We start from the raw sequence: 115,343 nt of genomic DNA, 5'->3' as shown, positions 1-115,343 counted from the left end.
CCTCGGGATCGGTCGGTGCCGCCCCGTCGGGCCGCCACGCCGGCACCGGCACGATGCCCGGTTCGATCAGGTCCCATCCGTCGAAGAACCGCGCGACCTCGGCCCGGGTACGCGGTACCAGGGTCATCCCGTTGCCGGTCGCGGCGGCCACCGCCGCGTCGACCGCCTCCGGGTTGAAGTCCGGCGTCGGGTGGGTGATCGCCAGGTAGCTGCCCGACGGCAGCGCGTCGGTGAGCGCGCGGACCCGACCGATCGGGTCGTCGGCGTCGCCGAGCAGCATCAGGATCGCGATCAGGGTGAGCGCCACCGGCTTCGTCAGGTCGAGGGTGTCGCGTCGGGACACCTCCTCCAGGATGCGTTCCGGGTGGCGCAGATCGGCGTGGATGTACTCGCTGCGCCCCTGCGGACTGCTGATCATCAGCGCCCGGGCGTGCGCCAGCACGATCGGGTCGTTGTCGACGTACACCACGCGGGTGTCCGGGGCGACGGCCTGGGCGACCTCGTGCAGGTTGGGGCGGGTGGGAATGCCGGTGCCGACGTCGAGGAACTGTCGGACACCGGCCTGGGTGACCAGGTAGCGGGCCATCCGGTGGACGAAGCGGCGGTTCTCGGCGGCCATCATCCGCAGGGTGGGGATCGCCTCCAGCATCGCCGCGCCGGTGGCCCGGTCCACGGCGAAGTTGTCCTTGCCGCCGAGCCACCAGTCGTAGATCCGGGCGGAGTGCGGCACCGACGTGTCCACTTCGGACGGCGCGGAGCCGGTCCGCGTTACGGCGTCACTGTGCGACACGGTCGCCTCCCCTGGTCTCGGGTCCGACCTAAGGAGACTAGAGGATGCTCCGCGTGCCGCCCGGCACCGACCGGACCGCGCCGGACCGGCCGGACCGGCGCTCACCTGCGGGTCACCGCCCGATCGCCCTGCGCCACCGCCGCCGTCGCCGACGGGTGCTGGCGATGTTCGTGTCGTACAGGTCTCCTACAGTGCGCCCCGTGCCAGTTGATCGTTGGTCCACCGCGCAGGTCCTCGCCGTCGCGCCCGACCCCGCCGCCGCCCGCACCGCCCGCAGTGTCAGCGGTGCCGCCAAGTGGTCGGCGTCCGGCCTGACCGGCGAGGTGCTCTGGGGGCTGTGCAAGGGCAGCGGGAAGAACCCGTACCAGGTCTGCGTCGACCTGTCCGGGCCCGCGTACCGCTGCTCCTGCCCGAGCCGCAAGTTCCCCTGCAAACACGCCCTGGGTCTGCTGCTGCTCTGGGCCGAGTCCGGGGCCGGCGACGCCGAGGCCCCGGACTGGGTCGTCGAGTGGCAGGCCGGGCGGGCGAAACGCGCCGCGAGGCCGCCGGCCACCACCGGCCCGGCGGACCCGGCCGCCGCCGCGAAGCGGGTCGAGCAGCGCGCCGCCCGCGTGGCCGCCGGCCTGGACGAACTGCGGCGGTGGCTGGACGACCAGGTGGACCAGGGGCTCGCCGCGGCCGAGCAGGCCGGACCGGCTCCGTTCCAGACGGTGGCCGCGCGGCTGGTCGACGCGCAGGCCCCGGCGGTGGCCGGCACACTGCGCCGGGCGGGTCGCACGGCCGGCATCGGCGCGCACTGGGCCGACCGACTGCTCGGCGAACTCGGCCTGATCCGGCTGCTGGTCACCGCCCACGACCGGCTCGACGCGCTCCCGGACGACCTGGCGGCCACCGTCCGGTCCCGGGTCGGCTACCCGGTCGCCACCGACGAGGTGCTCGCCACCCCGCCGGTGCGGGACCGGTGGCAGGTCCTCGGGCAGGTCGACTCCGCCGACGACAAGGTCACCACCCGCCGGATCTGGCTGCGCGGGGCGGGCACCGGCCGGTTCGCGCTGGTGCTGGCGTTCGCCGCACCCGGGCAGACGTTCCCCGCCGACCTGGTGCCCGGCACCGAGGTCGACGCGGACCTGTGCTTCTACCCGGGCTCCCGGCCCCTGCGGGCGCTGGTCGCCACCCGGCACGGCGCCCCGGTGCCGCTGGCCGCCCCGACCGGTGCCGTCGACCTCCGCATCGCCCTGGCCGAATACTCGGCCGGGCTCGCCGCCGACCCCTGGCGGGAGTCCGTGCCGGTGCTGCTCGCCGGGGTCGTCCCCACCCGGGAGGGTCACCTCGTCGACCAGACCGGGGACGCGTTGCCGCTGCTCGCCGGGCACGACCAGCCGTGGTGGCTGCTCGCCGGAGCCGGCGGCCAGCCGGTCGATCTCGCCGCCGAGCTCGGCCCGGCCGGACTGCGACCGCTGGCCGCCTGGTCCGACGGGCACTACCTGACCGCTGCGGCGGGCGTACCGGTCGGCCCGGACGGGCACACCGCCGAACTCCCCACCGAGTTGCTCTCCGCCGCGCTGGTCGGCACCGCCCGCCGCCCCTGGGACGGAGCGCTGGCGGTGGGCGGTCAGCCCCTCGGCGCGGGCGGGGAGGGCGCGGCCGGCGTCCTGGAGGCCGCGGCGGTGGCCCTGACGTACCGGCGGGCCGGGATCACCCCGTCGACCGGGCTCGGACCGGTGCCCGCCGCGCCCGCCGAGTCGGCTCCGCCCCTGCCCGCCGCGGCGACCGTCCGGCTGCGCACGCTGCTCACCGACGGCGGTGCGCCCGGCGGCAGCCAGATCCAGCAGGAACTGCTCGACGAATGGCTACGCCTGGCCGACCGGCACGGTGGGCTGGTCCCGGCCGACACCCTGCCGGCCCTGCTGGACGTCGGCCGACGTCACCGGGCGCTGCGCCCCCTGCTCGCCCGGCTCGGTGGCCGTCGGGGACGGTGGCTGGCCGGTCTCCGCTCGGAGTGGGGCTACCTGCTCTACGAGGCTCTCGACCTCACCGTTCCCATGGCCGGGCAGGTCGGCAGCGACGACTGGGAGACCGGCACCGCCGGGCAGCGGCTCACGTACCTGACCCGCCTGCGGTCGCGCGACCCGGACGCGGCACGCGAGCTGCTGGCGGCCGGGTTCGCCGCGGAGAGCGCCCCCGACCGGGCCCGGTTCGTCGAGGCACTCGAGGTGGGGCCCTCCCCCGCCGACGACACCTTCCTCGACGGTGTGCTGGACGACCGGCGCAAGGAGGTCCGGCAGGCCGCCGTCGCCCTGCTGCGCCGGCTGCCCGGGTCCGGGCTGCGCCGACGGATGGCCGAACGGGCCACGGCCTGCGTCCGCCTGGCCCCGGGCGGGACGGAGCTGACGGTCGAGCCACCGCGCGAATGCGACCCGGCGATGCGGCGGGACGGGGTGGACCCGCAGCCGCCACGCGGGACGGGAGTGGGAGCCTGGCTGCTCGAAGAGGTGGTCGCCGGGACACCGCTGGCCACCTGGACCACCGCGTTCGCCCGGAATCCGGCCGAGGTCGTGGCGCTGGCCGCCACCGACGACTGGGGTCCGGTGCTGCACCGGGGCTGGGCGCGGGCCGCCGCCGAGGAGCGGGCCGCCGACTGGGCCGACGTCCTGGTCACCGTCTCCCGGCAGGCCGGTCGGCAACGCCGGGACAGGCTGCCGGACCACCTGCTCTGGCCGCTCCACGAGGTGCTGCCCGCCGACCGTCTCGGTGATCTGGTCGCCGACGCCCTGCGCACCGATTCGGGCCGGGCGACCCGCCTGCTGGGCATGCTCTCCCACGACTGGTCCCCCGAACTCTCCGGCGCGGTCGCCGACGCCGTCGGGGTCTGGTCCCGCGCGAAGGGGCAGAACGGCTGGTACCTCTCCGAACTCTGTCGGATGGCCGGCACCGCCGCGACGCCCGCCCTGGCCGACCGGTTCCACCGCCTCACCGACGAGCTCGCCCGGGACGGTGTCGACCCCGGCCGGGTCCGTGCCGTCGGGCAGCTGGCCGCCGTCCTCGCCTTCCGTTCCGACATGCACAAGGAGTTCCGATGACCGCGCTACGTCCGCACGCCGAGCAGCAGTACGCCGACGAGCTGGCCGAGCTGGCCGCCGCCGACGACCGGCCCCGCCCGCCGGGCTGGCGGCTCTCCCCACAGGCCGTGGTGACCTACCTGCTCGGCGACGGCGCCAAGATCACGCCGAAGTACGTCGGGCCGCGCCGGCTGATGGAGATCGCGGTGGCGACCCTCGCCACCGACCGCGCGCTGCTGCTGCTCGGGGTGCCCGGCACCGCGAAGACCTGGGTCTCCGAGCACCTGGCCGCGGCGATCAGCGGTGACTCCACGCTGCTGGTGCAGGGCACCGCGGGCACCGCCGAGGAGGCGATCCGGTACGGCTGGAACTACGCCCGGCTGCTCGCCGAGGGTCCGTCCCCGGCCGCGCTGGTGCCGAGCCCGGTGATGCGGGCGATGGAGACCGGCGCCATCGCCCGGGTCGAGGAGCTGACCCGGGTCCCGTCCGACGTGCAGGACACGCTCATCACCATCCTGTCCGAGAAGACCCTGCCGGTGCCGGAGCTGACCAGCGAGGTGCAGGCCCAGCGCGGTTTCAACATCATCGCCACCGCCAACGACCGGGACCGGGGCGTCAACGAGCTGTCCAGCGCGCTACGTCGCCGGTTCAACACGGTGGTGCTGCCGGTGCCGGCCTCCGCCGAGGAGGAGGTGGACATCGTCACCCGACGGGTGGCGCAGCTCGGCCGCTCGCTCGACCTGCCGGAGGTGCCGGCCGCCGTCGAGGAGATCCGCCGGGTCGTGACGATCTTCCGAGAACTGCGGACCGGGCTGACCGAGGACGGCCGGACCAAGCTCAAGTCCCCCACCGGCACCCTCTCCACCGCCGAGGCGATCTCGGTGCTCACCAACGGGCTGGCCCTGGCGGCGCACTTCGGCGACGGCGTGCTGCGGCCGGGCGACGTGGCCGCCGGCATCGTCGGGGCGGTCATCAAGGACCCGGTCTCCGACGCCGTGGTGTGGCGGGAGTACCTGGAGACGGTGGTCCGCGAGCGCGAGGAGTGGCGCCCCTTCTACCGCGCCGCCCGCGATGCCTGAGCAGCTCTACGGCATCCGTCACCACGGTCCGGGGTCCGCTCGGGCGGTGGTGGCGGCCCTGGCCGAGCAACGCCCCGACATCCTGCTGGTCGAGGGTCCGCCGGAGGCGGAGGAGCTGCTGCGCTGGGTGGCCGACGAGCGGCTGGAGCCGCCGGTCGCCCTGCTCGGGTACGCCACCGACGACCCGCGCCGCGCCGGGTTCTGGCCGTTCGCCGTCTTCTCGCCGGAGTGGCAGGCGATCCGCTGGGCGGTCGCGCACGGCGTGCCGGTGCGCTTCTTCGACCTGCCGTACGCCTACCGCCTCGCCGAGCCGGACGACACCCCGGAGGTGGAGGCCGGGGCGGACACCGAGGCCTCGGAGGCGGAGGCTGGCGTGGGCACCGACGACCCGCTGCCCCGCCGTCCGGTCGACCCGATCGGGGAGCTCGCCGCCGCAGCCGGGTACGACGACCCGGAACGCTGGTGGGAGGACGTGGTCGAGCACCGGGGCGCCCCGGCGTTCCCGGCGATCGCCGAGGCGATGGCCGCGATCCGCGACGGGGTGCCGGACGATCCCGACGACCTGCTCCGTGAGGCGCACATGCGCACCGTCCTGCGGCAGGTGCGGCGCAGCCACGACAACATCGCCGTGGTCTGCGGCGCCTGGCACGTGCCCGCGCTGACCCGTAAGGTGCCGGCCAGCGCCGACACCGCCCTGCTGAAGGGACGCCGGAAGACGAAGGTGACCTTCACCTGGGTGCCCTGGACGTACGGCCGGCTGGCCTCCTGGCAGGGCTACGCCGCGGGGGTCCGCTCCCCCGGCTGGTACCACCACCTGTTCACCTCCGAGAACGAGGTGGTCGCCCGGTGGCTGGTCGCCGCCGCCGGGGTGCTCCGCGACGAGGGGGTGCCCGCCTCCTCCGCGCACGTCATCGAGGCGGCCCGGCTGGCCGAGACGCTGGCCACCCTGCGCGGCCGGCCGCTGGCCGGGCTGACCGAGCTGACCGACGCCAGCGCGGCGGTGCTCTGCGAGGGCGACCCGCTGCGGCTGGAGCTGATCGGTCGGCGGCTGGTGGTGGGCGAACGGCTCGGCGGCGTACCCGAGGACATGCCCGCGGTGCCGTTGGCCCGCGACCTCGCCACGCAGCAGCGCAGCCTGCGGCTCAAGCCGGAGGCCCTGGAACGTCCGCTCGACCTCGACCTGCGCCGCGACAACGACCTGGCCCGCAGCCGACTGCTGCACCGCCTGCGGGTGGTGGGCGTGCCGTGGGGCGAGTCGGACCGGCGCGGGCGGAGCAGCGGCACCTTCCGGGAGCAGTGGCGGCTGCGCTGGCAGCCGGAGTTCGCGGTGCGGCTGGTCGAGGCGAGCGCGTACGGCACCACCGTGGTGTCGGCGGCCACCGGCGCGGTGGCCGCCGCCGCCCGGGACGCGGACAGCCTCGCCGAGGTCACCGCCCTGGTCGAGGTCTGCCTGCTGGCGGACCTCCCCGACGCCTACCCCCCGGTGCTGCGGTCGCTGGACACCCGGGCAGCCCTCGACGCCGACGTGGCGCACCTGATGGCGGCCATCCCGCCGCTGGTCCGCACGCTGCGCTACGGCGACGTCCGACGCAGCGAGCTGGGCGGACTGGCCGAGGTGACCACCGGGCTGCTGGCCCGGGTCCGCGCCGGCCTGCCCGCCGCGGTCGCCGGCCTGGCCGACCAGGCGGCCCGGGAACTGCGCGGCCACCTCGACGAGGTGCACGCGGCGGTCAACCTCCTCGATGAGGACGCGCGGGTGCCCTGGCTGGACACCCTCGCCTCGCTCGCCGAGCGGGACGACCTGCACGGCCTGCTCGGCGGCCGACTGGTCCGGCTGTTGCACGACGCGGGCCGGCTGGAGCGCGCCGAGGTGCGCCGACGGATGGGCCTGCCGTTGACCACCGGTGTCGCCCCGGCCGACGGGGCCGCCTGGGTGGAGGGTTTCCTCGGCGGCGGCGGGCTGCTGCTGGTGCACGACGACGCGTTGCTGTCCCTGGTGGACGAGTGGCTGACCGGCATCCCCGCCGACTCGTTCACCGAGGTCCTGCCACTGTTGCGGCGGACCTTCGGCAACTTCGCCGCCGGCGAGCGCCGGTCCATCGGCGACCGGGTGGCCCACCGTGGCCAGCCGGTGCACCGGGCACCGGCGGCCGGCCTCGACCACGACCGGGCCACGGCGGTCCTGCCCACGCTCGGCATCCTGCTCGGACGGGAGATCCATTGACCACCTCCACGGACACCGCCGCGCAGGGCGGCGCGCCCTTCCCCGGACCGGACGCGGACGCGGACCGGGAGCGGCTGCGCCGCTGGCGGATGGTCCTCGGCGGGTCCGCCGAGGACGCCTGCGGCCGTCTTTCCGCCGGTGACGCCGCGATGGACGGGGCACTGGCCGCCCTGTACGACGCCGACGGCGACGGCGGCTCGCCCCGGCGCTCGGGTGGGCTCGGCGGCTCCGCGCCCCGGGTGGCCCGCTGGCTGGGCGACATCCGCCAGTACTTCCCGTCGACGGTCGTGCAGGTCATGCAGGCCGACGCGATCGAACGGCTCAACCTCACCCGCCTCCTGCTGGAGCCGGAGATGCTGTCCGCCGTGGAGCCGGACGTGCACCTGGTCGGCACGCTGCTCTCCCTCAACCGGGTGATGCCGGACCAGACCAAGGAGGCGGCCCGGCAGGTGGTCCGCCGGGTCGTCGAGGAGCTGGAGCGGCGGATCGCCCAGCAGACCAGGGCGGCGGTGACCGGGGCGCTGAACCGGGCCACCCGGATCAACCGTCCCCGGCACGCCGACATCGACTGGGACCGCACCATCCGCGCCAACCTCAAGCACTACCAGCAGGAGCACCGCACGATCGTCCCCGAGCGGCTGGTGGGGTACGGGCGGCGCACCACGGCGGTGCAGCGGGACGTGGTGCTCTGCGTCGACCAGTCCGGGTCGATGGCCGCCTCGGTGGTCTACTCCGGGGTGTTCGCCGCGGTGCTCGCCTCGATGCGGTCGCTACGGACCTCACTGGTGGTGTTCGACACCGCGGTCGTGGACCTCACCGACCAGCTCAGCGACCCGGTGGAGGTGCTGTTCGGCACGCAGTTGGGCGGGGGCACCGACATCAACCGGGCGATCGGCTACAGCCAGCAGTTGATCACCCGTCCCCGGGACAGCATCTTCGTCCTGATCAGCGACCTCTACGAGGGCGGAGTACGGGAGCAGATGCTGCGCCGGGTGGCGGAGATGACCGCCGCCGGGGTCCAGGTGGTCGTCCTGCTGGCGCTCTCCGACGAGGGTGCCCCGGCGTACGACCGGCAGAACGCCGCCGCGCTGGCCGCCCTCGGCGTGCCGGCCTTCGCCTGCACGCCAGACGCCTTTCCCGATCTGATGGCCGCCGCCATCGAACGTCGCGATCTGGTGGCCTTCGCCGAACGGTTCGCCGAACGGTGACGCGGACGGTGACGCGGACGTCGGGCCGGACGGCGCGGTGACCTCCGCGCTGGCCGGCCCGACGTCCACCGTCCGGAAGACCGGCACCGCGCGCACCGTGGCGAGGTAGGGCGTGCCCTCGGTGTAGCCGGTGCCAGGGCGCTCCCCGAGCATTCGCACCGCCAACCGGTGGTGCGTGCGCCGCCAGGTGAGCAGAGCCCCGGCTAAGGCGCGCATCCGGTCGGCGACCTGCGCGCGCTCGGCCGGGTCGAGCAGGCCCCGCTCCACCGCGCTCCGGTACGCCTGGTCGAGGGTCGGTTGCCCGGCCAGGACCCGCTGCCGGACCTCCGGGGTGGACCGGTAGGCCGCGCTGTCCAGCCGTTCCTGGTCGGGCGTGCGGCAGAGCGACTCGACCAGCTTGTAACTGTGCGACTGGATGGCGCTGGCACCGTCGTTGTACGCCCGGAATGTCCGGAAGGACTCGGGCTGCATGGTGGCCAGCAGGGAGAACAGCAGCCCGGAGCCCGCCAGCGCCTCGGTCGCCGTGACGAGGTGCGCGGCGGCAGGCTCGGCAGCGCCCCGGGCGAGCGCGTCCCGGGCGGCGCGCAGCAGCACGACGAGCAGGGCAAAGGTGGTCTCGTACGACTGGAGCACCCGGAGGAAGAGGTACTCGTCGTGGACCACGTACACCGGCAGCATGGACAGTCGCATGTCACGCCGCTCGGCGGTGGTGGCGTCCACGGCCGCGCACACCTCGGCCGCGGCGGCCAGCGGGTCGGCGGCGGTGATGGTGGTGAGCGGGCTGAGCCGGGCCAGGGCGGGCTGGGCGGCGCGGACCGCCAGCCGTAGTCGCCTGGTCAGCCGGTCGCGGTCCGGACGGTGCCCGGGCAGTACGTCGGTGCGACCCGCCTCGGCATCGAGCTCGAACCGGAGCAGGTCCGCCAACAGGTGCAGGTGCCGCCGGTCGCGGTGCCGCCGGGCCCGGCCCGGGGCGATCTCGCCGGTCCCCTCGATGGCCAGCGACAGCACGGGAAGGGCCAGGTAGGTGTGGTAGTCGTACCGGCCGTCCCACTTGTCCAGCGCGCAGTCGAGAAAGCGGCGCAACCGGGTCACGCCGGGGCGCGGATCGATGGGCAGCGCCGCGCGGGCACGGTCGAGGTCGCCCGGCGATTCACCCCATTGCACGGAACGGGACGTCGCGGCGGGCCCAGCACCGCCCGGAGGACCGGGCCGACGCGGGCAGAGCCGACGGGCGGACCGACCTGGTGGACGGGCACGAGAGGGCAGGGACGGACGGAGTTGGCGGGCCGACAGGCGGGACGGACGGAGTTGGCGGGCCGGACAGGCGGCGGGGCGGGCGGTCGGCCGCAGGGGCGGTAGCACAAGCGGGGCAGCTCGACAGGCAGCGGGACGCCTCACCCTCGCCCGTCCCCGACACGCCGAAGGCAACGCGCGGACCGCACGCCACGGACCGGGTCGGTCGACGGGGCACGGCGTACCCGCCGCCGTGCTGGGCGGCAGCGGTGGTCAGTCGCGCAGGAGGTCGGCGTGCGCGGCGCGGAGCCGGGCCAGCGTCGGGTCGCTGCCCGGCGTGACCCGACGGTCGAGTTCGGCCCACACCTCGGCGAGCGCGTCGGTGACGGCCCGCAGTTCGGCGGCGTGCCGGCGGGCACTCTGCCGGTGCGTCTCGTCGAGGCGACGGGCCCAGCCGGCGGTGACCGCCGCGACCCGGTCGGCGTCGGCCCGGGCCTGGGCGGCACTCCGGGCGGCGGTCGCCGGCACGATCGCGGCGATGGGTCGGGGGTCGCCGTCGCGGGTGACCAGGGTGACCGTGTCGGTCAGTTCGGCCATCGCGACCAACTGGGTCAGCCGGGTACGGACCTCGCGCAGCGGCAGTGAGCGGGGCCGGTCGTGGCCAGGTGCCAGAGCGGGAGCAGCCATAGGGACATGCTGCAACCGGGGTACGACATTTAACGCGGTGACTGTGTGCCGCGCCGGAACGAGGACGGGACTCCGGCCCAGTTTGAGCGCGACCGATCGCGGAAAGAGTGACCGGCATGACCTGGGCACGTCGAGCCGTACCCGCCGCCGCCGCAGCGCTGGCGGCCCTCGCCGCACACGACCTCCTCCAACGCGACCACGCCCTGCTGCGCACCTTTCCGGTGCTGGGCCGCGCCCGGTACCTGCTCGAATCCATCGGGCCGGAGCTGCGCCAGTACATCGTGGCGGGCAACAACGAGGAACGACCCTTCACCCGCGACCAGCGACGCTGGGTGTACGCGTCGGCGAAGAAGGAGAACAACTACTTCGGGTTCGGCACCGACAACGACATCGAGTACACCCCCGGGTATCCGATCATCAAGCACCGCACCTTCGGTCGGGCCGTGCCACCGTCGTCCCCGGCGGCCGGACACGAGGTGTGGCTGCCGTGCGCGAAGGTGCTCGGTGCGGCCCGGGGACGGCCGAAGGCATTCCGCCCCGACTCGGCGGTGAACATCTCCGCAATGAGCTTCGGCTCGCTCTCCGGCAACGCCGTCGAGGCACTGAACCGGGGCGCGGCGCTGGCCGGCTGCCTCCAGAACACCGGCGAGGGAGGGCTGTCGCCGTACCACCGCCGGGGCGGAGAGCTGGTCTTCCAGCTCGGCACCGCCTACTTCGGCTGCCGGGACGAGCACGGCCGGTTCAGCCTGGACCGGCTCCGGGAGGTGGTGGCGGGCGCACCGGTACGCGCGCTGGAGATCAAGCTCAGCCAGGGCGCGAAGCCCAGCCTCGGCGGGCTGCTGCCGGGGGCGAAGGTGTCGGCGGAGATCGCCGAGACCCGGGGCATCTCGCCGGGCCGCGACTGCGTGAGCCCGTCCCGGCACGCCGAGTTCTCCGACTGCGACAGTCTCCTCGACTGGGTCGAGCTGCTCGCCGCCGAGACCGGGCTGCCGGTCGGGATCAAGTCCGCCGTCGGTGACCTCACCTTCTGGGAGGAGCTAGCCGACCTCATGCGGGACACCGGGCGGGGCGTCGACTTCGTCACCGTCGACGGTGGCGAGGCCGGGACCGGGGCGGCGCCCCTGATCTTCACCGACTCGGTCTCGCTCCCCTTCCAGCAGGGCTTCGCCCGGGTCTACCGGACCTTCGCCGAGCGGGGCCTGCACGAGCGGGTCGTCTTCGTCGGGGCGGGGAAGCTCGGCTTGCCGGACAACGCGATCGTGGCCTTCGCGCTCGGCTGCGACCTGGTCAACGTCGGCCGCGAGGCGATGCTGGCAATCGGCTGTATCCAGGCCCAGAAGTGCCACACCGACACCTGCCCGACCGGCGTCGCCACCCAGAACCCCTGGCTGGCGCGGGGGCTGGACCCCGCGCTCAAGTCGGTCCGGGCGGCGAACTACATCCGGACGTTGCGGCGCGACCTGATGAAGGTGGCCGAGGCGTGCGGGGTCGAACACCCGGGGCTGATCGCCACCGACGCGGTGGAGATGCTCGACGGCCGGACCGCCTCCACGCCGCTGGCCGAGGTGCACGGCTACCGGCCGGAGTGGGGGCTGCCGTCGGCAGCCGACCGCGAGGAGATCATCCGGTTGATGACGGCGGAGGTCCCGCAGGGCGGCAGCGCCCCGCCCTCGGCGACCGCGCAGCACTGACCGGACCGCCCCCGGCGGGGGGGGCGTACGACGGGAGAGGGGTCTCCCGCCCCGACGGCGGGAGACCCCGACCCGGTCAGCTGGCCTGCAGGGTCACGTCGTCGACGACGAAGCTGGTCTGGAGGCTGGCGTCCTCGGTGCCGGTGAAGGTGAGCGTCACCGTCTGCCCGGCGTACGCGGCGACGTCGAACGTGCGGGTGACGTAGCCGGCGGCGGCGTTCAGGTTGGAGTACGTGGCCAGGGTGGCCCCGCCGAGCTGCACGGTGAGCCGGTCGTAGACCCGGATGCTGGTGGTCTCGGCGGTGTCGATGTGCAGGTGGAAGGTGAGGGTGTAGGTCGTACACCCGGCCGGCAGGGTGACCGACTGGGACAGCGTCTCGGTCCGGGTGGTGCCGTCCCCGTTGTGCCAAGCCTTGTACGCGCCGGTCCGCGCCGGCTGCCCGGTGGAGTTGGTGATCACGCCGGTGGAGCCGGTCCACGGCGCGGTGCCGTTCTCGAACGAGCCGTTGCCGACCGCCTCCCCGCCGGTGCAGGGACCGGGCGTGCCGCCGCCCACCGCGAGCTGCCAGATGGCGTACGCGACCCCGTCGGCGTTGCGGTTCAGCACCGTCGCGCTGACGTTGCTGGTGGTGTCGCACGAACGGTGGTAGCACGGGTCGTACGACGAACCGGCGGTGCCGCCCCACTTGGCGGCCTGGGTGCTGGTCTTGCGGGCGCTCGCGCCGGCGGCGTAGCCGGAGGTGGGGATGCCGGCCTGCTGGAACGGGTAGTCGTCGGAGCGGCCCTGCCCCTCGACGTTCTCCTCCGGCTGGAGCCCGAGGGAGTCCCAGTACGCCTTGAGCGGCACGGCGGTGGTCGAGGTGATCCGGTTGATGAAGTAGCCGGCGTTCAGCGAGCCGACCATGTCGAAGTTGTAGTAGCCCTTGAGGTAGCCGCGCTGGGTGGCGCTGAGCGAGTTGACGTAGAACTCGGAGCCGTTGAGACCCTGTTCCTCGTGGGTCCACCAGGCGAACCGGACCCGCTTGGTCATCGTCGGCCGCTGCTGCGCGAGCACCAGCGCGTTCTCCAACAGGACCGCCGATCCGGAGGCGTTGTCGTTGATGCCGGGGCCGGCGGACACGCCGTCGAGGTGGGCGCCGAACATCACCACCTGGTCGGTGGGACCGGCCGGCCACTCGGCGATGAGGTTGTTGGAGCGGTACACGCAGGTCGTGCAGACCTGCTCGGTGACCGTGTAGCCGGCCGCCTGGAGCTTGGCCCTGACGTACGCGACCGAGGCGGTGTGGCCGGCGGACCCCGCCCGGCGGTGGCCGCCGTTCTGCTGAGCGATGGTCTGGAACTGGGTCAGATGGGCCTGGACGTTGGCCACCGCGATGTCCGGGGCGGCGAGGGTGACGACGGGAGCCGGGACGACCGTCCGCGTCGACGCGGACGGGGAGGCCGGCGACGCGACGGGCGTCACCGTCAGCGCGGTCGCGACGGCGAGCGCCAGGACTGCGGTCAGCGTTCTGCCTCTCATGGAGCCTCCTGGGTGGGGATGTGCCCAGACAATGACATCCGTCGATTATTGGGTCAATCGGCGATCCGGACGGGCCCACCCCCGGTCCGGCGGAGATGCTGCCAGCGGGATGACCCCCCGCCGGACCGGCCTACACTGCCACCATGGGGTGTCCGGGGTGAACGGTCGATCGCGGCAGGCGGCGTACCAGCACGTGTGCTGGCGGTACGACGACCGCGCGGCCCTGCACGCCCAGGCACGGGCCTTCCTCCTGGAGGGCCTCGCCCTCGGGGAGCGGATCTGGTACGTCACGTCCGAGCCGGACCCGGTCGCCGACCAACTGCGGGAGGAGCCCCTGATCCGGGACGCCATCCGCCGGGGTGCCGCCCGGATCGTCCCGTTGGGCTCGGCCTACGCCCACGACCACATCGTGGACCCCGACGACCAGGTGCGGGCCTACGCGACCGCGACGGAGGACGCCCTGGCCGCCGGCCACACCGGACTGCGGGTGGCCGCCGACGCCACCGCGCTGGTGCGCACCCCGGCGCAGCGGGACGCCTTCGCCCGGTACGAACACCTCATCGACCGGTACATGCGCGTCCGACCGATGTCGGCCATGTGCGCCTACGACCGGCGGCTGTTGGGCGACGAGGCCGTCCGGGAACTGGCCTGCCTGCATCCGGGCAACAACGCCGACGACGTCCTCTTCCGGCTCTACGCCGAGACGCCGGGCGACGGTCACGCGGCACTCGTCGGGGAACTGGACGCCTCGAACCACGACCTGTTCCGGGCCGCACTCGAGCGCGCCGACCCTCGCCCGGCCGCCGGTCGGCTGGTGGTGGAGGCGACCGACCTGCGCTTCATCGACCACCGCAACCTGATCCACCTGCGGGACCACGCCCGCGCACGGGGTGCCGTGGCAGTCCTGCGAACCTCCCGGTCCGCCGCCGCCCGGGTCGCCGAGCTGCTCGACCTTCCCGAACTGGACGTCGAGGTGACCCGTTGAGGACGGGTGCCGCCGCCGGGCACGTCGGCTACTTCCACGAGGCGATCTGCTACGAGTCCGATGAGGAACTGCTCGCCGTGGTGCTGCCCTTCCTGCTCGGCGGAATCGAGGCGGGCGAGCCGACCCTGGTCTCCTTCGGCGAGCGCCACGCGGCACTGCTCCGGTCGGCGTTGCCGGCCGACTCGGGGGTGCGGTTCCTCCCCGGCGGGGACGTCTACGCCCGGCCGACGGCCGCGATCCGGTCGTACCGGCGGCTGCTGGCCGAGCACGTCGGCGCCGGGGCCGGGCAGATCCGGATCGTCGGCGAGCTCGCCCCGGCCGCCCTCGGCGCGACCTGGGACTGGTGGGCCCGGTACGAGTCGGCGATCAACCACGCCTACGACGAGTTCCCCCTGTGGAGCATGTGCGCCTACGACCGGCGGATCACGCCCGCGCCGGTGCTGGCGGACGTGCTGCGGACCCACCCGCGGGTCGCGCTGCCCGACGGCCGGCACCTGCCGAGCGAGACGTACACCGATCCGCTGGTCTATCTCACCGAGCCCCGGCCGGCGCTGCCCGATCCGATCCAGTACACGCCACCCCTGCTGGAGCTGGTCGAGCCGAGCCCGGCGCTGGCCCGCGCGGCGGTGTACGACGCCGACCGGGGCCATCTGCCGCCCGACGACGTCGAGGACCTGGTCGTGGCGGTGAGCGAGACGGTGACCAACGCGCTGCGGCACGGACGCCGACCGGTGGCGCTGCGGCTCTGGAGCGGGCCGGACCGCATCGTGGTCACCGTCCATGACGGCGGTGACGGCCCGAAGGACCGGTTCGCCGGTCTGCTGCCCACCGGCAACGGCGCGAACGGCGGTCTCGGGTTGTGGATCACCCACCAGTCCTGCAACCACGTGACGATGCACCGGGGGACGGACGGCTTCACCGTCCGCCTGACCGGTGGAAACGCGCACGTCACCAGCTGAGGGGCAGCCCGGGCGGCCCCGCCCCGGATGCCGTGACGCCTTCCTGACCTGCGTCCGTTCCCACGCCCCGGACTCCACGGCCGGGGGTGGGCGCAGCGCCCGCGCAAGCGTCCTCCCGCAGCACGCCGGGTGACGCGGGGGTGCCCACGGGATTTCCGGATTGCTTCCGGCGACCACCCCTGCCGCTATTGACACCGCCCTGACGCACTCCCTATGGTCCCCTCAGTTGTACATGGTTGTCCATGAACATGAGGCCCAGGATGAAGATTGCAGTGATCGGCAGCTACGGCGCCGGGCTCACCATGCGGGTGCCCCGGGTGCCGGTCGCCGGGGAGACCCTCTCCGGGGGTCGATTCGCCTCCGGACACGGAGGCAAGGGCTCGAACCAGGCGGTGGCCGCCGCCCGGCTCGGTGCCGAGGTCAGCCTGCTGACCGCCGTCGGCGCCGACCAGTTCGGCACCGCCGCCCGACAGCTCTGGGCAGAGGAGGGCATCGACGCCACCGGCGTCCGGACGACCGGGGCCGCCGCCACCATGGTCGGCGTCATCCTCGTCGACCAGCAGGGCGAGAACCGGATCGCCATCGCCCCCGGCGCGCTCGACGAGCTGACCCCGGCCGACGTCGACGGCTTCGCCGATCGAATCGCCGCCGCCGACCTGGTGGTGGTCTCGCTGGAGATCCCGCTGGAGGTCGCCGTCACGGCGCTGCGCACCGCCCACGAACGCGGCGTCCGGACGCTGCTCAACCCCGCGCCGGCCGTCCGGCTGCCGGACGAGGCGTGGGGCTGGATCGACGTCGTGACGCCGAATGCCAGCGAGGCCCGGGTGCTCACCGGCCGCGACCCGGAGGACCCGGCCACCGGCGACGAACTGGTCGACCTGATGCGCACCCGGCACGCCGGCACGATCGTGCTCACCCTCGGTGCCGAGGGTGCGCTCGTCGACCACGACGGACAACGGGTCCGGGTCGACCCGGTCCGGGTGCCGCGCGTGGTCGACACCACCGGCGCCGGGGACGCCTTCACCGGCGCGCTCGCCGTCGCCCTCGCCCGGGGCGACGCCCTCACCGACGCGGTCCGCTTCGCCGCCGCGGCCGGCGCGCACACCGTCGGAGTCGCCGAGGTGATCCCCGCCCTGCCCTACCCGGACGACGTCGCGGCCCTGCTGAGGAGATGACACCAATGGCCCAGATGACCACCGCCCCGGCGGCGGCACCGGTGGAGAAGACCGCCGTCCCCCGCACCCGCTCCCCGTTCCAGCGTTTCCTGCACGCCCGCGAGGCCAGCACCTTCCTCGCCCTCGTCGTGCTCTTCAGCCTGGGCACGCTGATCGCCCCGGGCTTCGTCGGCACCGACAACTTCCTCACCGTCGGCCAGCAGATCGCGCAGATCGGCATCATGGCCGTCGGGGTCACCTTCGTCATCATCAACGCCGAGATCGACCTCTCGGTGGGCTCGATCTACGGCCTCGGCGCGGTCGTCTGCGGACTGCTGATGACCTCCGACGTGGCCTGGCCGCTCGCCGCCCTCGGCGGGATCGCCGCAGGCGCGGTCGCCGGCCTGATCAACGGCCTGATGACGGTGGGCTTCGGCATTCCCTCGTTCATCGTCACCCTGGGCACGCTGAGCGTCTACCGGGGCGTCACGCTGCTACTCAGCGGCGGCTCACCGATCTCCCTGTCGTCGAACGAGGCGAACGTGGCCGAGTTCAACCTGCTCGGTCAGGGCAAGCTGTTCGGTCTCCTCCCGATGCAGCTGGTCATCTTCGCGCTCGTCGCCGTCCTCGGCATGGTCGTGCTGTCCCGTTCCCGCTACGGCTTCAACACCTACGCCGTGGGCGGCAGCGCCGAGGCCGCCCGGCTGTGCGGGATCAACACCGGCCGGGTCAAGGTCGCCGCGTTCACGCTCTCCGGAACGCTCGCCGGCCTGGCCGGCGTGCTCGGCCTCTCCTTCCTGTCCTACGTGCAGGGCGTCACCGGCACCGGCATGGAACTGACCGCCATCTCCGCCGTGATCATCGGTGGGGCGGCCCTGTTCGGCGGCTCCGGCACCATGCTCGGCACCGTCATCGGCGTCGCCTTCATCGGCGTCCTGCAGAACATCCTGAACCTGCGCGGCATCTCCTCGTTCTGGCAGACCGTGGCGACCGGCGCGGTGATCATCCTGGCCGTGGCCGCCGACACCTGGCTACGCCGACGCTCCGGGCGGCGCTGACCGCCCCGACCCGCACCACACCCCCATCCCCACACCCAAGGAGCACCCCCCGATGAAGCCCACCCTCCGGCGCCGCATCGCGGTCGCCGCCACCCTCGGCCTCACACTGCTGGCCAGCGCCTGCGGCGCCGTCACCCCGGCCAGCACCTCCTCCAGCGGCGACAGCGGCGGCTTCCAGCTCGCCGACTACATCAAGGACGCCGTCGACAAGGGACAACCGCTGAAGATCCGGCTCAGCTACCACGACCCGTCGCTGGCCTTCGCCGTCCCGATCCGGCAGGGCATGGAGCGTGGCGCGAAGGAACTCGGCGTCGAGGCGCAGATGATCGGCCCGACCGGCGGCAACGCCGCCGACCAGGTCGCCGAGTTGCAGACGCTGATCAACCAGAAGCAGATCCACGGCCTGGCGGTCTCCTCGGCCAGCAACGACGCGCTGAAGCCGGTCATCGCGCAGGCGTACGACGCGGGCATCCCGATCATCTCGTTCAACACGAACAACCCGGAGTCCAAGCAGATGGGCTTCGTCGGGCAGGACCTCGTCGCCTCCGGCGAGTCGCTCGCCAAGGAGCTGCTCGGCGTGCTGAAGGGCAAGAAGGGCAAGGTCGTGGTGGTGTCGGTCGACTCCGGCGCCGGCTGGTCCAACGACCGCTTCACCGGCTTGCAGACCGGCCTGAAGGACTCCGGCCTCCAGATCGTCGGCCCGGTGAACACCGGCAACGAGCCGAGCGCGGCGTACAACACCATCGAGTCGACGATGGCCGCGCAGGGTGACGCGGTCGCTCTGGTCTCCCTCGACTGCTGCAGCTTCACCGCCGGGGCCAAGTGGCTCCAGCAGTCCGGCAAGGCCGGGAAGATCCACTCGGTGGGCTTCGACGTGCAGCCGCAGACCGTCGACTACCTCAAGGGCGGCGTGGTCGACCTGACCATCAGCCAGGGGCCGGCCGAGCAGGGCTACCAGGCGGTCAAGCTGCTCGCCGACTACCTGAAGAACGGCACCGAGATCAAGGACGTGGACACGGGCGCGCTCGTGGTCACCCGCGACAACGTCGCCACCGTGCCGATGGAGGGCTGAGCCGATGACCAGCCCGGCCACGATCCTCGCCCCCGCCACGGCCGCCGTCGAGGTGTCCGGCCTGTCGAAGCACTTCGGCGCCGTCCGCGCGTTGCAGGACGTCAGCCTGAGCGTCCCCGCCGGCAGTCTCACCGCCGTCATGGGGGAGAACGGCGCCGGCAAGTCGACGCTGATGAAGATCCTGGCCGGGCTGGACACGCCCACCACCGGCACCGTACGGGTAGCCGGCGAGGAGGTCCGGCGCTTCCACCCGGCCACCCTGCTCAGCCGGCACCAGGTCGCGCTGGTGCCGCAGGAACTCTCCCTCGCCCAGGACCGCACCGTCGCGGAGAACATCCTGCTCGGTGCCGAACCCGGCTCCCGGCCCTTCCCGCACCGCCGCCGGATGGAGGAGCAGGCCGCACACCTGCTGGACCGGCTCGGCCTGCGGGTCGACCCGCGTCGCGCCGTACGACACCTCGACGCGGCGTCCCAGCAGCTGGTCGTCATCGCCCGCTCGCTGGCCCGCCGGGCCCGGGTGGTCATCCTCGACGAGCCGACCTCGATCCTGTCCCCGGCGGAGTCCGATCGACTCTTCGGGGTGATCCGCTCGTTGCAGGCCGACGGCGTCACGCTGCTCTACGTCTCGCACCGGATGCCCGAGGTCTTCGCCCTGTCCCAGCACATCCACGTGCTGCGTGACGGTCGACACGTCGGGCACTGGCCCACCGCACAGGTCACCCCGGACCAGGTGGTCGCGGCGATGGTCGGACGGGAACTCGCCGCCGAGTTCGCCCGGCACGACACTCCCCCACCGGCGGCCACGGCCACACCCCGGCTGTGCCTGCGCGGCGTCTCCGGCACCGGCTTCACCGACGTCGACCTCGACGTCGCCCCGGGTGAGGTGGTCGGCGTGGCCGGCCTGCCCGACAGCGGCCGGATCGAGCTGCTGCGCGGTGTCTTCGGCGCCGACCCGGTGCGCGGCGGCGAACTGGCCCTCGACGGGGAACGGTTCACCGCCCGGTCGCCGCGCGACGCCATCCGCGCCCGGATCGCCTACCTGCCCGGGGAACGCCGGCAGCAGGGCATCCTGCCGACGATGAGCGTCGCCGACAACGTCACCGTGCTGACCCTGGGCCGGCGGCAACGGTTCGGGGTGCTGCGGCGGCGGGCCCTGCGGCGCGACGCCGAGGACCGCGCCCGCGAGCTGACGGTGAAGACCGCCACCACCGCCCAGGGCATCACCCAGCTCTCCGGCGGCAACCAGCAGAAGGCCCTGCTGGCCCGCTGGCTGTCGATCGAGCCCCGGCTGATGCTGCTCGACGAACCCACCCGTGGCGTCGACGTCGGCGCGAAGGCGGAGATCTACCGGCTGTTCCGCAGCCTCACCGGCGCCGGTGTGTCCATCGTCGTCTCCTCGTCGGACCTGCCCGAACTGCTCACCGTCAGCGACCGGATCGCCGTCATGGCCGCCGGCCGCCTGGTCGGTGTGCTCGACGCGGCCGACGCCACCGAGGAGTCGGTGATGGCCCTGGCCACCGGCGCCCACACCTTGAAGGAGAACACATGAAACGCCGAGGTCTGCTCCACGCGGAGCTGTCCGGGGTGCTCGCCACGCTCGGCCACACCGACCTGCTGCTCGTCGTCGACGCCGGGTTCCCCATCCCGCGTACGGCCCACCGCGTCGACCTGGCCGTCGCGGAGGACCTGCCCGACCTGACCACCGTGCTGGCGCTCGTCGCCGACGAGATCATCGTCGAGGGCGTGGTGGTCGCCGAGGACGTCACCACGCACAACACGCCGCTGGCGCAGTGGCTGGGGCAGCGCTTCCCGGGCGTACCGCTGACCACCCGCCCGCACGCCGAGATGCTCGGCGAACTGGCCCACCAGGCCAAGGCGATCGTCCGGACCGGCGCGTTCAACCCGTGGGGCAACGTCGGTCTGGTCTGCGGCGTGGACGTGCCGCGCTGGTTCGACGAGCCCGGCGTGATCGTCCCCGACTACTACCGGGACCGGATGTAGCGGCACCGCCGCGACGTAACCCGATTTGGAGAGAACCGTGAGCACTGCCTTCCTGACCGACGTCGACCTGACCCCCGCGACGTTGGCTCCCCACATCCAGCACACGCTGATCGACGTCGGTGTCACCCACGACCGGATCGTCGCCCACGCCGAGGAGACCGCCCGGTACGGCTTCAACGCCGCGATGGTGCCCGGCTCCTGGGTCGCCGAGGTGGCCGAGGTGCTGCGCGGCACGGGCGTCGAGGTCGCCTCGGCCCTGGACTTCCCGACCGTGGGGGTGACCACCAGCGCCGGCAAGGCCGCCGAGGCGGAGAGCCTGGTCCGGGCCGGCGCCACCCAGATCGACATCGGCGTGCAGATCGGCTGGCTCAAGAGCGGCCGGTACGACGCCTTCCGCGACGACATCGCCGGTGTGGTGAAGGCGTCCGGCGTACCGGTCAAGGTGATGCTCGAACTGCCGCTGCTCACCCCCGACGAGCGGGAGGCCGCCGTGGCACTGTCCATCGAGGCCGGTGCGGCGTTCCTGAAGAACGCCAGCAGCGGCCAGGTCGAGGTCGCCAACCCGGACAGCATCGCCTACCTGGTGGCCCGCGCCCCGGAAGGCGTACAGGTCAAGGCGTCGGGCAGCATCAAGTCCTTCGCGCAGGCGCTGTCCCTGCTGCGCGCGGGGGCGGTGCTGCTCGGCACCAGCGCCGGGGTGGCTATCGTCACTGACAACGTCACCGAACACACGACGAGCTACTGACCGTCTGTCGCCCCTCGACACGCGTGCCCGGCCGGTGGCCGGCGCCGGTCGGGGGGCGACGGCCCCCACGGAAGGTGCCATGTCCGACCGACCACACCCCGACGGGGTGACCGAGCAACTCGACCGGGACGCGCCGGCCCCGCTGCACGCGCAGGTGTCCGAGCAGATCCGGGCGAAGATCCTGTCGGCCGAGTGGCCACCGCACTACCGGCTGCGCAGCGAGCCGGAACTCGCCGCCGACCTGGGCATCTCGCGTGGCACGCTACGCCGGGCGCTGGCGACCCTGATCCGCGACGGCCTGCTGGTGCAGGTACGCGGGCGGGGCACGTTCGTCACGTCCACCACGATCGAGCCGTCCATCGCGCAGAAGCTGACCACCCTCTCCGAGGACTTCGCCCGGCAGGGTGTCCCGTACACCACCGAGGTGGTCTCCCAGCGGGTGATGGCCGCCCCGCCACCGCTGGCCACCCTGCTCGACCTGAGTCCCGGCCAGTCGGTGCTGCGCCTGGAACGGCTCCGTTCCGCCTCCACCGGGCCGGTGGCCTGGCTGGTCAACTACGTCCGTACCGACCTGACGCCCGGACTGGAGCAGGCGGACCTGGCCGACCGCTCCCTGTTCGGCCTGCTCGAGAACGAGTACGGGTTGAAGATCACCACCGGTCGGCGGACGTTCACCGCGACCGCCGCCACCGACCGGATCGCCACCGCGCTCGGCGTGGCCGAGGGTTTCCCGCTGCTGTACCTGGAGCAGATCACCTACCTCCACGACGGCCGTGCGATCGAGTACTCCGACGTGTGGATCCACAGCGAGCGGATGCGGGTCACCTCCCTGCTCAGCCGTCGCTGAGCCCCGGCGGCGGACACACCTGCCGGGGTCGGCTCCGCGACGGCGGACGCGGACGGCGCGCCGTGCCCACCGGTGTGTCGGACGGGTCTGCCATCATCGTCTGCGATGACCGCCGTACCGCCCACCCCGGCCGCCCCGGCCGCCCCCGCCGCCCCCGCCCGGGGCGCGACGCTGGAGGCGGTGCTGGAGCGGATCACGTACGTCAACGAGGAGACCGGGTACACGATCGCCCGGGTCGCCACCGACCGTTCCGGCACCGACCTGCTCACCGTGGTCGGAGCCCTGCCCGGCGTGCAGCCCGGGGAGCGGCTGCGGATGGTCGGCCGCTGGGGATCGCACCCGAAGTACGGCCGCCAGTTCGAGGTGCACAGCTGCACCAGCGTGCTGCCCGCCACGGTGCAGGGCATCGAGCGCTACCTCGGCTCGGGGCTGATCAAGGGGATCGGGCCGAAGATGGCCGCCCGGATCGTCGCGGCGTTCGGTGCCCAGACCCTGGACGTCATCGAGAACGAGCCGGGCCGGCTGATCGAGGTCCACGGCCTCGGCCGCAAGCGCACCGCGGCGATCGGCACGGCCTGGCAGGAGCAGAAGGCCATCAAGGAGGTGATGGTCTTCCTCCAGGGCGTCGGCGTCACCACCTCGCACGCCGTGCGCATCTACAAGGAGTACGGCGACAACGCGATCTCGGTGGTGCGCAACGAGCCGTACCGGCTGGCCGCCGACGTGTGGGGCATCGGCTTCCGGACGGCCGACAGCATCGCCCAGGCGGTGGGCATCCCGCACGACAGTCCGCAGCGGGTGCAGGCGGGCATCCGGTACACCCTCTCCGAGGCCGCCGACAACGGGCACTGCTACCTGCCGGAACCGAACCTGCTCGCCGACGCCGCCGCGATCCTGGGGGTGCCGGCGCCGCTGGTCGCCGAGTGCCTGACCACGCTGGCCTCGGACGAGGGGGTGGTGCGGGAGCCGGTGCCGAACCCGAGCGGCGACGGCGGCACCATCCCGGCGGTGTACCTGGTGCCGTTCCACCGGGCCGAGTCGGCGCTCGCGGCGAGCCTGGTCCGGCTGCTGCGCGAGCCGGCCGACCGGATGCCGGTCTTCGCGGGCGTGGACTGGGGCCGCGCGCTGGCCTGGCTGCGGGCCCGGACCGGGGCGGAGCTGGCTCCCGAGCAGGAGCAGGCGGTACGACTCGCGCTCACCTCGAAGGTCGCCGTGCTCACCGGCGGCCCGGGGTGCGGCAAGTCGTTCACCGTCCGGTCGGTGATCGAGCTGGCCACCGCGAAGCAGGCGAAGATCGTGTTGGCCGCGCCGACCGGGCGCGCCGCGAAGCGGCTGACCGAGCTGACCGGGCAGCCGGCGACCACCGTGCACCGGCTGCTCCAACTGCGGCCGGGCGGGGACGCCGCCCACGACCGGGACAACCCGCTCGACGCCGACCTGGTGGTGGTGGACGAGGCGTCGATGCTCGACCTGATCCTGGCCAACAAGCTGGTCAAGGCGGTACCGCCGGGGGCGCACCTGCTACTGGTCGGCGACGTCGACCAGTTGCCCTCGGTGGGCGCGGGCGAGGTGCTGCGCGACGTCCTGGCCGCCGCGACCGTCCCCCGGGTCCGGCTGACCCGGATCTTCCGGCAGGCGCAGGAGTCCGGCGTGGTGGTCAACGCGCACCGGATCAACGCGGGCCAGCCCCCGGCGTTCGAGGGGTACCCGGACTTCTTCCTCTTCCCCAGCGACGAGCCGGAGGCGACCGCCGAGCAGGTGGTGGAGATCGTCGCCCGGCGGATTCCCCGCCGCTTCGGTCTGCATCCCCGCGACATCCAGGTGCTCACCCCGATGCACCGGGGACCGGCCGGCGCGGGCAACCTCAACGCGTTGCTGCAACAGGCGCTCGCGCCGCACCGGGACGGCGCGCCGGAGCGGCGGCACGGGTCACGGGTGTTCCGGGTCGGCGACAAGGTCATCCAGATCCGGAACAACTACGAGAAAGGCGCCGCAGGCGTCTTCAACGGCACGGTCGGCATGGTCACCGCGATCGACCCCGACGAGCAGACGCTGACCGTCCGCACCGACGAGGACGAGGACGTCGGGTACGACTTCCACGAGCTGGACGAGTTGCAGCACGCGTACGCGATCACGGTGCACCGTTCACAGGGCAGCGAGTACCCGGCGGTGGTGGTACCGGTGACCATGGGGTCGTACATGATGTTGCAGCGCAACCTGCTCTACACGGCCGTCACCCGGGCCCGGAAGCTGGTCGTGCTGGCCGGCTCCCGCCGGGCGCTGGCGATCGCCGTGCGGACGGCGGGCACCGGCCGTCGACACACCGCGCTCACCCACCGGATCACCGGCCAGCTGCCGTGGCCGCGTTCCTAGCTGGCGTAGCACCTGCGGGTCCAGGCTCTACCGGGCGTTCGTGCCTGCTCCTCGCACCGCCGGAGGCACCATCCGATCCTTCCACGGTGCAGCCTCCTCGAGCTGCGTTGCGAGCGACAGGAGTACAGCTTCGTCGCCGATACCACCGACGAACTGCACGCCAAGCGGCAAGCCCGACGAAGTCGACCCGAGCGGCAGACTGAGGGCGGGCTGCCCGGCCATGTTGAACGGGACCATGAACTGCATGTCCTCCAGCAGTCGGTCGTGGTAGCTGTCGATACTGGACGACATGTCGTACCACCCGAGGGGCCGGCTGGTCACGGGCATGACCGGTGTGATCACCACGTCGAAGGGCAGCTGATCCACGGTGAGCTGCCGACCCACCTGCCGCAGCCGCTCAGTGTCGACGGCGTGGCTGACCGCGCTGAACTGACGACCGAGCTCGATCATTTCCCACGTGACGGGCTCGACGTCCGCAGACGTCACCTGCCGCCCCATCGCATGGCCCGCGGCCTCGAACATCATCGTTGCCGTCGTAGCCGTGATGCGAACGAAGAACTCCCGGATGTTGCCCCAGTCGTAGCGCAGGTCGAAGTCCGCGACCTCGTGGCCGAGGGTCTCGCAGAGCTTGGCCGCGGCCTCGACGGCGGCCCGAACCTCCGGGTCCACCGCGTTCCCATCCGGACGCGTGGACATGACGCCGATGCGTAAGCGGTCGCGGGGGACCGCCGAGCTCTCGAGGAACGACACATCCGGCATGGCCAGGGCATACGGCTCCCCGGGAAGTGCGCCACCGATGACGTCGAGGTAGGCGGCCGTGTCACGCACGGTCCGGGTTACGCAGTTGAACACTGCGGATCCAGACCACAGGTCGACGACGCCTGGACCCATCGTCGTGCGTCCACGGGAGATCTTGAGGCCGACGAGGCCGTTGATCGCGGCGGGAACGCGGATCGAACCGCCGAGGTCGCTCGCGTCGCCGATCGGGACCATGTGCGTAGCGACAGCAACTGCCGAACCGCCGCTCGAACCGCCGGGCACGAGAGACTCGTCCCAGGGGTTCAGCGTCCGACCGTGGAAACGGGACTCGACCGAGTAGCACCAGCCGTTCTCCGGGACGTTCGACTTTCCGACCGGAATGATGCCGGCAGCCTTGACACGCCGCGCGATCTCAGAATCCGACGACGCGACGTGGCCGGCGAAGAACGCGCAGGAGTTGGTTGTCGGCATCCCCGCCCAGTCAAGAGCGAGATCCTTCGCCACGAACGGCACCCCCGCGAGGGCGCTACTTTCTGGAGTGACCTCGCGCGCGAGCTTCCGGGCGTCGTCGTACGCCTTGTACACCAGGGCGTTGAAGTGCGGGTTCAGCTCCTCGATGCGCTCGATTGCCTCTTCCAGCACCTCAGACGCCGATACCTCACCGGCGGCGATCGCCCTGGCAATTCCCACGCCGTCTTCCTGGTCGATGATCTTCGTCATCGCGTTCTCACCTTCGTTGTCGGATACCGGGAGCAGAGTTGTTTGTGAGGCTCCAGGGACAGTCATTCGCCGAGAAGCTCGAGGACGCGCGTTCGTTCTGCCTCTGCTTGCTCCCCCAGGAAGGAGACGTCGCCGCTCAGCAGGAAGAACGTCGCCCCGAGCTCCCGCCAGTGCGGCAGGTCACCTCCGGTCAGGGAGAAGATCCCGCTCAGCTTCCCTGCGCGCTTGACCTCGGCAAGAATCCCGGCCACCGCCGCCGTGTGCTTCTCCGATCCCATGCCGACACCCATGGAGACCGCGAGGTCGCCGGGCCCGACGAAGATCATGTCGACACCGTCGACAGCCGCGATCTCGTAGGCGTTCTGCAGGCCGAGCTCCGTTTCCACCTGGAGGATCAACGCGACGGACGAGTTCGACTCTCTGACCGAGGCAACGAGATCCTTGCCGAAAGCAGTGCTCCGACCAGGACCTGCCCCGCGCTGGCCCTGGGGCGGATACCGCACCATGTCCACACAGGCTTGGGCCTGCTCAGGTGTCTCGACACGGGGAACGACCACGCCGAGAGCCCCCGAATCCAATGCGCGCCCGATCTCCGGCCCGACGCCCGGCACCCGCACGAGTGCAGCCACACCGAACGAGTCGGCGGCCCTGATCATGTTCTCGATGAGCTCAGGGCCGAGCGCGGTGTGCTCCGAGTCGATACACACCGGATCGAACCCACGACGCGCGAGGATCTCGACCGTCGCCGGGCTGCTGATGCCGACGAAGGTACCCATCGTGATTTCGCCCGCGAGGAGCCTGTCTACCGAGTTGCTTCTGCTGATCATTGAGAAAGCCTTTCGAGCGCTTCGAGCTGGGCAGTTCTGATGAGGCCGAGAACGTGCGATCGGAGCTCGCCGAACCTCGGATCCTCCCTCGTGCTGAACTGGTCTCGCTCAGGACCGAAGTGGGTCGACACGATCTCCTGGACGGTCGCTGGATTCTTTGACAGGACGACGATCCGATCCGACATGTAGACCGCCTCGTCGATGTCGTGGGTCACCACCACGACCGTGACGCCCTGGTCTCGCTTGAGCGCGAGCGTGAGATCCTCCAGCTCTAGGCGCGTCTGCGCATCGACCGATGCGAAGGGTTCGTCCATCACGAGCACTTCGGGACCGGTGACGAGCGCTCGAGCGATCGCCACCCGCTGCTGCATACCGCCGGAAAGCTGCCAGGGGTACTTCGTCTCGGTCCCTGCGAGCCCGACGTCATTGAGTACGCGAGTGACCTGCTGCCGTCTGACGTGACGCTTCACCCCTCTCGCCTGCAGAGGCAGCTCGACGTTTCGCGAGACCGTCATCCATGGGAACAAGGACCGGGTGTAATCCTGAAAAACGATCGAAATGCGCGCGTCAGGTCCGCGGAGCCGTTCGCCGTCGAGGGAGATGGAGCCTGCGGTCGGAGGCATGAGCCCGGTGAGACATCTCAGGAGAGTCGTCTTCCCGGCACCGGACGGCCCCACGATGCAAACGAATTCTCCGTCGACGATGTCGACAGAAATGTCCGCCAGCACGTTGACGCGTTCCGGTCCGCCGCCGTACGACTTGCTCACGCCGTCGACGCGCAAGCGGTGAGTCGTGTCCTGAACGGTCATCGTCATCTCCAACACCTATCTGTCGCGCGCAACACGACTCATTCCGATGTGCCAGGCCAACATGCGTGACCGCGCGGCCTTGAAGAGCGCGGCGATCAGGAATCCGATGACGGACAGCAGCACCATGCCCGACCACACACCGGCAGCGTCGAATGTCGCCTGCGCCTGCATGGTCAGGTAGCCGATGCCGTGTGTTGCGGCAACCATTTCACTGGCCACCATCAACACGATTGAGATCTGCAGACCCGTCTCAAGGCCGCCGAATACCGCCGGGCCCGCCGCCGGACCGTAGATCTGCGCGACCGCCCTGAAGCGGCCGATTCTCAGTCCCCGCGAGACCTCGGTGAGCACGGGGTCGATGCTGCGGACGCCGTCCAGAGAGGCGATCAGGATCGGGAACAGCGAGCCCACGAAGATGATGGCGACCTTGGAGGCGTCGCCCGTACCGATGATGAGCACCAGGGGTGGGATGACCATGATCGGCGGGACGGACCGGAAGAAGTGCACTAGCGGCATGAAGAGATTCTGGAGCCAGATCACGCGACCAAGGACCAGTCCGAGCGTCACCCCCGTGACGGCGGCCACGGAAAAGCCGATCACGAGGTTCCTGAGGCTGGGCACGACATCCGTCGCGAAGTGTGCGAACAACCACGTGTCCTGGAAACTCTCCCATATCCTGCCGGGTGGCGGAAAGTAGGGGCTCGGCGAGTTCGACGTGAATCTGACGTACAGGTAGAACACGAGGCAGGGGATGACAAGGCCGAGAATCGCACGCGAAGGCAGTTTCACGACTGTGTCCCTCGTCCCCAGTTGTCATGGGTGATGACGCGCTGCGTCACGGCCAGCACCAGGGTGAGCAACAGCCCCAGCACGCCGGCCCAGACCGTCCCGGCGAATACCGTCGCGCCTTGACCACTCTGCTGTGCGAGCAGGATGAGATTGCCCAGACCGGGAGCACCAGCCAACAACCCGACCCCCACGGACATCATCAGAGCCGTGGCCGACCCGATGCGCAGACCGGACAAGAGATAGGGAACGACACTCGGCAGCACCACCGACAGCTGGGTCCTCGCCGCGCTCAGGCGAAGCGCGCGCGCGGTGTCGAGTGCGACGGGATCGACATCGCGAGCTCCTGCCTGCACCTGGATGAGAATCGGCCACAGTGCTGCGATCGTGGCCAGGAGGACACCCAGATTGCGGGTCGGGCCGAGAGCCAGAAGTGCGAGCGGCAAGATCACGACCGGCGGGATCGGCTTCAGAACCTGCACCACAGGGTCGAGGGCGGCCGACAAGGACGGCTTGAGACCCATGGTGAGGCCGAGCACCGCACCGACCAGCAGGGCGATCAGCGTCCCTGAAGCCGCCATGACGAGGTTCTCACCGACGACCTGCCAGAAGCTGCCGTCGGTCGCCAGCTCTCCCGCGGTTCGGATCGTCTCCGAGGCTGTGGCGAGGCCCGCTGTGTCGCGAAGCGGACCGACAGTCACGAAGTACTGCCAGACCAGCAGCCAAAGCCCAATCCCACACGCACCGAGCAAGAGGGGTCGGAGCCTGGTCGGACGCAGCCCGGCTCTCGATTTCGACCTGATGGGGAACATCTGCTGCACCGCCTCAGGAGTTCGGACGATAGCTGCTCAGGTCCGGTTCCGTGCAGTAATCTTCCGGGATGAGGAGGTCCTTCACGTCGACCTTCTTGGCGAGCAGCTTGTACTTGAGCATCAGGTCCCGGAAGTTTTCGAGATATTCCGTGTTGGCGCACTTGTAGAAGTAGGCGATATTCGCGTGCTCGAAAGTGCTGAAGGGAACGTTCTGCGCCTTCGCGATGGCCCGCCGCACGCCGTCGTGGTCCGCGTTGGCGTTGACGTTCGCCTCGCGCATGGCACAGTTGAAGCGCGCAACGGTTTCCCGGTTCTTGGCGATGTACGACTCCGACGCGACCATCGAGGAGTTGATGCCCTGGTGCAGTGCCTCGACCCCGACCCACGAGATGATCTGTCCGCCGCCGGCGAGAGCCTTGCTGGTGAACGGGTCGGAGGTGTAGATGGCATCGACCTTGCCGGCAAGGAATGCGTTCAGCCCGTCCGCAAGGGGCATGTTCAAGAGCTTCACGCTGCGCGAGTCGCCGCCGTCGTTGTCGATCACGGTACGAGTCGACAACTCCGACTGGCCCTTGACATCGATGACTGCGACGGTGTGACCGGCGAGATCGCGGGGGCGGTCCAACCCGCTGCCCTTCTTGGTCACCAGCGACGAGACCTCAGTCGTCCATCCCGGCTCGCCCGCCTTCATCCTGTCGTAGTAGCCGGGGGCGATGCCGGCGAACGGCGCAACCATCTTGAACGACGCCCCGTTCGCACGTGCGGTGAGGAGCGAGATCGTCGATGCGAATGCGAAGTCGCTCGTCCCTCCCTGCACAGATGCCAGCGCGGCAGCAAGGTCAGCGACGGGCTGGACCTTCAGGTCGAGTCCGTACTTCTTGAACGTACCGTTATCGATCCCCATGTAGAGCGCGCCCGTTGTCGCAAACGGCAGCGCGGCCACGGACACCGTTGTTGTCGACGTAACACTCCCTGGGGCATCGCAGGAGAACTCCGCCGTAGCGATGCCCTCGGGGGGCGTCGAGCTGCCGGCGCCGCACGCCGACAGCAGTGCCACAGCAACAGCGGAAGCAACGCTAAAGCTGAGCGAACGAAGAGGCGCCTTCATAGATGTTCCTCCATCGCAGGTGCCGGGTGCGCGAACGAGCCAAGGAGCAGTCAGCCACTCTGTGCGCATCTGGTGACGTCCGTAACGTAGGCGCAATACCCGGACCTGTCAACAGATTCTTCCCTGGGCCCTGTGCAGCACCGCGTTGGTTCTTCGGGGGGTTATGCGGCCTCGAGTGGGGTGCCGTCGTAGGTCCAGCGGTAGGGCTTGGCGGTGGTGTTCTTGTTGATCACGCGGGTCGCGATCCTGTCGATGAGGTCGGCGCGTGAGGTGAAGTCGCCCTGCCGGATGACCCGGTGGGTCGACGCGGAGAAGACAGCTCGGTCCGGTCGAGCCAGGAGGCGTGGACGGGGGTCCGGACCACGTGCCACCGGGGATGGGCGGCCAGCCAGGCGCGGGTGGCTCTGGCGACGCGGGACGAGCCGTTGTCGAGCACGACGTGGATCTGCTTACGGGGGTCGATGGCCTGGCCGAGCATGGCTCAGAACGCTCGGAACGTGGCGGAGTCGTTAGCGCGGCGTGCTGCGCCGGCGGTCCCGCCCGCAGGGCGGTCCGACCGGCATGGCTCCCCCACCGCCCGGCATCCGGGCCGGTCCGGCGGGTCAGTCCTGCTCGTCGGCGTCCAGCCGGCGCAGCACCCGGGTGGCGAGACGTTCCAGAGTGGCCACCCCGTCCCGGTCGAGCTGGTCGAGGAAGAACTCCCGGACGGCCGCCACGTGCCCCGGGGCGGCACCCTCGATGGCCTCCCGTCCGGCGGGGGTGAGCACCACGAAGGCCCCGCGGCGGTCGCCCGGGCAGCCCTCGCGGTCGACCAGGCCCCGGCGCTGCATCCGGCTGAGGTGGTGGGACAGGCGGCTCTGCTCCCACTCCAGTTGCTCCTGGAGCGCGAAGGGGCGCAGTCGCCCCCCGTCCGCCTCGGTGAGCGCCACGAGGACCTCGTAGTCGGCGAGGGACAGGCCGGAGTCCTGCTGCAACTGCCGCCCCAGTCGGGCGGTGAGCCGGTTCTGCATCTGGAGGTAGGCCCGCCAGGCGCGCTGTTCGTCGTCGTCGAGCCATCGGGTCATGACTCCACCCTACCAGTGATCGATGACACATCATGTAGGGAATGGATGACGGGTCATGTAGGTTGAGGCAGACGTAAATGACACATCATCGGACCCGCCTGGAGGACGTCATGACCGCACCGACCGCCGAACTCGCCCAGCTCACCGGCGTCTACACGCTCGACCCGAGCCACAGCCGGATCGGCTTCGTCGCTCGCCACGCGATGGTGACCAAGGTCCGGGGGGCGTTCAACGACTTCGAGGGCCGGGTGGTCTTCGACGGCGACGACCCGAGCGCGACCGCGGTGACCGTCACCATCAGGGCGACCAGCATCGACACCCGCAACGCGCAGCGCGACGAGCACCTGCGCAGCAACGACTTCCTCGCCATGGAGACCCACCCGGAGATCACCTTCGTCTCCACCGCGTTCCGGCAGACCGGCGCGGACACCTTCGACCTGACCGGTGACCTCACCGTCCGGGGCGTCACCCACCCGGTGACCATCCCCTTCACCTACGAGGGCTCGGCCACCGACCCGTTCGGCAACCTGCGGGTCGGCTTCGAGGGCGCGGTGACCATCAACCGTCGCGACTACGGGGTCACCTGGAACGCCGCCCTGGAGACCGGCGGCGTCCTGGTCAGCGACAAGATCGTCCTCGAGTTCGAGGTCTCCGCGATCAAGCAGTCCTGACCCGTGGGGCGCGCCGCGCCGACGGTGCGCCCCCACTTCCCCACCGACCGCCTTCCCGTGGAGAGGACCTCCCGTGAGCACCCTGCTGACCCCCCGCGTCGACATCCGCCGGGCCGACGAGCGGTTCGTCACCGACATCGGCTGGCTCGACTCGAAGCACTCGTTCTCGTTCGGGCGGCACCGCGACGCGGCCAACACCCACCACGGGCTGCTCTTGGTCAACAACGACGACATCGTCACGCCCGGCACCGGCTTCGAGACCCACCCGCACCGGGACATGGAGATCGTCACCTGGGTGCTGCGGGGTTCCCTGGTCCACCAGGACTCGACCGGCCACTCCGGGGTCATCTACCCGGGGCTGGCCCAGCGGATGACCGCCGGTCGCGGCATCCTGCACTCGGAGAAGAACGACTCCTGGCGCATCGAGGGCGAGCGGCACGCCGAGCCGGTGCACTTCGTCCAGATGTGGGTGGTGCCCGACGAGACCGGTCTGACCCCCGGCTACGAACAGCTCGAGATCGACGACGAGCTGCTCGGCGGCGGTCTGGTCCCGGTCGCGTCCGGGATGGACCGGCACGACGGGGAGGCCGCCATCCGGATCCGTAACCGGTACGCCGCCCTGCACGCGGCCCGGCTCGAACCCGGCCGCAGCGTGCCACTGCCGGACGCGCCCTTCCTGCACCTGTTCGTGGCCCGGGGCGCGGTGGAACTGGAGGGCTCCGGCCCGCTGGGCACCGGCGACGCCGTCCGGTTCACGGCCGGCGGCGGCCACCGGGTCACCGCCACCGAACCCGCCGAGATCCTGGTCTGGGAGATGCACGCCACCATCGCCGGCTGACCCGGACCGGATCCCCACCCGCGAGGAAACGCACCATGACGTACGCCAAGTTCGCCGACACCCTGGCACCGTTGCACCCGCTGCTCGCCGAGCGGTGGAGCCCCCGCAGCTTCGACCCCACGCACCACCTCGACGACGCGGTGCTGCGCCCGCTGCTGGAGGCGGCCCGCTGGGCGCCGTCGGCCAACAACAGCCAACCCTGGCGCTTCCTGGTCACCCGGCGGGGCGAGGACGCCTTCACCCGGCTGCACGCGACGCTCAACCCCGGCAACCAGGTGTGGGCCGACGCGGCCAGCGCCCTGCTCCTGGTGGCGGCGCGGACGGTGGACGACACGGGAGGGCCACGGCCATTCGCCCTCTACGACACCGGTCAGGCCGTCGCCCACCTGGTCATCCAGGCCCAGGCGCACGGTCTAGCCACCCACCAGATGGGCGGTTTCGACGCCACCGCCGCCCGGGCCGCCTTCGGACTCGACGGGGACCTCCAGCCGGTGGTGGTGCTCGCCGTCGGCCGTGCGGACGCGGCGGCCCGGCTGCCCGCCCCGCTGGCCGCCCGGGAGGAGGCACCGCGGGTCCGGCAGCCGCTGGACGCGCTGCTGCTGTCACCTGCTCGGGTCGAAACGGGCTGAGCCGGACCTCCGCCCGGCCGAGCCGTCCGGGCATGCGCCTACCTGACCGGGCCCTGGCAGCCGTCAGCGGTCACGGCCCGGTCAGGTAGGCGGGCGGAACGGCGTCGGTCAGCCACACCCCGTTGGCGCTGCGGTAGAACACGTGCCCGTCGCGGTGCATCCCGGCGGCGTCCACGGTGAGGACCACTACCTCGACACCCCGGCGGGAGCCGACCCGGCGGGCGGTCGGCACGTCCGCCGAGAGGTGCACGTGGTGCCGGGCCCCCCGGCGCAGGCCGGTGTCCAGGATGGAGTCCAAGACGTCCCGGCTCGTGCCGTGGTAGAGCCGGTCGGGGGGAACGGCCGGGTTCAGCCCCAGGTCGACCGGGATCGAGTGCCCCTGGCTGGCCCGGATCCGCTCCACGCCGTCGTCGCCCCGTTCGACGGCGAACCGCTGCTTGTCGTTGCCGGCGACCACCGCCTCCAGCGCCGCCCGGTCGATCCCGAGCCCCGTCAGCAGGTCCTCGACCGGCGCCCACCCGCCCCGGTCGAGGGTGAGGCCGAACTGGCCGGGCCGGTGCCGCAACGCCAGGGACATCCGTTTGCTCAACCGCACCAGGGCCCGCTGATCCATGCCGGCATTCTGACCGACCGGTCCCCGCCGGTCGGCGCCGGCCGGCGGTGCGCCGGGTCCGCGTCCCGGCAGGCGGACCGACGCCAGGGACGGATGTCCCGGCCCCGGGGCCCGACTACCCTGGTACGCATGTCGGTCCCCCCACCGTTCTCCCCTGTGGACGGTCCGGCCACCCCGACCAGCTCACCCGGCACGGGTCCCTCGCTGCGGCACGTGCTCGCCGGGGCGACGCGCGGTCTGCTGCTGTTCGGGATCACCCCACCGCGGGCCAGCGCCACCAACGAGCAGGCCCGGGAGATCGCCCGGTTGACCCTGGCCCGACTCGACCCGCTGGACGTGGACGCGCTGGTGCTCTACGACATCGACGACGAGAGCGACCGCAATCCGGACGAGCGGCCCTTCCCGTACCTGCCGACGATGGATCCGGCCGTCTTCCACGCCGCGCACCTGGCCGGCTGGCGACGCCCGGCGATCGTCTACCGCTGCGTCGGCAAGTACCCGGAGCCGGAGCTGCGCGACTGGCTGCGCGCGGTGGACACCGACCGGGTGGGCGGCGTCTTCGTGGGCGCCTCCTCCGGCAGCAAGCAGGTGCACACCACCCTGCCCCGGGCCCACGCCCTGCGCCGGGAGACCCGGCCCGACCTGGCCGTCGGCGGCGTCGCCATCCCGGAACGGCACACCCGTGGGCTGGACGAGCACCTGCGGATGCTGACCAAACAGGAACGGGGCTGCGGGTTCTTCGTCTCGCAGGTGATCTACGACGTCGACGCGTCCAAGAGCATGGTGTCGGACTACCACTACGCCTGCCGGGACCGGGGGGTCACCCCACGACCGGTGGTCTTCACCCTCTCGGTCTGCGGCTCGCTCAGGACCCTCGCGTTCCTCCAGTGGCTCGGCGTCCGCGTCCCGCGCTGGCTGGAGAACGCGCTGCGGCACGCCGACGACCCCCTCGCCGAGTCATACGAGCAGTGCCTGGCCACCGCCCGCGAGCTGGTCACCTTCTGCCGGCGGCTCGGGATGCCGTTCGGGTTCAACGTAGAGAGCGTGTCGAACCGGAAGCTGGAGATCGACGCGTCGGTCGCCCTGGCCGCCCGGGTCCGCGACCTGCTCGGCCGACCGTCCGCCTGATCCGGCGCACCGGTCAGGGGATGCGGTAGCCGGTTCCCCTGGCATGGGGGCCGGGTCAGGCGAGGCGGCCCACGAAGATCGCGGTCGGCCCGGGGGTGCGCCGCACCTCGACCAGGTGGAACCCGTTCGCGGCGAACAGCGCCGCCATCTCCGCCGCGCTACGCTCCCGTCCGCCGCTGCCGACCATCATCTGCAGGTCGAGGAAGCCGGGATGGTTGCCGCCCGATCCCTCCGGCACCAGGCAGTCCAGCACCAGCAGCCGGGTGCGTGGGGTGAACGCCGGCCGCAGCCGGTCGAGGACCGGGCGGGCCTGTTCGTCGGTGAGCCCGTGCACGATGTTGCGCATCAGGTACGCGTCACAGCCGGGCGGCACGTGATCGTAGAAGCTGCCGTTGACCAGCTCCACCCGTTCGGCGACTCCGGCGGCCCCGAGCACGGCCGGCGCGTCGGCGGTGGCGGCCGGCAGGTCGTAGAGCACCCCGCGCAGGTGCGGGTGCGCGGCCAGGATCCCGGCCAGCAGCTGCCCCGAGCCACCGCCGACGTCGGCGATCCGCTCGTACCGGCCGAAGTCGTGCGCGGCCAGGATCTGCGGCATGTCGAGCCGGCTCAGCTCACGCATCGAGCGATGGAAGTGCTCCCCCTCCTCGGGGTGCTCGGCGAAGTAGTCCCAGAGGAACCCGCCGTACTGTCGGGGGAACGCCGGGCGCCCCTCGGTGACCGTGGCGGTCAGGTCGGACCAGATTCGCTGGTTCCAGCCGGAGCTGATCTGGATCAACGTGTGCCGGACCGAGCGCGGATGGTCGCTGCGCAGCGGTTCGGCGAGCGCGTTCAGGGCGAAGGTGCGGGGCCCGGTCCGGCGGAAGATGCCGTCGGCGGCCAGCGCCCGCAGCACCCGGAAGAGGCTGTCCTCGTCGGCGGCCGTGGCGGCGGCGAGCGTCGCCACGTCCCGGGGACCGTCGGCGAGCTGGTCGGCCACCCCCAGCCGGGCGACCGCGCCGAGCGCGTGCGTACGCCAGAAGCCGGACGCGGCGTCGAGCAGGCTCGCGGGCGGTGGCGCGAGCCGCCGCGACGTGCCGTTCAGGGCGGACCCGACCGCGCGAACCGCATCGACCAACACCATGGGGGGAGCTGATGGTTTCTTCGCCACGAATCGCACGTTAGCCGCCTTACGGGACGAAGTAACCAGCCAAACGGCCTATTGCGGCAAGTCGGACTTCGCCCTGGTCACGGCACAACACAGGCAGGTTGGCTGCCGAGCCCGGACGGCGGACCGGCCGCCGATCCCGGCAGGGGTCAGACTCGACGACGTGACCCGCACCCCGCCCACGCTCGGCCAGGGCAGCCGCACGTCCGCGCCGCAGCCGGACGCCCTCCTCGACCAGCCCGTCGACCGTCCGCCCGGGGTGGTGGCCGGGCCCCGCGACGTCGCCGCCCGGACCCGGGCCGACCGGTCGGACCCCGCTCCGGGGCCGGTGGGAGGCGACGGGCCGGTCGGGGTCGGGCACGCCCCGTGCCACCACGGCGAGATCCTCCAGGGCATCTTCCTGGACTCCGCCGGACGCCCGTGCCGGGGCCTGGTCACCCTTCCCGTTCCCGGTACGGGCACCACCGCCACCTTCGTCCGCCACCTGGAGAGCCCCGCCGGCCACCTGACGGTCCGCCCCGCCGACCGGGAGAAGGCCCGGCGCGCCGCCGCCCTGGCGGTGGCCGAGTGCGCGCGCCGGACCGGGGAGCAACCCTGCGGTGGGCGGCTGGCGCTGCACGGCCGGGTTCCGGTCGGAATCGGAATGGGCTCCTCCACCAGCGACGTCATCGCCACGGCGCGCGCGGTCGCGGCGAGCTTCGGCGTCCGGCTGCCCCCGGAGACGGTGGCCCGGATCGCGGTCCGGGCCGAGCAGGCGTCCGACCCGCTGATGCTGGGGACCAACGCGGCCCTGTTCGCCTCCCGGGAAGCCCGCGTGCTGGAGGACTTCGGCGGCCCGCTGCCCAGCGTCGTCGTCCTCTCCTGCACCACCGGCGCGGGGCGCCCGGTGGACACGCTCGCCCTGCCCGCGCCGTCCGTGCGGGCGGTACCGGCGTACGAGGAGCTACGGGCCGCGCTGCGGCAGGCGATCGTCACCGCCGACGTCGGGCTGTTGGCCCGGGTCAGCAGTGAGAGCGCCCGACGCAACCAGCCCCTGCTGCCCAAACCGGAACTGGACGTCCTGGAGCGGGTGGCGGGACGGGCCGGCGCGACCGGTGTCCAGGTCGCGCACAGCGGCAACGTGGCCGGGCTGCTCTTCGACCCGGCCGCTCCCGACCTGCCCGACCGGCTGCGCCGCGCCGCCGGCGGTCTCGCGGCACACGGCCTGCGGGTCGGCCGGTCCTTCGGAATCTGACCGAGGGACCGACCGGCCTCAGTGGGCGTGCTTCGCGTCCGACGGGGCGACGGTCACCGGCCCGGGCGGAACGGTGTTCGTGAACTGACGATCCCGCCCGACCGGCGGTGACCCCCCTCCCGGCCGGCGCCGACCCGCACAGCGGGTCGACACCGGCCGGGAACCGGTGCCGGCACCCGGACCGGCCCCACGGAACGGGCGACCAGCCCGCTGGCGGGTCCACCCGGGGACGGCCGGAGACACCGAAGCTTCGATGAGTATCGATTTCCAACGTTGTAGTGCCTAGAACGGGCGGATGCAGTACCGCCTCAGTTCGGTCCAGGCATGCTCGCTCGCCCGCGCCCTCGACGTCATCGGTGAACGGTGGACGCTGCTCATCGTCCGGAACGCGCTGCTGGGCGTGACCCGCTTCGACGGCTTCCTCCGCAGCCTCGGCATCTCCCGCAACATCCTGACCGACCGGCTCAACACCCTGGTCGGAGCCGGTGTGCTCGACCGGGTGCCCTATCAGGACCGGCCGGTGCGGCACGAGTACCACCTCACCGACCGGGGCCGGGAACTGGTCCCGGTGGTGCTGGCCGTGACGCAGTGGGGCGACCGGCACCTCGCCGGCCCGCAGAAGCCGGCCCGGCTCGTCGAACACGAGGGCTGCGGCGGACCGGTCCAGGCGACCGTCCTCTGCGCCGACTGCGATCGGCCGCTGGCACCGACCGAGGTGAGCAGCGATGCCTCCCCCCGCCACGCTGCCCGCCACCCGCAGGAGCAGGAGGCCGGCCCGGACACCCGCGACCGCCGGCGGTCCCCGGCAGGCGCCCGGTGAGCCGACGTGGGGGCCGGTGGCGAAGGGGCGGCCGGACGCGCACCCGGTAAACCGGTCGCCCGGACCGGACCGGTCGGTGATGATCGGCGCCATGGAACGTCCGCTCCGCGAGATCCGGGCCGGGTACGGTGCCGAGACGATCACCGTCTACCAGGCGTACGCCCCGGCGGTCGCCGCACCGGCGCTGCGCCACGGCCGGTTCGTCGCACCGTTCAAGCGCGACCGGATGACCTGGGTGAAACCGTCGTTCCTCTGGATGATGTACCGCTGTGGCTGGGCAACCAAGCCGGACCAGGAGTGCGTGCTCGCGATCGAGATCAGCCGCACCGGGTTCGAGTGGGCGCTGGCCAACTCCTGCCTGAGCCACCACGACCCCGACCGGGACGCCGACCGCGCGGCCTGGTCCCACCGGCTGCGGCGCAGCCCCGTGCGGGTGCAGTGGGACCCGGAACGCGACCTCGACCTTCGGCCGCTGCCGCACCGCTCGATCCAGGTCGGTCTCTCCGGTGAGGCCGTCGACCGCTACGTCGACGACTGGATCGTGGCCGTCCACGACGTCACGCCCACCGCCCACGCCGTACGCGCCCGGCTGACCGAGCGAGACCGCGCGGGGGCGCTGGCGCTGCTGCCCGACGAACGCCCGTACCCGCTTCCGTCCGACGTGGCCGCCCACATCGGAGCATCACGGGATCGCTGAGGAGCCGGGCCGGAAGCCCGCCCCGACACCCGGTACCCGACGGTCGAACCCGGCGGCCGGAACGTCCCCGACCCGGTACGGGGCTCGGTGACGACCCCTGACCCGGCCGACGGTAGCCTTGCGCCGCGTCATGCCGTGGGTCATCCACCGGCGTGACGCCCGCGATCGTACGGAGGGTGGCGCATGTCCCACGGCGAGGAGCCGTTCGCACTACGCGATGTCATGATCTCGCGACCGAGTTTCGAACTCGCGCTGCGTGGCTACGACAAACGACAGGTGGACCGGTACGTCGAACAGGTCGACGCCGAGATCACGGCGCTGACGGGCGCGCGGGACCGGGCCTCCGGTCAGCTCCAGTCCCTGGCGGCGCAGCTCCAGCAGGTCCAGACGGAGCTGGGCGAGCTGCGCCAGCGGCCGGCGCAGGTCGACCGCGCCTCCTTCCGCGACCTGGGCCCGATGGTCGATCAGATCCTGGCCCTGGCGGAGAAGCAGGCCGCGGCGATCACCGAGGCCGCCACCGCGCGGGTGTCCGGGCTGGAGACCGAGGCGGAGCGGGTGCTCACCGAGGCCCGGGAGCAGGCGACCCAGCGGCTACGCGAGCTTGAGGAGGAGCTGTCCACCCGGCGGGCCGAGCAGGAGAAGGCCCACGAGGAGCTGCGGGCCGCCGCCCAGGCCGAACTCACCGAGACCCGCGACGTGGCACAACGCCTGCGCGCGGAGGGCGAGGCCGCACACGAACGCGCCCAGCAGGAGGCCCAGCGGATCAACGAGCAGACCGCGCAGCAGGTCGAGCGGACCCGGGCCGAGGCGGAGGCGCTGCTGGAGGCCGCCCGCGCGCAGATCCAGCAGGAGGTGCACGCGGCCCGTGCACAGACCCAGCAGGAACTGGCCCAGTGGCAGGCCGGCGTGGAACGGGAGATCGAGGAACGGCGCGCCGCCGCGGAGCAGGAACTCACCGAGTACCGCGCGGCGGCCGAGCAGGAGCTGACCCGCCAGCGGAGCACCGCCGAGCAGAAGATCGCCACGCTGGTCACCGAGGCGCAGCAGTACTCGACCAAGTTGCGCCAGCACGCCGACGAGCAGGCCGCCGTCCACCAGCAGCAGCTCACCGCCGTGCAGCAGGAGATCCGCGAGCGGCGACAGGCCGTGGCCCAGCTCCAGAACGAGCTGGACGCCGCCCAGCAGCACCTGGCGCAGTCGCGCCAGGAGGCCGGTGGGGTGGAGCGGGAGGTGGCCCAGCTCCAGCAGCGACTCACCGAGACCCGCCAGGAACTCGCCGGTGAGCTGACCCGCTTGGACGAGGTGCGGCGGGCGGCCGAGTCCGCCGAACGGCACGCCAAGGACGTCCGGGCCCGGGTACAGCGCGAGGCGAAGCGGGTCGCCGACCTGGCCGCGGCGGCGGTGATGGCAGCCGCTGCGGGCGGCGCCCCGACCAGCGAGTACCCCCAGGTGGCACCCCGCCCGGCGGGGGCCAACGGCGCCCACCCTGCCACCGAACCAGCCGGCGGCAGGGTGGGCGCGGACGCCTGAGCGAACGTGGTGGACGGCCTGACCGCCGTGCACCACGTCCCGCGTCACCGGGCGGGCCGCCCCTCGGGCAGCGGACCGGCGGTGATCCGCTTCGACCACGCCTGACGTGGGTAGACCTGGGGCATGGCTACGTTGCGGACGTCACCACCACCGCCCCGGGCGGTCGAGCTCCGGCGTTGGATGCTGCGCCGCCCGGAGGACCTGCGTGTCCTCCGGGCCTCGCTGCACGAGACGCTGACCGGTGACGACCTGGTCGACGGGGCACGTCTCGACGAGGTACCGGAGCTGGTGGTGCTGGTCGCCACCGAACTGGCGACCAACGCGCTACGGCACGGGCTGCCGCCGACGATCGTCACCCTCTCGGCGTCGGAGCGGCTCTTCTACCTGGACGTGGCCGACCACGACCTGAGCACAGTGCCGGAGCTGGCCGACTTCCAGCCGATCGGCTCGGGCGGCCGTGGCCTCCAGATCGCGCTCGCCCTCTCCCTCGACGTCGGCTGGTACGCCACCGACACCGCCAAGCACATCTGGGCGTCGTTCGACCGCTGAACCGTCGCCACGGACGTGGGAACCGGGCGCGACGGTGACGGTAAGAATGCGGGAAGCGACCGGTGAGTGGCGACCGTCAGTCTTGTCCCGGCGCCTCGTGGAGGCGGCTGCACAAGGGTCGGACGACACGAGGAGCGCTCCCGGTGAACCCCTTCGACGACGAGAACGCCCCATTCAAGGTTCTGGTGAACGACGAGGGTCAGTACTCCGTCTGGCCGGCGTTCGCGGAGGTTCCCGCCGGGTGGACGGTGTGCCTGGCCGACTCGCCCCGTAGCGAGTGCCTGGCCTACGTGGAGGCGAACTGGGTCGACATGCGACCCCGCAGCCTGGTCGAGGCGATGCGGGCGGGCGACGAGCGGTGACGATGAGCCCTCCGGCCGCCGACGTCGATCTGCGCGGCGGCGAGCTCTTCGCGTTCCTGAGCTCACCGCAGGCCGACACCATGAACTTCCTCAACGAGATCGCGCTGCGGTTCCCCGACGCCGTCTCGTTCGCCGCCGGCCGGCCGCACGAGGGCTTCTTCAGCGTCGACCTGATCCGGCGGTACCTCGACACGTACACCGAGCACCTGCTGCGCGAGTACGACCGGGACGAGGGCCGGGTGTGCCAGGACCTGCTCCAGTACGGCCGGACCAAGGGCCTCATCCACGACATGGTCGCGAAGAGCCTCTCCGTCGACGAGGGCATCGAGGTCGACCCGGACTCCATCGTGATCACCGTGGGCGCCCAGGAGGGGCTCTACCTGGTGCTGCGCGCCCTGCGCCGGACGGCTGGAGACGCGGTCCTGGCGGTACAGCCCGGTTACGTCGGGCTCACCGGTGCCGCGGAACTGGTGGACATGCCGGTTCTGCCGGTGCGCGGCGGCCCCCGGGGCGTGGACCTGACCGACCTGGGCGACACGCTGCGCCGGGCGCGGACCGACGGACTGCACCCGCGGGCCCTGTACCTGAACACCGACTTCGCCAACCCCACCGGCCACAGCCTGAGCCGGGCGGCCCGCGAGGAACTACTGCGCGCCGCCGAGGACTCCGGGATCCTCCTGATCGAGGACAACCCGTACGGCATCTTCGGCCCGGAGCGGGAGAACCCGCCCACGCTGAAGGCGCTGGACCGCTCCCGCCGGGTGGTGTACGTGGGCTCGTTCGCCAAGTCCGGCTTCCCCGGGGCCCGGGTCGGGTACGTCGTCGCCGACCAGCGGGTCGACCGGGACGGACGGCACGAGTCGCTGGCCGACCAGCTCGCCCGGATCAAGAGCATGCTGACGGTCAACACCTCTCCGATCGGGCAGGCTGTGATCGGCGGAAAGCTGCTGGAGAACGGGTTCAGCATGCGCGCCGCCAACAAACGGGAAATCGACGTCTATCAGCGCAACCTCCGGCAGCTCCTCGACGGTCTCGCCGCCCACTTCCCGGCCGGCAGCCAGCCGGAGGTCACCTGGAACTCCCCGGACGGCGGGTTCTTCCTACTGCTGAACGTGCCCTTCGAGGCCGGTGACGACGTCCTGGAACGGTCCGCGCGGGAACACGGGGTGCTGTGGACCCCGATCCACCACTTCTACGGCGACGGGCGACCACGCCGGCAGATCCGGCTGTCCTTCAGTCACCTGAGCCCGGCCGAGATCGACGAGGGCCTGCGCCGGCTCGCCGGCTTCGTCCGGTCCTGACCTGCCGCGTCCGCGCGTCTCCCCGCACCTCCGCACACCCGAAAGAGAGCAGTCTGATGGTCCCGTTGTCGTTCGCGCAGCGTCGGTTGTGGTTCCTGGACCGGTTGGAGGGCCCGTCCGCGACGTACAACATCCCGGTGGTGACCCGCGTCCGGGACCGGATCGACGCCGCTGCGCTGGAGGCCGCCGTCACCGACGTGGTGGGCCGCCACGACATCCTGCGGACGGTCTACGTGGAGGTCGACGGGGAGCCGGTCCAGCGGGTGCTGCCCCTGGCCGGGACCCGGGTGGACTTCGCCCACGTGGTGCTCGCGGCGGACGAGGCCGACGCGGCGGTGACCGAGACGTGCGCGCGACCGTTCGACCTGGCCACCGAGCTGCCGCTGCGGGTGCGGTTGTTCACCGTCGGGGAGCGGGACCACCTGCTCGTGATCTCGTTGCACCACATCGCCGGGGACGGCACGTCGATGGGGCCGCTCAGCCAGGACCTCTCCACCGCCTACGCCGCCCGCACCGCCGGTCGCGCGCCCGAGTGGGAACCGCTGCCCGTCCAGTACGCCGACTACAGCCCGTGGCAGCGAGCCCTGCTCGGCTCCGAGGACGACCCGGACAGCAAGATCAGTCGTCAGCTCGCGTACTGGGGTGAGGCCCTCGCCGGGCTGCCGGAGGAACTGCCGCTGCCCACCGACCACCCCCGGCCGCCGCAGGCGTCCTACCGGGCCGGACGCGTCGACCTCACCATCGACCCCACCACCCACGACGCGCTGCGCACCGTCGCCCGCAACAACGACGCCACCCTGTTCATGGTCGTCCAAACCGCCATCGCCACCCTCCTCACCCGACTCGGCGCCGGCACCGACATCCCCCTCGGCACCGTCGTCGCCGGACGCACCGACGACACCCTCGACCAGCTCATCGGCTTCTTCGTCAACACCCTCGTCCTCCGCACCGACACCACCGGCAACCCCACCTTCCACGAACTCCTCCACCGCGTCCGCGACACCGACCTCACCGCCTACGACCACCAGGACCTCCCCTTCCAACGCCTCGTCGAACACCTCCACCCGGCCCGCTCTCTCGCCCGGCATCCGCTGTTCCAGGTCGCCTTCGCGGTGGACCGAGGGCTCGTCCTGGAAATGGACGGGTTGGACGTGGTGGCGGAGAAGGCGCCGTTCGAAACGGCCAAGTTCGACGTGTTCTTCGGGTTCGTCTCGCGGGAGGGGACCAGCGAGCTTGAGCTGACCGTCACGTACGCGAAGGACCTTTTCACCCGGGCCGGCGCGGAGGCGCTGGGACGGCGGCTGGTCAGCGTGCTGGAGCAGGTCGCCGCCGACCCCGGGCGGCGGCTGGGGTCCACGGACATCCTGACGGGTGAGGAGCGTCGTCAGGTTCTCGCCGGTGTCAACGCCGCCACGCCCCGCGTGCCGTGCGAGACCCTTCCGGCGCTCTTCGCGCGGCAGGTACGGCAGCACCCGGACGCCGTCGCGGTGGTGCACGGCGGCGCGGAGATCACGTACCGGGAGCTGGACAGGCGGGCTAGCCGGCTCGCCCACCACCTGGCGGGCCAGGGGGTCGGACCGGACGTTCCGGTGACCGTGTCGATGAGCCGGTCGGCGGACCTGGTCACCGTTCTGCTGGCGATCAGCAAGGCGGGCGGCTGCTACGTGCCGCTGGACCCGGCGTACCCGACGGCCCGCAAGGAGTACGTGCTGCGGGACACGGCACCGCCGGTGATCCTCGTCGACGACCCCGGTCTCCTGCCCGAGGTCCCGGCAACGAAGGTGCTGGTCGTCGGTGAGGAGCTGTGGCGTGACGTCGCCGCCCTGCCCGACACCGACCCGCGGTCGCCGCTCCACCTGGACAACGCGGCGTACGTGATCTACACGTCGGGGTCGACGGGCGCGCCGAAGGGCGTCACGGTCACCCACCGGGGCATCAGCCGACTGGCCCACCGCTACCAGCATGACTTCGAGGTCCGGCCCGGCAGCCACATCCTCCAAATCGCCTCGATCGGCTTCGACGGCTCCGTCTGGGAGATGCTGATGGCCCTCCTCGCCGGCGGCACCGTCATCCCCTTCGCCCCCGAGCAGCTCCTCACCGCCGGCCCCGGCCACGACCTGGTCGGCCGGACCACCCACGTCACCGTCACCCCGTCACTACTGGCGTCCCTGCCCGCCGGCACCATCCCCACCGGGGCGATGGTCATCACCGCCAGCGAAGCCTGCCCCCAGTGGCTGGTGGACACCTGGGCCACCCGGCACCGGCTCGTCAACTCCTACGGGCCCACCGAGGTCACCGTCTGCGCCAGCGGTGGACCGCTGCCCGCCGGTGAGCCGGTCACCATCGGCGTCCCGGTCGCCAACACCGACCTGTACGTCCTCGACGACTTCCTCCGGCCGGTTCCCGTCGGGGTACCGGGCGAACTCTTCGTCGCCGGCCCAGGGCTCGCCCGTGGGTACCTCCGTCGCCCCGACCTGACCGCGTCCCGCTTCGTCGCCGACCCCTACGGCCCGCCCGGCAGCCGCATGTACCGCACCGGCGACCTCGCCCGCTGGGATGCCGACGGACGGCTGCACTTCCTCGGCCGCACCGACGACCAGGTCAAGATCCGCGGCTTCCGCATCGAACTCGGCGAGATCGAAACCACCCTCACCGCACGCCACGACATCCGCCACGCCGCCGTCATCGCCCGCGAAGACCAACCCGGCGACAAACGACTCGTCGCCTACCTCGTCCCCACCGACAACACCACCATCGACATCGCCCACCTCCGCCGCGACCTCGGCGCACACCTGCCCGACTACATGGTCCCCACCGCCTACGTCGTCATGGACGCCCTGCCCATGACCGCCAACGGCAAACTCGACCGTAACGCCCTGCCGGTGCCGGCCCACACCACCAGCGTGCACGCCGCTCCCCGCACCGCCCGTCAGGACGTGCTCTGCCGGCTCTTCGCCGCCGTCCTCGGCCTCCCCGACATCGGCACCAGCGACAACTTCTTCGACCTCGGCGGCCACTCGCTGCTCGCCACCCGCCTCGTCAACCGCATCCGCACCACCCTCGGCGTCGAACTCGGCGTCCGCGACCTCTTCGAGAACCCCACCGTCGCCACCCTCGAACCCCACCTGAACACCGGCTCGTCGCGTCCCCCGCTCGGCGCGGTGGCCGACCGCCCGGATCCGCTGCCGCTCTCCTCGGCCCAGCGCCGGCTGTGGTTCCTGCACGGGGTGGAGGGTCCGTCGGCGACGTACAACGTGCCGGTCACCACCCGCCTCCACGGCACGGTCGACGTCGCCGCCCTCCGAGCCGCCGTCGACGACCTCGTCAACCGACACGAAATCCTCCGCACCACCTACACCGAAATCGACGGCGAACCCGCCCAGCACATCCACGACCCCGCCCCCGGAATCGCCACCTTCACCCACCACACCGCCACCCCGGAACAGGCCGAAACCCTCCTCGCCACCCTCTCCGCCCACCCCTTCGACCTCGCCCGCGAAGCACCCCTCGCCGTCCACCTCATCACCACCGGCGAACACGACCACCTGCTCCTGGTCAACCTCCACCACATCGCCGGCGACGGCGCCTCCATGGCCCCCCTCGCCCACGACCTCGCCACCGCCTACACCGCCCGCACCACCGGCCACACCCCCCAGTGGGAACCCCTCCCCGTCCAATACGCCGACTACACCCTCTGGCAACAGCAACTCCTCGGCACCGACAACAACCCGACAAGCGAGATCAACCACCAACTCACCTACTGGGGAACCACCCTCGCCGGACTGCCCGACGAACTGCCACTGCCCACCGACCACCCCCGGCCGCCGCAGGCGTCCTACCGGGCCGGACGCGTCGACCTCACCATCGACCCCACCACCCACGACGCGCTGCGCACCGTCGCCCGCACCAACGACGCCACCCTCGTCATGGTCGTCCAAACCGCCATCGCCACCCTCCTCACCCGACTCGGCGCCGGCACCGACATCCCCCTCGGCACCGTCGTCGCCGGACGCACCGACGACACCCTCGACCAGCTCATCGGCTTCTTCGTCAACACCCTCGTCCTCCGCACCGACACCACCGGCAACCCCACCTTCAACGAACTCCTCCACCGCGTCCGCGACACCGACCTCACCGCCTACGACCACCAGGACCTCCCCTTCGACCGGCTCGTGACACACCTTCGACCGGCCCGTACGCCCGGCCGGCACCCGCTGTTCCAGATCGCGTTGTCCCGGGCCGACCGCACCCCCACCACCACTCCCCTGCCGGGGCTGGAGTGCACGCCGGAACCGACCCGCCTGTCCATCGCGAAGTTCGACCTCGACATCACCGTGGCGGACGAGCCGGTCGACGGGGACCTGGACATCACGATCACCTACGCCACGGATCTCTTCGTCCACCGGACCGTCGAGCTGATCGGGCAACGCCTCGCCGCGATCCTGCGCCAGGTCGCCCGGCAACCCGCCACCCCGATCAGCCGGATCGATATCCTCACCGCCTCGGAGCGGCGGCAGTTGCTGGCCGAGGCCGCCGCCACCGCCGCCCCGACCGTGGCGTGCAGCGTGGTGCGGGCTTTCGACGAGCAGGCGGAACGCACCCCGCACCACGTCGCGGTCACGGACGGACAGGTCGCGCTGACCTACACGGACCTGCGGCAACGCGCCGAGCTGCTGGCCCGGACGCTGCGCGCGGCCGGGGTGGTCGCCGAGACCCCGGTGCCGATGCTGATGCAACGGACGGTCGACCTCGTCGTCGGCATCCTCGCCGTCCTCAAGGCAGGCGGCGCCTACCTGCCCATCCACACCGCCTACCCGCTGAACCGGATGCAGGCCGTGGCCGCGGACAGCACCTCACCGGTCCTCCTGGTGGACGCGGTGTTCCGCGACCACGAGCTGGTCACCCAGGAGCGGGCCGCCGGCCGGCGGGTGCTGACCTGCGAGCCGGACCCGGCCGCCCGGACCACCGGCCTACCGGACGTGCACCCGGACCAGCTCTGCTACGTGATGTACACGTCGGGCTCGACCGGGGAACCGAAGGGCATCCAGATCACCCACCAGGGCGTCGTCGACCTCGTCCGCGACCCCAGCTGGACCATGCACCCCGACGACCGCGTCCTCCTCCACTCCCCCCACGCCTTCGACGCCTCCACCTGGGAACTCTGGGGACCACTCCTCGCCGGCGGACAGGTCGTCGTCGCCCCACCCGGCAACCTCGACGCCGCCACCCTCCAGAACCTCATCCACGAACACAAGATCACCCGGCTCAGCCTCACCGCCGGCCTCTTCCGCGTCGTCGCCGACGAACTCGTGGACGCCTTCACCACCCTCACCGAGGTCACCACCGGCGGCGACGTGATCTCCGCCCAAGCCGTCAACCACACCCTCACCCACTGCCCCACCACCATCGTCCGCACCACCTACGGCCCCACCGAAATGACCCTCTGCGTCACCCAGTACCCCTGGCGACACGGAGAACAAGCCGGCACCACCGTCCCCCTCGGACACCCACTGAACGACACCCACCTCCACGTCCTCGACCAACACCTGCAACCCGTCGCCACCGGGGTACCGGGCGAGCTCTACCTGGCCGGAGCCGGCACCGCCCGCGGCTACGTCAACCGCCCCGACCTCACCGCCAGCCGATTCGTCGCCAACCCGTACGGCCCGGCCGGCAGCCGCATGTACCGCACCGGCGACCTCGCCCGCTGGGACACCGACGGACAGCTGCACTTCCTCGGCCGCACCGACGACCAAGTCAAGATCCGCGGCTTCCGCATCGAACTCGGCGAGGTCGAAACCACCCTCACCACACGACCCGACATCCGCCACACCGCCGTCATCGCCCGCGAAGACCAACCCGGCGACAAACGACTCGTCGCCTACCTCGTCCCCACCGACAACACCACCATCGACATCGCCCACCTCCGCCGCGACCTCGGCGCACAGCTACCCGACTACATGGTCCCCACCGCCTACGTCGTCATGGACGCCCTGCCCATCACCGCCAACGGCAAGCTCGACCGCAACGCCCTGCCCGCACCCGAACGGCAGACCACCTCCGCCCAGGACACCCCCCGCACCGCCCGCCAGGACGTGCTCTGCCGGCTCTTCGCCGACGTGCTCGGCCTCCCGGACGTCGGCACCAGCGACAACTTCTTCGACCTCGGCGGCCACTCGCTGCTCGCCACCCGCCTGGTCAACCGCATCCGTACCACCCTCGGCGTCGAAGTCGGCGTCCGCCAACTGTTCGAGAACCCCACCGTCGCCGCTCTCGAACCCCACCTGACCTCGGCTCGGCCTGCCCGTCCCACGCTTCGTGCGCGGTCGACGGGCAACCGCTGAAGCCACAAGCGGAAGGAACACCCGTGGCGCTGCCCCCGGCCCTGCTCAAAGGCGACGAACTGTTCGAGCACGACGCCAGTGCTCCCTACGACGCCTCCCGTGACCTCTCCAAGTACCTGCTGATGCACTACGGCAGCCTCCAGGATCTGTTCAACCGTGGCCAGCATCCGCTGGCGATGGCACACGGCTACTGTCAGCGCCTCTCCGACCTGCTGCGCTCGTGTGCGGAGCGGACCGGGACGACGGTGACGCGGGCCCTCGACATCGGGTGCAGCGTGGGCGGCGTGACCCACGCACTCAGCGGCTGGGTGCGCGACGAGGTGGTCGGCGTGGACGTCAGCCAGCGCTCGATCGAGATCGCCCAGACGTTGACCGAACACGGCGGCGGGACCTTCTGCGTCATCGAGCAGGGCCCCTTCTACCGCGAGGTCGCATTCCGGGTCGCCGAGCCCGGCCGGCGCGCCGGGCTGACCTTCGAGGTCGGCGACGCGAACGCGCTGCGGGCCCGTGAGGAGGCGTTCGACGCGGTTGTCCTCTCCAACGTCCTGGACCGGGTGGCGCAGCCGGCCGCCTGCCTGGAGCAGTTCTCCGCCTCGGCGGACATCCTCCGCAGTGGTGGCCTGATGATGGTCGCCTGCCCCTGGTCGTGGTACCCCGAGTACAGCGCCCCGAGCGAGTGGCTGGGCTCGGCGGCGACCGCCACGCCGAGCGAGGAGGCCCTCAAGGCCCTGCTGCGGGACAGCTTCGAGCTGATCGACGAGGTCGACGAACCCGGTGTGCTGCGGCAGAACCCCCGCGAGTACGACTGGTTCGAGTCACACGTCACCGTCTGGCGCAAGCGGTGACCGCATCCTCGACCACCGTGGACGAACCGGTACTTCCGCTGTCGTACGCCCAGCGCCGGCTCTGGTTTTTGCACAAACTGGACGGTCCCTCGGCGACGTACAACGTTCCGCTGATCAACCGCTTCAGCGATCGGGTCGATCCGGACGCGCTGCGGGCGGCAGTCGCCGACGTGGTCGCCCGGCACGAGGTGCTGCGGACGCTCTACGTCGAGATCGACGGCGAGCCGGCGCAGCGGGTCCTGTCCCCTTCCGAGGTGCGGATCGACATCGCGCACGAGACGGTGTCCGCCGACCAGGTGGACGCGCGGGTGGCCCAGGTCTGCGCGCGCACGTTCGACCTGTCCACGGAACTTCCGCTGGCGGTACGGCTGTTCACCGTCGCCGAGGACGACTGTGTGCTGGTGCTGGTCCTGCACCACATCGCGGCCGACGGCGCGTCGATGGGGCCGCTGGGCCGGGATCTGTCGCAGGCGTACGCCGCCCGACTGGGCGGCACGGCCCCGGAGTGGGAGCCGCTGCCGGTGCAGTACGGCGACTACACGCTCTGGCAGCGGGAACTGCTCGGCACCGACGACGATCCGGCCAGCGAGCTCAACCGGCAGTTGGACTTCTGGCGGGGCAACCTGCGAGGGCTGCCGGAGGAGCTGACGCTGCCGACGGACTTCCCCCGTCCGGCCCGCTCGTCCCACCGTGGGGGCACGGTCGAGTTCACCGTCGAGGCGGAGACCCACCGGCGGCTGCGGGACCTGGCCCAGGCGGAACAGGTGACCGTGTACATGGTCGTCCAGACGGCCATCGCCACCCTGCTCACCCGCCTCGGCGCCGGCACCGACGTCCCGCTGGGCACCGTGGTGTCCGGCCGGTCGGACGAGGCCCTGGACGACCTGGTCGGATTCTTCGTCAACTCGCTGGTGCTGCGCACCGACACCTCCGGTGACCCGACCTTCGTCGAGCTGTTGCACCGGGTCCGGGCGCTGGACCTGGCCGCCTTCGACCACCAGGACCTGCCGTTCGAGCGCCTCATCGAGGAGCTTCAGCCGACCCGCTCCCTGGCCCGGCACCCGCTGTTCCAGGTCTTCTTCATGCTGGCCAGCGGCGGCACCGAGGACGTGCCGCTGCTCGGGTTGGCCGGGGCGCCGCAACGGTCCGCCCACGACGTGGCCAAGTTCGACCTCTCCTTCGTCCTCGCCGAGCAGCGGGACGCGGCCGGGGAACCGGCGGGGATCAAGGGCCTCGTGGAGTACGCCGAGGACCTGTTCCACCGGGACTCGGCGCAGGCCGTCGTCGCGCAGCTGGTCCGCGTGCTGGCAACGGTGGCGGCCTCGCCGGGACAGCCGATCAGTGAGATCGACCTGCTGGACGAGGCCGCCCGGGACCGGCTGCTCGACACCGCCAACTCCACCGCCCGTCCGCTGCCGGACGGTTCGATCCTGGACCTGATCGCCGCGCAGGTCGCGCGGCGGCCGGAGGCGGTCGCGGTGATCGCCGGGGACCGGGAGCTGACCTACCGGGAGCTCGACGAGCGGGCCGACCGGCTGGCCGGCATCCTCCGGCGGTGCGGGGTGGGCCCGGAGCGGTTCGTCGCCCTTCCCCTGGCCCGGTCGGAGCAGCTGCTCGTGGCGATCCTGGCGGTCTGGAAGGCCGGTGGGGCGTACCTGCCGATCGACACCGATCATCCGGCGGAGCGGATCTCCTTCATGCTCGACGACGCCCGGCCGGTGCTGCTGCTGACCGACCGGGAGTCCGCGGACGCGCTGCCCGACGTCGACGGTTGTCCCCGGATCGTGCTGGACGAGGCAGCGGCGACCGGGCTCCTGCCGCAGGCGGCCGACGCCGTCCGCCCTGCGGTGGCACCCGGCAACGCCGCCTACGTGATCTACACGTCCGGGTCGACGGGGCGTCCCAAGGGGGTCGTCGCGACCCACGCCAACCTGGTCAACTACCAGATCGCCATCGCCGATTTCCTGTGCCTGACCGAAGCGGACCGGCTCGCCGCGATCACCACGGCGGCGTTCGACATGTCGATCCTCGACCTGTTCGCCCCGCTGGTCGCCGGGGCCACGGTGGTGTTGGTCCGCCGGGAGGTGGTGCCGGACCCGGCCGCGCTGGCGGAGGTGGTCCGCAGCCGGGGCGTCACCGTCATGCAGACCACGCCGAGCCTGTGGCAGGTGCTCCTGACGACCACGCCGGACGCCATGCGGGGCCTCATGTTGATCACCGGGGGCGAGGCCCTGTCCCGCCAGCTCGCCGACCGGATGCGCGCCGTCGGACGCCGGGTGATCAACGGATACGGCCCGACCGAGACGACCGTCAGCTGCACGGACGCGGTGATCGACGACCGGCCCGGACCGCCGTCGATCGGACATGCCGTCGCCAACACCCGGGCGTACGTCCTCGACGAGCGCCTGCGCCCGGTGCCCGAGGGCACGGCCGGTGACCTGTACATCGGTGGCGCCGGCGTGACCCGCGGCTACCTGGGACGGCCGGGGTTGACCGCCAGCCGGTTCGTCGCCGACCCGTACGGCGAGCCCGGCGCGCGGATGTACCACACCGGAGACCTGGTCCGATGGGCGCGCGACGGGCACCTGGAGTACCTGGGCCGCACCGACGACCAGGTGAAGATCCGCGGTTTCCGGATCGAGTTGGGCGAGATCGTCGCGGCGCTCGACGCGCACCCGGACGTGGCGGCCTCGGTGGTCACCGTCCACACCGGCGGAAACGGTGACCGTTCCCTCGTCGGCTACCTCGCCCGACGGCCCGGAACGGAACCGGACCTCGACGAGGTCCGGGCGCACCTGGCCACCCGGCTGCCCGACTACATGGTGCCCCCGTCGTTGGTGGTGCTGGACGCGCTGCCGCTGAACGCCAACGGCAAGGTGGACCGGGCGGCCCTGCCGGAGCCGCGGAAGCCCACGGGCGGGCGCCCGCCGGCCACCCCGCGCCAGCAGATCCTCGCCGACCTGTTCGCCGAGGTGCTGGGCGTGACGAACCCGGGGGTCGACGAGAGCTTCTTCGACCTGGGTGGGCACTCGCTGCTCACGCCCCGCCTGGTGAACCGGATCGGGGCGGTGCTCGGCGTCGACGTCGGCGTCCGGACGGTGTTCGCCGCGCCGACCGTCGCGCAACTCGACCGCCTCCTCGACCAGGAGCAGCCGACCGGGCTGGAGCCGGTGCTGACCTACCGCCGTTCGGACGAGCGGACGCCGGTGTTCGTGCTGCCGCCCGCCAACGGGCTCGGCTGGGGCTACTCGGCCCTGCCCCGGCACGTCCCGCCGAACCACCCGATCCACGCCCTCCAGGATCCCCGGCTGGCCGGCGGGCCGGTGGAACCCCGGTCCGTGGCCGACCTGGCCGCCGGGTACCGCGACCAGATCACCGCGATCCAGCCCACCGGTCCCTACCTGCTCGCCGGCTGGTCGTTCGGGGGCACCCTGGCGCACCAGGTGGCGGTGGCGCTGCGGGCCGGCGGCGCGGAGGTGGCACTGCTCGTCCTGCTCGACGCCCGCCCGGGTGGCGACGGCCCGTACGAGGCGACCGAGGAGGAGGCCCGCTACGTCGCCCTGGACGGGGTGACCATCGACGCGGGCCCGGCCCGGCGGGAGCAGCTGGTCGCGGCGCAGAGCCCGCTGGCCTCGCTGGACGACCCGACGCTGGACCGGCTGGTCGCGGTGACCGCGGCGAACGTGCGGGCGATGTCCGTCCACTCGCCGGGCCACTTCGACGGTCCGACCCTCGGGTTCGTCGCGACCCGGCACAACAAGGACTCCGACCTGCTCTGGCAGCCGTTCCTCGGCGGGCCGGCGGAGTTCCACGACGTGGACTGCGGCCACCTCGACATCGTCAAGGCGACCGCCATGTCCCGGATCGGCCCGATGATCGCGGAAAGGATGCACGACGTTGACTGAGCGAACGGTCAAGAGGTTGACCAGGAGCCGCAAACGGATGTGGGGTTGGACCTACCGATGATGACAGTCACCGCACCGTTGCCCCACCCGGGGCTGATGCGCACCACACCGCCGCCGGCGCTCGAATCGACGGCCATGCCCCGGATCCTGGCCGTCGGCACGGCGACCCCGGAGACGGCCTACAGCCAGCGGGAACTCGTCGAGATCCTCGGCATCCAGGACCCGAGGATCGCCGGCATCTACCTCAACAGCGCCATCGAGCGGCGGTTCCTGACCCTCCCCCAGCCGGACGGCAGCGGTGTCCCCCCTCGGGAGGACACCGGTCAGCTGCTGGCCAAGCACAAGACGCAGGGCATCGCGCTGGGCACCCGCGCGGTGCAGGAGTGCCTCAAGCAGGCCGGGGCGGACCTCTCCGACGTCCGCTACCTGTGCTGCGTCACCTCCACCGGGTTCCTCACCCCGGGGTTCAGCGCCCTGCTGATCCGGGAGCTCGGGCTCGACCGGCACACCAGCCGCGCCGACATCGTCGGCATGGGCTGCAACGCCGGCCTGAACAGCCTCAACGTGGTGTCGGGCTGGGCCCGCGCGCACCCCGGCGAACTGGCGCTGATGGTCTGCATCGAGGCGTGCTCGGCCGCGTACGTGTTCGACGGCACCATGCGGACCACGGTGGTGAACAGCCTCTTCGGTGACGGCTCGGCGGCCATCGCGATGGTCGCCGGGACCGAGCCGGACGCGGCGACCGACCAGCCTCCGACGCCGCGCGTCATAGACTTCACCAGCTGCATCATCCCCGAGGCGGTGGACGCGATGCGCTACGACTGGGACAGTTCGCAGCGGGCGTTCAGCTTCTTCCTCGACCCCGACATCCCGTACGTCGTGGGGGCCCACGCCCGGATGACCGTGGACCGGCTGCTGGGTCGTGCCGGTCTGCGCCAGTCCGACATCGCGCACTGGCTCGTGCACTCCGGCGGCAAGAAGGTCATCGACGCCGTCGGGGTGAACCTCGGCCTGACCCGTTACGACCTGCGGCACACCACCGGTGTCCTGCGCGACTACGGCAACCTGTCGAGCGGGTCGTTCCTCTTCTCCTACGAACGACTGCTCCAGGAGGGCACCGTCCGCCCCGGCGAGTACGGCGTCCTCATGACGATGGGGCCCGGTTCCACCGTCGAGACCGCCCTGGTCCGCTGGTGACCCGCCCGGCGTCCCCTCCGCCCCTGCCACCCCACACGGGAGAAGACATGCAGCTCCAGCACTCCATCGACGGCAGCCAGCCGCTCGGTCCGGCGACCGTCGCGGCGCTCGACGCCTTCATCGACACGGTCGAGGACGTCCCTGCCGGTGCCGTGGCGCTCCTCGAACTCACCGGCGTCCCGACCGACACCGAGCGGCCGCCGCTGGCCGTGGTGAACCGGTGGGAGCGGGTCCTGCGACGCCTGGAACGGGTCGGCACCACGACGGTCGCCGTGGTGCGCGGCGACTGCGGCGGCATCGCGGTCGAGGCTCTGCTCGTGACCGACCTGCGGATCGCCGCCGCCGACGCCCGCCTGCACCTGCCGGTCACCACCGGCGGCGTCTGGCCGGGCATGGGCCTCTACCGGCTGGCGAACCAGGTCGGGTACGCCCGCCTGCGGCGCGCGGTGCTCCGCCCCGGCCCGATCCCCGCCGACCGGGCCGTCGCCCTGGACCTGGTGGACGAGGTCGTCGACGACGTCGCGAACGCCGTCGCGGACACGGTCGCCGCGCTCACCGCCACCGCGGGACCGGACGTCGCCGTACGCCGTCAGTTGATGCTCGACGCGACGACCACCCCGTTCGAGGAGGCGCTCGGCCGTCACCTCGCCGCCTGTGACCGGCTTCTGCGCCGCACCACCACCGAGGAGGTGCGCGATGTCGCAGCTCTCGTCTGAGCCGATGGCGGCGCTGCCCGCCGCCCGCGAGGTCAGCGCCGCCGCGGCGCGGGTCGACGACCTGATCGCCACCCTGCCCGGAGCGGCGGAGCGCTCGCCGGAGCAGCGGACGGCCGTCACCGAGGCCCGCCGCCACGCCCGTGATCTCGCCGACGCGTTCCTGCGGTCGCACGTCGACCGCCTCTACGACGAGGTGACCGCGGACCGTTCCCGGTTCCTGCGGCTCGACGAGGTCTGCGCCGCCGTCGCCGAGGCGGTGCCCGGTCTCGTGCCCACCCGGGCCCAGGTCGACGCGGAGCTGCGGCTGCCGGCGGTGGAGAAGGAGGGCCTGGACATCGACCAGAGCATCCTGGTCAGCCACCTGCTCCGCTCGGACACCGCCGGCCCGCACCTGCTGGAGGCGATGCGCCGGCCCACCGCGCGGGCGCTGTCCCTGCTGCCGGAGTTCGAGCGCACCGGCGTGATGACGCTGGACGCGGTGCGGATCGAGATCCGCGACGGCGCGGGCCACCTGACCATGCAGCGGGACGACTGTCTCAACGCCGAGGACAACGCGCAGGTCGAGGACATGGAGACCGCCGTCGACCTGGCCCTGCTCGCGCCGTCGGTGCGGGTGGGCGTGCTGCGCGGCGGGGTGATGACCCATCCCCGGTACGCCGGGCGCCGGGTGTTCAGCGCGGGCATCAACCTGCGTTGCCTGCAGGCCGGGCAGATCTCCTACGTGGACTTCCTGCTCCGGCGGGAGCTGGGCTACATCGCCAAGATCGTCCACGGGTTGACCGGTGAGCGGGACCGGGCCTGGGACGGCGACGTGGTGCAGAAGCCGTGGATCGCGGCGGTGGACTCCTTCGCCATCGGCGGCGGCGCGCAGCTCGTGCTGGCCTGCGACCGGGTGGTGGCGGAACGGGACGCCTTCTTCAGCCTGCCGGCCGCGCAGGAGGGGATCGTGCCGGGGGTGGGGAACCTGCGCCTCGGGCGGGTCGCCAACGGCCGGCTGTCCCGGCAGGTGATCCTCGCCGGGCGGCGGGTGTCGGCGAGCGAGCCGGACGGGAAGCTGTTCTTCGACGAGGTCGTCGGGGCCGAGGAGATGGACGCGGCGGTCGCGGCCGAGGTGGCCCGGATGGACGCCCCGGCGGTGGTGGCGAACCGGCGGATGCTCAACCTCGCCGAGGAGCCGCAGGAGTGGTTCCGGGCGTACCTCGCGGAGTTCGCCGTCCAGCAGGCCCGGCGGCTCTACAGCGAGGACGTCATGCACAAGGTCACCCGTTTCGCCGCGGCCCCCCGGGCGGCGGCGGTGACGGGCTGACGTGTCGGAGAGGGAGCGCGCGACGGTGGCACGGGACGGCGACGGGCCCCGGGTCCGGTACGAGAAGCGGGGCCGGGTCGCGTACGTGACCATGAACCGGCCACACGTGCTCAACGCCATGGACCTGCGGATGCACGAGGAGCTCGGTCGGGTCTGGGACGACTTCGAGGCCGACGACGAGCTGTGGGTGGCCGTGCTGACCGGCGCCGGGACGCGCGCCTTCTCCACCGGGCAGGACCTGAAGGAGCGGGCCCAGCGGGACCGTGCCGGTGCGGGCCCCACCACGTTCGGCAGTCGGGGGCAGCCCGGCTGGCCCCGACTGACCGAGCGGTTCGAGCTGTCCAAGCCGGTCGTCGCGCGGGTGCGCGGCTACGCCCTGGGCGGTGGCTTCGAGCTGGCGCTGGCCTGTGACGTCGTCGTGGCCGCCGAGGACGCCGTGTTCGCGTTGCCGGAGGTCCGGCTCGGTCTGGTTCCCGGCGCGGGCGGGGTGTTCCGGCTGGCCCGGCAGCTGCCGCTGAAGACGGCGATGGGTCACCTGCTGACCGGTCGCCGGCTCGACGCGCGACGGGCGTGGCAGCTCGGGCTGGTCAACGAGGTGGTTCCCGCCGACGATCTCGACGACTGCGTGGCGGGCTGGGTCGACGACCTGCTGCGGAGCGCTCCCCTGGCGGTACGCGCGATCAAGCAGGCGGCGATGCGGTCGGTGGACATGCCGCTGGAGCGGGCCTTCACCGAGCCGTACGAGTGGGAACAGCTCCGGTCGGCCAGCGAGGACGCGGTGGAGGGGCCGCGGGCGTTCGCGGAGAAGCGTGATCCGGTCTGGCGGGGCCGGTGAGTCTTCCTCCCCGGGGTACCGCTAACGAGCTATCGCGATATATCGTTAGCGGTACGTCCACACTCGACGGAGGTCGACCGATGCCCGAGCACCCTTCGCGCCGCGTCCATGTGGGACCGGGCGGGGATCCGGACCACCTGCCCGCGTTCCCGCCGATGCCGCCGAAGCCGGTGCCGCCGCCTCCACCGGCCCCGCCACCGTCGCCGGCCGCCCCGGTCCCGCCGGGCGGGCGGTCGGCCCGGATGCGCCGGGGCGACGTCCGGGCGGCCCTGCTGGCCCTGCTCGACGAGCAGCCCCGCAACGGCTACCAGCTCATCCAGGCCGTCGCGGAACGCAGCGGCGGCCGGTGGCGGCCCAGCCCGGGTGCCGTCTACCCGGCACTGTCCCAGTTGGAGGAGGAGGGCCTGGTGGCCGTCACCGGCACCGGCTCTGACCGGCGCTGCCACCTCACCGAGGCCGGCCGGGCCTTCGTCGCCGCCCACCGGGACCGCGTCCACGAGCCGTGGCGCGCGGCGGCCCGGCTGCTGCCCGAGCGGGTGGCCGACGTACGCCACGCCCTCGACGGACTGACCTCGGCGGTCGCCCAGGTCGGTTCCACCGGCACCGACGACCAGCTGACCCGGGCCGTCCGGGTACTGGACACGGCCCGACATGACCTGTACCGGATCCTCGCCGACGACCACGCCACCGAGGCCGGAACCCGTCCCGACCCGACAGGAGACCCGCGATGAGTGTCCACCCCGGCATGTCGGGCGCGCTCGACGCGGCGGTGGCCGCGGAGCGACCGCTGCGCCGCAACCGCGACTTCCAGCTGCTGTGGAGCGGCTCGGCCTTCGCCTTCCTCGGTCGGGAGATCACCGACCTCGTCTATCCCCTGATGGTCCTGGCCATCACCGGCTCCCCCGGCTGGGCGGGCGCGTTCGGCGGCGTGCAGCTCTTCATGGCCCTGCTGGTCGGGATCCCCGCCGGCAGCGTCGCCGACACCTACGACCGGCGGAAGCTGCTCATCGTGATGGAGACCGCCCGGGCGACCGCCTCGGCGAGCGTCCTGGCGGCGGTCCTCCTCGACGCCGTCACCCTGCCGCACCTGCTGGGGGTCGCCGTCGTCGTGGGTACGGTGGGACCGCTCGGCGGCTCGGCGCGGATGCTCCTGGTCCGGGCGGTCGTACCACCCCGGCAGCTCACCGCCGCGCTGACCCAGGAGGAGGTGCGCACCCACGCGGCGGCCCTCGGCGGACCACCGCTGGGCGGCCTGCTCTACAGCGGGGCCACCCTGCTGCCCTTCGTCGCGACCGCGGTGTCGTTCACGGTGTCGTTGATCTGCGCCGTCTTCGTCCGGGTTCCCCGGCGCGACGACACCCCGGCCGCACCGGTCGAGGAGGGCGGGACGGTCCGCCGGGCCCTCACCGGACTCGTCCTGCTCTGGCGGGTGCCGACCCTGCGGCACAGCACGCTCTTCGCCGCCGCGCTGAACATGGTCACGGCACCGGTCTTCCTCATCGTGCTGGTGATGCTGGACCGCGCCGGGGCCTCCCCCACCATGATCGGATTGACCTCGGCCGGGTTGGCGGTCGGCGGGCTCGCCGGCACCCTGCTGGTCCGCCCGCTGCACCGCGCGTTCTCCCCGGGCACGCTGATGCTGGTTCTCGGCGCAACGGCGGTGGCGTTCATCAGCGCGCTGGCCCTGCCCTGGGGAGCCTGGTGGCTGGCGTCCGCGCTGTTCCTGCTCGGCCTCGGCGGGCCGTCGATGCGGGTGCTCGTCGACATCCTGATCTTCCGGCAGGTGCCCGACGAGCAGCGCGGCCGGACGTTCACAGCCTTCATGACGGTGCTCGGGGCCGGGGCGTCACTCGGTCTCTTCGCCTCCGGCCAGCTGCTGGAGCGGCTCCCGGCCGCGTACGCGATCCTCACCCTGGCCGGCGTCCTGGCGCTCGCCGTCGGATGGGCCTTCACCGACCGGCGCATCCGCGAAGCCCGGTGGCCGGAGGAGTCCCGGTAGCGGTCAGCGCCGGCGGACCGACACGAGTCCGAGCTGGGCGGCGGCGACGCCGAGGCCGAACCGGCCCTGCACCCCCAACTGCTCGCCGATCAGGGCCACCCGGCGACGGACCGTGCGCGGGCTCACGTTCAGCCGCACCGCCGTCGCCTCGTCGGTATGGCCCGCGGCCAGTTGACGCAGGATGTCCCGGTCCAGCTTGCTGACCTCGAGGGTGGGCAGGGAATCGCCGGCGGCCGGGGCGGTGGCGAGTCCGTCGTGGACGGGCATGGGTCGTTCCTCCTGACATCACAGCGGACCGGCGCGTCGGGGCCGGCGCGCACAGTGTCGCAAGGCCGGTCTTCCCAAACGCTTCCCGCCCGCTTCCATCGAACCTCACGAACGCGGGTTGGGAGCGGTTCCCACTGGGCGGCTACCCGACACGTAGGGCGGGGAACACCGTCGCGAGGAGTATCGTCGCGGAAACTCCAACGTGGGGGGTGTGGCGTGGAAGTTCGCATACTGGGGCCGGTGGAGGTGTGGCACGCCGGCGCCCCGGTGCGGCTCGCCCGGCGTCAGCAGCGTCTGATCCTCGGCATCCTCGCGCTCCGCGCCAACGAACTGGTCTCGGCCAGTCAGCTGATCGACCTGCTCTGGGGCGACTCGCCTCCCCGCCAGGCGCGGGCCGTCGTGCAGACCCGGGTCAGCGAGCTACGCGCCGTCCTCAACGGACCCGCCGACGCGGCCGTGCGTCTGCGCACCCGCAGCAGCGGTTACCTGCTGGAGTCCGCGGCCGAGGCGATCGACGCGCAGCATTTCCTCACCCTGGTCCGGGCCTCCCGCGCCGAACGGGACGGCACGACCGCCATCGGGACGCTGCGGCGGGCCCTGGACCTGTGGCGTGGGCCGGTACTGGGCGGGGACGTGCCCAACGCCCTCTGCGCGACCCTCTGCCAGGGGCTGGAGTCCGCGCGCCTGACCGCCACCGAGGAACTGTTCGACCTGGAACTGGGGCTCGGAAACCAGCAGCGCATCGTGGACGAACTCCTCGCGACCGCCCGGGTCAATCCCGCCCGCGAGCGGCTCGTCGGCCAGCTCATGCTCGCCCTGACCCGGGTCGGCCGCAGCGCGGAGGCACTCAGCTACTACGACGAGTGGCGCCGCTGGCTGGCCGACGAGTTCGGGGTCGACCCGCAGCCGGACGTCCAGCGGCTGCACCTGTCCATCCTGCGCGAGGGTGAGGGCGAGCCGGTCGAGCCTCCGGACGAGGTCCTGCCGGCCGGCGTCGCCGACCAGTCGGGGGTGGCCTTCCGTGGTGGCGTACCCCGGCTGCTGCCGCCGGACGTGAACGATTTCACCGGTCGTACGGCCGAGATCGACCGGATCCGCCGGTTGCTCACCGCGCCGACCCGCACCGGGGTGGCGGTGGTGGCCGTGATCGGCCCGGGCGGGGTGGGCAAGACGGCCCTGTCGGTGCACGTCGCGCACACCCTCCAGGCGGACTTCCCGGACGGGCAGATGTACGCCAACCTGCGCGGGCCCGACCACCGCACACCGATCGACCCGTCCGAGGTGCTCGGACGCTTCCTGCGGGCGCTCGGCGTCGACGGCGCGGCGGTGCCGGAGACCATCGAGGAGCGGGCCGAACTCTACCGCGACCTGCTCGCCGAGCGCCGGGTGCTGGTGGTGCTCGACAACGCGGCCTCCGACGACCAGATCGCCCCGCTCGTGCCGGCCGGACGCCGGTGCGCGGTCATCATCAACGGTCGTACCCACCTCGGCTCGACCTTCGGCGCACCCGCGCTGCGGCTGGAGATCTTCGAGCCGGGGCAGGCGGTGGAGCTGCTGGGGCACGTCGCCGGCAGCGCCCGGCTGCGGGCCGAGCCGGAGGCCGCGGCCGAGCTGTGCCGCCAGTGCGGATTCCTCCCGCTGGCACTGCGCGTGCTCGGTACCCGGCTCGCGGCCAAGCCACACTGGAGCGTGGCGAAGCTGAGCGGGATGCTGCGCGACGAGAGCGGGCGGCTCGACCAGTTCAGCTACCACGAGCTGGACGTGCGGGCGAGCCTGGCGATCAGCTACGCCGGGCTCTCCCCGGCCGCGCAGCGACTGCTGCGCCTGACCGGTCACGTCGATCTGGCCTACACCGACTCCTGGATCGCGGCGGCACTGCTGGACGTCAGCGCCACGCGGGGCGAGACGCTGCTGGAGGAGCTGTTCGACGGACAACTGGTGGACGTCGCCGAGGCCGATCCGGCGAGCGGCTCCCGGTTCCGCCTGCACCACCTCGTGCGCCTCTTCGCGCGCGAGCGGGCCGACGCCGAGGAGGACCGCCGCGAGCTGGCGGCGGCGCGCACCCGGGTGTTCGGCGCGTGGCTGTCGATGGCGGACGGCGCCTACCGGGCGATACACGGTGGGCCGTACCAGACGGTCCGCGTCTCCGTCGAGCGGTACGCGGTCGACGACGCCCAGCGGATCCGTCCCGCCGAGGAACCGGTCACCTGGTTCGAGGGGGAACGGGCCGCGCTGGCCGTCGTCGCCCGGCGGGCCGCCGAGGAGGGACACGCGGCGGCGTGCTGGGAACTGGTCAACATCACCTCGCCGCTGTTCCAGATGCGGCGCTACTTCACCGAGTGGCACGACCTGCTCGTCCTGGCGCTCGACGCGGCACGCACAGCCGGCGACCGGCTCGGCGAGGCGACGATGCTCTACCGCCTCGCCATGCACAGCACCGACCGCCGCGAGTTCAGCCGGGCGGAGGAGTACATCGCCCGGTCGCTGGAGATCTTCGCCACCACGGGCAGCCTGCACGGCCGAGCGCTCGTGAATGCCTTTGCCGCGTCGTTGAGCCGTATCAAGGGTCACGAACGGGAGGCGCTCGTCCGATACAAGGAGGTACTGCCGGAATTGGTCGACGCGCGGGACTGGAGTTCCGCCGCGCTCACCCTCCGAGGTATCGGACAAATACATCTGAATCAGCAGGATCATTCGACGGCCGACCACTATTTCGACCAGGCCCTGGACATGTGCCGACTGGGTGGATCGACAAGACTGGAAGCGCAGGTGCTGTTCTGGCAGGGAATGCTCCGGGTACGCCAGGAGCGGTTCACCGAAGCCGAACCACTGTTCTCCCGGGTGCTGTCGGCTAGCCGACAACTCGGCGACCTCACCGGCGAAGGACAGGCCCTGCACGGGCTCAGCCTCTGCTATCAGGGCCTTGGCCAGGCAGAACGCGCCCGTTCCACCCTGCACACCGCCCTCGTGCTCTGCCGGCAGCCGCGCCCTACGCTGCTGGAGGGCACCATCCGGCGCGCTCTCGACGAGCTGGAATCGGCGACCGGTGGCCGGAACCGGTCAACAGTTCCCAGTGGTGCAGACACTCTTCCTCGCGTGGACTAACGTCGATGACGTCAGAACGCGAAAGGAAGTCACGATGCAGGTATCCACGGCGCAGGCCACCTCCTACCGCAACGATTGGGAGTGGCACTGAGTCGGTGCGCGAGACGCCGCGACGGTCGGACACCGGAATCAGATCTCGGTCTTACCGATTCATGATTCCGGTGGTTCCGCCAGCCCCCGGCACCGGACGACCGCGCGGCACCGAGCACGTCGATTGGGCGGGCGGGCGATAGGGTCGGTTCCCATGCGGAGCAAGCAGGAACTGGGGGAGGCCATCCGGCGGGACCGCCGCGCCGTGCTGGTCGTCAACACCCGGTCCCGGCGGGGTCGCCGCCGCTACGACCACACGCGGTCGCGACTGCGGGCGGCCGGTTTCGACCTGCTCGGCACGTATCCGGTCGACCGCCCCGGCCAGCTCGAGGAGGCCCTCACCACCGCCGCCGCCCTGGCACCGGATCTGCTCGTGGCCGGCGGCGGGGACGGCACGCTCAGCGCCGCCGCGCGGCTGCTCGCCCACCGGGACATGGCCCTCGGCCTGCTGCCGCTCGGCACCACCAACAACTTCGCCCGGACGGTCGGCGTACCACTCGACCTCGACGGCGCCGTCACGGTCCTCACCGACGGCAAGGTCATCGACGTCGACCTCGGCCTGGCCGGGGACGTGCCGTTCGCCAACCACGTCGGGATCGGACTCTCCGCCGACATCATGCTCCGCACCCCGCCCCGGTTGAAGCGGATCACCGGCCGACTGGCGTACCCGCTGACCGCGCTGGCGTTGCTCGCCCGGCACCGGCCGATGCGGACCACCGTCCGGGCCGCCGGGGTGGACCACGAGTTCGTCACCCACCAGCTGTACGTGGCCAACGGCGGCTTCCACGCCGGGCGGCGGATCACCGCCGACGCCGACGCCGACGACCGGCTGCTGGTCGCGTACCCGGTGGGCGGGCCGACCCGGCGCGGCCTGCTGCGCGATACCGCGCGCAACGCGGCCACCGGGCATCGCCGCACGCTCGGCGACGAGCCGTTCCTCGCGGTACCCGAACTGTGGCTGGAGACCGACCGCCCGGCGCGGGTCGAGGTCGACGGGGAGCTGTGCGGCCGGACCCCGATCCGGCTCGGTCTGGCGGCCAACGCGCTGCGGGTGATGGCCCCCGCCGACAGCCCGGACCGCTGACACCGTCGACGGCTCCGGCCCGGCACCACACCCGCGCCACGCCCGACGACTCCTTCGTCTCCAGCGGACACCGGACCGCCTCTTCCGGGCTGAAGAGGCCCCGCCCTGCGCTACCGTCCGGCGTGCACCAGCCCGCAGACCTCGTCGGCGCTGCCCCAGGACAGGGTCATCCCCGCACCGGCGTGCCCGTAGGCGTGCACCAGCAGTCCCCCGGCACGGCGCTCCGCCTCGACCCGGGGGCCACCCTGGCGGGCCGGACGCAGACCGACCCGCTCCCCGACGACCGGCGCGACGGCGAGTTCGGGTACCAGGGCCACCGCCCGGCGGAGGATTCCGGCCCGCACCTCCGGGTCGGGCTCCAGATCGGCCCGGCCGGACTCGTAGGTGCCACCGAGCACCACGTCCCGGCTGCGCGGATGCACGTAGGTGGTGCCGTCCGGGTGCTCCTCGTCGCGGAACGACACGTCCAGGCCGGGGTTGGCGACCAGCAGGACCTGGCCGCGCGCCGGAAACACCGTCGGGTCGCCGCAGAGCGCGCCGGCGGCCAGACCTGTGGCGTTGACCACGACCGGCGCCTCGGCGAAGAGGTCGTCGAGCCGTTCCACCCGCCGCCGCACCACCTGGCCGCCGCCGCCGACCAGCCGGTCCCGCAGCCAGTCGAGGTAGGTGGCCATCTCCGCCAGCGGCGCCACGAAACGCAGCTCACGGTGGAACGGCGCGGGCGCGTCGACCGCCTGCACCTCGCCGGCCGCCACCGCCCACCAGGGCAGGTCGTCGGCGGCCTGACGCTGGAACATCCGGGTACGACGCAGGAGCACACCGGGCACCCCGTCGGCGGCCTGCCGGCGGAACTCCTGGTAGGTGGTGGTCGCCCAGGCCAGCACGCGCGGATCGGGATCGGTGTGGGTGGGATACCAGACCGCCGCCGCGACCGTCGAGACCATCTGCTCCGGCTCGTGGGCGGTGAGCACGGTGACCCGCGCGCCCCGCTCCTGCAACCGGACGGCCGTGGTCAACCCGATGATGCCGCCGCCGACGACGATGACGTCCGTCACGATGTGCCTCCCTCGTTCCCACCCGGCATCGTGCCCTGCCGTCGGGCACGGTCGCCACCCACCGGCGACGGTCGACACCCGCGCCGGTGCATGCTGGCCGCTCCGACCGCCGCACCGCAGCCTTCGGTCCGGGATCCGACGAAGCGGTGACCCGGTGCGTGGCGGCGTACCCGGGTCGGTGCGGGAAGGTCAGCGTGGTCGGGACGCGCCGGGCGGCGGCGAACCGGTCAGTACCGGCGTCGGCCGTAGGCGCCGGCGACGACGGCGACACCGATCGCGGCGAAGGCGACCTGGATGGCGAGTTCGATCCAGTCGATCCCCCGGGTGTCGTCGACCCCGAGGGCCCCGGCGACGAGCGTGCCGAGGACGGCGGCGACCACACCGATGAGCAGGGTGAGCCAGATCGGGATGCGCTGCTTGCCCGGCACGACCAGCCGGCCGAGCGCACCGATGATCAGGCCGATGATGATGGCGGTGAAGAAGCCGGTCACTTCCACGGGTTACCTTCCCTTCCGGTCTGTCGTCAACGTACCCATCCCCGCTGCCCCGGACCGTCGAAACCCCAGTCCAGAGCCGGTGGCCGGTTCGTCATGGAACCGTCACGCCGTCGCGTGCCGGCCGTCATCCCGGCCGGGCGCGACGGCCGGTCCACCGCAGGGTCTGGGCGTTGAGCGCGACGACGATCGTGGAGGCGGACATCAGCAGGGCGGCGACGGCCGGGGTCAGCGCGACCCCGACCGGGGCGAGCACACCAGCGGCCACCGGGATGGCGACCACGTTGTAGCCGGCCGCCCAGACCAGGTTCTGGACCATCTTGCGCCAGGCGGCCCGGGACAGCCGGACGGTGGCCGGTACCCCCCGGGGATCGGAGGAGGCGAGCACCACGCCCGCGGACTCGATGGCCACGTCGGTGCCGGCGCCGATGGCCAGGCCGACGTCGGACCGGGCCAGGGCGGGCGCGTCGTTGACACCGTCCCCGACCATCGCCACGGTGTGACCGCGTGCCTGGAGGTCGGCGACGATGCCGTCCTTGTCGGCGGGGAGCACCTCGGCGAAGACCTCGTCCACGCCGTGCCGGAACCCGAGGGTGGCAGCGACCGTCTCGGCCACCGGACGGGCGTCACCGGTGATCATGGCGATCGTCCGGATGCCGAGCCGACGCAGGTCGTCGACGGCCTCCCGGGCCTCGGGACGTACCTCGTCGGCGAGGGCGAGCGCACCGAGCGGGTCTGCCGGGCCGTCCAGGCGGACCAGGTGGAGCACGGCCGCGCCGCCGGCCGACCACGTCTCGCCGGCCCGGCGCAGCGCGTCGGGGACCGCCACGTCCAGCTCGCGGAGGAGCGCCGGCCCACCCACCGCGTACGGCACCCCGTCGACGGTCGCCCGCACGCCCCGGCCGGGCAGGGCGTGGAAGTCCGTACCCCGGGGCGGCGCCAGCCGCTCGGCGGCGGTGACGACGGCCCGGGCCAGCGGGTGCTCGCTGTCGGCCTCCACGCCGGCGGCGACCCGCAACACGTCGTCCCGGCTGCCACCGTCGCGGGCGACGACCCCGGTGACGGTGTGCACGCCCCGGGTCAGCGTCCCGGTCTTGTCGATCAGGACGGTGTCGACCGTCCGCATCCGTTCCAGCGCCAGGCGGTCCTTGACCAGGATGCCGTCCCGCGCCGCCACGCTGGTGGAGAGGGCGACGACCAGGGGGATCGCCAGTCCCAGGGCGTGCGGGCAGGAGATCACCAGCACGGTGACGGCCCGGACCACCGCCTCGTCGACCTGGCCGAGCGCGGTCCAGACGGCCAGGGTGGCCACCGCGGTCACGGTGGCGACGGTGAAGAGCGCGGCGGCGAACCGGTCGGCGAGCAACTGCGCCCGGCCCCCGGCGGCCTGGGCCTGGGCGACCAGGCGCTGGATGCCGGCGAGCGCGGTCTCCTCCCCCACCGCGTCCACCCGGACCCGGATCGCCGAGTCGGTGGCCACCGTGCCGGCGACCACCCGTTCCCCCGCTCCCCGGTGCACCGGACGTGACTCCCCGGTGATCATCGACTCGTCCAGTTCGGACCCGCCCTCGACCACGTGACCGTCGGCAGGCACCCGACCACCGGGGCGGACCAGGACGAGGTCGCCGGTCGTCAGGTCAGCGACCGGAACCCGCCGGATCGCCCCGTCCGGCGCGATCCGCTCGGCGTCGTCGGGCAGCAGCGCGGCGAGCGCGCCCAGCGCGCCGCGCGCCTGGCCGACCGCGGTCATCTCCTGCCAGTGCCCGAGGAGCATGACGGTCACCAGCGCGGCCAGCTCCCACCAGAAGTCGAGCGCGAAGACGCCGACGGTGGTGGCCGCCGAGGCGAGGTAGGCGACGGCGATCGCCATCGCGACCAGCAGCATCATCCCGGGCGTCCGGTCGTGCAGCTCGCGGAGCGCGCCCACCAGGAAGGGCCACCCGCCGTACCAGAAGACCACGGTGCCCAGGACCGGTCCCACCCAGGTCGCGCCCGGAACATCGAGGAGGTGGCCCAGCCGGTCGGTCACCAGGTGGCTGGTGGCCACGATCGGTACGGTGAGCGCGAGGCACACCCAGAAGCGACGGCGGAACATCGCCGGGTCGTGGCCGGCGTGCCGACGGTCGGGGGACGTGTCCCGGTGTCGGGCGGCCGCCGCCTCGCCCGACCGCCCGCCGTCGTGGTGCACCTGCCCACCTCCGACCGTCAGCATGCCGCAGGAAGAGGGCGTACCGGGGTTGATCCGGCGGAATCCCGCTCGCCCTGCCCCCGGACGGATACGCCCGATCGACGGACGGTGCACGCAACGGATCGCGCCGGCACGCCCCCACCGGGCCGGCCGGTGATCGTCGGAGAGTTTCACGTAGATAAACAGTCGCGAAGACTATAGACATAGATGGTCATGAGGTTATAGCGTGCCGATCAACCTGGTCGTCGACCGGTTACCCACCCCCTGGACCTCTCGTTCCAAGGAGCGCCGTGGCCACCTCACGATCCATCCGACTGCGGCGCCGAGGTTTGCTCGGCATCCCGGCCCTCGTGGTCGCCGCGTCCGCTGCCCCCGCCCTGCCCGCCCCGGCGAGCGCCGCGCCGGCCTCCACCCGCACCAAGCGGGTGGAGTGCCTGGCCGATCTCCTCGAGGAGGCCTGATGGCCACCATTCCCTGGCTCGTCGACGTGCTGCGCGCCGCCGGCGTGCAGGTGGTCGTCGAGGGCGACTGGCTGAACCGGATGCGACCGGGCGACTTCAACCCGATCGGCGTGCTCTGGCACCACACCGCGGCCACCTCCAGCGCCACCAACCCGCACCCCGCGCTCAACGTCTGCATCAACGGCCGCTCCGACCTGCCCGGCCCGCTCTGCCAGGCGCTGGTCGACTACCACGGCGTCTTCCACGTCATCTCGGCCGGCCGCTGCAACCACGCGGGCACCGCCCGGGCCAGCGGGCCGATCCCCGCCGGGGACGGCAACACCATGCTGATCGGCTGGGAGATCGACTACAACGGCGTGAGCCAGGAGATGACGGCGGCGCAGTACAACGCCTCGATCGCCGCGACCGCCGCGGTCCTCACCCGGCTGGGCAAGGACTCCAGCTATGCCCGGGGACACCGGGAGACGAGCACGAGCGGCAAGATCGACCCGTCCTTCATCGACCTGAACGTCATGCGCTCCGACGTGGCCGCCAAGATGGCGGGCGGTGGCACGTGGAGCACCATCGTCGACAACACCACCGCCGGCCGGTTCACCGCGAGCGCCAACTGGGGCGTCTCGACGTACTCCGGTCAGCGGTACGGCGCCGACTACCGGTACGCCAACCCCGTCCTGGCCAGCGACGTCGCCTGGTACAAGGTGAACATCCCGGCGACCGCGAACTACCGGGTGGACGCCTGGTGGCCGGGCGTCTCCGGCTACAACAGCGCCACGCCGTACATCGTCTCGACGACGACCGGCAACAAGACGGTCGTCGTCGACCAGCGCACGGGGGGCACGTGGCGCACCCTTGGCACGTTCAACCTGGCGGCCGGCGACGCCAACCGCGTCGGCGTCAGCCGGTGGACGACCGCCAGCGGGCTGGTCATCGCCGACGCCATCCGGGTCACCCGGGTCTGAGCCGCGCCGGGGCGTCGTACCCCGCTCGGGGCGGGTGCGGCGCCCCGAGCGGGGACGAGCCTCCGGGTCACCCACCCCTGGCGGGACGGGGCACCAGGTCGGGTAGCGGCCGCGGTGTCCAGGCCGGCACGAGCCCGCCACCCGTGGGCCGGAGCGGATACCCCGGCAGCGTGTCGAGGCCCGGCAGGGGACGCTGATCCAGCGGATCCGACAGTCGGGTGGGGGCGATCCCCGGCCGGTACGGTGGCTCCGGCTCGTCGCCGAGCCAGCGGGCGAACCCCAGGACGGCCAGACACACCAACACGGCCAGCGACACGTTGGCGATGTCGCGGTGGCGGCGTCGGACGTCCTCGTTCAGTTCGGGGGCGATGGTCAGCACCCGGACGGTGGCGACCGGCGTGTCGCCCACGCTGTCCTCGGGATCGGCTCCGAGCGCGGTCAGCCGCGCCAACAGTCGGGCCACCCCGTCCGGCTCGTCGACGGCCGCCGTGACCCAGGCCGTGATGTCGTCGTGGCGGACGGCCGGACCGGTGAACCGGCCGCAACCCGTCCAGCGCGCCGTCACCCCGGCCCGGCCCGCGCGCACCAGACAGAGCCCCACCAGCGCCGACACGCCCTCGATGAGCTGCTGTCGGCCCGTCTGCGGATCGGGGTCGAGGGTCCGGGCGATCCGGTCGGCCCGGCCGGAGCCGGCCCGGCGGAGCACCTCCGCCACGGTTGCCCGCTCCGGGTCGGGGTGCAGCACCCGGACCACCGCGTCCACCGCCTCACCGGCCCGATGGGTGGCGAGCGTGTCGAGCCACGTCCGCCATGGCCGCTTCCGCCCCGGGAAGGTGGTCGCCCGGCGCAGCGGGCCGGGCGCGAGCGCGGCGGTGACCTCCGGCGCGGGCGGCAGCCGGGGATCGTCCGGGAGCCCGCCCAGCCGGTCGAGGCGACACCGCAGGGCGGGGTGGAACCCGTCCGCCGGGAGCCGCTCGGCGGCCCGACGCAGGGCCGCCAGTTCCGGTTGGTACTCCGGGTCCGCCAGCAGGTGCGCGAACGCCCGGTACGCGGCGTCGGGAACCGTGCCGGTCGCGCGGCGTACCGGCTCGACGAGGTCCTCCTCGAACCGGGCCCACGCGGCGGCGACGGCGGGCACGGACCGCAGCCCGTCCGCCAGCGCGGCGGTGCCGGCGACCTCGGCGGCGATCCGGTCGGCCTCCAGTTCCTGTCGCCGCCGGACCGGTCGCACCAGCCGGTAGGTCAGCGCCGCGCAGCCGGCGACGGTGAGCAGGAGAAGCCCGGCGTAGAGGCGCACCAGATGGTTGACGACCATCGCCTCCCGGATGCGCTGCCGGGCCATGACCATACCGGCGTGCGCACGGTGGGCGGGTTCGGTGAACCGGGCGTGCTGGCGCGCGTAGTGGCCGAGTTCGTGGGCGAGGACCGCCCGCAGCTCGTCCGGGCGCAGACCGACCAGGAGCGGCACCCCGACGTAGAGCCGTCGGCGACCGGTCGGGGCCAGCGGCCAGGCGTCGTCGGTCACCGCCGCGTTCGCCTCGCCGGTGAGCCGGATCTCCCAGGGCGGGGCGGTGCCGACCTGTTCCGCCAACGTCTCCACCAGCTCCCACAACGCGACCCCGTCGGTCCGGGTGAGCAGCACGGAGTCGGGCCGGGGACCGGCCGGGCGGCTCGCCCGGACCAGTTCCCGCACGGTCAGCGCCAGCGGGACGGCGGTTGCCGCAGCGAGCAGCAACGGTGTCGTGTTGAACTGCGGGTTGGCCTCCCGGCTGCCGAGCAGCCAGACTCCGGCGACCGCGAACCCGGTCCAGAGCAGCACCAGCAGACCGGTGAACAGATAGACGCCGACCAACAGGGTCAGCGCGAGCAGCGCGCGCAGCGAGGCGATCACGGGTGCTCCTGCCGACGCAGGGCCGCACGCAGCCGGCGCGTCGGGGCCGGGTCGGCCTCGAAGCCCCGGACCAGCCACGCCTCGGTCCGGCGCAACGCCGCCACCAGCGCGTCGTCGCCGTGTCCCGGCATGCCGCCGGGCCGGGTGAGCACCCCGGCGACCAGCGGATCGCCCCCGGGGAGCGGGCCGGAGGTGAGTCCGAGCAGGACGGCCAGTCGCTCCCGGGCCTTGGCGAGGTTGGCACCCACCGCGCCGACGCTGATCCCCACCTCGTCGGCGACCTGGCGGTACGTCATGCCCTGTAGGCAGACCATGATCAGGACCTGGCGCTGGCGGGGCGGCAGCAGCCCGACGCTGCGCAGCACGGCCACGGCGGCAGCCTCCTCGTCCGGCCTGGACGAGGAGGACACCGGCACCTCCAGCTCCGTGCGCCGCCACCGCGACCACCAGCGTCCGGCCTCCCGGGCGAACCGCCGCCTCACCGTCGTCTCCACCCAGGCCCGTGGCTCGCGCAGCTCCGACCAGTGCAGGTACGCCGCCAGGTAGGCCTCCTGCACCGCGTCCTCGGCGTCCGGCCGGCGACCGCAGTACATGACCGCCCGGGCGAGCATCGCCGACCGGGTCCGGACGACGAAGTCGTCGAAGTCGGTGTACTCATGCACCGTCGTCCTCCCACGTACCGGTCCGCTCCCCACCGGAGCCGCCCCTCCCAGCATCACCGACCGCCCCGCACCGGGATGTCGCCTCCTCGACAGCGGCACCCCGGCGGCGGGCGCACCACCAGTCCACCGTCTCCGCCACCAACCTGACCACGCCCAGCGCCAATCCCACCGCGCCGGTGGCCACCTCCAGGACGACCGTCGTTCGCTCCATCGGCACCCTCGCTCTCCACGGACCGGCACTGCCGCGCCGGTCATCAGGTAGAGCCGGCCCGGGGCCGGTTTCTTTACCGCCCTCCGCTCACCTTTTTCCGGCGTCCGGTCCGGGCTTCGGCGGCACCGCGCGGCTGCCGGCGGCCCGTCGTCGCGAGGCTGGTTGGCGGGACGGCGACGTGCGCTTCTATGCTCCGGCGCATGGCGAGGTACTTCGACGTGCACCCGGACAACCCGCAACCCCGTAGCATCGGCCAGGTGGTCGGGATCGTCCGCGACGGCGGGCTGATCGCCTATCCGACCGACTCGTGCTTCGCTCTCGGCTGCCAACTCGGCAACAAGGCCGGCATCGACCGGATCCGCCAGATCCGCCACCTGGACGACGACCACCACTTCACCCTGGTCTGCCGGGACTTCGCCCAGCTAGGCCAGTTCGTGCAGATCAGCAACGCGCTGTTCCGTTCGATCAAGGCGGCGACACCCGGCAGCTACACGTTCATCCTGCCGGCGACCCGGGAGGTCCCGCGTCGGTTGCTGCATCCGAAGCGGAAGACCGTGGGCGTGCGCATCCCCCGGCACACCGTGGCGCAGGCACTGCTCACCGAGTTGGGCGAGCCGCTGGTCTCCAGCACGCTGCTGCTGCCCGGCGAGACCGAGCCGATGACCCAGGGCTGGTCGATCAAGGAGGCGCTCGACCACGTCGTCGACGCGGTGGTGGACTCCGGCGAGTGCGGCACCGAGCCCACCACGGTCGTCGACTTCTCGCAGGGCACGGCCGAGATCGTCCGCCGGGGCGCCGGGGACCCGACGCGCTTCGAGAAAGACGGCGAACCGGTGCCCGGTCGTGGAGACCGGGCACCGGGCGCGGCTCGCCCGTTCCGACGTACGGGCGGGCAGACCGCCGCGGAGACAACCGTCCACAGCGGACCGTGGAGGGAACCGGAGCTGCCCGTCGACCGGGAGGCGCAGGCCGGACGCCCTGTCCCCCCCGACGACGAAGACCGCGCGGGGGGCCGTCCTTCGATTGTCTGTCGTCACTGGATAATGGGCCGCGCCCTGATCCGGGCCGGTCCCCGGGTCGGGCACACCGACACCCACGGAAGGGACGATTCTGTGAAGCGAGACTTCTCGCCCGTGCTCCCCGGCGAGGGTGCGCAGCCCGAGGTGGTCGGCACCGGCGGCCCCCGGTTCGACCAGGACGCCCTGGAGGCGGCGGTCGACGAGCGGACGCTGCTGGTGTGCGTACCGCACGCGAGCTTCTCCTCCGGCGCCGTCCTGGACCTGCCCCGACTGGTGGCCCACGCGCACTCGGTCGGTGCCCTCGTCGCGGTGGACGCCTTCCAGAGCGTCGGGGTGATGCCCCTGGACGTCACCGCGCTCGGCGTCGACTTCCTGCTCGGCGGCGCGCACAAGTGGATGTGCGGGGCGGCGACGGCCTTCCTCTACGTACGCCCGGACCTGCTGCCGGGCCTCGAACCGGCGGCGACCGGCTGGCAGGCGGGTGACCGGGCGCTGACCTTCCAGCCGTCGACCGGCTTCGCCGACGGCGCGCAGCGGTTCGCCGGTGGTACGCCGTACCCGCTCACGTCGCTGATCTCCCAGGTCGGCCTGGACCTGCTGGCCGGGGTGGGCACCGAGGCGATCCGGGCACACTCGCTGCACTGCACGCAACGGATCATCGACCGGGCGCAGGCGGCCGGCATCCCGATCGTCAGTCCGGTCGGCCCGGAGCGGGGCGGCGTGGTCTGCCTCGACGTCCCCGACGGAGAGGCAATCAAGTACCGGCTCGCCGCCCGGAACATGGTGTGCAGCTGGCGGGGCTGGCTGCGGGTCGGCCCGCACGTCTACAACACCCTCGACGAGATCGACCAGTTCATGGACGCACTGGAACAGGAATGGCAGGGAACCCGCCGATGAGTACTCCGTCGTTGTCCCCCCGCGCGCTGATGAGCCTGCTGGTCAACGCGAGCAAGGCGGTGGACGTGTTGGAGACCGCCTACACCGAGGGGCTGCTCGACGCGCTGGAGCCCGGTCCGGTGAGCCTGGGCGAGCTGGCGAGCCGGTTCGACGTACGGCCGCTGCGGCTCTACAAGTTCCTCGACTGCCTGGAGAGCGTGGGCGTCGTCGAACGGGAGGAGAAGGGCGACGACATCGTCGACGCCAGCTACCGTGCGGTGCCCGGACTCCGCGACGCCGTGCACGCGGTGTGCGGTCCCGGCTCCATCGAACGGGACCGGGACCGGTACCCGTGGCGGCAGCTGCACGGCCGGCTGGCCGAGAGCCTGCGCGGTGAGGTCAGCATGACCGACGACGACTTCGCCTGGCCGCCGAAGACCGACGAGCAGACGGCCTCGTTCGAGCAGAGCATGGCGGTCGGGCTCGGTCCGGTGATCGAGGTCTTCGGCCGGCACGCCGACCGGCTCTGGGCGGGACGCCGCCGCTTCCTCGACGTCGGCGGCGGGGACGGCACCCTCGCCGCGACGGTGCTGCGGGACGCGCCGGGGCTGCGGGTCGACGTCTACAACCTGCCGGCGGTCGGGCCGCTGGTCGAGCGGACCAGGGGCGGGTGCGCCGACCCGGAGCGGCTCGGATTCGTGAGTGGGGACTTCTTCGCCGAGCCGCTGCCGACCGGGTACGACGCGATCTCCTTCGTCCGGGTGCTGCACGACTGGCCGAACGACGTCGCCCGGATGCTGGTGGAGAAGGCGTACGCGGCCCTGCCGCCGGGCGGAATGCTGCTGATCTGCGAGGAGTTCCGCACGCCGGACCGGCTCGCGATGCAATTCTTCTGGTTGTACTTCCTGATCGGGGTGGACAGCTGTGTCAGCCGGCTGCGGGAGGTGGAGTTCTACACCAGCCTGCTGACCGAGACGGGCTTCGAGAAGATCGAGGTGCTGCCCGGTGGCTGGGAGCTGATCGCCGCCCACAAGCCGGAGCGCTGAGAAACAGCTTCGGTTCCGCCGTTCGGCGGCTATCTCGCCGATCGTTGTCGCGAGGATCGCCAGGCCGCCGACAGCCGCCGGGCCGCCACCCGGGCGAGCGCCGCGCAGCCGATCCCGACGGCCAGGGACGCGACCAGCGCCGCCCACCGCGACCAGGGGGCGACCAGCGGCATCACCTGCCAGTGGGCGAGGTAGACGTAAAGGGAGCTGCCGGCCAGCAGCGCCGCCACCCGGTTGACGGCCCGCCGACTCGGCAGCCGGGGCACCCACACCAGCAGTGCGAACCCGGCCACGACCAGCGCCTCCCGGGCCGGCTGCCCGAAGAACCCGGGCACCGTGAGCAGGGCAGCGGCCGTGACCGCGACGCGCCGTCCGGTGGTGCCGGCGCGGGCCGCCGCCCAGCCGAGGGCGAACAGCCAGAACACCACGACAGCGGACGGAATGTGGCTGCGGCCGGCCAGCCCCAGCAGGTCGTACCGGGTGACGAGGCCGAGCGCGGCGAGGGCGAGCGGCAGCGCGAACGGCAGCCGCCGCTCCAGCCGGTCCACGGCGGGCACGGCCAGCAGCGCGGTTGCGGCGAGCAGGACGTACACCAGCGCCTCGACGAACCAGAAATGCCACTCGGTGGCCCCGTCAGCCGGTCCGAGGACGCTGTTGAGCAGGAGGACGTTGGTGATCGTGTAGTCGCCGGTGACCGCGCCGGCTGCGGCGATCCAGAGCACCGCCGGCAGCACCACCCGGCCGATTCCGCGTCCGGCGGCGCGCAGCCGGTCCCTGCGGGGCGCGTCGGCCAGCTGAAACCGGGCGAAGTTGAATCCGGCGACCGCGAGGAGCAGGTGGGCGCCGCCCTTGACGGTGAACAGCGGGATGTGCGACCCGACGATCGCGACGATGGCCGCCGCCCGCAGCGCCACGCTCGTCTCCAGCACCGCGGCGCGGCGGCGCGGCGCGTCCGGCGTCGGCCGGCGCAGGTCCCGGATCGCGGTGGTGTGCCAGTCGGCGGGCAGCCCGCCCAGGGCCTCCTCCAGCCGGACGGACATCTCCACGTACGACAGGGAGTCGCCGCCGAGGGAGACGAAGCTGTCTTCCGGGGTGACCCCGGCGACGTCGAGCACCCGCTCGTACAGCCGGCACAGGTCGGCCCCGGCCCCGGCAGCGGCAGCGGCAGCGGTTGGCGGGTCGACGGGGAGCGCGAGCAGGGCGAGCAGGTCGGGCTTGCCGTTGCCGAGCCGGGGCAGCTCGGCCAGCACATGCACCCGCACCGCCCGCGCCGGCAGGCCGGCCGCTGCGGCAGCCAGCCGCCGGACGTCGTCCGCCTCGGCCGGGGCCTCAGCCCCCACGACCAGCTCCCGGTCGGTGCCCGCGCAGTACGCCGACACGCCGGCCGCGCGCAGTCGCTCCTCCACCCGCCGCAGCTCGACGCGCAGCCCGTAGACCTTGACGAACCCACCGACGCGTCCCACGATCTCCCACAGGCCGTCCGGGGCGCGGCAGGCCACGTCACCCGTACGCAGTTCCTCGACGGTGCGGCCGAGGGCCAGGTCCGCAGGGTCCTCGGCGTAGCCGAGCATCACGTTCGGCCCGGTGTAGACCAGCTCGCCGGTGTCCGGCTCCGGCCGGTCGGGCAGCGGGCGCAGCCGGAACGAGCCGCCGGACACCGGGACGCCGATCGCCTCGGGGCGGGTGGCGGCCAGGTGCGGCGGCAGGTACGCCATCCGGGCGGTGGCCTCCGTCTGGCCGTACATGACGTACAGGTCCCAGCCGCTCCGGCGGCCGAGGTCCGCGTACCGGGTCACCCGCTCCGGGTCGAGCCGGCCGCCGGCCTGCGTGACGTAGCGCAGGTGGGGCAGGCGCATGTCGGCGAAGCCCACCCGGTCCAACAGCTCGAACGTGTACGGCACGCCGGCCAGGGCGGTGCCCCGGGCCGCCCGGAACAGCTCCCAGAACCGACGGTCGGCCACCGACAGGTCGGTCAGCACCAGCGCGGCCCCGCGCAGCAGGTGGCTGTTGACCACCGACAGCCCGTAGCAGTAGTGCAGCGGCAGTGTGGTGGCCGCCCGGTCGGTGTCGCGGATGCCCAGGTAACCGGCGATGGCCTCGGCGTTGGCCTGAAGGTTCGTCCGGGACAGTCGGACCAGCTTCGGCGAGCCGGTCGAGCCGGAGGTGCTCAGCAGCAGCGCCAGCGCGGGGTGCAGCTCGTGCCGGCTGCCCGGGCGGCGCTCGTCGACCACCATCGTCCCGCCGGCGCGGCGCAGCACGACGTCCGGGTCGTACGACCGGATCAGTGCCTCGGTCGCCGCGGCGTTGTCGCCGGGGGCCAGCAGCAGCGGGTGTCCGCCCGCGAGGGCGGCGAGGTACGCGACCAGCTCGTCGAGGCGGTTCGCGCCGGCGAGCAGGACCAGCCGCCGGTGCGGGCCGAGGCGGGCGGCCATCTCGTCGACCCGGCTGGCCAGCTCCCGGTAGGTGAGCCGGCCGTCCGCGGTGATCACGGCGGGACGGTCGCCATGGCCGGCCAGGGCGGCGGCGAACGGCACCGGTTCGACTGCGGGGAGCACGCGCATGGCGCCCAGGTTAGGTCAGGCTCACCTCACTATGAAATGCCGGTCGGTCGGGTCGCCCGCCGGCCTTCGGGACGTGGACTTGCAAAAAACTCCTCAGCTAAGGTAAGCCTTGCCTGTGCAGAAGCGTCTGAACGTCCTCCTGGCCGCCGCCCTGGCCGGCCTCCTCTCGCTGGCCGCCTGCGGTGGCGGCGACGAGAGTGACCCGGGCAAGCCTGGCGACAAGCGGCTGACCATCTACAGCGGCCGCAGCGAGACCCTGGTCAAGCCGGTGCTGGAGAAATTCGAGAAGTCGTCCGGGATCACGGTAGACGTCCGCTACGGCACCACGGCCCAGATGGCAGCCCAGCTCCTGGAGGAGGGCGAGCGCAGCCCCGCCGACGCTTTCTTCGCGCAGGACGCGGGCGCGCTCGGCGCCGTCACCAAGGCCGGCCAGCTCGCCATCCTGCCGCAGGAGGTGCTGGACCGGGTGCCGGCGGCGTACCGCGCCAGCGGCGGCCAGTGGATCGGCGTCAGCGGCCGGTCCCGGGTGCTCGCCTACAACACCGACCAGGTACCCCAGGACCAGTTGCCCAAGTCGGTGCTCGAGCTGACCGACCCCCGGTGGAAGGGCAAGATCGGCGTGGCCCCCACCAACGGCTCGTTCCAGGCGTTCGTCACCGCCCTGCGGGTACAGCACGGCGACGCCAAGGCGAAGGAGTTCCTGACCGGGCTCAAGGCCAACGAGCCGCAGATCCGCGAGAACAACGTGCAGATCGTCGCCGACATCGACGCGGGCAAGCTCGCCGTGGGCCTGGTCAACCACTACTACGTCTACGAGCTGGCCAAGGAGCGCGGCGGCACCCCGGAGACGCTCAAGGCGCGGCTGCACTTCTTCCCGAACGGGGACACCGGCGGGCTGGTCAACGCCGCCGGCATCGGCCTGCTCAAGCGGGCCGGTTCCGACCCGGACGCCCGTGCCCTGGTCGACTACCTGCTCGGCACCGAGGCGCAGACCTACTTCGCGACCCAGACGTTCGAGTACCCGCTGGCCGCCGGCGTCCCGGCCGCACCCGGTCTGCCGGAGCTGACCGCGCTCGAGGCGCCGAAGATCGACCTGAACGACCTCGACACGCTCGACGCCACGGTCGCCATGATCAAGGAAGCGAGGCTGGCCTGAGCGGGGCCCTCACCGGTGACCGTCGGGCCGCCACCCGGGCCCGACGGTCACCGCGCCGTGTGCTGCCCCGGCCCGGCCTGACCGTCGCGTCGGCCGCCGCCGTCGCGGTCGCCCTGCTACCCCTGGTCTACCTGGGCGTACGCGCTGGCGAGGCGGGCTGGGACCGGATCGCGGCCGAGCTGTTCACGGAACGGCTCGCCGTGCTCGCGGGCCGCAGCCTGGCGCTGGCCGCCGTGGTCACCGTCGCCTGCACGGTCCTCGGCGTCGGGGCCGCGTTCCTCGTCGCCCGTACCGACCTGCCCGGTCGCCGCGCGTTCGGCGTGGTCGCGGCGCTGCCGCTGGCCGTGCCCACATACGTCGCCGGGTTCGCCTGGATCGCCACCGTGGACGGGTTCGCCGGCTTCTGGGCGGCGGCGCTACTGCTCACCGTCTGCTCCTACCCGTACGTCTTCCTGCCGGCCGTCGCCGCGCTCACCCGCGCCGACCCGGGGCAGGAGGAGGTGTCCCGGTCGCTGGGTCGCGGCCCCTGGGCGACCCTGTTCGGGGTGACCCTGCGCCAGATCCGTCCGGCCGTCGCCGCGGGCGCGCTGCTGGTCGCCCTGTACGTGCTCTCCGACTTCGGTGCGGTCTCCCTCGTCCAGGTCGACACCTTCACCCGGGCCATCTTCACCGCGTTCAACCTCGGCTTCGACCGCACCGGCGCACTCGTGCTCTCCACCGTCCTGGTCGGCCTCACAGTGCTGCTGATCGGCGCCGAGCTGACCACTCGCACCCGTGACGCCCGGTATGCCAGCACCGCCGTCCGGCCGCCCGTTCGGCTCGCGCTGGGCCGGTGGCGTTGGTCAGCCGTGGCCGCCCTGCTCGCGGTCGAGGCCCTGGCCCTCGGCGTCCCGGCCGTCGGACTGGCCCGCTGGCTCGCCGCCGGGGTGTCCCGCCCCGGCTCGCTGGCCGAGATCACGTCGGCCGCCGGCGGGTCGCTGTCGGTGTCGCTCGCCGGTGCGGCGTTCACCATGCTGCTGGCTCTCCCGCTGGGGCTGCTCGCCGCCCGCGCCCGCGGCCCGGTGACCACCCTGCTGGAACGGCTCACCTACGTCGCGCACGCCCTGCCCGGCGTGGTGATCGGCCTGTCCCTGGTCTTCTTCGCCGTCAACGTGGCGTACCCGCTCTACCAGAGCCGGTGGCTGCTGGCGCTGGCGTACGCGACGCTGTTCCTGCCCCTCGCCGTCGGCGCGGTCGCGTCCGCCGCCGCACAGAGCCCACCCGCCGTGGAGGAGGCCGCCCGGTCACTCGGCCGGGGACCGTTCACGGTGTTCCGCACCGTCACCCTCCCCCTGACCCTGCCCGGCATCGGTGCCGGGGCGGCGCTGACGTTCCTCACCTGCATGAAGGAACTCCCGGCCACCCTGCTGCTGCGGCCCACCGGAATGGACACCCTGGCCACCGAGCTCTGGACCCACACCTCCACCGCCGCGTACGCCGCCGCAGCCCCGTACGCGGCCATCCTCGTCGCGCTCGCCGCCGTGCCCACCTGGCTGCTCGCGGCCCGCACCGGACTCACCGACCCCGGAGGCACCCGATGACCGAGAGCATGCTGACGGTGGCCGGCCTGGCCAAGTCGTACGGGACGGTGCCAGCCCTCGCCGGCGTCGACCTCGACGTCCGCCGCGGCACACTGCTGGCGGTGCTCGGCCCGTCCGGCTGCGGCAAGACCACCCTGCTGCGCTGCGTCGCCGGCTTCGAGCGGGCCGACCGCGGCACCGTCACCGTCGCCGGCCGGATGCTCGTCGGAAACGGGGTGCACGTCCCGCCGCACCGCCGCCGCGTCGCCGTCGTCCCCCAGGAGGGGGCACTCTTCCCACACCTGTCCGTCGCCGACAACGTCGGCTACGGGCTGGACCGGGCGGCCCGCCGCTCCGGCCGCGTCGAGGAGGTGCTCGACCTGGTCGGCCTCGCCGGATACGGCACGCGGATGCCGCACCAACTCTCCGGCGGCCAGCAACAGCGGGTCGCGGTGGCCCGCGCGCTGGCGCCCCGGCCACCGCTGGTGCTGCTCGACGAGCCGTTCAGCGCCCTGGATGCGCAGCTGCGCGCCGAACTGCGGGCCGACGTGCGGCAGGCGCTGCACGCCGACGGCGCCACCGGCGTGCTGGTCACCCACGACCAAGGCGAGGCATTGTCCATGGCGGACGCGGTCGCGGTGATGGACGCCGGGATGATCGTGCAGTGCGGGACGCCCGCCGAGGTCTACCGGGACCCCGCCGACCCATGGGTCGCCCGGTTCGTGGGCGACGCCGTGCTGCTCCCGGCCACCGTCGACGACGACGTGGCCGTCACCCCGCTGGGCCGGCTGCCGCTGCGCGGACCCGCCGCCCAAGGCGCGGTGAACGTCCTCGTCCGGCCGGAGCAGATCCGCCTCGCCCCGTCCGGCGGGGCACCGGCCACGGTGGTGCGGCAGGACTTCCACGGGCACGACGCGCTGACCACGCTGCGCCTCGACGACGGCACCGTACTGACCGCGCGGACCCTCGACGAGGGCACCGGCCTGCCCGCTGGCGCCCAGGTCGCGGTCACGGTGTGGGGAAAGGTCCGCGCGTACGCCGGATAGCGGTCCCACCCTGCCCCACCTGCTCCGCTTCCTGGCCTACGAACTCTCTCCCTGCCGCGTCGAACCAGCGCGCGGGCCGGTACGCCCGGCCATCTGGGCAGCACCAGCAGAAAACGGGTGGGACCGGACGAGGAGCGGACGGTTGCTGAGTACACCGGGTCGCGGGTGCCGCGCCGGCAGCTCGGACGGGCATTGCGGGAGTTGCGCACCGAGGCGGGGCTCACGCTGGACGGCGCGGCGGAGGCGCTGGAATGCAGTCGGCAGAAGGTGTGGCGGATCGAGAGCGGCCTCAGGGCGGTGCGCGGTCTCGCCGTTCGGGCGATGCGCCTGCTCTACGGAGCGTCCGCCGAGCTGACCACGACGCTGTGCGCACTGGCCGTCGAGACGCGGGCGAAGGGCTGGTGGCACGCGTACGACGAGTTTTCCTCCGCCTGGTTCGACCCGCACGGCGGTCTGGAGTCGTCAGCCCGGTCGATCCGGGAACATGCGGACGCGCTGGTGCCCGAGCTGTTGCAGGTGCCCGGGTACGCGCTCGGCCTGCACGAGCACGACCCGGGAGGCGGGGCGACTTCCCCACGTCCCGGTGCGGCCGGGCCGCACCGGGTCAGTGGCGCGGTTCCCGCTTCGGGAAGATGGTGTAGTACAGCGGCCAGAAGACCAGCCAGACGACGATCACCAGGCTGAGGCGGCCGATCCACGCCTCCAGCTCCCGCGTCCGGCCCGGGTCGCCGACCAGGACGATCCCGCCGACCAGCAGGGCGCAGGCGACCGCCCAGCCGAGCAGGGCCTTTCCCCACTCGCGCCACTCGTGCCGGGTCCGGGCCCAGCCGTAGCGGGGCGGTTTCACCGGCGGCGGGCCGCCGGCGAAGCGGTGGGCGAAGCGCTGGTCGGCCCAGCGCACAATGCTGTGTCCGAAGGCCACCGAGAAGCCGAGGTACGCGGCGGCGAGGCCGTGCGCGAGCGTGGCCGTGCCGCCGGAGCGTAGGTCGATCATGGTGGCGACGAGGAGCACGACGTCGACCAGGGGTACGGCCAGCAGCAGAGCGGCTCCGACGCGGGGGCGACGCAGCGGGTAGCGGGCGATCAGTCCGGCCGCCAGCACGACCCAGAAGGCCACCTCACAGGCGATGATCAGTCCGACGAGCATCTACCACCTCTTTTTAGTACGCTGTGCGATAACCGTAGCAGGGCATGGCACACGCAGCCGGAGGGGTCGTTGCCCAAGATCGTTGATCACGAGGCCCGGCGCGCCGAGCTGGCCGAGGCGATGTGGCGCGTGGTCTACCGGGACGGGGCCGCCGCGGCGACCGTCCGTAGCATCGCGGCCGAGGCGGGCTGGTCACCCGGCGCGCTACGGCACTATTTCACCACCCAGACCGAGTTGCTCGCCTTCGCCCTGGAACACGTCATGGCGAACGCGACCGAGCGCTTCCACGCCGAGGACTGGACGGGGCCCATCCGCGAGGTCGTCCAGCGGCTGCTGGAGGAGCTGCTCCCCCTGGACCAGCAGCGCGTCCGGGAAATGGAGGTGTGGCTGCTGCTCGCCGCCCGTGTCCCGGCCGACCCGCTCGCGCGGACCCGCGTCGCCGAGGCCGACGACGGCGTACGGCGGGCCACCGAACTCGCCGTCACCGCGCTCGCCGACGCCGGACTGGTCGCCCCCGACCGGGACGTGCCGACCGAGGCGACCCGGCTGCACGCCCTGCTGGACGGGCTCGCCCTGCACGCCCTGCTGCACCCCGACCTGATGCCCCCCGACCGGGTCCGCGCCGCCCTCGCCCACCACCTCGACGACCTGCCCCGCGCGACCGGGCCGTCAGCGGCGGACACCTCCTGAGCTGCTGCGCCTACCTGCGCATGCCCCACACCCCACCCGACAATCAGCCTGCGCCGCCCACCGCCCGCCGCCCGCCGCTCGGCCGGATCTTGGACACTTAGCGTTGGATACCAGCCCTGCCGGAGGTTCTCGTGCACGTGACCGGCACGGCCGCGCCGAAGAGGCGACCGCACTCGTGCCGGCGTCACCACGCTCCGCGAGGAGCTCGCCGTCGCCGAGGTTTCGCCGGCAGGTTACGAGCGAGGCTCGACCGACACGGCGGCTGAACACTTCCACTCTGACCAGTGGCGTGACCGCCCACTGGTTCGGCGGGAAGGATCCGGGAAGCTGCCGGTGAGAGACCACCTCGATCCTTACTCCGATGGCGCAGTGAAGCTGGCCACTCACGGAGAGTACGAGGTGTTTCCGCCGATGGACCCCGCTGGATCCGACGAGAGCACCGAGTTCCCCCTGTCGTCGGCGCAGCGTCGGTTGTGGTTCCAGTACCGGCTGGAAGGCCCGTCGGCCACGTACAACATCCCGATCGTCACGCGCATCCGCGACCGGGTGGACGCAGACGCGCTGCTCACGGCGGTACGGGACGTGGTGGGCCGGCACGAGATCCTGCGCACCGTGTATGTGGAGGTCGACGGGAAACCGGCACAACGTGTCCTGCCGGCTGCCGGGGTGCCCGTCGACGCCGCCCACGTGGTGGTCGCGCCCGACGAGGTCGACACGGCGGTGGTGGAGACCTGCCGACACGCGTTCGACCTGGCCACCGAGCCGCCGCTGCGGGTGCGGTTGTTCAGCGTCGGGGAGCGGGAGCACCTGCTGGTGCTGAACCTGCACCACATCGCCGGGGACGGTGGGTCGCTCAGCCCGCTCGCGCGGGACCTCTCCCACGCCTACACCGTCCGCACCACCGGCCACGCCCCCGAGTGGGAACCCCTGCCCGTCCAGTACGTCGACTACGCCCTCTGGGAGCACGAACTTCTCGGCGCGGAGGACGACCCGGCAAGTGAGATCAACCGCCAACTCACCTACTGGGGTGAGACCCTCCACGGGCTGCCGGAGGAACTGCCGCTGCCCACCGACCACCCCCGGCCGCCGCAGGCGTCCTACCGGGCCGGACGCGTCGACCTCACCATCGACCCCACCACCCACGACGCGCTGCGCACCGTCGCCCGCACCAACGACGCCACCCTCTTCATGGTCGTCCAAACCGCCATCGCCACCCTCCTCACCCGACTCGGCGCCGGCACCGACATCCCCCTCGGCACCGTCGTCGCCGGACGCACCGACGACACCCTCGACCAGCTCATCGGCTTCTTCGTCAACACCCTCGTCCTCCGCACCGACACCACCGGCAACCCCACCTTCAACGAACTCCTCCACCGCGTCCGCGACACCGACCTCACCGCCTACGACCACCAGGACCTCCCCTTCGACCGGCTCGTGACACACCTTCGACCGGCCCGGGCTCCCGGTCGGAATCCGCTGGCCCAGGTGGCTTTCGCGGTCGACGGCGGACTCGTGCTCGACCTGGACGGGTTGGATGTCGTCGCGGAGAAGCCGCCGTTCGAGACGGCGAAGTTCGACCTGTACTTCGGTTTCGTCCCGAAGCCCCGTTCGGGGGAACTCACGCTGGGCCTCATCTACGCGGAGGACGTGTTCACCCGGACCGGCGCGGAGGCGCTGGGGCAACGCCTGATCGCCCTGCTCGCCCAGGTCGCGGCCGACCCCACGGTGCGGGTGGGCACGGTGGACATCCTGACGGCTGAGGAGCGTCGTCAGGTTCTCACCGGTGTCAACGCCACCACGCCCCGCGTGCCGTGCGAGACCCTTCCGGCGCTCTTCGACCGGCAGGTAGGGCAGCACCCGGACGCCGTCGCGGTCGTGCACGGCGGCGCGGAGACGACGTACGGGGAGCTGAACGCACGGGCCGGACGGCTGGCGTACCACCTGGTCGGGCTCGGGGTCGGGCCGGACGTGCCGGTGGTGGTCTCCATGCAACGGTCGGCGGACCTGGTCGTCGCCCTGCTCGCCGTGAACATGGCCGGTGGTTGCTACGTGCCGGTGGACCCGGCGTACCCGGCTGCCCGCCAGGAGTTCATCCTCCGCGACGCCGCACCGGCGGTCCTGATCGTCGACGATGCCGCAACCCAACCCACACCAACGTCGGCGGCGATCGTCGTGGCCGGCGGCGAGGCGTGGGAGGGGCCCGCAGACCCGCCCACCGGCTACCGGCTCCCGACGCCGTTTCTGGACAACGCCGCGTACGTGATCTACACGTCGGGGTCGACGGGCGTGCCGAAGGGTGTCACGGTCACCCACCGGGGCATCAGCCGGCTGGCCCACCGCTACCAGCGTGACTTCGAGGTCCGCCCCGGCAGCCACATCCTCCAGATCGCCTCGATCGGCTTCGACGGCTCCGTCTGGGAGATGCTGATGGCCCTCCTCGCCGGCGGCACCGTCATCCCCTTCGCCCCCGAGCACCTGCTCAGCCCGGAGGAGGACGAGGCCGCCCTGATCGCACGGACCACCCACGTCACCGTCACGCCCTCGCTGCTCGCCTCCCTCGCCCCCGACGTCCTACCCGCCGGCAGCATGGTCATCACCGCCAGCGAGGCCTGCCCCCAGTGGCTGGTGGACACCTGGGCCACCCGGCACCGGCTCGTCAACTCCTACGGGCCCACCGAGGTCACCGTCTGCGCCAGCGGTGGACCGCTGCCCGCCGGTGAGCCGGTCACCATCGGCGTCCCGGTCGCCAACACCGACCTGTACGTCCTCGACGACTTCCTCCGGCCGGTTCCCGTCGGGGTACCGGGCGAACTCTTCGTCGCCGGCCCAGGGCTCGCCCGTGGGTACCTCCGTCGCCCCGACCTGACCGCGTCCCGCTTCGTCGCCGACCCCTACGGCCCGCCCGGCAGCCGCATGTACCGCACCGGCGACCTCGCCCGCTGGGACACCGACGGACAGCTGCACTTCCTCGGCCGCACCGACGACCAGGTCAAGATCCGCGGCTTCCGCATCGAACTCGGCGAGATCGAAACCACCCTCACCACACGACTCGACATCCGCCACGCCGCCGTCATCGCCCGCGAAGACCACCCCGGCGACAAACGACTCGTCGCCTACCTCGTCCCCACCGACAACACCACGGTGGACGTCGCCGCCCTGCGCCAGGACCTCACCGCACAACTCCCCGACTACATGGTCCCCACCGCCTACCTCGTCATGGACGCCCTACCCATGACCGCGAACGGGAAACTCGACCGCAACGCCCTACCGGTGCCGGCCCACACCACCAGCGTGCACGCCGCCCCCCGCACCGCCCGCCAGGACGTCCTCTGCCAACTCTTCGCCGCCGTCCTCGGCCTCCCCGAGATCGGCACCAGCGACAACTTCTTCGACCTCGGCGGCCATTCCCTCCTCGCCACCCGCCTCGTCAACCGCATCCGCACCACCCTCGGCGTCGAACTCGGCGTCCGAGACCTCTTCGAGAACCCCACCGTCGCCACCCTCGAACCCCACCTGACGGCGGGGACCGCACGCGCGGCGCTGACCGTCGCTGCCCGACCGGATCCGCTGCCCGTGTCGTTCGCCCAGCGGCGTCTCTGGGTGCTGCACCGCATCGAAGGGCCGTCGGCGACGTACAACGTGCCGGTCACCACCCGCCTCCACGGCACGGTCGACGTCGACGCCCTCCGAGCCGCCGTCGACGACCTCGTCAACCGACACGAAATCCTCCGCACCACCTACACCGAAATCGACGGCGAACCCGCCCAGCACATCCACGACCCCACCCCCGGAATCGCCACCTTCACCCACCACACCGTCACCCCGGAGCAGGCCGAACCCCTCCTCGCCGCCCTCTCCGCCCACCCCTTCGACCTGACCCGCGAAACACCCCTCGCCGTCCACCTCATCACCACCAGCGACCGCAACCACCTACTCCTGGTCAACCTCCACCACATCGCCGGCGACGGCGCCTCCATGGCCCCCCTCGCCCACGACCTCGCCACCGCCTACACCGCCCGCACCACCGGCCACGCCCCCCAGTGGGAACCCCTGCCCGTCCAGTACACCGACTACACCCTCTGGCAACAGCAACTCCTCGGCACCGACGACGACCCGGCAAGCGAGATCAACCGCCAACTCACCTACTGGGGAACCACCCTCGCCGGACTGCCCGACGAACTGCCACTGCCCACCGACCACCCCCGCCCGCCGCATGCCTCCTACCGGGCCGGACGCGTCGACCTCACCATCGACCCCACCACCCACGACGCGCTGCGCACCGTCGCCCGCAACAACGACGCCACCCTGTTCATGGTCGTCCAAACCGCCATCGCCACCCTCCTCACCCGACTCGGCGCCGGCACCGACATCCCCCTCGGCACCGTCGTCGCCGGACGCACCGACGACACCCTCGACCAGCTCATCGGCTTCTTCGTCAACACCCTCGTCCTCCGCACCGACACCACCGGCAACCCCACCTTCAACGAACTCCTCCACCGCGTCCGCGACACCGACCTCACCGCCTACGACCACCAGGACCTCCCCTTCGACCGGCTCGTGACACACCTGCAACCGCCCCGGTCGCTCGGCCGGCACCCGCTGTTCCAGATCGCCCTGTCCCGGGCCGACCGCACCCCCACCACCACTCCCCTGCCGGGGCTGGAGTGCACGCCGGAACCGACCCGCCTGTCCATCGCGAAGTTCGACCTGGAGTTCAGGTTCATGGACGAGCCGGTCGACGGGGACCTCGACATCACGATCGGCTACGCCACGGATCTCTTCGTCCACCGGACCGTCGAGCTGATCGGGCAACGCCTCGCCGCGATCCTGCGCCAGGTCGCCCGGCAACCCGCCACCCCGATCAGCCGGATCGACATCCTGGTCGACGACGAGCGGAAACGGCTACTGCCGCGGGTGTCAGCTCAGACCGCCGTGGCGTGCAGCATCGTCGAGGCGTTCGACGCCCGGGCCGCGCGCCGCCCGGACGCCGTCGCGGTCACCGACGGATCGACCGTCCTGACGTACGCCGAACTGCGGGACCGGGCCGAGCTGCTGGCGCGGACGCTGCGCGCGGCAGGCGTGGTCGCCGAGACGCCGGTGCCGATGCTGATGCAACGGTCCGTCGACCTCGTCGTCGGCATCCTCGCCGTCCTCAAGGCAGGCGGCGCCTACCTGCCCATCCACACCGCCTACCCGCTGAACCGGATGCGGGCGGTGGTCGCGGCGTCCGGGTCTCCGGTGATCCTCGTCGACGACGCGTTCCGCGACCACGACCTGGTCGCCGACCAGGTCGCCGCCGGGCGTCGGGTGCTGGGCTGCGCGGCCGATCCGACGGCGGACGACGTGCCGCTGCCGGTGGTGCATGCGCAGCAGCTCTGCTACGTGATGTACACGTCGGGCTCGACCGGGGAACCGAAGGGCATCCAGATCACCCACCAAGGCGTCGTCGACCTCGTCCGCGACCCCAGCTGGACCATGCACCCCGACGACCGCGTCCTCCTCCACTCACCCCACGCCTTCGACGCCTCCACCTGGGAACTCTGGGGACCACTCCTCGCCGGCGGACAGGTCGTCGTCGCCCCACCCCGCGACCTCGACGCCGCCGGATTCCGGACGCTCCTCAGGAAACACGAGGTCACCCGGCTCAGCCTCACCGCCGGCCTCTTCCGCATCGTCGCCGACGAACTGGTGGACGCCTTCGCCGGGCTGACCGAGGTCACCACCGGCGGTGACATGATCTCCGCGCGGGCGGTGAACCACACCCTCACCCACTGCCCCACCACCATCGTCCGCACCACCTACGGCCCCACCGAAATGACCCTCTGCGTCACCCAGTACCCCTGGCGACACGGAGAACAAGCCGGCACCACCGTCCCCCTCGGACACCCACTGAGTGACACCCGCCTGTACGTGCTGGACCCGTTCCTGCGACCCGTCGCCACCGGGGTGCCCGGCGAGTTGTACCTGGCCGGGGCAGGCACGGCCCGGGGATACCTGGGGCAGCCGGGGCTCACCGCCAGCCGCTTCGTCGCCGACCCCTACGGCCCGCCCGGCAGCCGCATGTACCGCACCGGCGACCTCGCCCGCTGGGATGCCGACGGACAACTGCACTTCCTCGGCCGCACCGACGACCAAGTCAAGATCCGCGGCTTCCGCATCGAACTCGGCGAGATCGAAACCACCCTCACCACACGACCCGACATCCGCCACGCCGCCGTCATCGCCCGCGAAGACCAACCCGGCGACAAACGACTCGTCGCCTACCTCGTCCCCACCGACAACACCACCATCGACATCGCCCACCTCCGCCGCGACCTCGGCGCGCAGCTACCCGACTACATGGTCCCCACCGCCTACGTCGTCATGGACGCCCTGCCCATCACCGCCAACGGCAAACTCGACCGCAACGCCCTGCCCGCACCGGCTGCCCCTTCCACCCGCAGCGCCCGGCAGGACGTGCTCTGCGAACTCTTCGCCGCCGTCCTCGGCCTGCCCGAGGTCGGCACCGACGACGACTTCTTCGACCTCGGCGGTCACGCGCGGCTCGCCGGGAAGCTGGCGACCCGGGTGCGCTCGATCCTCGGCGTGGACATGGACGCCCAGTTGCTCGTCGACAACCCCACCGTCGCCGCCCTGGACGCCCGGCTGCCGGCGCAAACCTGACCTTCCACCCCGCCGGGCCTGCCGTCACCGACCGGGTCGACGGTTTCCGGCCCACCCACCTACTCACACACAGCGAGGGGCCTGACATGAGCGACGACGTAGAGTCGACGATCCACGACAGCGTGGCCATCATCGGCATGAGTGGCCGCCTGGCCGGATTCGACTCCGTCGACGAGTTCTGGCGGGGACTGGTGACCGGTGCCGAGGGCTCGACCACGTACCCGGACGACAAGCTGCTCGCGGCGGGCGTCCCGGCGGCGGACCTCGCCGATCCGGCGTACGTGCGCACCGGTTTCCCGCTCACCGCGCCCGGTCTGTTCGCCGCCGATTTCTTCGACGTCGGCCCGGCCGAGGCGGAGGTGACCGATCCGCAGCACCGTCTCTTCCTGGAGTGCTGCTGGACCGCGATGGAGCACGCCGGGCGGGCCCCGGGCGGCGAGCACGGCCGGGTCGGGGTCTTCGCCGCCACCTCGTCGAGCGGTCACCTCGCCGAGCGGGTCCTCCCCTCCGAACGGGCCGCGCGCATCGCCCACCCGTTGCAGATGTCGGTCGGCAACGACGCCGGCATGCTGGCGTTGCGGGTCTCGTACAAGCTCAACCTCACCGGTCCGAGCCTGACCGTCTCGTCGGCCTGCTCGTCGTCGCTGGTGGCGGTGCACCTGGCCTGTCAGAGCCTGCTCACCCACGAGTGCGACACGGCACTCGCCGGTGGCGCGACGGTCCGGCAGCTCGACCCCACCGGCTACCGGCACGAGGAGGGCGGCATCCTGTCCCGGGACGGGCGGTGCCGGCCCTTCGACGCCGACGCCACCGGCACGGTGGCCGGAGACGGCGTCGGGGTGGTGGTGCTCAAGCGCCTCGCCGACGCGCTCGCCGACGGCGACCACGTGCACGCGGTCATCCGGGGTTCGGCGGTCAACAACGACGGGTCGGCGAAGGTGGGCATCACCGCACCCTCCACCACGGGTCAGGTGGCGGTGATCCGGGACGCGCTGGCCGTCGCGGGGGTCGCCCCGGAGACGGTCGACTACGTCGAGGCGCACGGCACCGGAACCGCGCTCGGCGACCCGATCGAACTGCGGGCGCTGGCGGAGGCGCTCGGCCCGGTGCCCGCCGGCTCCTGCCGGGTCGGGGCGGTCAAGTCCAGCATCGGTCACCTGGACGCCGCCGCCGGGGTCGCCGGCCTGATCAAGACGACACTGGCGCTCGAGCACCGGTTCGTCCCGGGCACGCTGCACTTCCAGCGCCTCAACCCGGCGCTGGAGCAGCCCGACAGCCCGTTCCGGATCAGCGCAGACGGCGAACCGTGGCCGGTCACCGACCACCCGCCCCGAGCCGGCATCAGCTCCTTCGGCATGGGCGGCACCAACGCGCACCTGATCCTGGAGGCGGCTCCGTCGCATCCGGCCCCCGCCCCGAACCGTCCCGTCCAGCTGCTGCCCCTGGCGGCCCGGACGGCCGACGAGCTGACCGCCGCCGCCGCGCGCCTGGCCGACCACCTGACCCGGACGGCACCCGGGCCGGCCGTCCTGGCCGACACGGCGTGGACGCTCCAGGTCGGACGGGCCCGGTTCGGGCACCGGCGGGCCGTCGTCACCACCGACGCGGTCGACGCCGTGGCGGCGCTGCGGTCCACCTCGACCGGGACGGTCGTCGACGGGACGCCGCACGTGGTGTTCCTCCTCCCCGGCCAGGGCACCCGGTTCGCCGGTGTCGGCGCCCGGCTCTACGACAGCGAGCCGGTGTTCCGCGCGGCCGTGGAGGAGTGCGTGGCCGCCTTCGCCCCGCATCTGGACTGGGACCTGCGGGCGCTGCTCGTCGGCCGGGACGGGTCGAAGCTGTCCGACGATCCGTCGGCGGAGACGGGCTACGCGCAGCCGGCGATGTTCTGTCTCGACTACGCCTGCGCCCAGTTGCTGCGGTCCTGGGGGGTCGAGCCGGACGCGATGGTCGGCCACAGCCTCGGCGAGCTGGTGGCCGCCTGCCTGGCCGGGGTGTTCGACCTGGCGGACGCGGCGCGGGTGGTGGCGGCCCGCGCCCGGTTGATGCAGGAGTTGCCGCCGGGTCGGATGGTCTCGGTGGCCCTCGGCGAGGACAGGTTGCGGGCGGTGCTGGCCGGACACGGCACCATCGCGGCGGTCAACGCACACTCCTCCTGCGTCGTCGCCGGCGACGAGGCGGAGATGGCGGTGGTCCAGCGGCGACTCGCCGAGGTCGGCGCGGTGACCCGTGTCCTGCCGGTCCGGCGGGCCTTCCACACCGTCCACACCGAACCGGCGCTGCGCGCGTTCGCCGACGTGCTGCGCACCGTCCGGCTGCGTCCGCCGACGGTCCGGTTCCTGTCCAACCTGACCGGGACGTGGATCACCGACGAGCAGGCCACCGACCCGCAGTACTGGGTGGCCCACGTCCGTGGGCAGGTGCGGTTCGCGGCCGGCGTCGCGGTGGCCGCGGCGTGCCCGAACCCGCTCTTCGTGGAGGTGGGTCCGGGCCGCGGGCTCGGCAATCTGGTGCGGGCCGGCGCGTACGACAGCCGGCCACCGGTGGTGGCGATGCTGGCGCCGCCACCCGGTCCGGTGGAGCGGCCCGACGGCACGGGCGTCCACGACGAGCAGCGGAGCGTGCTCACCGCCCTGGCCGAGCTGTGGCAGCACGGCGTCGAGGTGGACTGGGCCGCCCTGCACGGTGGTGTCCCCCGGCGGCGGACCCCGCTGCCCACGTACCCGTTCATCCGTACCGGGTTCCTGCTGCCCCGGGCGACGACGGTGCAGCCGACCGACCCGCCGGCCCGGACGCCGGTCTGGTTCCCGGCGGCGCTCCCCCGCGACGGGGCCCGCGTGCCGGACCGGTGCGGCTGGCTGGTGCTCGGCGACGAGCCGGGGTGGGGTGGCGACGTCGCCGACGCGCTGCGCGCGGCCGGCCACCCGGTGCGTCGGATCGCGCGAACCGACGGGCCGGACCGCGACGACGCGGCACGGCCGGAGACCTGGGAACGCCTCTTCCGGGATCGCCCGGCCGACGGGCCGGTGGACCGGGTGCTGCACGCCTGGGACAGCGGGGACGAGAACGTGGACGTCGCGGTGGCGGCGCTGGTGGGTCTCACGCGGGCCCTGCACACGTCGGCACCGGACCGCCCGGTCCGCGTGGACGTCCTGACCGAGGAGTTGCGGGAGGTCGCCGGCTCCCGCGTCCGGGCACCGCACCGGGCCGCGCTGGACGGGGTCGCCGCCGTGCTCGCCGGGCGGTACCCGACGGTGCGCTTCCACTTCGTGGACGTCGGCGAGGTGACCGGCGACGCGGACCAAGACCGTCAGCGCGCCCTGCTCCTCGCCGAACTGGCGGCGCAGACACCGGACACCCACGTGGCGTACCGGGGCGCGCGGCGGTTCCGGCGTGCCCTCGTGCCCGCGCCGACCGGCCCGGCCGGTGTGGTGCCGGACGGCGGTTACCTGGTGACCGGGGCCGACCGGGAGGCCGGGCTGCGGCTCGGGGCGGAACTGGCGCGCTCGGGCGCCCGGGTGGTGCTGGCCGGCGGTCCGGAGCTGCCCGATCCGACCGGCCCGGGGGCCACCGGTCGTCCTCTCGCCGCTCAGCTGGCGGGGCTGCTCGACTCCCGGCCGGAGGCGGTGAGCTGGGTGCCGGCCGACCCGACCGATGCCGACGGGCTGCGCCGGCTGGTCGACACGGCCCGGGACCGGGTCGGTCCGCTCCGTGGCGTCGTGCACGTCGTGGACGCACCGTCCGAGCCGGTCGTGTTCGGTCGGTCGATCGACCGGATCCGGGCCCTGGCCGACCTGCTGGCCGGTGACGACCTCGACGTGCTGCTGCTGGTCACCGGTGCCGGCGGCGGCGACCCGCTGGTGGAGGAGGCGGTCGCCACCGCCGTGGGGGCGTTCGCCGAGCAGCGCTGTGCCGAGGGACCGGCCACGACCGCCGTACGGCTGTGCTCCGGGGTCGATCCGGACGGCCCGGCGGGGCCGGTGGCGGTCCTCCGGGCGGCGCTCGGCGGCGGCGTGCCGCAGGTGGTCGTCGCCGGGCCGCCGACGGACGTGGCTGGCGCGGCGGTGCCGGTACCGGACCGGACGGAGACGCACGATCCGCTGCTGGCCACCGCCGACATCGACGACGAGGTCGAGCGGTCCGTCGCCGAGGTGTGGCAGGAGGTGCTGGGCGTGTCGGGATTCGGTCCGGAGGACGACTTCTACCAGCTCGGCGGGAACTCGCTGTTCGCCATGCAGATCATCGCCCGGCTGCGGCAACGCTTCGGCGACCTGCCGATGAGCGTCATCTTCGAGGCGCCGACCGTGAGCGGCCTGGCGGCGGCGATCCGGGCGTGGCAGGGCGAGGGCATCGGGCTCGACGAGTTCGAGGCGCTGCTGGCGGAGATCGAGGCCATTCCGGCCGCGGGTGGCATCGGAGGCGGTGACCATGTCTGAGCGTCCCTCGGTCACGGACCTGAACCGGCGGCTCGCCGCCCTCTCCCCCGAACGCCGGGCGGCCCTGGAGCAGGCGATGCGGGCCCGTGCCGTCAGCCTGCCGCCCGAGCTGGCCGCGTCACCGACCCGCGCGACGGCGGCCCGGCCGGGCCGGCGGCGACGCCCCACCAGCCGGATGGCGTTCAGCCTGTTCTTCTTCTCCGGGGACGGCTCGACGCGGGACGGGGAGAAGTACCGGCTCCTGCTGGACTGCGCCCGGTTCGCCGACGAGCGGGGCTTCGCCGCGGTCTGGGTGCCCGAGCGGCACTTCGTCGACTTCGGTGGCCTGTACCCGAACCCGTCGCTGCTGGCAGCGGCACTGGCAGTGACCACCCGGCGGGTGCAGTTGAGGGCCGGCAGCGTCGTCCTGCCGCTGCACCATCCGGTGCGGGTCGCCGAGGAGTGGGCGGTGGTGGACAACCTCTCCGGTGGGCGGGCGGCCATCTCGGCCGCCTCCGGGTGGCATCCGGACGATTTCGTCCTCGCACCGGACGGGCCGGCCGGCTATCCGGGGCGCAAGGACGCCATGTTCGCGGCGATCGAGACGATCCAGCGCCTCTGGGCCGGCGAGACGATCGACGTGTCGCGCCCGGACGGCAGCGTCCGCGCGGTCCGTACGCTGCCCCGGCCGTTGCAGCCGGAGCTTCCCGTGTGGGTCTCGGCGGCGGGTTCGGTGGAGACGTTCGAGCGGGCCGGCGCGATCGGGGCGAACGTGCTGACGGGCGTGATCGGGCACCGGCTCAGCGAGCTGGGTGAGAAGATCACCGCCTACCGGGCGGCCCGGGCGGCGGGCGGACACGACCCGGCCGCCGGCACGGTCACCGCCATGGTGCACACCTTCCTCGGCCCGAGCGACACGGAGGTCCGGGCGCTGGTACGGGAGCCGCTGATCGACTACCTCGGCACGTTCCTGCGGCAGCACCAGGGGATCGAGGGCGGGTTCGGCGCGCTCGACGACGACGCCCGGGCGGCGATGCTCGACGCCACCTTCGAACGCTACTTCCAGTCGCTGGCGCTGCTCGGCACGCCGGACAAGTGCGAGGCCCTGGTGGAGGACCTGGTCGACGTCGGCGTCGACGAGATCGCCTGCCTGGTCGACTTCGGTTTGTCGCCCGACACCGTACGCGACGGTCTGGACCACCTCGACGACCTGCGCAACCGTTACCAGAGCTCGGAGGAACCCACGGATGACTGACCTGTCGGCCCGGCTGGAGCGGCTCACCCCCGCGCAGCGGGCCCTGCTGGACCGTCGGCTCGCCGACCGGCAGCGCGCGACGTCGGTGGGTGCCATCCCCCGTCGCGCCCGGCGTGACCGGGCCCGGCTCACCGATGCCCAGGAGCGGATCTGGCTGCACCGTCAACGCCAGCCGGACGCCCCGGCGCACAACGTGCCGTCGGCGTGGCGACTGCGCGGCCGGCTGGACCTCGACGCCCTCACCCGCGCGGTACACGCCGTGATGGCCCGGCACGAGGTGTTGCGGAGCACGTTCGAACTGGACGGCGACCAGCCGGTCCAGGTGATCCACCCGCACCTGCCGTTCGCCGTCCGGACGATCGACCTGAGCGACCTGCCGCCGGAGCGGCGGGAGGAGCGGATGTGGCAGGAGGCGCGGGCGGAGGGAAACCGTCCGTTCTACCTGGACGCCGGCCCACTGCTGCGGATGCTGGCGATCCGGCTGGCCGACGACGAGCACGTGCTGGTCCGCATCTTCGACCACATGATCTGGGACCGGGCGTCGATGGGCATCTTCGGGCAGGAGGTGGCCGGGTTCTACCGGGCCTACGTCGAGGGTGGGACGTACGACCCGCCGCCGCTGCCGATCCAGTACGGCGACTACGCCGAGTGGCAGCCGGAGTGGATCGAGCGGGAGGTCCGGGTCCGGCACCTGCCGTACTGGCGGCGCCAGTTGGCCGGCACGCCGCCGGCGCCGGAGCTGCCGACCGACCACCCGGAGCGGCGGGGTGCCACCAACCGGTCCGGCCAGCACTACTTCCGGCTGTCACCGGAGTTGACCGGGGCGCTGCGCCGGTTCGCCCACGAGGAACGGACCACGCTGAACGTGGTGCTCCTCGCGGTCTGGAAGTTCCTCCTGCACCGGCTCACCGGCGCGGAGGACGTGGTGGTGGGCACCAACTCGTCCACCCGGCGGCGGGCGGAGACCGAACCGTTGATGGGGCTCTTCCTGACGATGCTGCCGCTGCGGACCACCGTCCGGTCGGAGCTGACGTTCCGGGAGCTGGTGGCCGCGACGCGCCGGACGATGACCGGCGCCCTGGACCACCACGACATCCCGATCGGCGTGATCCTCGACGAGCTGAACATCGGGCGGGGCGTGGGACTCGGTGCGCTCTACCGGGCGGCCTTCATCATGGTCGACTTCCGGCACGAGGCTCCCCTGTCGATGGCGGGCCTCGACCTGGAACCGCTGATGTTGGAGAAGCAGACCGTCACCATCGACCTGAGCATCGGCTACTTCGACGAGGCCGGCGAGGACAGCGTCTACGGCATGATCGAGTACAACAGCGACCTCTTCACGGCCGCGACGATCGACCGGATGTGGCAGCAGTTGGAGCTGCTGCTGCACGGGGCGGTGGCGACACCTGACCGGCCGATGGCGGAGCTGCCGACGCCGGCCGGGGACGGAGCCGAGCGGTGACCGGCGGCGGCAGCGCTCCGGGCGACAGGACGCCGGTGTCGGCTCCGACCGGGCCCGGCCTGCTCGCCCGTGTCGCTGCCCACGCCGAGCGGACGCCCCACTCGGTGGCGGTCCGCGCCACGGCCGGGAGTCTGGACTACGGCGACCTGGTCGCACGGGCCGGGGCGATCGCCGGGGCGCTGCGGGGACGCGGGGTGGCCGTCGAGTCACCGGTGGGGATCTGCCTGCCCCCGTCGCCCGACCTGGTGGCGGCGCTGCTCGGGGTGCTGTGGGCGGGCGGGGTGGCGGTGCCGCTGGACCCGGCGGCGGCGCGGATGCGGTTGCGCCTCCAGGCGGCGGACGCCGAGCTGGTGGCTCTCCTGGTGACGGCGGCGACGGCCGGGTACGGGGCGTCGGTCGGCGTGCCGACGATCCTGGTGGACGCGGTGCCGGCGGCTCCCGCCGCCGTCCCGCCGCCCGGCTGGTGCGCGGGACGTGCGGCGGCGGTCGTGCACTCGGCCGGGCTGGAGGAGGAGTCGAGGCCGGTGGTGGTGACCCACGGCAACCTCGCCGGCCTGGCGGACTGGCTGGTGGACGGCTGGCCGGCCGGCACCTTCGACGCGGTGCGGGTCGACGCGCCGCCGGACGGTCACCTCGCTCTCTGCCAGATTCTGGCGCCGCTGGCCGTCGGGGGGACGGTGCTGGTGGACACCGGCAGCGCACGCGGTGTCGCCGCGGCCACGGCGGGAGGCTCGGCCGAGGCGGGAGGCTCGGCCGAGGCGGGAGGCTCGGCCGAGGCGGGAGGCTCGGCCGAGGCGGGAGGCTCGGCGGGCGGTCCCAGCGTCCGGATCGGCCCGCCCGGACCGGCCGGGGACGCCGCCGCGCTGCTGCTCACCGGCGGGCCGGTCACCGGGCCCGTACCGACCGTCGCGGCCTGCTGGTCGGCGTGGAGCGCGGCCGAGGTCGGCGGGCCGGCGCTGGCCGGCACGTGCCTCGACGACGATCCCCGGGCGCTCGGCGAGCCCCGTCCGGACACCACGACGTACGTGCTGGACGACGCGCTGCGGCCGGTACCGGTGGGGGTGGTCGGTCGCCTGCACCTGGGCGGCGGGGCCGTGACCCGGGGCTACCACGGGCAGCCCTCGCTGACGGCGGAGCGCTACCTGCCCGACCCGTTCGCGGCCACGCCCGGTCGGCGGATGGTCGTCACCGACGACCTGGTCCGCCGCGACGCCGACGGCGTGCTGCGGTGGGTGGGTCGGGTCGACGAGTGCCCCCGGCGGGACGGGGAGCCGAGGCCACCGGTCGAGGCGCAGGCCACGCTCTGCCGGCACCCGGAGGTGGCAGACGCTGTCGTGGTCTGCTCCCCCACCGGGGACCTGGTCGCGGCGGCGGTGCCGGTCCCGGGGGCCGGGACCACCGTTGCCGGGTTGCGGTCCCACCTGGCGGGGCTGCTTCCGGCGCGGCTTCGGCCCGACCGACTGGCACTGGTGGACGCGCTGCCGCGGCTGCCGTCGGGCAAGGTGAACCGTCGCGCCGTACTCGGTGCCGTCACACGGGCGGAGCGGGCCGACGCGGTGGCGCAGGCGGAGCGGACGTCGGACCGGGTCGATCCGGCGGTGGCGGCGCAACGGCTGGTGGCGCAGGCCTGGACGACGGTGCTGGGACGGTCGGTCGGAGCCGACCGGAACTTCTTCGACGCGGGCGGGGACTCCCTTCTGATGATCAGGTTGAGCGGGGTGCTCCGCCGGGCGTTCGACCGGGATGTCGACGTGGTGGATCTCTTCCGCCTGCCGACGATCCGGGACATGGCCGCCCACCTGGCACCGCTGGCCACCGGAGCCGGCGGGTCGTCGGGGCCCGGGCCGACGGCCCCGGACCGGCAGGCGCAGGCCCGGCAGGAGGCCCGTCGGCAGGTGGGACGGGCGCGCGGAGCGGGACGGGACTCGTGACCGGCCGGGTGGTCCGGAGGCGGCGGCGCCCCCGGGCCACCCGGAACTATTTATGTCCATCAATTTGATTGGTAACCTGGGGCCACCCCTTCGCCGCTGATCGGAGGCCCCGTGGAAAGACGACGACCGACGCTGCGACTCGCCGCCGCCCTGACGGCCGGCGCACTGACCATCCCGCTCGGCGCCACCGCCGCCCGGGCCGACACGGCGGTGCCCCGGCACGCGATCGTGGTGTGCCAGAGCGCCAGCTTCTACGCCAACTACAACTCCTCCACCGGCCCGTCCGGCCTCAAGCGCGTCCTCTACTACGGCGACAAGATCGGCCACACGCCGGGGGCACACCCGGTCTACAACGGCTGGGCGGCGTCCTTCGACTTCGGCCCCAACGACTGGGGCTACCTGCGGTACGAGTGCATCGGAGGGTACGACTCATGGTGAACCCCGTCGCCCGCCGGATCGGCGCGGCCGTCACGGCGGTGGTCGCCACGGTCGCGCTCACCCCCACCGCCGCCTCGGCGGCGTACGGCACCATCGGCGAGCGGGAGACGGTCTGCGCCGGGGACCTGTTCGTCCGCACCGAGCCGAACGGCGCCTGGATGGGCACCCTCTACCGGGGCCAGACGTTCCTGGTCGAGGGCCCCCGCAGCGGCGGCTACATCTACGGTTTCGCCTACGGCCAGATCAACCGGCGCGGTTGGGTGCAGGACGGCTGGTTCTGCTGATCCGGGAACGTCACTGTCGCCGTCCCCGCTCCGCCTGCCCCGCTCCCCGGCCGGGGAGCGGGGCAGGCGGGCCGGTCAGGGCAGGGTCACGCCGTACGCGGAGAGGATCTCCATGATCGGCTGGAAGTGAGAGGTGCCGCCGGTGGTGCAGTTGCCGCTGCCCCCGGAGAGGATGCCGAGGATCCGACCGGTGGCCGGGTCGCAGAGCGGACCACCGCTGTCACCCGGCTCGGCGCAGATGTTGGTCCGGATCAGCCCGGACACCACGCCCTCGCTGTAGTTCACCGTCACGTTCAGCGACTGGACGAAGCCGCACCGCACGCCGGTGGTCGAGCCGCTGCGGCAGGCCCGCTGACCGACGTAGGGGCTGCCGACGCCGTTGATGGTGAGCAGGCCGGGGTAGGTGTGGACCGCGCTCGGGTGGGCGATCGAGGTGTTCGTATACCGGACGATGCCGTAGTCGTTGCCCGGGAAGCTGCTGCCGGCGCGGCTGCCGAGCACGGTGCTCTGGCCACCGTTGGCATACCACGTGCTGCCGGCAGCGGTGCAGTGTCCGGCCGTGACGAAGTACCAGGTGCTGCCACTGCGGACGTTCGCGCCCAGCGAGCAGCGACCGCCACCGGCGTAGATGGCCTCGCCACCGGCGATGAGAGTGGTCAGCCGGCCCGGCTCGTGGCGCAGCACGGCACCGGCCCGTGCGACGGTCGCGCGCAACGCGGCCACCTCCGCGGCGCCGACGGTGTCGTCGACGGTGAGGGTCATCCGCCCGGTCGCCGGCTCGTGACCCCAGGCCGTGCCGGCGGTACGCACCCCGGCGAGGACCGCCGCCGCCCAGGCCGGGTCGCCGACGGCGGGTCGGGCGTGGGCCGCCGCCGGCGCGGCGAGGAGCAGCACCGCCGCGAGAAGGGCGGGGAACGGGGAACGACGCATACGGACCTCCGCTGGCCAATATTGGTAGACGTCGATACAGCATCCACCCCGCCCCACCGGCGTTCAAGCGGGGGCGCACCACGTCGAACCCGGCACGGCGTCCGCACGCGGTCGACCCGGCGCGGGAATCGGGTCACCGAGCGCCGACGGCTCCGCCCCCCTCGCATCCACCGTGGCCACCGGATCGTGCCGGTGGGGTCGGCTGACCGCCGGTCGCCGGCCCGGGCAGTGTCGCCCGGGCCGGCGTCATCCGGCGTACTCCGCCAGCCGGACCCGGGTCACGAGCGCGTCCAGGTCCCGGGTGCCGGACGGCTGGTCCGGCAGTGCGCTGTCCTGCTGGGCCCGCTCCAGCCGGGCGGTCAGCGCGTCCAGGTCCCCGGCGAGGACGTCGGGCGGGACCAGGTCGCCGAGGGGGCCGTGTTCGGCGGTGCGTTTCGCCGCGACCAGGTCGGCCAGGTACGCCGGGGCCCGCTCGGCGTCGAGCAGGGTCGGCAGGTGCGCCTCGACCCGGCCGGTCTGCATCAGGTGGACGCCCGTCAGCAGGGCCCGGAAGGTGTAGAGCAGCGGTTTCAGCTCGCCGGCCCGCTCGAACAGTCGCCGCTGGGTGGCGGCGAAGCCACGGTAGTGGTGGCCGTGGTGCCGGGTCAGCACCGCCGGTGCCAGCTCGACCAGCGCGGCGTGCACCGGTGAGGTTCGCACCACCAGCGGCGACAGCAACTGCTCCAGCACGTAGCCGTTGCGCCGCAACATCAACCGCGCGAACTTGCGCAGGTCGTGGGTGACCAGGTCCAGCTCCACACCGTCGCGGTGCCACATCGCGGCCCGGGTCTCCGCCGGCTCGCCCAACGCGACCAGGTCGGCGACCGGCAGCAGGTGCACGCCGCGCAGGTCCACGTCGGAGTCCCGGGACGGGAAACCGTACAGGTGCGCGCCGGAGACGGTGGCGAAGAGCAACGGGTACGGCTGCTCCCCCACCACGGCCGCGAGGTCCACACCCGGCGGCAGTCCCGCCGCCGCCAGCGCCGTCATGCCGGACCCCCGACCGACCGGCGGCGGACCGACACCAGCCACCGTTCGACGCGGTCGGTGTCGGGGTGCTCCGGTAGCGGGCTGCGCTCCAGGTCTGCGGTCAGCCGGTCGGTGAGCCGGTTCCGCCAGGCCACCACCTCCGGCCAGGGCAGGGCACCCGCCTTCAGCGCCAGCAGTCGGTCCCGGTCGGGGCCCACGTCGAGCACCAGTTCCCCGGTCCGGACAAGGTGCCCACCGGCGGCGAGCAGTCGGATCAGGTGGGTCACGTGCCGCCACACGGGCGTGCCGTCGCGCTCGACGCCACGCTGCGCCTTGGCGAACTGTGCGGTGGCGTAGCGCAGGTAGGTGTCGGCGACCCGGCGGGACAGGAACGCCGGCGTGAGGTCGCGCAGTTCCCCGCCGAGCGGGGTGCAGCTCTCCACCAGGGGTGAGTGCAGGACCTCCAGGACGTTCGGGTTGGCGGCCAACCCGAGGACGCAGACCCGCTCGACCTCCCAGCGGAACTGCTCCGGCAACGGCCCCTCGTGGTGCGGCGCCGGCTTGGTCAGCGGCCAGAACGCCGCCGCCGGCAGCGCGTACACCCCGCGCCGGTCGGTGTCCGAGCCCGGACCGGCCAGACCGAAGGCGCGGGAACCCACGACCACCTGGAGGATGGTGTGCTCGTCGACCAGCCGGTCGGTCAGCTCGCCGCCCATCGGGTCGGGGTCGCCGGACGGGGCGACAGATCGGGACCACACGCCGAGGATCATGTCAGAGGACGGCCGGCGGGGGCACCTGGGTCACCCCCCGCCTCACCGGCGACAGCCGGCCGTGGCCGGGGCGGTCGACGGCCGGGGCGGGACGGGGTCGGGGAGGTCCGGTCAGCCCCGGGAGACCCCGCTGCTGGCGCGCACGACGAGCGTCGGTTCGACCTGGGGGTCCGTGGAGTGGCCGGCGGGCTGACCGAACAGCTCCAGCAGGGTGGCGACACACCGGCGGCCGACCTCGTCGAAGTCCTGCCGGACGGTGGTCAACGGTGGTGACAGGTACTCCGCTTCGGGGATGTCGTCGAATCCGACCACGCTGACGTCCTCCGGGACCCGTACGCCCCGTTGGTGCAGCGAGCGGAGCAGACCGAGCGCCTGCTGGTCGTTGGCGCAGAAGATCGCGGTGACGTCCGGCCGGTCGGCCAGGGACTGCCCGATCTCGTAGCCGGCACGCGGGCTCCAGTCCCCCTGGAGCACTGGCGGGACCGGACGACCGGCCACCTCCAGGGCCAGCCGCCAGCCGTCGACCCGGTCGCGGGCCTCCAGCCAGTCCCGGGGGCCGGCGATGTGCCACACCGTCGGGTGCCCGAGGGAGAGCAGGTGCTCGACGGCCAGCCGGGCCCCGGCGACCTGGTCGACCGAGATGCTGGGCAGTTCGCCGGACCCGCCGGATTCCACCACCACGGCCGGTACGCCGGTCGGCAGCCCGTGGACGGCCATCGCCGCGGTCAGCATCGGGGCGATCAGCACCACCCCGGCCACCGACTGCTCGGTCAGCGCGTCGAGGGCCGACCTCATCCCGGCCCGGTCGAGCCGTTCCAGGGTGACGATGCTGATGCCGTAGCCGGCAGCCCGGGCGGCGCGCTCGATGCCGAGCAGGGTGGCCGCCGGGCCGTACAGGATGGTGTCGAAGCTGACCACGCCGATGACCCGGGAGCGCCGGCCGGCGAGCCCACGGGCCAGGGCGTTGGGCCGGTAGTTGAGCTGACGCACCGCGCGCAGCACCCGTTCCCGGGTCTCCTGGCGGACGCTCGGGTGGTTGTTGAGCACCCGGGACACGGTCTGGTGCGACACACCGGCGAGCCGTGCGACGTCACTCATCACCGCGGCCTTCGCGGCCGGCTGCTGCCCCATGACACCCCTCCTCGAGATCGTAGCCGGCCGTGATCAATTCGAGCCGCTGGCGGGCGTGGTGCTTCAGAACCCCCGGGCCAGGCGGTGGTAGGCCTGGTTCCACCGGAGTTCGTCGGTCAGCCTCCGGGTGGTGGTCGCGGCGTCGATGACCACCAGTTCGGTGGCGACCACCTCGGTCAGGTCGTGCAGTTCCTCGACCCCGACCGCCTGCGACAGCACCGTGTGGTGCGGCGCGCCCGCGGTGAGCCACGCCTCCGCCGAGGCGGCCAGGTTCGGTCGGGGCCGCCACACCGCCCGGGCCACCGGCAGCCTCGGCAGGGGCTCCGGCGGGGCGACCACGTCGATCTCGTTGGCGACCAGGCGGAACCGCTCCCCCAGGTCGGCCAGGCCGAGCACCACCGCCGGGCCGGGCCGGGCGTCGAAGACCAGCCGGATCGGATCCTCCCGGCCGCCGATGCCCAGCGGGTGGATCTCCACGGTCGGCGTCCCGGCGGCGATGCTCGGGCAGACCTCGAGCGGGTGCGCGCCGAGGACGAGTTCCCGACCGGGGGTCAGGTCGTAGGTGTAGTCCTCCATGAAGGACGTCCCGCCGTCGGTGCCGACCGACATCGCCTTGAGCGTGTGCACCAGCACCGAGGTCTTCCAGTCCCCCTCACCGCGTGCGGCGAGGCCGCGCTCGCTCATTGGTGCACCCTTGTCTCACTCGAGCTGAGGTTGGTTCGAGTGCACCGGTGACCGTCGGGCCATCGCCCAGCTCGCTCGACCTTCGAGGTCCAGCATGAGTTCTGCGAGGCCCGGCGGCCCGGGACACCCCGACTGGCAACAGGGCTATGCGCCATCGAGCGCCGCTCAATGAGCGACCGGCAGTGGTGTCCCGGAACCGCCAGGTGCTTCCCCACTGGTAGCGCAGCGGAGAGGCAACTATGAGTGTGACCGACACCGCCGTGCCGGCGCGAGGCAACTCGGCCGGGGTGGACTGGGCCAAGGACGACTACGCGGTCTGCGTGGTCGACGCCGACGGTGAGCCGCTGGAGCGGCTGGCGCTGAAATACACCAGGACCGGCCTGAGACGGCTGATCGACCTGCTTGACCGGCATCGGGTGGACGCGGTCGGCATCGAACGCCCGGACGGGCCGATCGTAGATGCGTTGCTGGCCGCCGACACGACCGTGTACGTGATCCCACCCTCGCAGGTCAAGGCACTGCGCCGACGGTACGGCTCGGCCGGGAACAAGGACGACCGGTTTGACGCCTACGTCCTGGCCGACACCGTCCGCACCGACCGGCGCCGGCTGACCCCGCTCGTGCTGGACAGCGAGACAACCACCGGGCTGCGCAAGCTGTGCCGCGCTCGCAAAGACCTGGTCGCCCACCGCATCGCGGTCGCCAACCAGCTGCGCGCCCACCTGGCCACGACGCTGCCGGCCACTGTCGAGCTGTTCAACGAGATCGACTCGTCGATCAGCCGGCAGTTCCTGACCCGGTTCACCACCCAGGATGCCCTGGACTGGCTGTCGCCCAAGCGCCTGGCCGCCTGGCTGAAGAGCGCGAGCTACTGCGGCCGCACCGACCCAGCCGTGCTGCACGCCCGCATCGACGCCGCGCCTCGCGGCGCCACCGGAAACTACGGACAGACCCTGGCCGGCATCACCCGCGCCTACCTCGCCACCCTGGCCGCCATCGTGGCCCAGATCGACGCCCTGAACCAGCAGATCACCGAAGCCCTCGACCTGCACCCCGACCGGGACATCTTCACCAGCCTGCCCCGCTCCGGCACCGTCCGCGCCGCCCGGCTGCTCGCCGAGATCGGCGACGCCCGCGGCCGGTTCCCCACCCCGGCGTCCCTGGCCTGCCTCGCCGGCGTCGCACCCTCGACCCGCGAATCCGGCAAAGTCCGCATCGTGACCTTCCGCTGGGCCGTGGACAAACAACTGCGCGACGCCGTCTGCGACTTTGCCGGTGACAGCCGCCACGCCAACCCCTGGGCCGCCGACCTCTACCAACGAGCCCGAGCCCGCGGCCACGACCATCCCCACGCGGTCCGTATCCTGGCCCGCGCCTGGCTGGACATCATCTGGAAGTGCTGGACCACCAACACCCCCTACGACCCGGACCGCCACCGAGCCCTCCAACACCTGCTCAAACAAGATCATCAAGTGGCGGCTTGACACAGGGCAACTCATGCCACCACCCCCAGGGAAACTGCGGCCGGGCCGGCCGGGTCGGGGTCCGCCGCCCGGCGGGCGGCGTTGCGGATGGCACGCAGGCGCAGGAGCATGTCCTCGGCGCCCCGGCCGAAGTGGTCGTGCAGCCGCCGGTACTCGGCGTACAGCGCGTCGTAGGCGCGGGCCCGCTCCGGGTCCGGCTGGTACACGTCCCGGTCGACCCGGCCCATCGCCGCCGAGGCGGCCGGCACGTCGGGGTACGCCCCGGCGGCGACCGCCGCGTGGATCGCCGAGCCCAGCGCCGGCCCCTGGGTCGACCCGACGATGCCCAGCGGGCGTTTCGTGACGTCGGCGTAGATCTGCATGAGCAGGCGGTTGCCGGTGAGCCCCCCGGCGACGATCAGCTCGCGCACCGGGACTCCCGCCTCGGCGAACGCCTCGATGATCATGCGGGTGCCGTACGCGGTGGACTCCAGCAGCGCGCGGTAGACGTCCGGCGGGCGGGTGGCCAGGGTCAGCCCGACCACCACGCCGCTGAGGTCGTGGTTGACCAGCAGGGACCGGTTGCCGTTCCACCAGTCCAGCGCCACCAGGCCGTGCGCGCCGACGGGTTGCGCGGCGGCAGCCTCGGTCAGCGCCTCGTGCGAGGCGTACCCGGCCGGCGCGGCGTGCGCGACGAACCAGCCGAAGATGTCGCCCACCGCGCTCTGCCCGGCCTCGTAGCCCCAGGAGCCGGCGCTGATCCCGCCGTCGACGACGCCGCACATGCCGGTCACCTCCGCCGGCCGGGTCCCGTTGACCACGAGGCAGGTCGAGGTGCCCATGATGGCGACCAGCCGACCCGGTTCGAGGCCCTGCGCGGCGGCGGCGGTGACGTGGGCGTCGACGTTGCCGACCGCGACGGCGACGCCCTCGGACAGGCCGGTCCAGGCCGCCGCCCGGGCGGTGAGGCCGCCGGCCCGCGCGCCCAGCGGGGCCAGCGGGCCGTTCAGCTTGGCGACGAAATCGGCGAAGTCGGGGTGCAGCGCGGCGAGGTAGTCACGGGACGGATACCGGCCGTCCTGGTGGATGCCCTTGTAGCCGGCGGCGCAGACGTTGCGGGTCTCGACGCCGCAGAGCTGCCAGACGATCCAGTCGGCGGCCTCGATCCACCGGTCGGCCCGGTGGTAGATCTCCGGATCCTCCTCCAGCAGTTGCAGCCCCTTGGCGTACTGCCACTCGGCGGAGATCCTGCCGCCGTACCGGCCGATCCACGGTTCGTCGCGTTCGTGGGCCAGGGCGTTGATCCGGTCCGCCTGGGGTTGGGCGGCGTGGTGCTTCCACAACTTGACCCAGGCGTGCGGGCGGCTGCGCAGTTCGGGCAGCTCGCAGAGGGGGGTGCCGTCGGCGAGGGTGGGCAACACGGTGCAGGCGGTGACGTCGACGCCGACGCCGACCACCCGGGCCGGGTCGACACCGCTGGCCGCCAGCGCGGCCGGGACGGCGTGCCGCAGCACGTCCCGGTAGTCCTCCGGGTCCTGGAGCGCCCAGTCGGCGGGCAGCGGTCGACCATCGGCGGCCAGCACCGTGTCCATGACGCCGTGCCGGTACTGGTGCACCGCCGTGCCCAGTTCGGCGCCGTCGTCGATCCGGACCACCAACGCCCGGCCGGACAGCGTGCCGAAGTCGATGCCGACCACGTACCGGTCGCCCGAGCCCGCCGAGACCTTCATGACACCCCTCCACTCACCCGTCGGGAACAGTGTTAGCGCTCACATAGAGAGCCGTCAAGGTGTCAGGGGTCAAGCCGGGTCCACGCCGGCCGGGTGGATGCGCTCACGCGACGAAGGGCGACGACGATCCTCGAAAGTTTCGGGATATGCTGCGGTGGGCTGACGATCGCGGGGTGATGGCGTGGAGCAGCAACGGACGACGCTGGCGGCGATCGCGCAGGCCGCAGGCGTGTCGGTCCCGACCGTCTCCAAGGTTCTCAACGGCCGCACGGACGTCGCACCGGCGACCCGACAGCGGGTGCAGACCCTGCTCGACGAGCGCGGGTACACCGCCCGCCGCAGCAGCCGACCGACCCACCGGGCCCACCTGATCGACCTGGTCCTGCGGGACCTGGGCAGCCCCTGGGCGATGCAGATCATCGACGGGGTGGAGGAGTTGGCCTACCGGGCCGGGTTCGGCGTGGTCGTCTCGGCGGTGCACGGGCGGCACCGCAGCCGCCCCGACCGCCGGTGGACCGAGCAGCTCGCCGACCGCCGCTGCGACGGGGTGCTCCTGGTGCTCTCCTACCTCTCCACCAGCCAGCGGGGCCAACTCGACGAACTGGGCATCCCGGTGGTCATCATCGACCCGGCCGGGCACCCTCCGGTCGACATCCCCAGCGTCGGCGCGACCAACTGGGCCGGCGGGCTGACCGCCACCGATCACCTGATCGGCCTGGGCCACCGGCGCGTCGCCGTGATCGGCGGCCCACCGACGGTGCCGTGCAGCCGCGCCCGGGTCGACGGCTACCGGGCCGCGATGAACGCCGCCGGGCTCCGGGTGCCGGCCGGCTACGTCCGTACCGGTGACTTCACCGCGGCCTCCGGCTACCGGGAGACCAACGCCCTGCTCGACCTGACCCGACCGCCCACCGCCGTCTTCGCCTGCGCCGACGAGATGGCCATGGGCGCGTACGAGGCCCTCTACGAGCGGGGGCTGCGAGTGCCGGACGACCTCAGCATCGTCGGCTTCGACGACCTGGACGCCGCCCGGTGGGCCGTGCCGCCCCTGACCACCGTCCGGCAGCCGCTGACCGAGATGGCCGCGATGGCCACCCGGATGCTGCTCAGCCTCGTGGGCGGCGAGGAACTGGGCAGTCACCGGTTGGAACTCGCCACTGCGCTGGTGGTCCGACACAGCACCCGACAGCTGCCCTGATCACACGCCTCGACACAGGCACATGTTGCATGGAGGTCACGCGGACGGGCGGTCCCTCTCGAACCGGGCCCGCGCGGCGACGACCGCCAGCGTCGGTCGGGGGGCGACGGCCTCCACGGAAACGTGTCACCCGCCGCAGACGGATCGCGCTCCGGTCCACGACGCCGCCGCCGGGAGCGGCGTCAGCCGGTCGCACGGGGCGCGTACATGATGACCGCGACACCGGCCAGGCAGATCAACGCGCCGACGACGTCGAACCGGTCCGGGCGGAACCTGTCCACGACCATCCCCCAGGCCAGGGAGCCGGCGACGAACACGCCGCCGTACGCGGCGAGGATGCGTCCGAAGTTCGGATCCGGTTGGAACGTGGCGACGAACCCGTACGCGCCGAGCGCGACGAACCCGAGGGCGATCCACCACAGGCCACGGTGCTCGCGCCAGCCCTGCCAGACCAGCCACGCCCCGCCGATCTCGAACAGCGCGGCGACGACGAACAGCAGGACGGAGCGTGCGACGGTCATGCCCGCACCGTACCGGGCACGCGGCGCCACCCCGGCCAGGCCGGTCGACCCGGACGGCAACACCGGCGGACCCCGGGCGGTGGTCCGCCCGGCGGGCGTCGACACCCGGAGCTTTCACAGCGATGGTGACGCGGCTCGGCGAGCAGGACCCGGCGTTCGTGGTGGAGCAGCACGAGCTCGCCCGGCCGGTCAGGTCCCGGGCGGGCCCGGCCGCGTGGGTCAGGTCGTGGCGCCCAGCCGGGCGTCGAGCGCCTCGAGGTCGGGCAGGAACCAGACGTGGTCGGCCCGGTTCGACTCGTGGACCAGGGCACGCAGCGCGGAACTGGCGGCGAGGTGCCGGGAGATGTCGCCGAGCACCACCAGCCGTAGCTGGTAGTTGACGAACTTCTGCATGACCTCACCGGCGAAGCGGGTGTCCAGGGAGAAGAACCTGTCGTCGAGCCGGCCGGCCGGAACGGCCACCACCTGGGCACCGAGGAAGGCCGCGCCGACCAGGTCCAGCGCGTCCCGCACGGTGACCACCGGCGGGCCGTCCGGATCGCAGACCAGCACCCGCACCCCGGCCAGCTCCCGCACCTCGTCAGGCATCGTCGGCCTCCCCGACCAGCAGGCCGTTGCCGCCGTCGAGCATCGCCCCGACCAGGTGCAGCACCTCGGCGGTGGCGGCGACGCCCCCGAGTATCACGATCTTCATGCGGCTCCGTTCCTCGTCGTGCACGGTCTGGACACGCAGCGGGCGTCCGGGGTCGTGGGCGGTCTGCGCCCCGGCCAGGAGGAGGGTGCTGAGCCGGTCGGCGGTGGCCCGGTCCACGCCGTCGACCTGGACGATGCTCGACACCTCCACCACGGGCGCCCCGGACGGCTGCGCCGGCTGCCCGGTCAGCGCGGCGAGGTCGGCCCGGCCGATCCGGTACTGCTTGCCGATCCGGACCGCGCGCAGCCGGCCGGTGCGGATGTAACCGCGCACCGTGCGCACGTGCAGGCCGAGTCGCTCGGCCACCTGCTCGACCGAGTACATTCCTTCACTCATCGTTCCCTAACCTACCCCATATACGGAAGGATAAGGAAGCTGCTGGCCGGTCGACCACCGACGCGGCTCCGGCCGACCGCTGGACCGGCCGGCCGGAGCCGGGTGTCGGGTCAGTACCGGGTCCACTTCTGGTTGGGCGTGCCCGCGCAGTCCCAGAGCTGGAGCTTGCCCCCGTTGGCGGTCACGTGGTCCCGGACGTCCACGCACCGGTTGGAACTGAGGTTGACCAGGTCACCGGCGGCGTTCAGGGTGAACCGTTGCACCGGGTTGCCGTTGCAGGTGACCAGGTTGACCTCGGTGCCGTTCGCCGTGCCGGCCCAGGCCGGGTCCATGCACTTGCCCATCGCCCGGACCGTGCCGTCGGTGGCGAACGTCCACTGCTGGGCGACGGTGGTGTTGCAGTCCCAGATCTGCAGCTTGGCGCCCTCGACCGGGTTGGCTCCGGGGATGTCGACACAGCGCCCGCTCCCCACGCCCCGGATCCGGGTGGTGCCGGTCGGCGGGGAGGAGGTGTAGCCGTTGACCCGGACGTAGTCGACCAGCATCTGCTGCGGGAACTGGGTGCTGCCGTCCGGGTAGCCGGGCCAGTTCCCGCCGACCGCCACGTTGAGGATCATGAAGAACGGGTGGTCGAAGACCCACCGGTTGCCGCCGAGCCGCCCCGGGTCGACCCGGTGGAACTCGACCCCGTCGAGGTACCAGATGATCGAGTTCGGTTCCCAGTCCACCCGGTAGGTGTGGAAGGCGTCAGCGAGCGGGGCGCCGATGGTCCGGCTGCCGGTGATGCCGCCTCCGCCGGAGTAGCCGGGCCCGTGGATGGTGCCGTACACGGTGTTCGGCTCCCGGCCGATGTTCTCCATGATGTCGATCTCGCCCGAGTTCGGCCAGCCCACGCTGCCGAAGTCGTTGCCGAGCATCCAGAACGCCGGCCAGATGCCCTGGCCCCGGGGGATCTTGATCCGGGCCTCGAAGCGGCCGTACGCCTGGGTGAACGTCGCGGCGGTCAGCAAACGGGCCGAGGTGTACTCGCACCGGCCGTAGTGGCACTGGTAGTTGTTCGGGTTCTCCCGCCGGGCGGTGATGACCAGGTTGCCCTGGCCGTCGTGCACCGCGTTGCTGGTGCTGTTGGTGTAGTACTGCAACTCGTTGTTGCCCCAGCCGTGCCCACCGATGTCGAACCGCCACCTGCTCTGGTCGACGGGTGTGCCGGCCGGTGCGTTGAACTCGTCCTGCCAGGTGATGCCGCCGATCGCGGCCTGCGCGGGCCCGTCGGCGGCGGGCAGGACGGGTGCCGCGGTGAACCCCACGACAGCGCCGAGGGCGAGGGCGAGTGTGCGGGCTCGCGGGGGAAATCGGAATCGGGGCACGGGGATCTCCTTCGCGTGGTGGAGCGGTCCGGGCGGCGGCGTGCCGTCGGCCGCCGCCGGGCGCGGCGCGATGTCCGGCCGGGCGATGCCGGACGCGCCCGCGGCTGACGGCGGACACCGGTGACACCGTTCCACCCGGCGGACGAGAGAGCGCTCTCTAGCGAAGCATGTCGATGCTTTGTATTTTTGTCAACACTGTTGCCAATTAGCCTGACGGCCGCCGAAGCGCAGGCCGCGCCCGGGATCGGGGCTGCCGACCCCCAGGCTCCGGGCGGCGGGGACGGCGGTCAGGTGGTGGCCGGTGGCAGGTCGGCGCAGCGGAGCGAAGGAGCCCGTTCCACCAGGGCGGCGAGGTCGTTCCCCGAGGTCATCACCGTCCGGTCGGGACGGACCAGGGCCGCGTCGACCCCGGCCCGACGCAGCCAGCGCCCGAGCGCCGAGGCCGGGTCCACCGGCACCGGCACCACGCCGTGTCGCCGCGCCGCCCCGGTCACCTGCGTCGACAGCGCCCGGACGGTGACCAGCGCGAAGCAGGGCCCGACCATGTCGTCGAACCGGCGGCCGGCACCGAGGAGCGCGTTCGGGCAGAGCCGGCCGTGCAGGCTGCGCGGCGACGGGCGACGCTGACGCAGCGCCGACCGCGGCAACGGCGGGGTCGCGCTGTCGAGGACCTTCGCCCGGAAACAGAGCAGGTAGGCGAGGCGGGGGGCGACGACCCGACGGAGCAGGTTGCCGACCTCGCCCCCCTCGGTCATCGCGCGGCCGATCACCGTGGCCAGCCGGATCAGCGACGTGACGTGTGGCCGCCGCTCCGTCTCGTAGCTGTCCAGGACGCTCTCCGGCAGGCTGCCGGAGAGGACGGCGGCGAGCTTCCAGGTCACGTTGGCCGCGTCGCGCAGGCCGGCGCCCATGCCCTGGCCGATGAAGGGCGGGGTGAGGTGGGCCGCGTCGCCGAGGAGGAGGACGGGCCCGGACCGCCACCGGTCGGCGACCTGGGCACGGAAGGTGTACTCGGCGCAGCGGGTCACGGTGAGCGCGGCGAAGGGCACCTCCCCGGTCCACGGCCGGACGAGCCGGTGCAGGGTCTCCGGCACGGAGAGGTCGGCGGCCGTCTCACCGGGCAGCAGCCGGAACTCCCACCGGTACCGTCGTCGTCCCACCCGCATGTACGTCGCGGCGCGATGCGGGTCGCAGACCTGGTGTACGCCCTCCCACGCGTCGATGTCGACGTCGGTGTCGACGTCGACCACCAGCCAGCGCTGGGCGAAACCGAGGTCGCGCATGGTCGAGCCGATCAGCGGCCGGACGGTGCTGTTGGCGCCGTCGCAGCCGAGCACGTACCGCGCGGGAAGCGTCTCCGCCGTTCCCGACGCGCGGTCGACAAGACGTACGCGCACCGCGTCGCCGTCGGGGTCGACGCCGGTGACCTCGACGTCGCCGCGGAGGGTGACCAGCGGTTCCTCGGCCAGCCGGCGACGCAGCAGGCGTTCCAACTCCGGCTGGTCGAACATGTTCGCCTGGGGATGACCGTGGATGCCGGCCGCCGCGCCCCGGCGGAACTCGGCGAGGACCCGGTGGTCAGGGGCGAGCAACCGCAGCCCCTCGGCCGGCCGGGAGATGGCGGCGAACTGCTCGTGCACCCCGATCCGGTGCAGGATCCGGTAGACCTCGTCGTCGAGGTGCACGGCCCGGGGCCGGGGGTAGACGTCCGCCCACCGGTCGAGGAGCACCGACCGGACGCCGTGCCCGGCGAGCAGCAGCGCGGCGGTCACGCCGGTGGGGCCGGCTCCGACGATGACGACGGGCACCGGCGCGCTCACCGTCCCACGCCGTCCGTCGGGGAGGCCCCGGGACGGGTGACGCGTCGGTGACGGGGGTCGGCCATCGGCTCTCCTCGGCTGAAGGAACGGCTCCGGCTGACCACCGTAGAGGTCCCGACACGTCGGCGGGGGGCGCCTCGCGTGACCCCCGACGCCCGTACGACCGGTCAGGCGTCGGGCCGGCCGCCCGTACCGGAGTGGGCGGCGCTGCCGGCGGCGGAGGAACCGCCGACAGCGCCGTGCGGGGTAGGGTGCACCGAGGCGTCGGGCCGGTGCTGGTGATGCTGCACCGTCCGGGCATGTCCCCGGCCGCGCAGACCGTGCTGACCGACCTGGGCCCGCGGGCGAGCGAGGCGGCCGCGGCCCTGCTGCGCCAAGCCGTCGAGCACAGCGCGACGGCGCGGTTGAGCGCGGAGGTCGACACGGTGGCAGGCAGCCTGCCGGGCCGGCCGTCGCACAGGCTGGCGTCCCGTCCTGGCCGGTGCCCGCGTAGGCGCTGGCGCCGCGGCTGGCCGCGTTGCCCGGCCGGGTGGCGCGGGTGACCCGGCTGGTGGAGATGCACATCCTGGACCCGGCGGCGTTTCTCGTCTGGATGCGGCGGGACGGGTGGGAACCTCTGCCTGCCGACCAGATCCCCGACGATGATCCGGACGATCTCGCCGGCGCGGTCCAAACCGCGTCGCCAACGTTGTGACTCGTGCGTGTCCGCCCGGTCACGAACATCTCGTTCTCACGCCGACATTGTGTTCATCGCGCTCTCGATGACAGCCGCTGGGGCGGAGTCCACTGAGCCCGCGTCGTAGGGCGGGTCCGGTGCGTACTCGATGATGAGTTGCACGGTCTGCGCGATGTGGTCGCCCGCGATCAGGCCGGCCAGGGTCAGTGAGCCTTTCCGCGTAACGGGTCGTGGCGTTGGGTGATCAGGTTGTGCGGTTGTGCTCGACGTGCAGGAGCACGAGGGCCGCCGCGGTGATCCTGCCGATGTTCCACGGGCACAGGCTGACGTTGCGCAGCGCTTTGAAGGTGGTCTTGAGCAGGGAGTTTCCGCGTTCGCCGATGGCGCGGACACCGTTGTGGGCCTTGTTGAACTGCTGCTGCACGTCGGTGCAGGTGCCGTTGCGCGGCTTCTTGAACGCGGTCGTGATCGTGTCGGCTTCGCCTTCGTAGCCAAGGTCGCCGAGAACCCGCCGCTGGTCGTTGGTCCAGGCGGTCAGCAGGGGCAGGATGCCGTGTTCGCGCAGGGCGGTCGTGTCATGTTCCCGGCCGGGACGCACTGGTGAGGTCCACAGCGGCCACCCGTCCGGGGCGGTGATGACCTGCACGTTACCGCCGTGGTTGTCGTGTTTGCCGGACCACCAGAGTCCACTCCCGGCGTCGGCCCCGGTGTGCGGCACCGGTCGGTCTCGATCAGGGTCCCGTCGATGTTCACGTGGGCGTAGCCGGC

Annotated in this window: 87 protein-coding genes and 5 pseudogenes (2 of these 92 cut by a window edge); 57 read left to right on the top strand and 35 right to left on the bottom strand. The window is 72.6% G+C overall.

From position 1 onward, the window contains the following. Positions 1–790, bottom strand: partial view of an SAM-dependent methyltransferase gene (locus tag GA0074694_RS22335; protein ID WP_091461493.1) — the 5' portion only. The gene continues 38 nt to the left of window position 1, outside the view; the window shows 790 of its 828 coding nt (coding positions 1–790); its start codon is at positions 788–790; its stop codon lies beyond the left edge, outside the window. A 44-nt stretch (positions 791–834) separates the two neighbouring features. Here GA0074694_RS22335 and GA0074694_RS22330 point away from each other — a divergent pair, with 44 nt between their 5' ends. The 4 genes from GA0074694_RS22330 to GA0074694_RS22315 are packed head-to-tail and all read left to right on the top strand — an operon-like array spanning position 835 to position 8,360. Next, complete coding sequence (locus GA0074694_RS22330; RefSeq protein ID WP_281190211.1) at positions 835–3,870, top strand: SWIM zinc finger family protein; 3,036 nt, start codon at positions 835–837, stop codon at positions 3,868–3,870. After that, the gene (locus GA0074694_RS22325; protein WP_091461491.1) at positions 3,867–4,928 is read left to right on the top strand and encodes an ATP-binding protein; all 1,062 of its coding nucleotides are present in this window, start codon (positions 3,867–3,869) and stop codon (positions 4,926–4,928) included. Before GA0074694_RS22330 ends, GA0074694_RS22325 begins: the two co-directional genes overlap by 4 nt. Continuing rightward, positions 4,921–7,152 carry a DUF5682 family protein gene (locus tag GA0074694_RS22320; protein ID WP_091461489.1) on the top strand — a complete coding sequence of 744 codons (2,232 nt, stop codon included), beginning with the start codon at positions 4,921–4,923 and terminating at the stop codon, positions 7,150–7,152. Before GA0074694_RS22325 ends, GA0074694_RS22320 begins: the two co-directional genes overlap by 8 nt. Further along, a complete protein-coding gene (locus tag GA0074694_RS22315; protein WP_245714849.1) occupies positions 7,149–8,360 on the top strand; it encodes a VWA domain-containing protein in 1,212 nt (403 codons plus the stop codon). The genes GA0074694_RS22320 and GA0074694_RS22315 overlap by 4 nt, the downstream gene beginning before the upstream one ends. A gap of 369 nt (positions 8,361–8,729) precedes the next feature. Here the strand turns inward: GA0074694_RS22315 and GA0074694_RS33140 are convergent. Together GA0074694_RS33140 and GA0074694_RS22305 are read right to left on the bottom strand one after the other, a co-directional pair. After that, positions 8,730–9,038: pseudogene (locus GA0074694_RS33140) on the bottom strand (tryptophan 2,3-dioxygenase family protein); the annotation flags it as partial. An 828-nt stretch (positions 9,039–9,866) separates the two neighbouring features. Then, positions 9,867–10,280: a hypothetical protein gene (locus GA0074694_RS22305; RefSeq protein WP_091461487.1), complete on the bottom strand. Its 414-nt coding sequence runs from the start codon at positions 10,278–10,280 to the stop codon at positions 9,867–9,869. 116 nt (positions 10,281–10,396) lie between these two features. Between GA0074694_RS22305 and GA0074694_RS22300 the strand changes: the two genes are divergently transcribed. Then, positions 10,397–11,971 (top strand): FMN-binding glutamate synthase family protein, encoded by a 1,575-nt coding sequence (locus GA0074694_RS22300; protein WP_091463668.1) that lies wholly within the window; start codon positions 10,397–10,399, stop codon positions 11,969–11,971. 76 nt (positions 11,972–12,047) lie between these two features. On the opposite strand, the gene GA0074694_RS22295 is transcribed toward GA0074694_RS22300, so the two are convergent. Then, positions 12,048–13,490 (bottom strand): M28 family peptidase, encoded by a 1,443-nt coding sequence (locus tag GA0074694_RS22295; protein ID WP_091461484.1) that lies wholly within the window; start codon positions 13,488–13,490, stop codon positions 12,048–12,050. Positions 13,491–13,647: 157 nt separating this feature from the next. Between GA0074694_RS22295 and GA0074694_RS22290 the strand changes: the two genes are divergently transcribed. The 10 genes and pseudogenes from GA0074694_RS22290 to recD2 all read left to right on the top strand — a co-directional run bounded on the left by GA0074694_RS22290 (position 13,648) and on the right by recD2 (position 24,684). Further along, positions 13,648–14,475, top strand: coding sequence for an MEDS domain-containing protein (locus GA0074694_RS22290; RefSeq protein ID WP_245714848.1), 828 nt, complete (start codon positions 13,648–13,650; stop codon positions 14,473–14,475). Then, the gene (locus GA0074694_RS22285; protein WP_091461478.1) at positions 14,472–15,434 is read left to right on the top strand and encodes a sensor histidine kinase; all 963 of its coding nucleotides are present in this window, start codon (positions 14,472–14,474) and stop codon (positions 15,432–15,434) included. The genes GA0074694_RS22290 and GA0074694_RS22285 overlap by 4 nt, the downstream gene beginning before the upstream one ends. Before the next feature lie 260 nt (positions 15,435–15,694). Next, a complete protein-coding gene (locus GA0074694_RS22280; protein WP_091461476.1) occupies positions 15,695–16,609 on the top strand; it encodes a ribokinase in 915 nt (304 codons plus the stop codon). 5 nt (positions 16,610–16,614) lie between these two features. After that, positions 16,615–17,592, top strand: a pseudogene (locus tag GA0074694_RS22275) (ABC transporter permease); the annotation flags it as partial. Positions 17,593–17,698: 106 nt separating this feature from the next. Then, a complete protein-coding gene (locus GA0074694_RS22270) occupies positions 17,699–18,718 on the top strand; it encodes a substrate-binding domain-containing protein (protein ID WP_091461473.1) in 1,020 nt (339 codons plus the stop codon). Positions 18,719–18,722: 4 nt separating this feature from the next. Further along, positions 18,723–20,267, top strand: a complete 1,545-nt coding sequence (locus GA0074694_RS22265; RefSeq protein WP_091461470.1) for a sugar ABC transporter ATP-binding protein — start codon at positions 18,723–18,725, stop codon at positions 20,265–20,267. Continuing rightward, positions 20,264–20,719 carry a D-ribose pyranase gene (gene rbsD, locus GA0074694_RS22260; protein WP_091461468.1) on the top strand — a complete coding sequence of 152 codons (456 nt, stop codon included), beginning with the start codon at positions 20,264–20,266 and terminating at the stop codon, positions 20,717–20,719. The genes GA0074694_RS22265 and rbsD overlap by 4 nt, the downstream gene beginning before the upstream one ends. A gap of 37 nt (positions 20,720–20,756) precedes the next feature. After that, complete coding sequence (gene deoC, locus GA0074694_RS22255; protein WP_218105776.1) at positions 20,757–21,464, top strand: deoxyribose-phosphate aldolase; 708 nt, start codon at positions 20,757–20,759, stop codon at positions 21,462–21,464. A 79-nt stretch (positions 21,465–21,543) separates the two neighbouring features. Continuing rightward, positions 21,544–22,311: a GntR family transcriptional regulator gene (locus GA0074694_RS22250; RefSeq protein WP_091461465.1), complete on the top strand. Its 768-nt coding sequence runs from the start codon at positions 21,544–21,546 to the stop codon at positions 22,309–22,311. A gap of 105 nt (positions 22,312–22,416) precedes the next feature. Then, positions 22,417–24,684: an SF1B family DNA helicase RecD2 gene (recD2, locus tag GA0074694_RS22245; RefSeq protein WP_091461463.1), complete on the top strand. Its 2,268-nt coding sequence runs from the start codon at positions 22,417–22,419 to the stop codon at positions 24,682–24,684. A 27-nt stretch (positions 24,685–24,711) separates the two neighbouring features. Here the strand turns inward: recD2 and GA0074694_RS22240 are convergent, their stop codons facing one another. The 8 genes from GA0074694_RS22240 to GA0074694_RS22205 all read right to left on the bottom strand — a co-directional run bounded on the left by GA0074694_RS22240 (position 24,712) and on the right by GA0074694_RS22205 (position 31,569). Continuing rightward, positions 24,712–26,163: an amidase gene (locus GA0074694_RS22240; protein WP_176738075.1), complete on the bottom strand. Its 1,452-nt coding sequence runs from the start codon at positions 26,161–26,163 to the stop codon at positions 24,712–24,714. 62 nt (positions 26,164–26,225) lie between these two features. Next, positions 26,226–26,990: an HpcH/HpaI aldolase family protein gene (locus GA0074694_RS22235; RefSeq protein ID WP_091461458.1), complete on the bottom strand. Its 765-nt coding sequence runs from the start codon at positions 26,988–26,990 to the stop codon at positions 26,226–26,228. Next, on the bottom strand, positions 26,987–27,805 hold the full coding sequence (locus GA0074694_RS22230) for an ABC transporter ATP-binding protein (RefSeq protein ID WP_091463661.1): 819 nt from the start codon (positions 27,803–27,805) through the stop codon (positions 26,987–26,989). The genes GA0074694_RS22235 and GA0074694_RS22230 overlap by 4 nt, the downstream gene beginning before the upstream one ends. Positions 27,806–27,814: 9 nt before the next feature. Then, positions 27,815–28,588, bottom strand: coding sequence for an ABC transporter permease (locus GA0074694_RS22225; protein WP_176738074.1), 774 nt, complete (start codon positions 28,586–28,588; stop codon positions 27,815–27,817). Further along, positions 28,585–29,286 carry an ABC transporter permease gene (locus GA0074694_RS22220; protein WP_176738073.1) on the bottom strand — a complete coding sequence of 234 codons (702 nt, stop codon included), beginning with the start codon at positions 29,284–29,286 and terminating at the stop codon, positions 28,585–28,587. The genes GA0074694_RS22225 and GA0074694_RS22220 overlap by 4 nt, the downstream gene beginning before the upstream one ends. Positions 29,287–29,410: 124 nt before the next feature. Further along, positions 29,411–30,454, bottom strand: coding sequence for an ABC transporter substrate-binding protein (locus GA0074694_RS22215; RefSeq protein WP_176738072.1), 1,044 nt, complete (start codon positions 30,452–30,454; stop codon positions 29,411–29,413). A 212-nt stretch (positions 30,455–30,666) separates the two neighbouring features. After that, entirely contained in the window at positions 30,667–30,876 is a 210-nt protein-coding gene (locus GA0074694_RS22210) for a hypothetical protein (RefSeq protein ID WP_091461449.1), read from the bottom strand. A gap of 231 nt (positions 30,877–31,107) precedes the next feature. After that, positions 31,108–31,569 carry a MarR family winged helix-turn-helix transcriptional regulator gene (locus tag GA0074694_RS22205; RefSeq protein WP_091461447.1) on the bottom strand — a complete coding sequence of 154 codons (462 nt, stop codon included), beginning with the start codon at positions 31,567–31,569 and terminating at the stop codon, positions 31,108–31,110. 110 nt (positions 31,570–31,679) lie between these two features. Between GA0074694_RS22205 and GA0074694_RS22200 the strand changes: the two genes are divergently transcribed. The 3 genes from GA0074694_RS22200 to GA0074694_RS22190 all read left to right on the top strand — a co-directional run bounded on the left by GA0074694_RS22200 (position 31,680) and on the right by GA0074694_RS22190 (position 33,707). Beyond that, complete coding sequence (locus GA0074694_RS22200; RefSeq protein WP_091463656.1) at positions 31,680–32,240, top strand: YceI family protein; 561 nt, start codon at positions 31,680–31,682, stop codon at positions 32,238–32,240. A gap of 73 nt (positions 32,241–32,313) precedes the next feature. Further along, positions 32,314–33,078 (top strand): pirin family protein, encoded by a 765-nt coding sequence (locus GA0074694_RS22195; RefSeq protein WP_091461445.1) that lies wholly within the window; start codon positions 32,314–32,316, stop codon positions 33,076–33,078. Positions 33,079–33,113: 35 nt separating this feature from the next. Beyond that, entirely contained in the window at positions 33,114–33,707 is a 594-nt protein-coding gene (locus tag GA0074694_RS22190) for a nitroreductase family protein (RefSeq protein WP_091461442.1), read from the top strand. 70 nt (positions 33,708–33,777) lie between these two features. Here the strand turns inward: GA0074694_RS22190 and GA0074694_RS22185 are convergent, their stop codons facing one another. Beyond that, complete coding sequence (locus GA0074694_RS22185) at positions 33,778–34,320, bottom strand: RNA 2'-phosphotransferase (RefSeq protein ID WP_091461439.1); 543 nt, start codon at positions 34,318–34,320, stop codon at positions 33,778–33,780. Positions 34,321–34,449: 129 nt separating this feature from the next. On the opposite strand from GA0074694_RS22185, the gene GA0074694_RS22180 reads away from it, so the two are divergent. Beyond that, a complete protein-coding gene (locus GA0074694_RS22180; protein WP_141714243.1) occupies positions 34,450–35,448 on the top strand; it encodes a methylenetetrahydrofolate reductase in 999 nt (332 codons plus the stop codon). Between the two features lie 55 nt (positions 35,449–35,503). Here GA0074694_RS22180 and GA0074694_RS22175 read toward each other — a convergent pair whose 3' ends face one another. Then, positions 35,504–36,568 carry a methyltransferase gene (locus GA0074694_RS22175; protein ID WP_091461437.1) on the bottom strand — a complete coding sequence of 355 codons (1,065 nt, stop codon included), beginning with the start codon at positions 36,566–36,568 and terminating at the stop codon, positions 35,504–35,506. Positions 36,569–36,755: 187 nt separating this feature from the next. Between GA0074694_RS22175 and GA0074694_RS22170 the strand changes: the two genes are divergently transcribed. The 16 genes from GA0074694_RS22170 to GA0074694_RS22095 all read left to right on the top strand — a co-directional run bounded on the left by GA0074694_RS22170 (position 36,756) and on the right by GA0074694_RS22095 (position 60,232). Continuing rightward, positions 36,756–37,826: a GHMP family kinase ATP-binding protein gene (locus tag GA0074694_RS22170; RefSeq protein ID WP_218105775.1), complete on the top strand. Its 1,071-nt coding sequence runs from the start codon at positions 36,756–36,758 to the stop codon at positions 37,824–37,826. Between the two features lie 295 nt (positions 37,827–38,121). Continuing rightward, positions 38,122–38,646, top strand: a complete 525-nt coding sequence (locus GA0074694_RS22165; RefSeq protein WP_091461432.1) for a winged helix-turn-helix transcriptional regulator — start codon at positions 38,122–38,124, stop codon at positions 38,644–38,646. Between the two features lie 91 nt (positions 38,647–38,737). Next, the gene (locus tag GA0074694_RS22160; RefSeq protein ID WP_091463650.1) at positions 38,738–39,343 is read left to right on the top strand and encodes a DUF4291 domain-containing protein; all 606 of its coding nucleotides are present in this window, start codon (positions 38,738–38,740) and stop codon (positions 39,341–39,343) included. A gap of 183 nt (positions 39,344–39,526) precedes the next feature. After that, the gene (locus GA0074694_RS22155) at positions 39,527–40,873 is read left to right on the top strand and encodes a coiled-coil domain-containing protein (protein WP_091461429.1); all 1,347 of its coding nucleotides are present in this window, start codon (positions 39,527–39,529) and stop codon (positions 40,871–40,873) included. A gap of 123 nt (positions 40,874–40,996) precedes the next feature. Then, the gene (locus tag GA0074694_RS22150; RefSeq protein WP_091461427.1) at positions 40,997–41,422 is read left to right on the top strand and encodes an ATP-binding protein; all 426 of its coding nucleotides are present in this window, start codon (positions 40,997–40,999) and stop codon (positions 41,420–41,422) included. A gap of 143 nt (positions 41,423–41,565) precedes the next feature. Continuing rightward, the gene (locus GA0074694_RS22145) at positions 41,566–41,784 is read left to right on the top strand and encodes an MbtH family protein (protein ID WP_091461424.1); all 219 of its coding nucleotides are present in this window, start codon (positions 41,566–41,568) and stop codon (positions 41,782–41,784) included. Positions 41,785–41,786: 2 nt separating this feature from the next. Then, a complete protein-coding gene (locus GA0074694_RS22140) occupies positions 41,787–43,085 on the top strand; it encodes an aminotransferase-like domain-containing protein (protein ID WP_091461422.1) in 1,299 nt (432 codons plus the stop codon). A gap of 56 nt (positions 43,086–43,141) precedes the next feature. Further along, complete coding sequence (locus tag GA0074694_RS22135; protein WP_091461419.1) at positions 43,142–49,429, top strand: non-ribosomal peptide synthetase; 6,288 nt, start codon at positions 43,142–43,144, stop codon at positions 49,427–49,429. A gap of 23 nt (positions 49,430–49,452) precedes the next feature. Continuing rightward, positions 49,453–50,274, top strand: a complete 822-nt coding sequence (locus tag GA0074694_RS22130; RefSeq protein ID WP_091461416.1) for a methyltransferase domain-containing protein — start codon at positions 49,453–49,455, stop codon at positions 50,272–50,274. A 17-nt stretch (positions 50,275–50,291) separates the two neighbouring features. Next, positions 50,292–54,179, top strand: coding sequence for a non-ribosomal peptide synthetase (locus GA0074694_RS22125; RefSeq protein ID WP_176738071.1), 3,888 nt, complete (start codon positions 50,292–50,294; stop codon positions 54,177–54,179). A 96-nt stretch (positions 54,180–54,275) separates the two neighbouring features. Then, entirely contained in the window at positions 54,276–55,376 is a 1,101-nt protein-coding gene (gene dpgA / locus GA0074694_RS22120; protein WP_218105774.1) for a 3,5-dihydroxyphenylacetyl-CoA synthase DpgA, read from the top strand. Between the two features lie 47 nt (positions 55,377–55,423). Beyond that, positions 55,424–56,092, top strand: coding sequence for an enoyl-CoA-hydratase DpgB (gene dpgB / locus GA0074694_RS22115; protein ID WP_091461410.1), 669 nt, complete (start codon positions 55,424–55,426; stop codon positions 56,090–56,092). After that, the gene (gene dpgC, locus GA0074694_RS22110) at positions 56,073–57,398 is read left to right on the top strand and encodes a (3,5-dihydroxyphenyl)acetyl-CoA 1,2-dioxygenase DpgC (protein WP_218105773.1); all 1,326 of its coding nucleotides are present in this window, start codon (positions 56,073–56,075) and stop codon (positions 57,396–57,398) included. The genes dpgB and dpgC overlap by 20 nt, the downstream gene beginning before the upstream one ends. Positions 57,399–57,423: 25 nt before the next feature. Then, entirely contained in the window at positions 57,424–58,233 is an 810-nt protein-coding gene (gene dpgD, locus GA0074694_RS22105; protein WP_218105772.1) for an enoyl-CoA-hydratase DpgD, read from the top strand. A gap of 80 nt (positions 58,234–58,313) precedes the next feature. After that, positions 58,314–58,964 carry a PadR family transcriptional regulator gene (locus GA0074694_RS22100; RefSeq protein ID WP_091461405.1) on the top strand — a complete coding sequence of 217 codons (651 nt, stop codon included), beginning with the start codon at positions 58,314–58,316 and terminating at the stop codon, positions 58,962–58,964. Then, positions 58,961–60,232 (top strand): MFS transporter, encoded by a 1,272-nt coding sequence (locus GA0074694_RS22095; protein WP_091461403.1) that lies wholly within the window; start codon positions 58,961–58,963, stop codon positions 60,230–60,232. Before GA0074694_RS22100 ends, GA0074694_RS22095 begins: the two co-directional genes overlap by 4 nt. Positions 60,233–60,235: 3 nt before the next feature. Here GA0074694_RS22095 and GA0074694_RS22090 read toward each other — a convergent pair whose 3' ends face one another. Next, on the bottom strand, positions 60,236–60,499 hold the full coding sequence (locus tag GA0074694_RS22090; protein WP_091463642.1) for a LuxR C-terminal-related transcriptional regulator: 264 nt from the start codon (positions 60,497–60,499) through the stop codon (positions 60,236–60,238). 240 nt (positions 60,500–60,739) lie between these two features. On the opposite strand from GA0074694_RS22090, the gene GA0074694_RS22085 reads away from it, so the two are divergent. Together GA0074694_RS22085 and GA0074694_RS22080 are read left to right on the top strand one after the other, a co-directional pair. After that, positions 60,740–63,604 carry an AfsR/SARP family transcriptional regulator gene (locus GA0074694_RS22085; protein ID WP_176738070.1) on the top strand — a complete coding sequence of 955 codons (2,865 nt, stop codon included), beginning with the start codon at positions 60,740–60,742 and terminating at the stop codon, positions 63,602–63,604. A gap of 244 nt (positions 63,605–63,848) precedes the next feature. Continuing rightward, positions 63,849–64,778: a diacylglycerol/lipid kinase family protein gene (locus GA0074694_RS22080; RefSeq protein ID WP_091461398.1), complete on the top strand. Its 930-nt coding sequence runs from the start codon at positions 63,849–63,851 to the stop codon at positions 64,776–64,778. Positions 64,779–64,888: 110 nt separating this feature from the next. Here the strand turns inward: GA0074694_RS22080 and GA0074694_RS22075 are convergent, their stop codons facing one another. The 3 genes from GA0074694_RS22075 to GA0074694_RS22065 form a co-directional block, all read right to left on the bottom strand. Next, positions 64,889–65,833, bottom strand: a complete 945-nt coding sequence (locus GA0074694_RS22075; protein WP_091461395.1) for an FAD-dependent oxidoreductase — start codon at positions 65,831–65,833, stop codon at positions 64,889–64,891. A 227-nt stretch (positions 65,834–66,060) separates the two neighbouring features. Beyond that, on the bottom strand, positions 66,061–66,330 hold the full coding sequence (locus GA0074694_RS22070) for a GlsB/YeaQ/YmgE family stress response membrane protein (protein WP_091461393.1): 270 nt from the start codon (positions 66,328–66,330) through the stop codon (positions 66,061–66,063). Positions 66,331–66,454: 124 nt separating this feature from the next. Next, entirely contained in the window at positions 66,455–68,539 is a 2,085-nt protein-coding gene (locus GA0074694_RS22065) for a heavy metal translocating P-type ATPase (RefSeq protein ID WP_091461391.1), read from the bottom strand. 266 nt (positions 68,540–68,805) lie between these two features. Here GA0074694_RS22065 and GA0074694_RS31915 point away from each other — a divergent pair, with 266 nt between their 5' ends. Together GA0074694_RS31915 and GA0074694_RS22060 are read left to right on the top strand one after the other, a co-directional pair. Further along, positions 68,806–68,976: a hypothetical protein gene (locus GA0074694_RS31915; protein WP_176738069.1), complete on the top strand. Its 171-nt coding sequence runs from the start codon at positions 68,806–68,808 to the stop codon at positions 68,974–68,976. After that, on the top strand, positions 68,976–69,935 hold the full coding sequence (locus GA0074694_RS22060) for a golvesin C-terminal-like domain-containing protein (protein WP_091461389.1): 960 nt from the start codon (positions 68,976–68,978) through the stop codon (positions 69,933–69,935). The genes GA0074694_RS31915 and GA0074694_RS22060 overlap by 1 nt, the downstream gene beginning before the upstream one ends. 67 nt (positions 69,936–70,002) lie before the next feature. Here GA0074694_RS22060 and GA0074694_RS22055 read toward each other — a convergent pair whose 3' ends face one another. Genes GA0074694_RS22055 through GA0074694_RS31075 form a run of 3 tightly spaced genes read right to left on the bottom strand, consistent with a single transcriptional unit; the run spans position 70,003 to position 72,699 of the window. Then, the gene (locus tag GA0074694_RS22055; RefSeq protein WP_176738068.1) at positions 70,003–71,826 is read right to left on the bottom strand and encodes a M48 family metallopeptidase; all 1,824 of its coding nucleotides are present in this window, start codon (positions 71,824–71,826) and stop codon (positions 70,003–70,005) included. Then, positions 71,823–72,488, bottom strand: coding sequence for an RNA polymerase sigma factor (locus tag GA0074694_RS22050; RefSeq protein ID WP_176738067.1), 666 nt, complete (start codon positions 72,486–72,488; stop codon positions 71,823–71,825). The genes GA0074694_RS22055 and GA0074694_RS22050 overlap by 4 nt, the downstream gene beginning before the upstream one ends. Further along, positions 72,481–72,699 (bottom strand): hypothetical protein, encoded by a 219-nt coding sequence (locus GA0074694_RS31075; protein ID WP_141714242.1) that lies wholly within the window; start codon positions 72,697–72,699, stop codon positions 72,481–72,483. The genes GA0074694_RS22050 and GA0074694_RS31075 overlap by 8 nt, the downstream gene beginning before the upstream one ends. Positions 72,700–72,899: 200 nt before the next feature. On the opposite strand from GA0074694_RS31075, the pseudogene GA0074694_RS22045 reads away from it, so the two are divergent. From GA0074694_RS22045 to GA0074694_RS22035, 3 genes and pseudogenes are all read left to right on the top strand, one after another. Continuing rightward, a pseudogene (locus GA0074694_RS22045) lies at positions 72,900–73,517 on the top strand (L-threonylcarbamoyladenylate synthase); the annotation flags it as partial. A 225-nt stretch (positions 73,518–73,742) separates the two neighbouring features. Next, positions 73,743–74,615, top strand: a complete 873-nt coding sequence (locus tag GA0074694_RS22040) for an aminotransferase class V-fold PLP-dependent enzyme (RefSeq protein WP_091463633.1) — start codon at positions 73,743–73,745, stop codon at positions 74,613–74,615. Continuing rightward, positions 74,612–75,640 (top strand): methyltransferase, encoded by a 1,029-nt coding sequence (locus GA0074694_RS22035; RefSeq protein ID WP_091461380.1) that lies wholly within the window; start codon positions 74,612–74,614, stop codon positions 75,638–75,640. Before GA0074694_RS22040 ends, GA0074694_RS22035 begins: the two co-directional genes overlap by 4 nt. A gap of 29 nt (positions 75,641–75,669) precedes the next feature. On the opposite strand, the gene GA0074694_RS22030 is transcribed toward GA0074694_RS22035, so the two are convergent. After that, complete coding sequence (locus GA0074694_RS22030) at positions 75,670–78,201, bottom strand: AMP-binding protein (protein WP_091461376.1); 2,532 nt, start codon at positions 78,199–78,201, stop codon at positions 75,670–75,672. 109 nt (positions 78,202–78,310) lie between these two features. Here GA0074694_RS22030 and GA0074694_RS22025 point away from each other — a divergent pair, with 109 nt between their 5' ends. From GA0074694_RS22025 to GA0074694_RS22010, 4 genes are all read left to right on the top strand, one after another. Beyond that, a complete protein-coding gene (locus GA0074694_RS22025) occupies positions 78,311–79,357 on the top strand; it encodes an iron ABC transporter substrate-binding protein (protein WP_091461373.1) in 1,047 nt (348 codons plus the stop codon). Between the two features lie 59 nt (positions 79,358–79,416). Continuing rightward, positions 79,417–80,937 (top strand): ABC transporter permease, encoded by a 1,521-nt coding sequence (locus tag GA0074694_RS22020; protein ID WP_091461370.1) that lies wholly within the window; start codon positions 79,417–79,419, stop codon positions 80,935–80,937. Further along, complete coding sequence (locus GA0074694_RS22015; protein ID WP_091461368.1) at positions 80,934–81,962, top strand: ABC transporter ATP-binding protein; 1,029 nt, start codon at positions 80,934–80,936, stop codon at positions 81,960–81,962. The genes GA0074694_RS22020 and GA0074694_RS22015 overlap by 4 nt, the downstream gene beginning before the upstream one ends. 117 nt (positions 81,963–82,079) lie before the next feature. Continuing rightward, positions 82,080–82,646, top strand: coding sequence for a helix-turn-helix domain-containing protein (locus tag GA0074694_RS22010; RefSeq protein ID WP_091461366.1), 567 nt, complete (start codon positions 82,080–82,082; stop codon positions 82,644–82,646). Here the strand turns inward: GA0074694_RS22010 and GA0074694_RS22005 are convergent. Next, the gene (locus GA0074694_RS22005) at positions 82,567–83,109 is read right to left on the bottom strand and encodes a hypothetical protein (protein ID WP_091461364.1); all 543 of its coding nucleotides are present in this window, start codon (positions 83,107–83,109) and stop codon (positions 82,567–82,569) included. The two genes, GA0074694_RS22010 and GA0074694_RS22005, sit on opposite strands and share 80 nt — an antisense overlap. Before the next feature lie 69 nt (positions 83,110–83,178). On the opposite strand from GA0074694_RS22005, the gene GA0074694_RS22000 reads away from it, so the two are divergent. The 8 genes from GA0074694_RS22000 (at position 83,179) to GA0074694_RS21965 (ending at position 100,247) form a co-directional block, all read left to right on the top strand. After that, positions 83,179–83,799: a TetR/AcrR family transcriptional regulator gene (locus GA0074694_RS22000; RefSeq protein ID WP_091461362.1), complete on the top strand. Its 621-nt coding sequence runs from the start codon at positions 83,179–83,181 to the stop codon at positions 83,797–83,799. Between the two features lie 411 nt (positions 83,800–84,210). Next, positions 84,211–90,462, top strand: a complete 6,252-nt coding sequence (locus GA0074694_RS21995) for a non-ribosomal peptide synthetase (RefSeq protein ID WP_141714241.1) — start codon at positions 84,211–84,213, stop codon at positions 90,460–90,462. An 86-nt stretch (positions 90,463–90,548) separates the two neighbouring features. Then, positions 90,549–94,898, top strand: coding sequence for a type I polyketide synthase (locus GA0074694_RS21990; protein WP_091461358.1), 4,350 nt, complete (start codon positions 90,549–90,551; stop codon positions 94,896–94,898). Beyond that, on the top strand, positions 94,891–96,132 hold the full coding sequence (locus GA0074694_RS21985; RefSeq protein ID WP_091463631.1) for a MupA/Atu3671 family FMN-dependent luciferase-like monooxygenase: 1,242 nt from the start codon (positions 94,891–94,893) through the stop codon (positions 96,130–96,132). Before GA0074694_RS21990 ends, GA0074694_RS21985 begins: the two co-directional genes overlap by 8 nt. Continuing rightward, positions 96,125–97,594, top strand: a complete 1,470-nt coding sequence (locus tag GA0074694_RS21980) for a condensation domain-containing protein (RefSeq protein WP_091461356.1) — start codon at positions 96,125–96,127, stop codon at positions 97,592–97,594. Before GA0074694_RS21985 ends, GA0074694_RS21980 begins: the two co-directional genes overlap by 8 nt. A 35-nt stretch (positions 97,595–97,629) precedes the next feature. Next, on the top strand, positions 97,630–99,525 hold the full coding sequence (locus GA0074694_RS21975; RefSeq protein ID WP_176738066.1) for a non-ribosomal peptide synthetase: 1,896 nt from the start codon (positions 97,630–97,632) through the stop codon (positions 99,523–99,525). 111 nt (positions 99,526–99,636) lie between these two features. Continuing rightward, positions 99,637–99,963: a hypothetical protein gene (locus tag GA0074694_RS21970; protein WP_245714847.1), complete on the top strand. Its 327-nt coding sequence runs from the start codon at positions 99,637–99,639 to the stop codon at positions 99,961–99,963. Further along, positions 99,957–100,247: a hypothetical protein gene (locus GA0074694_RS21965; protein ID WP_091461352.1), complete on the top strand. Its 291-nt coding sequence runs from the start codon at positions 99,957–99,959 to the stop codon at positions 100,245–100,247. The genes GA0074694_RS21970 and GA0074694_RS21965 overlap by 7 nt, the downstream gene beginning before the upstream one ends. 75 nt (positions 100,248–100,322) lie before the next feature. On the opposite strand, the gene GA0074694_RS21960 is transcribed toward GA0074694_RS21965, so the two are convergent. The 5 genes and pseudogenes from GA0074694_RS21960 to GA0074694_RS21940 all read right to left on the bottom strand — a co-directional run. Continuing rightward, on the bottom strand, positions 100,323–101,177 hold the full coding sequence (locus GA0074694_RS21960) for a S1 family peptidase (RefSeq protein WP_091461350.1): 855 nt from the start codon (positions 101,175–101,177) through the stop codon (positions 100,323–100,325). Between the two features lie 246 nt (positions 101,178–101,423). Next, positions 101,424–102,206: a nucleotidyltransferase domain-containing protein gene (locus GA0074694_RS21955; protein WP_091463623.1), complete on the bottom strand. Its 783-nt coding sequence runs from the start codon at positions 102,204–102,206 to the stop codon at positions 101,424–101,426. Further along, positions 102,203–102,901, bottom strand: coding sequence for a nucleotidyltransferase domain-containing protein (locus GA0074694_RS21950; protein ID WP_091463624.1), 699 nt, complete (start codon positions 102,899–102,901; stop codon positions 102,203–102,205). The genes GA0074694_RS21955 and GA0074694_RS21950 overlap by 4 nt, the downstream gene beginning before the upstream one ends. A 165-nt stretch (positions 102,902–103,066) precedes the next feature. Then, entirely contained in the window at positions 103,067–104,086 is a 1,020-nt protein-coding gene (locus GA0074694_RS21945; protein ID WP_091461348.1) for a LacI family DNA-binding transcriptional regulator, read from the bottom strand. A 63-nt stretch (positions 104,087–104,149) separates the two neighbouring features. After that, a pseudogene (locus GA0074694_RS21940) lies at positions 104,150–104,758 on the bottom strand (L-arabinose isomerase); the annotation flags it as partial. A gap of 251 nt (positions 104,759–105,009) precedes the next feature. Between GA0074694_RS21940 and GA0074694_RS21935 the strand changes: the two are divergent. Next, a complete protein-coding gene (locus tag GA0074694_RS21935) occupies positions 105,010–106,254 on the top strand; it encodes an IS110 family RNA-guided transposase (RefSeq protein ID WP_091461346.1) in 1,245 nt (414 codons plus the stop codon). 11 nt (positions 106,255–106,265) lie between these two features. Here GA0074694_RS21935 and araB read toward each other — a convergent pair whose 3' ends face one another. After that, entirely contained in the window at positions 106,266–107,963 is a 1,698-nt protein-coding gene (araB, locus tag GA0074694_RS21930) for a ribulokinase (protein ID WP_091461344.1), read from the bottom strand. A 181-nt stretch (positions 107,964–108,144) separates the two neighbouring features. Between araB and GA0074694_RS21925 the strand changes: the two genes are divergently transcribed. Then, complete coding sequence (locus GA0074694_RS21925) at positions 108,145–109,161, top strand: LacI family DNA-binding transcriptional regulator (RefSeq protein ID WP_091461341.1); 1,017 nt, start codon at positions 108,145–108,147, stop codon at positions 109,159–109,161. Between the two features lie 182 nt (positions 109,162–109,343). Here the strand turns inward: GA0074694_RS21925 and GA0074694_RS21920 are convergent, their stop codons facing one another. The 5 genes from GA0074694_RS21920 to mhpA all read right to left on the bottom strand — a co-directional run bounded on the left by GA0074694_RS21920 (position 109,344) and on the right by mhpA (position 113,899). After that, a complete protein-coding gene (locus GA0074694_RS21920; protein ID WP_091463622.1) occupies positions 109,344–109,682 on the bottom strand; it encodes a YnfA family protein in 339 nt (112 codons plus the stop codon). 219 nt (positions 109,683–109,901) lie between these two features. Further along, the gene (locus tag GA0074694_RS21915; RefSeq protein WP_091461339.1) at positions 109,902–110,270 is read right to left on the bottom strand and encodes a DUF4180 domain-containing protein; all 369 of its coding nucleotides are present in this window, start codon (positions 110,268–110,270) and stop codon (positions 109,902–109,904) included. Further along, positions 110,263–110,712, bottom strand: coding sequence for a helix-turn-helix domain-containing protein (locus tag GA0074694_RS21910; protein WP_245714846.1), 450 nt, complete (start codon positions 110,710–110,712; stop codon positions 110,263–110,265). Before GA0074694_RS21910 ends, GA0074694_RS21915 begins: the two co-directional genes overlap by 8 nt. A 110-nt stretch (positions 110,713–110,822) precedes the next feature. Further along, positions 110,823–112,079 carry a glycoside hydrolase family 16 protein gene (locus GA0074694_RS21905; protein ID WP_176738065.1) on the bottom strand — a complete coding sequence of 419 codons (1,257 nt, stop codon included), beginning with the start codon at positions 112,077–112,079 and terminating at the stop codon, positions 110,823–110,825. A gap of 287 nt (positions 112,080–112,366) precedes the next feature. Beyond that, complete coding sequence (mhpA, locus tag GA0074694_RS21900; protein WP_141714240.1) at positions 112,367–113,899, bottom strand: bifunctional 3-(3-hydroxy-phenyl)propionate/3-hydroxycinnamic acid hydroxylase MhpA; 1,533 nt, start codon at positions 113,897–113,899, stop codon at positions 112,367–112,369. A 538-nt stretch (positions 113,900–114,437) separates the two neighbouring features. On the opposite strand from mhpA, the gene GA0074694_RS31910 reads away from it, so the two are divergent. After that, on the top strand, positions 114,438–114,593 hold the full coding sequence (locus tag GA0074694_RS31910; RefSeq protein WP_176738064.1) for a hypothetical protein: 156 nt from the start codon (positions 114,438–114,440) through the stop codon (positions 114,591–114,593). Positions 114,594–114,819: 226 nt separating this feature from the next. Here the strand turns inward: GA0074694_RS31910 and GA0074694_RS21895 are convergent. Next, a pseudogene (locus GA0074694_RS21895) lies at positions 114,820–115,343 on the bottom strand (transposase family protein) (it continues 297 nt past the right edge of the window).

The sequence above is a fragment of the Micromonospora inyonensis genome (genome assembly GCF_900091415.1).
GTDB classification, from domain to species: domain Bacteria; phylum Actinomycetota; class Actinomycetes; order Mycobacteriales; family Micromonosporaceae; genus Micromonospora; species Micromonospora inyonensis.
The sequence above is the reverse complement of the archived record's forward strand: the minus strand, read 5'-3'. Positions and strand labels throughout refer to the sequence as shown.

Coding starts and splice junctions, on each gene's coding strand:
- GA0074694_RS22330 (WP_281190211.1), top strand. CDS start 835: ATGCTCCGCGTGCCGCCCGGCACCGACCGGACCGCGCCGGACCGGCCG.
- GA0074694_RS22325 (WP_091461491.1), top strand. CDS start 3,867: ATGACCGCGCTACGTCCGCACGCCGAGCAGCAGTACGCCGACGAGCTG.
- GA0074694_RS22320 (WP_091461489.1), top strand. CDS start 4,921: ATGCCTGAGCAGCTCTACGGCATCCGTCACCACGGTCCGGGGTCCGCT.
- GA0074694_RS22305 (WP_091461487.1), bottom strand. CDS start 10,280: ATGGCTGCTCCCGCTCTGGCACCTGGCCACGACCGGCCCCGCTCACTG.
- GA0074694_RS22300 (WP_091463668.1), top strand. CDS start 10,397: ATGACCTGGGCACGTCGAGCCGTACCCGCCGCCGCCGCAGCGCTGGCG.
- GA0074694_RS22295 (WP_091461484.1), bottom strand. CDS start 13,490: ATGAGAGGCAGAACGCTGACCGCAGTCCTGGCGCTCGCCGTCGCGACC.
- GA0074694_RS22280 (WP_091461476.1), top strand. CDS start 15,695: ATGAAGATTGCAGTGATCGGCAGCTACGGCGCCGGGCTCACCATGCGG.
- GA0074694_RS22270 (WP_091461473.1), top strand. CDS start 17,699: ATGAAGCCCACCCTCCGGCGCCGCATCGCGGTCGCCGCCACCCTCGGC.
- GA0074694_RS22265 (WP_091461470.1), top strand. CDS start 18,723: ATGACCAGCCCGGCCACGATCCTCGCCCCCGCCACGGCCGCCGTCGAG.
- rbsD (WP_091461468.1), top strand. CDS start 20,264: ATGAAACGCCGAGGTCTGCTCCACGCGGAGCTGTCCGGGGTGCTCGCC.
- GA0074694_RS22250 (WP_091461465.1), top strand. CDS start 21,544: ATGTCCGACCGACCACACCCCGACGGGGTGACCGAGCAACTCGACCGG.
- recD2 (WP_091461463.1), top strand. CDS start 22,417: ATGACCGCCGTACCGCCCACCCCGGCCGCCCCGGCCGCCCCCGCCGCC.
- GA0074694_RS22240 (WP_176738075.1), bottom strand. CDS start 26,163: ATGACGAAGATCATCGACCAGGAAGACGGCGTGGGAATTGCCAGGGCG.
- GA0074694_RS22235 (WP_091461458.1), bottom strand. CDS start 26,990: ATGATCAGCAGAAGCAACTCGGTAGACAGGCTCCTCGCGGGCGAAATC.
- GA0074694_RS22230 (WP_091463661.1), bottom strand. CDS start 27,805: ATGACGATGACCGTTCAGGACACGACTCACCGCTTGCGCGTCGACGGC.
- GA0074694_RS22205 (WP_091461447.1), bottom strand. CDS start 31,569: ATGACCCGATGGCTCGACGACGACGAACAGCGCGCCTGGCGGGCCTAC.
- GA0074694_RS22200 (WP_091463656.1), top strand. CDS start 31,680: ATGACCGCACCGACCGCCGAACTCGCCCAGCTCACCGGCGTCTACACG.
- GA0074694_RS22190 (WP_091461442.1), top strand. CDS start 33,114: ATGACGTACGCCAAGTTCGCCGACACCCTGGCACCGTTGCACCCGCTG.
- GA0074694_RS22185 (WP_091461439.1), bottom strand. CDS start 34,320: ATGGATCAGCGGGCCCTGGTGCGGTTGAGCAAACGGATGTCCCTGGCG.
- GA0074694_RS22180 (WP_141714243.1), top strand. CDS start 34,450: ATGTCGGTCCCCCCACCGTTCTCCCCTGTGGACGGTCCGGCCACCCCG.
- GA0074694_RS22175 (WP_091461437.1), bottom strand. CDS start 36,568: ATGGTGTTGGTCGATGCGGTTCGCGCGGTCGGGTCCGCCCTGAACGGC.
- GA0074694_RS22165 (WP_091461432.1), top strand. CDS start 38,122: ATGCAGTACCGCCTCAGTTCGGTCCAGGCATGCTCGCTCGCCCGCGCC.
- GA0074694_RS22160 (WP_091463650.1), top strand. CDS start 38,738: ATGGAACGTCCGCTCCGCGAGATCCGGGCCGGGTACGGTGCCGAGACG.
- GA0074694_RS22155 (WP_091461429.1), top strand. CDS start 39,527: ATGTCCCACGGCGAGGAGCCGTTCGCACTACGCGATGTCATGATCTCG.
- GA0074694_RS22150 (WP_091461427.1), top strand. CDS start 40,997: ATGGCTACGTTGCGGACGTCACCACCACCGCCCCGGGCGGTCGAGCTC.
- GA0074694_RS22140 (WP_091461422.1), top strand. CDS start 41,787: ATGAGCCCTCCGGCCGCCGACGTCGATCTGCGCGGCGGCGAGCTCTTC.
- GA0074694_RS22135 (WP_091461419.1), top strand. CDS start 43,142: ATGGTCCCGTTGTCGTTCGCGCAGCGTCGGTTGTGGTTCCTGGACCGG.
- dpgA (WP_218105774.1), top strand. CDS start 54,276: ATGCGCACCACACCGCCGCCGGCGCTCGAATCGACGGCCATGCCCCGG.
- dpgB (WP_091461410.1), top strand. CDS start 55,424: ATGCAGCTCCAGCACTCCATCGACGGCAGCCAGCCGCTCGGTCCGGCG.
- dpgC (WP_218105773.1), top strand. CDS start 56,073: ATGTCGCAGCTCTCGTCTGAGCCGATGGCGGCGCTGCCCGCCGCCCGC.
- GA0074694_RS22100 (WP_091461405.1), top strand. CDS start 58,314: ATGCCCGAGCACCCTTCGCGCCGCGTCCATGTGGGACCGGGCGGGGAT.
- GA0074694_RS22095 (WP_091461403.1), top strand. CDS start 58,961: ATGAGTGTCCACCCCGGCATGTCGGGCGCGCTCGACGCGGCGGTGGCC.
- GA0074694_RS22090 (WP_091463642.1), bottom strand. CDS start 60,499: ATGCCCGTCCACGACGGACTCGCCACCGCCCCGGCCGCCGGCGATTCC.
- GA0074694_RS22080 (WP_091461398.1), top strand. CDS start 63,849: ATGCGGAGCAAGCAGGAACTGGGGGAGGCCATCCGGCGGGACCGCCGC.
- GA0074694_RS22065 (WP_091461391.1), bottom strand. CDS start 68,539: ATGCTGACGGTCGGAGGTGGGCAGGTGCACCACGACGGCGGGCGGTCG.
- GA0074694_RS22060 (WP_091461389.1), top strand. CDS start 68,976: ATGGCCACCATTCCCTGGCTCGTCGACGTGCTGCGCGCCGCCGGCGTG.
- GA0074694_RS31075 (WP_141714242.1), bottom strand. CDS start 72,699: ATGGAGCGAACGACGGTCGTCCTGGAGGTGGCCACCGGCGCGGTGGGA.
- GA0074694_RS22040 (WP_091463633.1), top strand. CDS start 73,743: ATGGGCCGCGCCCTGATCCGGGCCGGTCCCCGGGTCGGGCACACCGAC.
- GA0074694_RS22035 (WP_091461380.1), top strand. CDS start 74,612: ATGAGTACTCCGTCGTTGTCCCCCCGCGCGCTGATGAGCCTGCTGGTC.
- GA0074694_RS22030 (WP_091461376.1), bottom strand. CDS start 78,201: ATGCGCGTGCTCCCCGCAGTCGAACCGGTGCCGTTCGCCGCCGCCCTG.
- GA0074694_RS22015 (WP_091461368.1), top strand. CDS start 80,934: ATGACCGAGAGCATGCTGACGGTGGCCGGCCTGGCCAAGTCGTACGGG.
- GA0074694_RS22005 (WP_091461364.1), bottom strand. CDS start 83,109: ATGCTCGTCGGACTGATCATCGCCTGTGAGGTGGCCTTCTGGGTCGTG.
- GA0074694_RS21995 (WP_141714241.1), top strand. CDS start 84,211: ATGGACCCCGCTGGATCCGACGAGAGCACCGAGTTCCCCCTGTCGTCG.
- GA0074694_RS21990 (WP_091461358.1), top strand. CDS start 90,549: ATGAGCGACGACGTAGAGTCGACGATCCACGACAGCGTGGCCATCATC.
- GA0074694_RS21985 (WP_091463631.1), top strand. CDS start 94,891: ATGTCTGAGCGTCCCTCGGTCACGGACCTGAACCGGCGGCTCGCCGCC.
- GA0074694_RS21980 (WP_091461356.1), top strand. CDS start 96,125: ATGACTGACCTGTCGGCCCGGCTGGAGCGGCTCACCCCCGCGCAGCGG.
- GA0074694_RS21965 (WP_091461352.1), top strand. CDS start 99,957: ATGGTGAACCCCGTCGCCCGCCGGATCGGCGCGGCCGTCACGGCGGTG.
- GA0074694_RS21960 (WP_091461350.1), bottom strand. CDS start 101,177: ATGCGTCGTTCCCCGTTCCCCGCCCTTCTCGCGGCGGTGCTGCTCCTC.
- GA0074694_RS21955 (WP_091463623.1), bottom strand. CDS start 102,206: ATGACGGCGCTGGCGGCGGCGGGACTGCCGCCGGGTGTGGACCTCGCG.
- GA0074694_RS21950 (WP_091463624.1), bottom strand. CDS start 102,901: ATGGGCGGCGAGCTGACCGACCGGCTGGTCGACGAGCACACCATCCTC.
- GA0074694_RS21945 (WP_091461348.1), bottom strand. CDS start 104,086: ATGGGGCAGCAGCCGGCCGCGAAGGCCGCGGTGATGAGTGACGTCGCA.
- GA0074694_RS21935 (WP_091461346.1), top strand. CDS start 105,010: ATGAGTGTGACCGACACCGCCGTGCCGGCGCGAGGCAACTCGGCCGGG.
- araB (WP_091461344.1), bottom strand. CDS start 107,963: ATGAAGGTCTCGGCGGGCTCGGGCGACCGGTACGTGGTCGGCATCGAC.
- GA0074694_RS21920 (WP_091463622.1), bottom strand. CDS start 109,682: ATGACCGTCGCACGCTCCGTCCTGCTGTTCGTCGTCGCCGCGCTGTTC.
- GA0074694_RS21915 (WP_091461339.1), bottom strand. CDS start 110,270: ATGCCTGACGAGGTGCGGGAGCTGGCCGGGGTGCGGGTGCTGGTCTGC.
- GA0074694_RS21910 (WP_245714846.1), bottom strand. CDS start 110,712: ATGAGTGAAGGAATGTACTCGGTCGAGCAGGTGGCCGAGCGACTCGGC.